Below are 103,693 nucleotides of genomic sequence, written 5' to 3'. Positions count from 1 at the left end.
TGCCCGAGAAGGCACCGCCACCGTGCCGGGCCATACCGCCGTAGGTGTCCACGATGATCTTGCGGCCCGTGATGCCGCAGTCACCCATCGGACCACCCACGACGAAGCGACCGGTCGGGTTGACCAGCAGCCGCACGTCCGAGGTGTCCAGCCCCAGCCGGTCGACCTCCGGCGCGATCACGTGCTCGCGCACGTCGGTGGTGAGCGTGCCCTGCAGGTCGACGTCGGCCGCGTGCTGGGTCGACAGCACCACCGTGTCCAGGCGCACGGGCTGGTCACCGGCGTACTCGACGGTGACCTGGGTCTTGCCGTCCGGGCGCAGGTACGGCAGCACGCCGTCCTTGCGGACCTTGGCCAGTCGCCGCGAGAGCCGGTGCGACAGGGCCAGCGGCAGCGGCATGAGCTCGTCGGTGTCGTTGCAGGCGTAGCCGAACATCAGGCCCTGGTCGCCCGCGCCCTGCTTCTCGAGCTCGTCCTCGGAGCCCTCGACGCGCGTCTCGTAACCGCTCTCCACGCCCTGGGCGATGTCCGGCGACTGGGCGTCGATGGCCACGTTCACACCGCAGGAGTTGCCGTCGAAGCCCTTGCCGGAGGAGTCGTACCCGATCTCCAGCAGCGTGCTGCGCACGATCCCGGGGATGTCGGCGTAGGCCTCGGTCGTGATCTCACCGGCGACCTGCACCTGGCCGGTGGTGATCATGGTCTCGGCGGCCACCCGCGAGTGCGGGTCGTGGCGCAGCAACTCGTCGAGGACGGAGTCGCTGATCGCGTCCGCCATCTTGTCCGGGTGACCCTCGGTCACCGACTCACTGGTGAACAACCTGCGTCCGCCGCGCAGGTTCGACTGCTCGCTCACGGCTCTCCCCTAGCTTCGTCACTCACTGGGCCCCCGGAAGTCCAGCTGCTCGGACACAGCATCCCACACGGACGCGGCGAGCCGGGATTTCGCACCGTGCGGGATGGGGTGCTCGGTCCCGTCGGCGGCGAGCAGCCAGCCGTCGTTGTCCTCGACCTCGAAGGCGCGCCCGTCGCCGACCGCGTTGACCACGAGCAGATCGCAGCCCTTGCGGGCCAGCTTCGCGCGGCCGTGCTCGAGCACCGTCGTGTTCGGGTCCCCCGTCTCGGCGGCGAAGCCGGCGATCACGCCCGCGCGCAGCTCGTCCTGCCGCCGGGCGCGGACGAGCTCGGCCAGCACGTCCGGGTTGCGGGTCAGCTCCACCGGATCCGGATCGCGGTCGGTCCTCTTCACCTTGTGCTCGGTGCGGTTGACCGGCCGGAAGTCGGTCACGGCAGCGGCCATGACCACGGCATCGGCCCCGTCGGACTCCGCCAGCATCACGGTGCGCAGCTCCTCGGCGGTGCCGACGCGCACGATGCGCGCCCCCGCCGGGTCCGGCAGGTCGGCCGTGTGCGCGGCGACGAGGGTGACCTCCGCCCCGCGCTGGGCGGCCACCCTGGCCAGCGCGTAGCCCTGGCGGCCGGACGAGCGGTTCCCCAGGTACCGCACCGGGTCCAGCGGCTCGCGGTTGCCGCCCGCGGAGACGACGACCCGCCGCCCGTCGAGGTCGCGCGGCAGCCCGCGCGGTTCGGCCAGCAGCAGCCGGGCGAGATCGGCGATCTCCGCCGGTTCCGGCAGCCGCCCCTTGCCGCTGTCCGGCCCGGTGAGCCGGCCGCGGTCCGGTTCGGCGACGGTCACGCCGCGGCTGCGCAGCAGCGCCACGTTGTCCCGGGTGGCCGGGTGCTCCCACATCTCGGTGTGCATCGCGGGCACCATCAGCACCGGGCACCGCGCGGTGAGCAACGTGGAGGTGAGCAGGTCGTCGGCCCGCCCGTGCGCGGCGCGCGCCAGCAGGTCCGCGGTGGCGGGCACGACGACCACGAGGTCGGCCTCCTGCCCCAGGCGGACGTGCTGCACTTCGTCGACCCGGGTGAACACGCCGGTGTCCACGGGGTGGCCGGACAGGGCCTCGAACGTGGCCGCACCGACGAACTGCAGGGCGGCCTCGGTGGGCACCGCCCGCACGTCGTGACCGGTCTCGGTCAACCGACGCAGCACCTCGCACGCCTTGAAGGCGGCGATGCCGCCGCTGACCCCGAGCACCACGCGCGGCCGGTGCTCGGACTCGGTGGCGGTCATTCGCCCTCGGTGTGCTCGAGAACGCCGGAGTGGATCTCGCGCAGGGCGATCGACAGCGGCTTCTCCCGCGGACCCGGCTCGACCAGCGGACCCACGTACTCCAGCAGGCCCTCGCCGAGCTGGGCGTAGTAGTCGTTGATCTGGCGCGCCCGGCGGGAGGCGAAGATCGCCAGCGCGTACTTGGAGCTGACCTGCTCGAGCAGGTCGTCGATCGGCGGGTAGGTGATGCCTTCCGCGGTGTCGGTGGTCGGGCTGCTGTTCAGCGCGGCCAGAGCGCTCGGGGTGCTCACGTGGGTGGCTCCTGCTCTCGTACGTCGGGCAGCGGCACCGGACGGTGCCGCGCGGCGGTGGCGCCGGAATCGGGCCCGGTCACTGCTGCGACCCCGGTCGCTGCTGCAGCCCGGGTGACTACCGCAGTCCAGTATCCACCCGGCCGCAACGACCCGTGCCGCGGCGCCGGGCCGAGCGGACTCGCGCCCGCGGACGCCGGTGGCCCGCCGGGAGCTCGCGGGCTCCCGGCGGGCTCGTCAGCCGAGTCGTGTCAGCCGGGTCGCGCCGGCACCGGACCTGTCGGCGACGGCGGGCTCGGCGCGGTACTGCTGCTCGGCACTCGGGACTGCTGGGCAGCCGGGGCTTCACCGATCGGGGCCGGCAATCAAGCCTAGCAATTCCCGGGTCGCGGAACCCAGCTCGGTGTTGACGACGCAGGCGTCGAACTCCGCACGAGCCGCCAGTTCCGCCCGGGCGGTCTCCAGGCGGCGCTCGACCACCTCGGGGTCCTCCGTGCCCCGGCCGGACAGCCGCTGCACCAGGTCGTCCCACGAGGGTGGCAGCAGCATGACCAGCTGGGCCTCCGGCATCGCCTGCCGGACCTGCCGGGCTCCCTGGAGCTCGATCTCCAGCACGGCGGGGTACCCCGCGGCCAGCGCGGCCTCGACGGGCTTGCGCGGCGTTCCGTACAGGTTGCCGGCGTAGCGGGCGTGCTCCAGCATCTCGCCGGCGGCGATCATCCGCTCGAACTCGGCGGTGTCCACGAAGTGGTAGTGCACGCCCTCCTGCTCGCCCTCCCGCTGCGGGCGGGTGGTCGCGGAGACGCTGAAGTACACCTCGGGGGCGTTCGCCCGCAGTTCGGCGAGCACGCTGGACTTCCCGACGCCGGACGGACCGGAGACGACGGTGAGCCGAGGCCCGCCCGGGTGGGCGCGCCTCGGCTCAGCGCCGGTTCCCGCGTCGCTCACTCGCCGGTGAACTCGGCGAGCAGGGCCTTGCGCTGCCGCTCACCCAGTCCCCGCAGCCGACGGCTGTTGGCGATCTCCAACCGCTCCATGATCTGCTGCGCGCGGACCTTGCCCACGCCGGGAAGGGCTTCGAGCAGCGCGGAGACCTTCATCTTGCCCAGGACCTCGTCGTTGTCCGCGGTGTCCAGGACCTCCGCCAGGCTGGTTCCGCCTCGCTTGAGGCGCTCCTTGAGCTCAGCTCGGGCGCGACGGGCGGCAGCCGCCTTTTCCAGCGCTGCGGCCCGCTGCTCCTCGGTCAGCTGGGGAAGGGCCACCATGTCCTCCGTGATGTGGGGTTTTCTTGATCGGTGCGGCGACGGTATCGACCCCGCGCAGCCGGGCCCCACCGGGGGTCCCGGTCTGTCCGGCGCGATTCAACCAAACCGCCGCACGGTCCGTGACAACCACCCGTACACGGCTTGCACGGGCGCCACGGCCGCTGCAAGTACTACCAACAAAGCCGCTGAAGTGCACTAACCCTCAGCAAAACTCTTCCGTTGTGTCCGTTTCTCGCGCAGTGCGCGCGAGGTTCGGTCTGCACACCGGCGTACTCGCAGGTCAGGCGGACACAGCATACGCACGAGCACAACGTGAGCAAGACCTCCCACCCGCGCGTCCCCCGAACCGGGGACACAGCACGTTCGCCCCGTGAACACCCCTGGTGGCGACGGGGCATCCGCACCGCTGCCGCGTCGAGCACCGCTGCCGCACCGCCCCGGGGCCGACGCCCCCGGGGCGGCGACCCGGGCCCACCCCACCAGCGGCACCGCGGACTTCCGGCGCACCGCGAATCGGCGAAAACCGCGGCACCCCCGAAATTGCGGAACACCCTGAATCGCTTCCGCGCCGCACCCGCGGCGCACCGACAATTCCACCCCGAAAAGATTTTCCCGAAAAACCGACGGACCAGCGCGCCGGGAATCCCGCGCGGCTCCCGCGCCGCCGGGGCGCGAGCGGCACCGCTCCCCGCGCACCGCGCGGATCGCACACGTCACGCCACGAAGCGGACGATCCGGATTCCCGCCGGTCACAGCACGGAAACACCCGTACGTGGCGGCGCTGCGCCTGCTACTATCCACGTGCGGGATCCGGCACCGGGCCGCACCCGCATTTTCGGCACAGATTTCCGGACGAACCTGCGGGACCGGTCGACCCGCCGCGAACGCGGGACATTCCGGTGATCCCAGGTCGCTTCCGGCCGTGTTTGATAGGAATTGATCGTGACTTCCCAACCCACCCGTTCCGATATGTCGCGGATGACCAGAAAAACGCCGCGGCTCGTGCGTTGGGTCCTGCTGTGCCTGCTGAGCTGGATGGCGACGTTCGTGGTGTTCCTCGTCTCCACGGAAGGCGCGATCGCCTCGCACCTCCTCGGCAGCAACAGCATCGCGATCACCCACACCGCCCGGGTGGAGCTCCACCGCGGGCAGCCCTTCGGGCTCGTGAGCAACCGCGAACCGCCGGTGCACTGCCACGTCGCTCCCGACCGGGGCATGCCGCGCAGCCTCCGCGTCGGCACGACCCCGGACTCGTTCAGCCTGAGCAGTCCGACCCCGCCGCGCACGGGGCACGCGTGGTTCGACGGCGGGGCGGACATCCGCTGCACCGCTCCGACGACCTACCTGTCACCGGAGCGCTACGACAACACCGCGCAGCACGTGCTGCTCGCGCTGTGCGCGATCTCCACCCTGCTGCTGCTGATCGTGGCCGCACAGGGGCTGCGCCGCCTGCGCTCCCCCGCCCGGTGACCCCGCCGGTCACCCTCCGCCGACTCCGGTGGGCCCTCCCGCAACGGCGGGCCCACCGGACCGGCGAGCGCTGCGCCGGCGGCTACCGGGTCAGCACCCCGGCGAGCTCCTCGTTGAGCCGTCCCGCGGCCGCGCGCAACTTCTGCGGGTCGGGCCCGTGCCGGAGCACCTCCCGCGCCGTGGCCGGGAGCACCCGCGGCAGCGCCGGCCCGAAGACGGCCCGCAGGCTCTGCGCCGTGCCGCCCTGGGCACCGAGCCCCGGCGCCAGGATCGGCCCGTTGAGGTGCGACAGGTCCAGCTCCGAGGAACGGATCGTCGCCCCGACGACCGCCCCGACGTGCCCCATCGGGCGCGCCTCGGCGTTGACCTCGGCCGCGGCGTCCACGATCGACTGCGCCACTCCGCGGCCGGACTCCTGCTGCGCCCGCTGCAGCGTCGCGCCCTCCGGGTTCGACGTGCGGGCCAGCACGAACACGCCCCGGCCGGTCTGCTCGGCGATGCCCAGCGCCGGCGCCAGCGAGCCGAAGCCCAGGTACGGCGACACGGTCACCGCGTCGGCCGCCAGCGGCGCGTTCTCCTCCAGGTAGGCCTTGGCGTAGGCGGTCATGGTGGAGCCGATGTCGCCGCGCTTGACGTCCAGCAGCACCAGCGCACCCGCCTCCTTGGCGGCGGCCACGACCCGTTCGAGCACCGCCGTGCCCGCCGAACCGTGGCCCTCGAAGAACGCGGCCTGGGGCTTGAAGACCGCGACTTCCTCGCCCATCGCCTCCACGGCTGCCATGGCGAAGCGCTCGATCCCCGCGGGCGTTTCCTCCAGGCCCCACGCGTGCAGCAGGGACGGGTGCGGGTCGATCCCGACGCACAGCGGCCCCCGCGCGCTGGTCGCCTCGGTCAACCGCTGGCCGAAACCGGCCCGCACACCAGCTGCTGTCACCGGTGCTCACCACCCTGCCGCAGCGTCGACTGCAAGTCCTGCACGGTTCGCACGCCGATCGTGCCACTGATCCCGGCCTCGATGCCCTGCACCGCGGCCGAGGCTCCCTGAACCGTGGTCACGCAGGGGACGTCGCGGGACACCGCCGCCGTGCGGATCTCGTAGCCGTCGACGCGCGGCCCCGGGTTGCCGTACGGGGTGTTGATGATCAGGTCGATCTCGCCGGCCTTGACCATCGCCACGATGTCGCGCTCGCCCCCGCCGGCCTCGGTGTGCTTGCCCACGACCGTGGCCGGGATCCCGTTGCGCCACAGCACTTCCGCGGTGCCGCGCGTGGCCAGGACCTCGAAGCCGAGGTCGGCCAGGCGCTTCACCGGGAAGATCAGCGCGCGCTTGTCCTTGTTCGCCACGGACACGAACGCCCGCCCCGAGACGGGGAGCGAGCCGTAGGCACCGGTCTGCGACTTGGCGAAGGCCTCGCCGAAGGACACGTCCAGGCCCATGACCTCGCCGGTGGACTTCATCTCCGGCCCGAGCAGCGAGTCCACGCCGTAGCCCTCGCGGGTGCGGAACCGGTGGAACGGCAGCACCGCCTCCTTGACGGCCACCGGCGCGTCCACCGGGGCGTCCGCCCCGTCTCCGACCGAGGGCAGGATGCCCTCCGCGCGCAGCTCGGCGATCTTGGCGCCGAGCATGATGCGCGAGGCCGCCTTGGCCAGCGAGGCACCGGTGGCCTTGGAGACGAAGGGGACGGTGCGGGAGGCGCGCGGGTTGGCCTCGAGGACGAACAGCATGTCGTCCTTGAGCGCGTACTGCACGTTCAGCAGCCCGTGCACGCCGATGCCGCGGGCCAGCGCCTCGGTGGAGGCCCGCACCTTCTCGATGTCCTGCCGCCCCAGCGTGATCGGCGGCAGCGCGCAGGCCGAGTCGCCGGAGTGCACCCCGGCCTCCTCGATGTGCTCCATCACGCCGCCGAGGTAGACGTCGGTGCCGTCGCAGAGCGCGTCCACGTCGATCTCGATGGCGTCGTCGAGGAACCGGTCGACCAGCACCGGGTACTCGGGGCTGACCTCGGCCGCGCGCGAGATGTAGTCGGACAGCGAGTGCTCGTCGTAGACGATCTCCATGCCGCGCCCGCCGAGCACGTAGGACGGGCGCACCAGCACCGGGTAGCCGATCTCGTCGGCGATGCGCTTGGCGCCCTCGTAGCTGGTGGCGGTGCCGTACTTCGGCGCGGGCAGGCCAGCGCCGGCCAGCACGTCGCCGAACGCGCCCCGGTCCTCGGCCAGGTTGATCGCCTCCGGCGGCGTGCCGACGATCGGCACCCCCTCCGCGGCGAGCCGCTCGGCCAGGCCCAGCGGGGTCTGCCCGCCGAGCTGGACGATGACGCCGGCGACCGTGCCGGAGGCCTGCTCGGCGTGCACCACCTCGAGCACGTCCTCGAAGGTCAGCGGTTCGAAGTAGAGCCGGTCGGCCGTGTCGTAGTCGGTGGAGACGGTCTCCGGGTTGCAGTTGACCATGACCGTCTCGTAGCCGCGGCCGGAGTTGTCCGGGGCCTCGCGCAGCGCCATGGCGGCGTGCACGCAGGAGTAGTCGAACTCGATGCCCTGCCCGATGCGGTTCGGCCCCGACCCGAGGATGATCACCTTGGGCCGCTCGCGCTGCTCGGCGACCTCCGATTCAGCCGCCGGGTCGGACTCGTAGGCCGAGTAGTGGTACGGCGTGCGGGCGGCGAACTCGGCGGCGCAGGTGTCCACCGTCTTGTACACCGGGCGGATGGCGAGCCGGTGGCGCAGCGCGCGCACCCCGTCCTCACCGGCGAGCTCCGGCCGCAGCGCGGCGATCTGGCGGTCCGACAGCCCGGCGCGCTTGGCCCGCCGCAGCAGGTCGTCGTCCAGCACGGGGGCCCCGACGATCTCGCCGCGCAGCTCGACCCACGCTGCGATCTGGTCGACGAACCACGGGTCGATGCCGGAGGCGTGGTGCACGGCCTCCGCGCCCGCGCCCAGCCGCAGCGCGCGCTCCACCGTGTACAGCCGGCCGTCGTGCGGCGTGCGCAGCTGGTCCAGCGCGGACTCGAGCGTGGCGCCGGAGGGATCCGGGGTGGTCCAGAAGCCGGCGGCCTTGGTCTCCATCGACCGCAGCGCCTTGCCCATGGCCTCGGAGAAGCTGCGGCCGACGGCCATGGCCTCGCCGACGCTCTTCATCGTCGTGGTCAGCTCCGTGTCCGCCCCGGGGAACTTCTCGAAGGCGAACCGCGGCACCTTGACCACCACGTAGTCCAGCGTCGGTTCGAAGCTCGCCGGCGTTTCACCGGTGATGTCGTTGCTGATCTCGTCCAGCGCGTAGCCGACGGCGAGCTTGGCGGCGATCTTGGCGATCGGGAAACCCGTGGCCTTCGACGCCAGCGCCGAGGAGCGCGACACCCGCGGGTTCATCTCGATGACGACCATGCGCCCGGTGCGCGGGTGGATGGCGAACTGGATGTTGCACCCGCCGGTGTCCACCCCGACCTCGCGCAGCACCGCCATGCCCACGTCGCGCATGTTCTGGAACTCGCGGTCGGTCAGCGTCATCGACGGCGCCACGGTCACCGAGTCGCCGGTGTGCACGCCCATCGCGTCGACGTTCTCGATGGAGCAGACCACGACGACGTTGTCGGCGTGGTCGCGCATCAGCTCGAGCTCGTACTCCTTCCACCCGAGCACGCTCTCCTCGATGAGCACCTCGTGCACCGGGGACTCGGACAGCCCGAACGAGGCCATCCGCTCGAGCTCCTCGTGGGTGTGCGCCATCCCCGAGCCGAGGCCGCCCATGGTGAAGCTGGGGCGGATGACCACCGGCAGGTCGTGCTCCTCGACGAAGGCGCGCACCTCCTCCATCGACCGGCACACCGCGCTCTCCGGCACGCCGCCGCCGATGGAGCGCACGATGTCCTTGAACCGCTGGCGGTCCTCACCGCGCTGGATCGCCTCCACGTCCGCGCCGATGAGCTCGACGCCGTAGGAGGCGAGCACCCCCCGCTCGTGCAGCTGCATCGCCGTGTTCAGCGCCGTCTGGCCGCCGAGCGTGGCCAGCAGGCAGTCGATCGGCCGCCCCGCCGCCTTCTCGCTGGCGATGACCTTCTCCACCGACTCCGGGGTGATCGGCTCGATGTAGGTCGCGTCGGCGAACTCCGGGTCGGTCATGATCGTCGCCGGGTTCGAGTTCACCAGCGAGACCCGCATCCCCTCGCCGCGCAGCACCCGGCACGCCTGCGTACCGGAGTAGTCGAACTCGCACGCCTGGCCGATCACGATCGGGCCCGACCCGATGACCAGCACGTGCTCGATATCCGTCCTCTTCGGCATCAGCGGGCCTCACTCATCAACGTCACGAACTCGTCGAACAGGGGGGCGGCGTCGTGCGGACCGGCGGCCGCCTCGGGGTGGTACTGCACGCTGAACGCGGGCCGGTCGAGCATCCGCAGGCCCTCGACCGCGCCGTCGTTGGCGCAGTGGTGGCTGACCGTCGCGCGGCCCAGGTCGCTGTCGAAGACCTCACCGGGCTCGCCCTCCACGGCGAAGCCGTGGTTCTGCGCGGTGATGGCGACCTTGCCCGTGCTGTTGTCGATCACCGGGATGTTGATGCCCCGGTGGCCGTACGGCAGCTTGTAGGTACCGCGGCCCAGCGCGCGGCCGAGGATCTGGTTGCCGAAGCAGATCCCGAACAGCGGCAGTCCGCGGTCGATGGCCCGCCGCGCCAGCTCGACCTGCTGGTCGGTGGTCGCCGGATCGCCCGGGCCGTTGGACAGGAACACCCCGTCGGCGCCGGTGGCCAGCACCTCCTCCAGCGTCGCGGCCGCGGGCAGCACGTGCACCTCGATGCCGCGCTCGGCCATCATCCGCGGGGTGTTCGACTTGATCCCCAGGTCCAGCGCCGCCACGCGGAAGCGGGCCTCGCCCGCCGCCGGCACGACGTAGGGCTCGGCGGTGGTGACGTCACCGGCCAGGTCGGCGCCGACCATGCCGGTGCTGCCGGTGACCCGCCGCAGCATCTCCTCGTCCGAGCCCACCTCGGGCCCGGAGAACACGCCGCCGCGCATCGCGCCGAACTCGCGCACGTGGCGCGTCAGGGTGCGCGTGTCGATCCCGGCGATGCCGACCACGCCCTGGCGCGCGAGCTCGTCCTCCAGCGAGCGGGTGCTGCGCCAGTTCGACGGGCGCCGCGCGGGGTCGCGCACGGCGTAGCCGGCGACCCAGATGCGCCGTGATTCGTCGTCTTCGTCGTTCCAACCGGTGTTGCCGATCTGCGGTGCGGTCTGCACCACGATCTGCCGGTGGTAGGAGGGGTCGGTCAGGGTCTCCTGGTAGCCGGTCATCCCGGTGGTGAACACCACTTCGCCGAGGGCGCTGCCCACCGCGCCGTAGGCCTGCCCACGGAAGATCCGACCGTCCTCGAGTGCCAGCGCGGCCGGCGCGTGCGCGGTCATGCTTCCTTACCTTTCTGCAGCGGGTCGTCCGCCCGCCCGTTCTCCGTCTGCTCGTCCGCCTGCTCCGGGTGCGCGAGGACGTCGACCGCCTCGGCCCACCGCTGGTGGGCCTCCCGGTCCGCGCCGCGCACACCCGTGTCGAGTTCGTGCTCGCCGAGCCGCCAGGTCACCACGACCAGGCCGATCCCCGGCACCACCTTGTTCGCCAGCTTGTGGTCCACCCGGGCGCGGGAGATCGCCTCAGCCGGGATCCACACGTCGTCCGCGCCCTCGCGCTCGATCAGCAGCCCGGCGGCGTGCAGCCGCGCGACCGCCGAGGAGCGGACCCCGAGGCCGGACGCGGCGATGCGGTCCTGCCAGTCCCCGGCGTGGACCGTGCCCACGTACAGCCCGCTCAGCGCGGTCACCAGCTCCCCGCCGAGCTCCGCGGGCGGCTGCGGCAGCGGCGGTAGCGCCGCCGCCTGCCCGCGCGCCCGGTTCCGCCATCCCCGGCGCATGCCGTACAGGCACAGCGCCGCCAGCGCGACCAGCGCCAGCACCCACAGCGCGCGGCTCATCAGCACCTCCCACCGCTCTGCGCGGCGACACGGCCCTCGTGCGCGGTGACGCGGCCGCGCAGCACGGTGGCCAGCACGCGTCCCGGCAGCGTGCAGCCCTCGTACGGCGTGTTCACCGCCGTGCTGGCCAGTTCACCGCCCCGCACCGTCCACTCGGCGTCCGGGTCGACCACGGCCAGGTTCGCCGGTTCGCCGACCGCGATCGGCCGGCCCTGGTCGGGCAGCCCGGCGATCTCCGCCGGACGTTCGCTGAGCACGCGCGCCACACCGCGCCAGTCGAGCAGCCCCGGGCGCTGCATCGTCCGCAGCACCACCCCGAGGGCGGTCTGCAGGCCGAGCATGCCCGGTCGGGCCGCGGACCACTCGCTGTCCTTGTCCTGCTCGGCGTGCGGCGCGTGGTCGGTGGCCACGCAGTCGACGGTGCCGTCGGCCAGCGCCCGCTGCAGCGCGGTGACGTCGCCGTCCTCGCGCAGCGGCGGGTTCACCTTGTTCACCGGGTCGAACGTGGCCAGCCGCTCGTCGGTGAGCAGCAGGTGGTGCGGGGTGACCTCGGCGGTGGCGCGTCCCGGCCGGTCCTGGGACTTCCACCAGCGCAGCAGTTCGACCGCGCCGGCGGTGGAGACGTGGCACACGTGCAGCCTGCCCCCGGTGTGCCCGGCCAGCAGGCAGTCGCGGGCGACGATGGACTCCTCGGCCGGCGCGGGCCAGCCCGCCAGGCCCAGGCGGGCGGCGTTGGCTCCCTCGTGCGCCTGCGCGCCCGCGGTCAGCCGCGGGTCCTCGGCGTGCTGGGCGACCACCCCGCCGAAGGCGCGGGTGTATTCCAGCGCGCGGCGCATGACCAGCGGGTCGTGCACGCAGTGCCCGTCGTCGGAGAACACGCGCACCCCGGCGGCCGAGGAGGCCATGCCGCCCAGTTCGGCGAGCTTCTCGCCGGCCAGCCCGCGGGTGACCGCGCCGACCGGGTGCACGTCGACCAGGCCGACCTCCCGGCCGCGCCGCCACACGTGCTCGACCACCACCGCGTTGTCGGCCACCGGGTCGGTGTTGGCCATGGCGAACACCGCGGTGTAGCCGCCCAGGGCGGCCGCGGCGGCGCCGCTGTCCACGGTCTCGGCGTCCTCCCGGCCGGGTTCGCGCAGGTGCGTGTGCAGGTCCACGAAGCCGGGCAGCAGCACCGCGCCCCCGGCCTCGACCGTCTCGTCGGGGGTGGCGGTGATCCCCGGTGCGATCTCGGCGATCACGCCGTCGTCGATGAGCACGTCCTGCGGGTCGCCCGCGCCGTAGGGCCGGACGTCGGTGAGCAGCACCCGGGTCATGCCGTGGTCTCCTCTCCGGCCAGCAGGTGGTAGAGCACGGCCATCCGCACGTGCACTCCGTTGCGGACCTGTTCGGTCACGGTGGCGCGCGGCGAGTCCGCCACCGCCGGTGCGATCTCCATGCCGCGCAGCATCGGTCCGGGGTGCAGCACCACGGCGTGCTCCGGCAGCCGCGCCAGGCGGCGCGCGTTCATGCCGTAGGCGAGGGAGAACTCGCGCTCGGACGGGAAGAAGCCGCCGTGCATCCGCTCGGCCTGCACCCGCAGCGTCATCACCGCGTCGAGCCGCGGCAGCTCGGGGTCGAGCTCGTGGACGACCGGCGCTCCCCAGGATTCCACGCCCGCGGGCGCGAGCGTGGGCGGTGCGACGAGCACCACCTCGGCGCCGAGCGTGCGCAGCAGGTGCACGTTGGACCGCGCCACGCGGCTGTGCAGCAGGTCACCGACGATGCCCACGCGCCGCCCGGCGAGGCCGCCGAGCCGTTCGCGCAGGGTCGCGGCGTCCAGCAGGGCCTGGGTGGGGTGCTCGTGCATGCCGTCCCCGGCGTTGACCACCTGGGTGCCGGTCCCGTCGAGCCACTCGGCCAGCCGCTGCGGTGCCCCGGAGGACGGGTGCCGGGCGATGACGCAGTCGGCGCCGGTCGCCGACAGGGTCAGCGCGGTGTCCCGCAGCGACTCGCCCTTGCCGACCGAGGACCCGCCGGCGGAGACGTTGACCACGTCGGCGCTCATCCACTTGCCGGCGAGCTCGAAGGAGACCCGGGTGCGCGTCGAGTTCTCGTAGAACATCGTGATCGCGGTCCGCCCGCGCAGCGTGGGCAGCTTGCGGACCTCGCGGCCCAGCAGGGTCCGCTTGAGGCTGTCGGCGGTGTCCAGCACGGCGGTCGCGGTGCCGGCGTCCAGGTCCGCCGCGGACAGCAGGTGGCGCATCACCGCTTCTCACCCCGCCTCAGCAGCACCGAGTCCGTTCCGTCCACCTCGGCGAGGCGGACGGCGACGTCCTCGTGGCGGGCGGTCGGCAGGTTCTTGCCGACGTAGTCCGCGCGGATGGGGAACTCCCGGTGCCCGCGGTCGGCGAGCACGGCCAGCTGCACCACGCGCGGACGTCCCTGGTCGCGCAGGGCGTCGAGCGCCGCGCGCACGGTCCTGCCGGAGTAGAGGACGTCGTCGACGAGCACGACGAGCGCGTCGTCGACCCCGCGGGCGGGCACGGTGCTCGGTTCGAGCGGTCGGTTCGGCCTGCGCCGCAGGTCGTCGCGGTAGAGCGTGATGTCGAGCGCACCGGAGGGCACCTGCACACCGCTGAACTCGGCGATGCGCTCGGCGAGCCGGTGCGCGAGCGGGGTGCCGCGGGTCGGGATGCCGAGCAGGACGACGTCGCTGCCCTCGGAATCCAGCGCGGTCTTCTCGATGATCTGGTGCGCGATCCTGGCGATCGTGCGCGCAACGTCACCAGCCGCCAGCAGCTCCCGCTGCTCGACCGGGTCCGCCGCGCCCGCCTGCTGGCGTGACGCCACGGTCTGACCTCCTTCCCCGCCTCACCGGACGGGTCCTTAAAGGATGGTGTGTGATCAGCCCCTCAGCAGCGGTATCGGGTGGTAGCGCTGCCCTGCGGGCTGGCATGTACGCTATCACCATTGGGAGGTCAAACGTCCGGGTGGTGTGGTGGTCCTCGCTCCCCAGCCGAGGAAGACCAACTTGACCTGGTGACGCTCGCGAGCGAACATTACTCTCCGTATTGATTTGAGCTTTCCTCCCCGGACATCAGTGTCGACTGACGGGGCGAATGGGAACGGAGAAACGCCACATGGGCGACTACGCCAAAGCGCTGGGCAGCAAGCTCCGCGCGATCCGCCAGCAGCAGGGACTGTCGCTGCACGGTGTTGAGCAGAAGTCGGGCGGGCGATGGAAGGCCGTGGTCGTCGGGTCCTATGAGCGCGGCGACCGGGCGGTGACCGTCCAGAAGCTGGCCGAGCTGGCCGACTTCTACGGCGTTCCGGTCGCGGAACTGCTCCCGGAGGGCCGCGTGCCCTCGGGTGCCGAGCCGGCGACGAAGGTCGTGATCAACCTCGAGCGGCTGCAGCAGCTGCCCGCCGAGAAGGTCGGGCCGCTGGCCCGCTACGCGGCCACGATCCAGAGCCAGCGCGGGGACTACAACGGCAAGGTGCTGTCCATCCGCACCGAGGACCTGCGGTCGCTGGCCATCATCTACGACATGACGCCCGGTGAGCTCACCGAACAGCTCATCGACTGGGGAGTGCTTCCGCCGGAAGCGCGCCCCGCGCGCGAGGACTGACGCGCCCGCGCGACCGCCGCAGGCGGAGCGCGCTGCTCGGGCAGGTGTGCGGCCTGCCCGAGCAGGAGGCGCTCCGCCGCAGCGGCCCGCACCGCCCCGGCAGCCACCCGGGGCCCGCAGCTCCCGCGGGACCCGGGCGTCACGCTGGACCCGGCCGGCGCTGAGCTCCCGGCCAGCGCCGGAGTCCGCCAGCGCTGGAGCCCGTCAGCACCGGACTCCGCCAGCGCCGCAGCGCCACGTGCCCGACCCCGCGACGCGCGGGCGGCGACGTGCCGCGGGTGGCGGCGCGCCGCAGCAGTACGGGCACCCGGCAACCTGCGCGAAACGCGGCGGCGGGCCGGACCCCTCACCGGGTCCGGCCCGCCGCCGCGTTCGTCCGCTCCTGCGGAGGCCCGCTCAGCTCTCGGTCGTGTCGGACCCCCGCGACTCGGCCGAGGCGGCCTGCTGCGCCTCGTCGGACTGCCCTTCCGCCGCTCGCGCTGCTCCGGACGCCTCCTCCGACGGGGAGTCCTGCTGCTGCGGCTCGGCCGCCCGGGCCTGCTCCTCCTGACGCAGCCGCGGCGCGAGGGTCGCGAGCCGCCCGAGGACGCCGTTGATGAAGCGCGGCGAGTCATCGGTGGACAGCGCCTTGACGATCTCCACGGCCTCGTCGATGACGACGGGGCCCGGGACGTCCTCGCCGTACAGCAGTTCGCACACCCCGAGCCGCAGCACCGAGCGGTCCACCGCCGGCATCCGGTCGAGCGTCCACCCCTCGGAGTGCTGGGTGAGCAGTTCGTCGATGCGCTCCCGGTGTTCGGAGACGTCCTCGACGAGCCGTTGCGCGTACTCGTGGATCGGCGTGACCTCAGTCGCCCCGATGCGGTCGGCCAGCAGCGTCATCGGGTCCATCTCGCGCTGGTCCGCCTCGTAGAGCAGATCAACCGCGCGTTTCCGGGCCTTGCTCCGGGAACCCACCTCACACCCTCTTTCCGGCCGTACCTGATTGCCGCGCGACGAACGCGAATGCGTCGGCGCGGCCGCTCACTTCGTGCTCACACGGCTGAGGTAGCGACCGTCGCGCGGGTCGACCTTCAGCGTGTCCCCTTCGTTGATGAACAGCGGAACCTGGGCCTCCGCCCCGGTCTCCAACGTCGCCGACTTCGTGCCGCCGGTCGAGCGGTCGCCCTGCACGCCCGGAGCGGTCTCGGTGACCTTGAGCTCCACCACGGCGGGCAGCTCGACGTACAGCGGTTCGTCGTTGTGCCGGGCCACGACCACGCTGCTGTTCTCCAGCATGTAGTCGGCCATGCCGCCGACCACGTTCGGCCCGACCGAGACCTGGTCGTAGGTCTCCGGCTCCATGAACACGTAGTCGTTGCCGTCGAAGTACAAGTACGTCATCACGCGCCGGTCGACGTTGGCGGTGTCGACCTTGACGCCGGCGTTGAAGGTCTTGTCCAGGGTCTTGCCGGAAAGCACGTTCTTCAGCGTGGTACGCACGAACGCGGCGCCCTTGCCGGGCTTGACGTGCTGGAAGCTCACGACCGTCCACAGCTGGCCGTCGAGGTTCAGCACCATTCCGTTCTTCAGGTCGTTTGTCGTCGCCACGTGGAAGTCTCTCCTGTAGATGACTGGGACAGGTTTCCTCGGTGCGCGATTGGCGAACTCGCGCGCTCTGGCACACCGCGATCAGACGGCGAGGAGCTCCTTGGTCGTCAACGTCAGGAGCTCCGGCGTACTGGGACGCACGATCAGCGTGTCCTCGATGCGGACCCCGCCCCGCCCCGTCAGGTACACCCCCGGCTCGACGGTGACCGCCATTCCCGCCGCAATTTTACCGTCCCCTCGTGCGGACAGCGCCGGTGCCTCGTGAATCTCCAGCCCCACTCCGTGCCCCAAACCGTGCAGGAACTGCTCGCCGCAGCCGGCTTCGTCGATGACCGAGCGCGCCGCCGCGTCCACGTCCCGAGCCGGGACGCCGTCGCCGAGCGCGCGCCGGCCCGCCGCCTGGGCGCGGGCGACGAGCTCGTACAGCTCGCGCTGCCAGTCCGCTGGAGCGCCGAGCACGACGGTGCGGGTCATGTCCGAGTGGTACCCGTCCACGAGCGCGCCGAAGTCCATCTTCACGAGATCTCCGTGCGCCAGCTGCGCCTCCGTGGGGCTGTGGTGCGGGATCGCCGAATGCGCCCCGGCAGCGACGATCGTGTCGAACGCGGGCCCGGAGGCGCCCTGGTCGCGCATGCGCTCCTCCAGCTCGCGGGCCACCGCGCGCTCGGTCCGACCGGGGCGCAGCCCGTCGTGCTCGAGCAGCTCCGCCAACGCCTGGTCCGCGGCGGCGCAGGCGGTGCGCAGGGCCTCGACCTCGACCTCGTCCTTGACCGCGCGCAGCTCCTCCACCAGCCCGGGGGCGCGCTCCAGCGACGCCGCACCGGCGGCCTCGGCGAGGGCGTCGCGCCCGTCCACGGTGACGTGCCGGCTGTCGAAGCCGACGCGCCGGTGCGTCCCGGAGAGCTCGCGCGCGTGCTCGGCCAGGGCGACATCGCTGGCACGGGCGATCACGTGCGGCAGGTCCGGCACCTCCCGCGCGGCCTGGTCCCGGTAGCGCCCGTCCGTGCACAGCACCGTGCCCCGCTCGGCCTCCTCGTCGGCGGCGTGCACGAGCAGTGCTGCGTTGGACCCGGTGAAACCGCTGAGGTAGCGGACGTTGAGCAGGTTGGTCACCAGCAGCGCATCGAGCTCCTCCGCGCGCAGCGAAGCGCGCAGGCGCTGCCGGCGGCGGGCGTGCATATCAGGCATGCCGGAAGCCTAGCGGGAGCGGGCGGCGCCGACGAGGTCCGGATCGCCCTCACCCGCGCCCGCGGCGCTCCGCATCCGCCGGGGTGCCCTCCGTCCCCTCCGCCGCACCGGCCCGGGACGCGAGGAGGTAGTAGGCCGTGCGGCGGGTGCCGAGCACGACGGGGATCTCCCGCTCCTCGCCGTTGCCGAACACCGCCCGCAGCTCGGCGAGCAGTTCGGGGGCGGGGTCGGCCGACCAGACCGCGAGCAGGCCGCCGGGGCGCAGCACGGCGCGCCAGGCCCGCAGCGTCGCGGTCTCGTACAGCGCGGTGTTCGCGGTGTGCACCAGGTGGCCGGGGCCGTTGTCCACGTCCAGCAGCACCGCGTCGCAGGCGGCCTGCGCCCCCGCGTCCGCCCCGGGGGTCGCGCGCCCCTCGGGGGCCTCCCGCACGTCCGCGGCGGTCCGCACATCCGCGATGGACAGGTGCACCCGCGGGTCGGCCAGGACCTCGGCCGCCCCGGGCACGAGCCCCTCCCGGAACCAGCGCACGAGATCGCCCTCGAGCTCGTAGACCTCCACGGCCCGCACCCGCGGGTCGGCGAGCACCTCGCGCAGGGTGAACCCGAGCCCGAGGCCGCCGATGACCACGCGCAGCTCCCGCTGCGGCGCGGACTCCAGCACCGCCGCGGCGAGCAGCCGCTCGGTGGCGGTGTGCGCGGTGTCCATCACGAACACGCCGTTGACGCGCAGCTCCACCGCGCCGTCGTCCGGGCGGCGGCGCAGCAGCAGCTCGCCGCGCTCGCTCGTGGCACGTGCGAGGTCCTCACCGCCGGTCATGCGCTCCAGGATAGCGCTCCTGCGGCGGTGGCCCGCCGCCCGCAGCACCCTCCACACCGGACACCGCACCGCGACTCCCGCCGCACCGGCGGCTCTCGCGCACCGGCGGCGGGCCTCACCGCGGCGCTCGCCTCAGCCGCGGCTGGCCAGCCAGCGCAGCGCGAGCGGGTAGCCGTCCACCCCGAACCCGGCGATCACCGCGGTCGCGATGTCGGAGAGGTAGCTGGTGTGCCGGAACGGCTCCCGCCGGTGCACGTTGGAGATGTGCAGCTCGACGAGATCGGCCCGCAGCTGCGCCGCCGCGTCGCGCACGGCGATCGAGCAGTGCGTCCACGCCCCCGCGTTGAGCACCACCGGTGCCTGCTCGTCGGCGGCCTCGTGCAGCCAACCCACCATCTCGCCCTCGTGGTCGGTCTGCCGCACCGCGACGCCCGCGCCGAGCTCACCACCGGTGCGCTCGCACAGCGCGACGAGGTCGGCGTAGGTGGCGGTGCCGTACACCGAGGGTTCCCGCGAACCGAGCCGCCCCAGGTTCGGTCCGTTGAGCACGTGGATGTTCACAGGAACACCTCCGTGCCCGCGCCCTGCTCCTCACCGGTCACCGCGGAGTACGCGGCCGCCAGCAGCGAGGGGTCCGGCCCCTCCAGCCGGCCGGGCTTGGCGAGCTCGTCGAGCACCACGAACCGCAGCATGCCCGAGCGGGTCTTCTTGTCCAGCTGCATGTTCTCGATGAGCTCGTTGAGCACGCCGGCGTAGTACTTCGTCGGCAGCCCCAGCGCGTCGAGCACGGTGCGGTGCCGGTCCGCCGTCGCGTCGTCCAGCCTGCCGGCCATGCGGGCCAGTTCCGCGGCGAAGACGAGGCCGATCGCCACCGCCGCACCGTGCCGCCAGCGGTACCGCTCGCGGCGTTCGATGGCGTGCGCGAGCGTGTGGCCGTAGTTGAGGGTCTCGCGCGAGTGCGCCTCGGTGAGGTCCTCGGCCACCACCGAGGCCTTCACCTGGATCGCGCGGCGCACCAGCTCCCCCAACGTCTCCCCCGCCGGGTCGAGCGCGGCAGCGGGGTCCCGCTCGATGATGTCCAGGATCTCCGGATCGGCGATGAAGCCGCACTTGACCACTTCGGCCATGCCGGCGACCACCTCGTTGCTCGGCAGTCCCTCCAGTGTGGCCAGATCGACGAGCACGGAGCTCGGCTCGTGGAACAGGCCGACGAGGTTCTTCCCGCCCTCGGTGTTGATCCCGGTCTTGCCGCCGACCGCCGCGTCCACCGCACCGAGCAGAGTCGTGGGCACGTGCACGGCGCGCACCCCGCGCATCCACGTCCCGGCGACGAAACCGGCCATGTCGGTGACCGCGCCGCCGCCGAAGGCGACGACCACGCCGTCGCGGTCCATGCCGATCTTGCCGAGCACCTCCCAGCAGAAGCCCGCCACGGCGAGGCTCTTGCCCTCCTCGGCGTCCGGCACCTCGACCCGGTGGGCGTCGACGCCCGCCGCGGCCATCTCCTCGCGGACGTTCTCCACCGTGGTCGTCAACGTCGGCTGGTGCACCAGCGCCACCGCGGAGGCGTCGCGCACCTGCTCGATGAGATCACCGAGCATGCCCCGCCCGATGATCACTTCGTACGGCTGCCGCGTCGCGACGTTGATCCGCACCGGCTCGGTCATCCTCGCCCCTTTCCGACTTGGGGATCCGCCGACGGATCGGCACCGCTCAGCGCGGCGTCGACGCGCCGCACCACCTCCGCCGGTGCGAGCTCGTCGGTCTCGACTTCCACTGTCGCCACCTCGCGGTACAGCGGGATCCGCGCGTCCAGCAGGGCTTTGAACGTCGCCCGCGGGTTCACCCCCGACAGCAGGGGGCGCGCCGTGGACAGGCCCGTGCGCCGGGCGCCTTCGGACAGCCCGACCGCGAGGAACACGACCGGGTGCTCGGCCAGCAGCCGCCGCGTGCGGTCGGACAGCACCGCACCACCGCCGAGGGCGAGCACGCCGCCGTGCTCGGTCAGCGCGGCGGCCACCGCGCTCTCCTCCATCTCGCGGAAGGCCGGCTCGCCGTCGGAGGTGAAGATCTCCGCGATCTCGCGCCCGCTCGAGGTCCGCACGTCCTCGTCGGTGTCCCGGAAGGGCACGTCCCAGTGCTCGGAGAGCAGGCGCCCCACCGTCGTCTTGCCGCTGCCCGGCGGACCGACCACCACCGCACGCGGTGTCATGAGCGTCCGCGCCTTTCCTCCGCTCGTTCTGCCAGGTCCTCGAGGTAGCCGCGCATGTTGCGCCGCGTCTCGGACAGCTCGTCCCCGCCGAACTTCTCCAGCGCGGCCTCGGCGAGCACGAGCGCGACCATCGTCTCGGCGACGACCGCGGCGCGCGGCACGGCGGTGACGTCGGAGCGCTGGTGCATCGCGTGCGCCGGCTCGCCGGTGTCCACGTCCACCGTGTCCAGCGGGCGCGGCAGGCTGGAGATCGGCTTCTTCGCCGCGCGCACGATGAGCGGTTCACCGTTGCTGATGCCGCCTTCCACGCCGCCGGCGCGGTTGCTGGAGCGCGTGACCCACCGCGCCCCGGAAGCGGGGTGGATCTCGTCGTGCGCCGCCGAACCGCGGCGCCGGGCGTTCGCGAAACCGGCGCCGATCTCCACGCCCTTGATGGCCTGCACGCTCATCAGCGCCGCGCCCAGCCTGCTGTCCAGCTTGCGGTCCCAGTGCACGTGCGAGCCCAGCCCGGGCGGCACGTCGTGGGCGATGACCTCGACGACGCCGCCGAGGGTGTCCCCGTCGCGCTTGGCCTCCTCCACCTCGGCGGTCATGCGCTCGGTGGCCGCGGCGCCGAAGGCCCGCACCGGGTTCTCGTCGATCGCCTCGAGGTCCGCCGCCGTCGGCAGGGTCTCCTGCTCCGCGTCCACACCGCCGAGGCTGACCACGTGGCTGACGACCTCCACGCCGCACAGCTGCCGCAGGAACGCCCGCGCCACCGTGCCGACGGCCACGCGCGCCGCGGTCTCCCGCGCGCTGGCGCGCTCGAGCACCGGCCGGGCCTCGGTGAAGCCGTACTTCTGCATGCCGGCGAGATCGGCGTGCCCCGGACGCGGGCGGGTCAGCGGCTCGTTGCGGGCGAGCGCCTCCAGCTCCGCGGGGTCGACCGGGTCGGCGGCCATGACCTTGTCCCACTTGGGCCACTCGGTGTTGCCGATGCGGATCGCGAACGGGCCTCCCTGCGTACGACCGTGCCGCAGACCACCGAGGACTTCGAGCTCATCGGCCTCGAAGTTCATGCGCGGGCTGCGCCCGAAACCGAGTTTGCGACGTTCCAGCTGGGTCGCGATCTCGCCCGTGGTCACCTCGACGCCGGCCACCATGCCCTCCAGCACCGCGACCAGGCCGGGACCGTGCGACTCTCCTGCAGTCATCCAACGCAGCACAACTCATCATCCTGCCACGTGCGCAGGCACGGGCAGGCCGCCGGGGTGGCCGGCACCGGGGTTCGACGTCCGGGGTTCGGCCTCCGGGAGCGGCCCGCACCGGCCGGACCCGCCACCGGACAAACCGCCACCGGCCAGGCCCCGCACCAGCCGGTCACCCGCGCGCGCCTCGCCCGCCGAGGCGGCTCGCCCGCCGAGGCGGCTCACGGGCCGAGGGCGGTCAGCAGCCAGGCGGGCGCGAGCAGCGCAGGACCGTGCGGCACACCGCGCCCCGCCCCCGAGCACGTGCGCCCGTCCCGGCCGCCGCAGCGTCGCAGCAGCCGCGCCAGCAGCGCGGTGAGCACGGCCGCCGCCACCACCACACCGGCCACGGCCCCGAGCGAGACCCCGCCGACGGCAGCGCCGAGCGCACCGGCGAGCTTCACGTCCCCGGGGCCGAGCGCGTCGCCGAGCACCAGGCGCACGAGGAGGTAGGCACCGCCGCACAGCACGCAGCCGGCCGCGGCCGTGACCGCGAGGCGCGGGCGCCCCGCCCCGACCGCCGCGACGGCGAGCAGCACTCCCAGCACCGGGTACAGCGGCAGGGTCAGCGCATCCGGCAGGCGGCACGCCCGCAGGTCGCAAACGCCGAGCAGCACACCGAACCAGGCGAGCACCAGCGGCACCGGCAGCCACCACCCCGGTGCTCCGGGCAGGCACCACCGCACCGCCGCGACCGCCCACAGCGCGCCGACGCCGAACTCGCACCACCCCGCCGGCGGGCGCACGCCCCGGGCCAGCCGCAGCAGGGCGGAGCGGCCGAGACGCCCCGCCGCGGTGCCGAGCAGTCCGCACACCGCGACGACCACCACCGCGCCCGCCGCGGTGGAGTCGAGCACCGCAGCGCTGCTGCCGAGCTCCGCCGTACTGCTGCTCGGGTCCGCAGCGCTGCTGCCCGGATCCGCTGGGCCGGAGCCGAACCTCGTCGTGTCCACCGCTCCAGCCTGCGTCCGCACGCACCGGAGGCCGCACCGCAGCGCACCGGAAGGACGCGTGTCGGGCAGGCTCACCCGGCGCGGGCAAGCTCCCGCACGCCTCAGCCGGGGCCGCGGCCGGGGAGCACGCGCCCGCGGCGCTCAGTCCACGGCGAGCGGTCAGTCCACGGCGAACAGCACGTCGCCGGTGCCGACCTCGCCGTCCTCCCGCCGGTCGCTCAACGCGTCCGGCGTCACCTCGAGCACCACCACGGGGCAGATCGACGCGTACCCGGCCGCCTCCACCGCGGACGGGTCCCACGTGACCACGCGGTCCCCGGCTTCGACGCTGTCGCCCTTGGCCACGTGCGCGGTGAAGCCCTCGCCGGCGAGCTTGACCGTGTCGATGCCGAGGTGCACCAGCACCGCCGCGCCGGTGGGCGCGGCGATGACGAACGCGTGCGGGTGGAACGTCACCACCGCGCCGCTGATCGGCGCGACCGCGGCGGCCGCACCCGCGGCCGGCCGCACGGCCACACCGGGACCCACCATGGCCTGGGAGAACACCGGGTCCGGAACATCGCTGAGCGAGGTCGCCAGGCCGTCGACCGGGCTGCCCACCTCCAGGCTCACCGCAGGTCCTCGATGTCCTCGGCGATCGTGTCCGCTTCCGGGCCCACGACGACCTGCACCGCCGTGCCCTGCAGCATCACGCCGTGGGCGCCGGCCGCCTTGAGGCCCGCCTCGTCGACCTCGCCCCCGTCGCGCACCTCGCACCGCAGGCGCGTGATGCACGGTTCGATTTCCACCAGGTTGTCCCCACCGCCGAGTGCGGTGAGGATCGCCGTCGCCTTGTCCTCGGCCACCGCGGCCTCCCTTCGTCCGGACCGCGCACCGACGCGGCCCCTGCCGATGATCCTGCGCCGCCCGGTGTCGATGCGGCAACGAAGAAACGCATCCCTTGACACCCGCTGCGGCGACCGCGCATCGTCCGCTACTGGTTTAGACCGGACAGTACCAACGCCCGGTCTCCCGGGCACCGAGTCGCTGCGCCCCGCGCACCGACGCCCGGCATCGTAGACACCCCGTTCGGACACGCGTGGCGATGCGGGCCCGGTGACCGCCGGTGCGCCCGCACGGAGGAGGGACGCCATGACCAGTGCCGAGAAGGCACCCGGCGACAGCCGCGGATTCGCGCTGCTGCAGCGCCTGGGACGCAGCCTCATGCTGCCCATCGCGGTGCTGCCCGCCGCCGCGCTGCTGCAGCGCCTCGGGCAGGAGGACCTGCTCGGCGCCGTCGGCCCGCTGCAGGCCGTGGCCGGTGTCATCGGCGCCGCCGGCGGGGCGCTGTTCGACAACCTGCCGCTGCTGTTCGCCGTCGGCGTGGCCATCGGGTTCGCCAAGAAGGCGGACGGGTCCACCGCGCTGGCGGCGACCGTCGGCTACCTCGTGCTGGCCGGCGTCATGTGGGAGATCACCGGCCAGGAGGACGGCACGAGCTACAACGAGGGCCCCTACGGCGTGCTCGGCGGCATCATCGCCGGGCTGACCGCGGCCTTCCTGTGGCAGCGCTTCTACCGGATCAAACTACCCCAGTACCTCGCGTTCTTCGGCGGCCGCCGCTTCGTGCCGATCATCACCGCCTGCGCCATGGTCGTCATCGGCGCGGTCCTCGGCCTGCTCTACCCGCTGTTCGACGCGGGGTTGACCGCGTTCAGCAACGCGGTCACCGCCAACGCCGTCGTCGGCGGCGGGATCTACGGCGTGGTCAACCGGCTGCTGCTGCCACTGGGCCTGCACCACATCCCGAACAACGTCGTGTGGTTCCTGTTCGGCGACTACCAGGGCCAGCACGGCGACATCTCCCGCTTCTTCGCGGGCGACCCGACCGCGGGCACGTTCATGACCGGGTTCTTCCCGATCTTCATGTTCGCGCTGCCCGCCGCCGCCCTGGCGATCTGGCACACGGCCAGGCCCGGCCAGCGCAAGGTCGTCGGCGGCATCATGGTGTCGGTCGCGCTGACCTCGTTCCTCACCGGCGTCACCGAGCCGCTGGAGTTCTCCTTCATCTTCGTGGCCTGGCCGCTGCTGCTCGTCCACGCCGTGCTCACCGGCAGCTCGATGGCGCTGGTGAACGCGCTGGACATCCACAGCGGCTTCGGGTTCTCCGCGGGCGCGATCGACTACGTGCTCAACTTCGGCTTGTCCACGCGGTCGCTGTGGCTCATCCCGATCGGGCTGGGCTACGCCGTGCTGTACTACGTGATCTTCCGCTTCGTCATCACGAGGTGGAACCTGCGCACGCCGGGGCGCGAGGACGAGGACCCGGAACAGACATCCACTTCCGATGCGGATACTGGCGGCGGTGCCTCGTCCGACGGGGCCGGTGGGCGGTCCGACGCCGCGGGAGGCACGTCCCGCGGCCAGCAGTGAGCCGGTCGCGGCGACCGGTGCGCGGAAGGGAGTGACATGACCGAGCGACAGGTGACGGTGGCGAGCGAGGTCGGGCTGCACGCGCGGCCCGCGGCGCTGGTGGCCAAGGCCGCCGCCCAGCAGCAGGTGCCGATCACGATCCGCAAGGAGGGTGCCGATCCGGTCGAGTGCGGCAGCATCCTCGGTCTCATGGCCCTGGGGGCGGCCCACGGCGACGAAGTCGTCCTCGCCGCCGAGGGCGACGGGGCGGAAGCCGCGCTGGAGCACGTGGCCGGACTCGTCGCGTCCGACCTGGACACGGGGGAATGACGCCCGCCGGGTGACCTCCGCTCCGCGACCTCTGCTGGGGGCCTCCGCCGGGCCGCCGCGGTGGGCGGGCCGCGGCGGATCACGGAGCGGCCAGCGCCTCCCCGCCCGCGGCTTCGGCGAGGGCGGCCCGCATCGCCACCCGCGGTGCGGGCAGGCCGGTGAACCACTCCACCTGCCCGAAGGCCTGGTGCAGCAGCATGTCCAGTCCGGTGGCCAGGCGGCCGCCCGCGGCGGAGACCGCCCGCGCCAGCGGGGTGGGCCACGGGTGGTAGAGCACGTCGAGCACGTGCGGCGCGGCCGCCAGCTCCTCGGCCGGGAGGGCTTGCCAGGCCCCCGCGGGCAGCGCGGAGACCACCACGTCGCTGCGTCCGGCCAGTTCGGGCAGCGCGGCGGTGTCCAGCCGCTCCACCCGCACCCGCAGCCCGAGGTGCTCGGCCGTGGCCACGGCTGAACGCGCGCGTTCCGGTTCGCGCACGACGAGCACGCTCTCGCCCACGCCGAGTTCGGCGAACCCGGCCAGCGCGGCCGCGGCCGTCCCCCCTGCGCCGAGGACCAGCCCGCGCTCGAGGCCCCGCGCAGCACCCAGCGCGCCCACCACGCCGTCCACGTCGGTGCAGTCGGCCAGCCAGCCGTCAGCGCGGCGCACCAAGGTGTTGGCCGCACCGACCGCCGCCGCGCGCTCGGTGCGCACGTCCGCCAGCCGCAGCGCCGCGTGCTTGCCGGGCATGGTCACCGACAACCCGGCCCACTCCGGGCCGAGCGCGGCGACGAAACGGGGCAGGTCCTGCTCGCCGACCTCGTGGCGGTCGTAGGACCACCCGCGCAGGCCGAGCTCGCGGTAGGCGGCGGTGTGCAGCACCGGCGACAGCGAATGCGCGATCGGCGAGCCGACCACCCCGGCCCGCCGCGCTTCCGCGGTGCTCCGCTCGGACATGTGCGGTTCACCCCTCCTCGCCCCTCGACGGGGCGGACGTTCCCCGGGAAACGCCGGTGGACCTTTCTCGGGAAACGTCCACCGCTCACCGATGTCGGGCCGCGACCAGCCAGGCGTCCCCAGCTCCGTTCCGGGGCATCAGAACGCACCGCGCTTCTGGGCCTGCTGGATGTACCGGTCGTGCTCCTCCTGCGTCTCGGCGAAGCACGACGTCCCGTCGGGGTAGCACTTGACGAAGTACTTCCAGTCGCCCTCGGCCGGTTTCTCCGCCGCGAGGATCGCCTCCTGGCTGGGCGCGGAGATCGGCGTCGGCGGCAGCCCGTAGGTCTGGTACGTGTTGTACGGGCCGGGCCGGTTCCGGTCCTCCGGCTTCGTCAGCAGGCTGGGCTTGTCCAGCGGGTAGTTGATCGTCGAGTCCATGCCGAGGTGCATCTGCGGCGGCTCGAGCCGGTTGTACACCACCCGGGCCACCTTGCCGAAGTCCTTCTCGATGCTCTCGCTCTGCACCAGCGACGCGACCGTCAGCAGCTCGTACGGGGAACGGCCGGTCTGCTCAGCTGCCTGCGGCACACCGGCCGCTTCCAGCTTCGCCGCCGAGGTGCGCAGCACCGAGCGCAGCACGCCCACCGCGTCCGCGCCCGGCTTCACGTCGTAGACACCGGGCAGGATCAAGCCCTCCAACCGGCGGAAGCCCTCGCCCTTGGCGGCGTCGGCGCGCAGCCACTCCGGCACGCCCAGCTCCGCGAGGTCCGCGGAAGCGGCGGCCTGGTGCATCTGCTCGGAGGTGACGCACTGCTGCGCGCCGCCGGCGCAGGAGGCCTGCGCGAGCCGCGTGAGCACTCCCGGCTTGCGCCCGCCGTCGGGGGAGAGCTGGTCCTCCAGGCGCATCCCGCCGCGCACTTCGACACGCCCCACCTGGGCCTTGTCGGAGACGATGTGCTCGACCGCGGCCTGCCCCGACATCTCCCGGCGCATCAGGTAGTAGCCGGGCTGGATGCTGTTGATCTGCCGGTTCTCCTCCGCCGCCTCGACGAACGCCCGGGAGCTGGCCACCACGCCCTTCTCGGTCATGGTGGATCCGATGGCGCTGATCGTGTCACCGGAGGCCACCTCGATGACGACGTCGCCGTGGCCGCCGCCGTCGTAGTCCTCGTAGGACCGCAGCTCGCGGATCTGGCTCACGCCGTACAGCGCACCGCCCACCACCAGCACGAACACGCAGACCCCGGCGATGGCCGTCACCCAGCGGCGCCGCTTGCGCCGTCGGAAGAACTCCGGATCGCGCCCCCGCCGGGGCGGATCGTCGTCATCGGGGTCGTCCGCGAACAATCCGAGATCGTCGCTCACCAACTGTCCCTTCCCGCACTGCGCCCCCGAGCGTCCAACCAAGCCTGCAAGATCTCCACGGCCGCGGCCTGATCCACCACGACGCGCTGCTGTTTGCCCCGCACGCCCCGCTCGCTCAGCATACGGCTCGCGGTGACGGTGGTCAGCCGTTCATCGGTGAACCGCAGCGGCACGGGAGCGATCCGAGGGGCCAAGGCATCGCCGAACTTCCTGGCCATTCCTGCGGAGTGCCCTTCCTCGCCCGCCATCGTCACGGGCAGCCCCACGACGACCTCGACCACGCCGTACTCGGCGACGAGCGCGGACAACCGCCGCAGGTCGCTGCCGCGGCGCCGGTCCCGGCGCACCGTTTCCACCGGTGTGGCCAGCACCGGTGCGGGGTCGCTGATCGCCACGCCGATGCGCGTCCCACCGACGTCGATGGCCAGCCGCCGCCCCGGGCCGGGGTCCGGGGCGGGTTCGGCCGCGGTCTCGGCGCCCCCTCCCGGTGCGGCGGGTTCCCCCGCCGCGGACGGGCCCGGTGCGGAGGAGCCCTCCTCCGCCCCCGGCTCAGCGGGTCGGTGGCGGCGAGGGTCCTCCCCGCCACCGGGCTCCGGGCGGTCGGCACTCACCCGAGCATCACCCGGCCGATCTCCTCGCGCAGCGTCGACACGGCCGCGGTGATGCCCTCCGGGTTGGATCCACCGCCCTGGGCCATGTCGGGTTTGCCGCCGCCGCGGCCGTCCACGTCACCGGCGAAGACCGGCACGAGCTTGCCGGCGGCCAGTCCCGCGTCCCGTCCGGCTCCGTTGACGCCGACGACGAAGTTGACCTTGCCGTTCTCCACCGAGAACAGCGCCACGACCGACGGGCGGCTGCCGAGGCGGCCGCGCACCTCGCCGACGAGCGAGCGCAGCGCGTTGCCGTCGACGCCGTCGGCGACCCGCTCGGCCACGAAGGTCACCCCGTGCACGTCGACGGCCTTGTCGGCCAGGTCCCCGGCCGAGGACAGCACCTGCTGCACGCGCAGCTGCTCGAGCTCCTTCTCCGCGTCGCGCAGCCGCGTGACGGTCTGCTCGATCCGGTCGGGCAGCTCCTCGGCGGGCACCTTCATCTGGTCGGCGAGCTGGGTGACCAGCATGTGCTCCTTGTTGATGTAGCGCATCGCGTCCATGCCGACGAGGGCTTCGACGCGGTGCACCCCGGAGCCGACCGAGGAGTCGCTGACCAGCTTGACCACCCCGAGCTGGCCGATGCTGCCGACGTGGGTGCCGCCGCACAGCTCCCGCGAGTAGTCGCCCATGTCGACCACGCGCACCTGGTCGCCGTACTTCTCGCCGAACAGCGCGATCGCACCGAGCTCCATGGCCCGGTCCATCGTGGTGTTGTAGGACTGCACCTCGACGTCGCTCTGCAGGTACTCGTTGACCTCCTCCTCGACACCGCCGAGCACGGAGGCCGACACGGCCGAGGGGGCGGTGAAGTCGAAGCGCATCCGCCCCGGCGAGTTCAGCGAGCCCGCCTGGGCGGCGCGCTTGCCGTAGGCGCCGCGCACCGCGGAGTGCACCAGGTGCGTGGCCGAGTGCGAGCGGGCGATGGCGTGCCGGCGGTTGGCGTCGACCTCGGACTCGAGCACGGCGTCCACGCCGACCTCGCCGGCCACGACGGTGGCGCGGTGCACGAACAGGCCGGGCACGGCGCGCTGCACGTCGTGGACCTTGACCTCCGCACCGCTGCCGACGAGCTTGCCCGTGTCGGCGATCTGCCCGCCGCCCTCGGCGTAGAACGGGGTGCGGTCCAGCACCAGCTCGACCTCGGTGCCCGCACCGGCGGTCTTGGCGGGCTGACCGCCCACGAGCAGCCCCAGCACCCGGCTCTGCCCGGCCAGGTCGGTGTAGCCGATGAACTCGGTGGTGCCGTGCTGGTCGAGCAGGTCGCGGTAGGTGGACAGGTCGGCGTGGCCCTGCTTGCGGGCCTTGGCGTCCTCCTTGGCGCGCCGCCGCTGCTCGTCCATCAGGTTCCGGAAGCCCTGCTCGTCGACCGACAGCCCCTGCTCGGACGCCATCTCCAGCGTCAGGTCGATCGGGAACCCGTAGGTGTCGTGCAACTGGAAGGCCTTGTCACCGGGCAGCTGGGTGCCGCCGGCCTTCTTCGTCTCCCGCGCGGCGGCGTCGAAGATCTTCGACCCGGTCGACAGCGTGGCCAGGAAGGCTGACTCCTCGTTGCGCACCACCGCGTCGATCCGGTCGAAATCGTCGACCAGTTCCGGATACCCTGGGGCCATGGCGTCGCGGACGACGGCGGCGAACTCGCCCAGCACCGGTTCCTGCACGCCCAGCAGGCGGGTCGAGCGGACGATGCGGCGCAGCAACCTGCGCAGCACGTAGCCGCGGGCCTCGTTGCCGGGGGTGACGCCGTCGCTGATGAGCATCACGCCGGAGCGGGCGTGGTCGGCGATGACGCGGAACCGGACGTCGTCCTCGTGCGAGTCACCGTAGCGCCGGCCGGACAGCTCCTCGGCCTTGGCGATCACCGGGCGGACCAGGTCGGTCTCGTAGACGTTGTCCACGCCCTGCAGCAGGCAGGCGACCCGCTCGATGCCCATGCCGGTGTCGATGTTCTTCGTCGGCAGTTCACCGAGCACGGGCGCGCCCTCCTTCGGGCTGCCCTCACCCCGGATGTCCTGCATGAACACGAGGTTCCAGATCTCGATGTAGCGGTCCTCGTCGACGACGGGACCACCCTCGCGGCCGTACTCGGGACCGCGGTCGTAGTAGATCTCCGAGCACGGGCCGCCGGGACCGGGCACGCCCATGTCCCAGTAGTTGTCCGCGGCGTCGCGGGTCTGGATGCGCTCCGGCGGCAGACCGGCGACCGACTGCCACAGCTCGGCGGCCTCCCGGTCGTGCTCGTAGACGGTCACCCACAACCGGGCGGGGTCGAAGCCGAACCCGCCGTCGGCCTGGGACTTGGTCACCAGGTCCCACGCCTGCGCGATCGCGCCTTCCTTGAAGTAGTCGCCGAACGAGAAGTTGCCGGCCATCTGGAAGAACGTGTTGTGGCGCGTGGTCTTGCCGACCTCGTCGATGTCCCCGGTGCGCACGCACTTCTGAATGCTGGTGGCACGCGGGTACGGGGCCGGGGCGTCACCGAGGAAGTAGGGCTTGAACTGGACCATGCCCGCGTTGACGAACAGCAGCGTCGGGTCGTCCAGGATCAGCGACGCGCTGCCGACCACGGTGTGGCCGGTGGCGCGGAAGTGCTCGGTGAAGCGGCGGTTGATTTCGTGGGTCTGCACGGTGAAGTCCTCAGGCGATGGTCGGAACGAGCTCTCGGCGGGGCAGGCGGCGCGCTGGAGGCGTTCAGCGCCCCGCCCGGCGCGCTCGGCGCTGGCTGGCGTCCGCTGCAGCGCCGGCACCGGAGGTCTCCGCGGTCCGGCTCCCCGGGACCGCCGCGGCCGCGCGCGCCGTCTCGGCGACCCGCCCGTCCTGCGCGGCCTCGTCGAGCTCCTGCTCGCGTTCCCGCATCCCCGCGCGCACGTCGGCGCCGAAGGCGCCCACCGCGTCGGCCAGGTCGCGCACCGCGCCACCCAGCTGCTCGGCCACGCCCGCCGGGGTGGCCTTCCTCGTGGTCGCGTTGACCTTCCGGGTCACCGCCACTCCGGCCGCGACCCCGGCACCGAACCAGAACAGGCGCCTCACTTGGGTCCTCCTTTACCCCTGCGGCGGGAATGCCGGCCCGCGGGTGCCGCTTTCCTCTTCCGGCGCGCCCGCACGGCCTTGCTCACCCCGTACGAGAAAGCGGCCGTCTTTACCAGCGGGCCTCCCAGTGTAGCCGTGAACAGCGAGGACAGCGCCGAGGCGTTGCCGCTGACCGTCTTGGCGTGCGCGGTGATCCCGTCGACCCGCTCCAGCTGGGTGTTCACGTGGTTCAACGTCGAGTTCGCACCGGTGAACAGGGGATCGGAGTTCTCGTGCGCCTTGCGGATCGCGGTGGTCGCCGCATCCAGCGTGCGGCCGAGCTTGACCAACGGGATCGCCAGCAGCACGACCAGCAGCACGAACGCGCCTGCGGCGATCAGCGCGGCGATCTGCGTGGGCGTCACGTGCCCTCCCGAAATTTCGACGACGTACGGCGGCCACCGGCGCCGGCTCGCACGCGGGTGGCCTTGTGATCGCCGTCAGGTTACCGCGTCGGTTCCGCCCGGCCGCTTCCGCCCGCGCGCGTGCCGGGCAGATCGGCGGCGGTTCTCCGCGGCGGTCGGCAACGGCCGGGCGCCGCGTCCGGCCGGGCCGCGCCCGGGGCGCTCAACCGCCGACCGGTGTGACCGGGGTGCCGGAGTCGAGCACGCCGAGGACGTTGCGCGCGGCCAGGTCGGCCATCGCGCCCCGCGTCTCCCGGGTCGCCGAGCCCAGGTGCGGAACGGCCACGACGTTGTCCATGCCGAGCAGCTCCGGCTCCACCGCGGGCTCGCGCTCGAACACGTCCAGCGCAGCGCCGGCGATCTCACCGGCCTGCAGCGCGCGCACGAGGGCGCGCTCGTCCACCACGGGACCGCGGCTGGTGTTCAGCAGCACCGCGTCCGGGCGCATCACCCGCAGGGCCGCCTCGTCGACCAGGTGCCGCGTCTGCGGGGTCAGCGGGCAGTGCGGGCTGACCACGTCCGCGGTGCGCAGCAGCTCGTCCTGGTCGAGGTAGGTGGCGTCGAGCTCGCGCTCCACCTCGGCCTCGGCCCGGCGCCGCCCGGTGTAGGCGATGCGCATGCCGAACGCGCGGGCGCGCCGGGCGACGGCACGGCCGATCCCGCCGAGCCCGATGATGCCCAGCGTCCTGCCCTGCAACCCGCTGCCCAGCATGAATCCGAGATGGAAGTTCCACGGTTCCCCCGCGCGCAGCAGCCGCTCCCCCTCGCCGAGGCGGCGGGTGAGCATGAGCAGCAGCCCCAGTGCCAGGTCGGCGGTCGCGTCGGTGAGCACGTCCGGGGTGTTCGTCACGACCACCCCGCGCTCGCGCAGCGCGGCCACGTCGACGTTGTCGTGGCCGACCGCCACGTTGGCCACCACGCGCAGGTTCGGCCCGGCGGCCTCCACCAGCTCGGCGTCGACGCGGTCCTGCACCATCGTCACCAGCGCGTCCGCCCCGCGGGCCGCCTCGTGCAGCTCGGCCCGCTCCAACGGCCGGTCCTGATCGCACACGTGCACCTCGCCGGCCTCGGCGAGGCGCTGCCGCGCCTGCTCGGGAATCCACCTGGTGACCACGATCCGGTGGGGCACCGCGAACCTCCTCGCGCCGGGTTTTCGGCGGGGAATCTACCGCGCCGCTGCCGCCGGCGGGACACCGGTGACCGCCCCGGCGCAGGCACCGGTCAGGGCTGGAGCCGGTCAGGTGCCCGCCGGTCAGGACTGGCCGCCGCGGACGTGCCCGCGCAGCTTCGGCACGCGGTCGGCGAGCGTGCGCTCGCCCCCGTGCGCCGTGGGCCGGTAGTAGTCGCGGCCGACGAGCTCCTCCGGCGGGTACTGCTGCGGCAGCACGCCCTCGGGCCGATCGTGCGGGTAGGCGTAGCCCTGCGCGTTGCCGAGCGTGCTCGCCCCCGCGTAGTGCCCGTCGCGCAGGTGCGGCGGCACCGGTCCGGCCCTGCCGGCGCGCACGTCGGTGATGGCCTCGTCGATGGCGGTGATCACGGCGTTCGACTTGGGCGCCGTGGCCAGGTGGACCGTGGCCTGGGCGAGCGGCAGCCGCCCCTCGGGCATCCCGATGAACTGCACCGCGTGCGCGGCGGACACGGCCGCCTGCATCGCCGTGGGGTCGGCCATGCCGATGTCCTCGCTGGCGTGCACCACCAGCCTGCGGGCGATGAAGCGCGGGTCCTCGCCCGCGTCGACCATCCGCGCCAGGTAGTGCAGCGCCGCGTCCACGTCCGAGCCGCGGATGGATTTGATGAACGCGCTGGCGATGTCGTAGTGCTGGTCACCGGTCTGGTCGTAGAGCACCGCCGCACGATCCACGGTGGCCTCCACCGTGGCCAGGTCGATGTGCTCGCCACCGGTGGAGAGGGCGGACTCGGCCGCCGCCTCCAGCGCGGTCAGCGCGCGCCGCGCGTCGCCCGCGGCCAGGGCGACGAGGTGGTCCTCGGCCTCCTGCTCGACCGACACCGCACCGTCCAGTCCGCGCTCCTCGGCCACGGCGCGCCGGAGCAGCTCGCGCAGCCCGTCCTCGGTGAGGCCGTGCAGCTGCAGCACCAGCGAGCGCGACAGCAGCGGGGAGACCACCGAGAAGTACGGGTTCTCCGTGGTCGCGGCCACCAGCAGCACGGTGCGGTCCTCGACCGCACCGAGCAGCGCGTCCTGCTGGGTCTTGGAGAAGCGGTGCACCTCGTCGATGAACAGCACGGTCGCCTCGGCGGAGCGGCCGAGCCGGCGGCGGGCCTCCTCGATGACCCCGCGCACTACCTTGACCCCGGCCGACAGCGCCGACAGCGCGACGAAGCGGCGTCCCGTGGCCAGGGAGACGAGGTTGGCCAGCGTCGTCTTGCCCGTCCCGGGCGGCCCGTACATGAGCACCGAGGCCGGTGCGGCTCCTTCGACGAGGCGGCGCAGCGGAGCTCCGGCCCCGAGCAGGTGGTCCTGGCCGACGACCTCGTCGAGGTTGCGCGGGCGCATCCGCACCGCCAGCGGTGCGTGCTCGGTCAACTGCTCGTCGGCGCGATCCTCCGCGTCGGCACCGAACAGCCCTTCGTCGAACAGACCCTCACTCACGTCCTCGACGCTACCCGCCGGGATCGCCCCCACGTCGCAGCGTTCCCCTCCCGCCGCACGCGGCCGCGGGGGTGGGCATCTCCCGGGAAATGCCCACCCCGAGCCGCAGCGCGTGGCGGGATGTCCGCCCCCGGGGGCGGACATCCCGGAGTTGGCTCTCCGGGCCGGAGACCGCGGGCCCGAGCGGGCCGGATCAGCGCGACGGGGCCAGGTCAGCGCGAGAGGGCCGCCTCCCGCTCCTGGTCGGGATCGGTCTGTCCCCGCTGGTGCGGCAGCGCGACGTCGACCTCGTGGCCGTCCTCACCGCGCCGCTGGTGGGCCCAGTTCTCCACGGCCTGCTGGCAGGCGTGGTCGAGGTGGCGCACCCCCGTGAGGTCCAGTCGCACGTGCCGCCCGCTGGGCAGCTGTTCGAGGTGGTCCAGCAACCGCGGCAGGCGCAGGAAGGTGGCGTTGCCGCCGAGTTCCACCCGCACCTGGTTGCGCTCGTCGTCGTGGTGCGAGCGCACCGACAGCCGCGACATCTCGAACGCGCTCTTGATCACGGCCAGCGCCAGCCCGGTCAACGTGCCGACGAGCAGGTCCGTGGCCACGATCATGCTGGTGGTCACCAGCAGCACGACGGCCTCGGGCCGGTTGGTCCGCATCAGCTCGACCATGTCGCGCGGGGCCACCAGTTTCCACCCGGCCTGGATGAGCAGCGCGGCCAGCACCGCGTTCGGGATGAACGCCAGCACCTGGGGCAGGAGCACGACGAACAGCAGCAACCAGGCGCCGTGCAGGATGCGCGACAGCTTCGTCACCGCACCCGCGTTGACGTTGGTCGAGCTGCGCACGATGACCGCCGTCATCGGCAGCGCGCCGAACACTCCGCAGACGGCGTTGCCGACGCCCTGGGCGGCGAGCTCCTTGTTGTACTGCGTCTTCGGCCGGCTGTGCATCCGGTCGACCGCCGCGGCGCTGAACAGGCTCTCCGCCGAGGCGACCAGGGTGAAGGTGACGACCGTGCCCCACAGCGCGGGGCTGAGCAGCTCGCCGAACGCTCCGCCGTGGAACGGCACGTTCACGGCCTGCAGCAGCGAGCCCACCTCGACGGTGCTCACGGGCAGCGCGAGCACGGCCGCGGCCGCGCTGACGAGGACCACGGCCACGAGCGGGCCGGGAACGGAGCTGAGCGGTTTCGGCAGCTTCTTCCACACGCCGAGCAGCACGAGCGTGGCCAGCCCCAGACCGAGCGAGGCGAGACCGGTGGGCGTGGTCAGCGCGTGGCCGAGCAGGCCGGGCGCGCCGGAGAACTTCTCCCCGGTGCTGGTGGGCTGGTCCTGCCCGCCGAACGGGTAGATCTGGCCGAGGATGAGCACCAGGCCGATACCGGCCAGCATGCCTTGGACCACGGCGGGCGAGATCGCCCGGAACCAGCTGCCGAGCCGGGAGATGCCGAGCAGGACCTGCAGCAGCCCGGAGATCAGCACGATGATGCCGAGCGTGGCGAGCCCGTGCTGGGCCACCGCCGAGGACACCACCACGGTCAGGCCCGCGGCGGGGCCGCTGACCTGCATCGTGCTGCCGGGCATGAAGCCCACGACGAGTCCGCCGACGATGCCGGTGATCATGCCGAGCTCGGCCGGAACACCGGAGGCGACCGCCACCCCGACGCAGAGGGGAACGGCCACGAGGAACACGACGAGGGATGCGGAGAAGTCCGCCAGCACGGTCTGCTTGGACCAGGAGCGGGAGGGCGCGGGGCCACCGCTGCGGTTCGGGGGCGTCTGGGTTTCGTTATGGGACGTTCGAGTCACTGTGCACTCCAGGCGCGTCGACCGGACGGCCGGGTCCTCCGGCGGAGGAGACACTCCTCCCCGTGCCCGAGCCGTCCGCGGCTTCACAGGGGGTGGAAGACAGCCGTGTTCGCGTCGGCTGCGTCGGAGCCACACTCCAATGTGTGGACTCGACCGGTGTCGAGCTCGAAGAACCAGCCGTGCAGGGCGAGTTCCCCGTTGGCGAGTCGATCCCGGATGAAGGGGTATTCGCGGAGTTCGGCGAGCTGGTCGCGCACGTGCTGCTGGCTCGCGGCGCGCACGGCGGGATCGACCTCGGTGTCGTCCCGCTGCTCCCCGGTGAGCTCGAACCAGGTGCACAGCGCGGGCATGTCGGATAAGCCGCGCCCGGCGACGGCCATCGCGGTCACCGCTCCGCAGTGCGAGTGCCCGCACACGACGATGTTGGGCACGCCCAACCGCAGTACCGCGTACTCGATCGTGGCCATCTCGCTCGTGCCGGTCTCGGGCCGGTACTTCGGCACCACGTTGCCCGCGGTGCGCAGTTCGAAAAGCTGGCCCGGTTCGGCTCCGGTGAGCCGGCTGGGGATCACGCGGGAGTCCGAGCAGGTGATGAACAACACGTCCGGATTCTGCCCGGATGCGAGCTCGCGGCAGTGCTCCTCGGTCACCGCGCTCGGGTGGTTCTCGGCACGCGTCAGGTACGCTTCGAAAGTCACAATTCGCCTCACAGCCGTGTTCAGCGACGTCGTTGGTCCACCTGTTTTCCGAACAGGATCGAAAAATCTCGCCGAAATGGCGGGATCACAGCCGGAACACGTTGAGCACGGAAGGCGATTGTCTCTTTCTCAGACTCAGCTCGTGCGAGTTTCCGCCGAGCACCAGGTGCTCGCCCGAGGGCAGCACCCGGTCGGCACCGGAGAGGGCGCGGACGTCGAGCTTGAACAGGCACCGGGGCTTGTCGCCCTGCTCGGCGCACCGCCGCTGGACCGCGGTTCCGGGCGTCCGCTCCCGGAGCTTTTCCTCGCGGTGCTCGTTGCTCTGGGAATTCGTCGTCTCCGCCGTGGCACGCGTGGGCACCTGGGCCGTCGCGGACAGCGGCGAGAGCACGACCAGCGCGACCGCGAGCAGCAGCCAGGTCACCGCTCGCACGACGCGCTGAGTCCCGCGCACTCGGTCCTCCCAGAAGCAGCTGGATGGCGACCTTCGCCGAGAACCACTTCAGCGGAGCGAAGCGACGAAGGACTGAACTCAAGGTATCCGATCACACCCGGATCCCCGCAAGTCGCAGAACACGTGATCAACACAACGGAGCAGCCCGCCGCCCACATTCCGGGAGAATGCCGAAAAGCTCACCCGAAAGCGTAAGCCGCGCCGCTTCCCGGGACGGCCGCATGCGCATTCGACCACATGTGGCGCAGGCGTTTCCCCCAAGCGCATCCGCCCGCGCGGAACGCAGAATGTCCGAATTGATCTCATTTTCGATGGCGCGCACAACTCCGCCGGGCACGGCGCGCACCACCGCGGAGGCAGCAGCCGCGACCGGGCACCGGACGCGCGCAGGAGCGCCGCACCTCCGGCGGAGAACGGTCCCGGCGCCCGAGCGGCAGCGCCGCCCGCCTCAGCCCCGCTGCTCCCCGCCGAAAGCGGGGTACGGCACGAGGTGCAGCGCCCCGGCTCCGAAGCGCTCGACGAGCGCGTCCACGACCGCACCCGCGAACTCCGCGAGATCACCCGTCCCGGCGTCCTCGGCGCCGGACCGCACGTGCCGCCACCGGTCCACGAGCGCCGTGCTGCGGCGCGGCGAGGGCATCTGCAGGTCGATGGGCCGGTCGTTCTCCCCGGCGCGCGGCAGGAACCACCACGTCGACACCCACACCCACAGCAGCTCCGCGTCGAACAACCGCGGCAGGAGCACAGCGTCGTCGTCGAGCTCCGGCCACACCTGGGCGACCTCGGAGCGCCAGGTGTCCAGCATCCCGCGCGCCACGTTGTCCGGCAGCGCGTAGGAGCACCACGAGGACGGGAACGGGTACTGCAGGTAGGCCGCGTCCAGGACCACGTCGCGCACGCAGCCCCCCTCGAAATCGAGGAAACGCCCCCCGGTTTCGGTCACTAAGCTGTTGTCGGGGCAGATGTCGGACGGGCTGAACGCCCGGTACCGCCCCGAGGTGAGCAACTCCGTGGCCGCGGCCAGCCGTTCCGACACGCTCGCCGGAACCGCCACGCCGAGCGTGCCCGCCAGCAGCTCGGGCAGCTCCGCGCAGGCCTGCAGGATGTCCTCGGTGATCGGATCGCTCGCGTCCTGCGACCCGAGGCGGCGCATGAGCGCGTCGAAGTCGGCGTCGCATCCCGCTGTGGTGCTGTGCAGCTTGCCGAGCGCGCGCGCCCAGGCCAGCAGCGACCGCTCGGCCGCGCGCGCGTCATCGGCGAAGAGCACGTCGGCCAGCGTGGAGCCGCGCCCCAGGTCCTCGAGCACCAGGATGCGCTGAGCCGCGTCGTGCGCGATGAGCTCCGGGCCGACCCGAGCCCCCGGCGACAACGCGGTGGTGAGCTGGCAGCTCGCCGCCTCGTGCGCGAACGGGTCCGACCGCGCCTGCTCCGGGCACGCGCCGTAGTGCTTGACCACGAGCGTACGAGGCAGGTCGAACGGGGATTCGACGACCCGCACGCGGAGCACGACGGAACGGTCGCTCCCTCCCAGGTCCTCGGCCTCGGCCAACCGCACCGCGGCCCCGGTCCACTTGCTCAGAACCGCCTCCGCGGTTCCGACCGTGTCGGTGACCTCCCCGTCCGCGGAAACGCGAACTTCCGGAGGACCGCTGGTGATCTCTACGCTCATCGTCTCCCGACACTACCCCGACTCGTCCGGGCGCGGCTGCGCATGACCGGTCAAGTTGATCAGTTCCGGGCACGTGCACCGCCACGTACCGTGCTCGCGGCGCATCGCACCCGCGCACGCCTCACCGCACCCACCGCATGATCAGGGGAACGGTACACGCACCGCGTTCGCCGCGTCACCGGATCCACGCGGGTTCAACCCGAAAAGGCGCCCCCGCCACCGGAATCGTCCGGTGGCGGTGAGGTTCCGCACCCGCCGGTTCGCGCGGCGCGGGCCGCTCACGCCCCGGTCTGCTGACCCGAGTCGTGCTTCTTCGCCGGTTTCGCGTCCACGCCCGCCTCCTTGCGCTGCTGCGCGGTGATCGGCGCCGGCGCACCGGTCAGCGGGTCGAAACCGCCTCCGGTCTTGGGGAACGCGATCACATCGCGCAGCGAGGTGGCCCCGGCCAGCAGCATGCAGATCCGGTCCCAGCCGAACGCGATGCCGCCGTGCGGCGGGGGGCCGTACTTGAACGCCTCGAGCAGGAAGCCGAACTTCTCCTGCGCCTGCTCCTCGCTGATGCCGAGCACCTCGAACACGCGCTGCTGCACGTCCGGGCGGTGCACGCGGATCGACCCGCCACCGATCTCGTTGCCGTTGCACACGAGGTCGTAGGCGTCCGACAGGGCGTTGGCCGGGTCCTGCGCGAACTCGTCGACCCACTCCGGCTTCGGCGCGGTGAACGGGTGGTGCACCGCAGTCCAGTTGCCGGTGCCGACGGCGACGTCGTCGGACTCGGCGGTGGACTGGAACATCGGCGCGTCCACGATCCACGCGAACGCCCAGGCGTCGTGGTCGATGAGCCCGCACAGCTGGCCGACCTCCAGCCGGAGCGCGCCGAGCAGCGCCCGCGAAGGGCCGGGTTCACCGGCGGCGAAGAACACGCAGTCACCCGGGTTGGCGCCGACCGCCTTGGCCAGCCCGTCCCGCTCGGAGTCGGAGAGGTTCTTGGCCACCGGACCGGACAGCGTGCCGTCCTCGCCGACGAGCACGTAGGCCAGGCCCTTGCCGCCGCGCTGCTTGGCCCAGTCCTGCCACGCGTCGAGCTGCCGGCGCGGCTGGTCCGCCCCGCCCGGCATGACCACGGCGCCGACGTAGGGGGCGCGGAACACGCGGAACGGGGTCTCGGCGAAGTAGTCGGTCAACTCGACCAGCTCCTGCCCGAACCGCAGATCCGGTTTGTCCGTGCCGTACTTGGCGACGGCGTCGGCGTAGCTGATCCGCGGGATCGGCAGCGGGATCTCGTGCCCGCGCAGCTCCCGCCACAACGCGGCCACGACCGCCTCGCTGAGCTCGATCACGTCATCGGCGTCGGCGAAGCTCAGCTCGAGGTCCAGCTGGGTGAACTCCGGTTGGCGGTCGGCGCGGAAGTCCTCGTCGCGGTAGCAGCGCGCGATCTGGAAGTAGCGCTCCAGACCGCCGACCATGAGCAGCTGCTTGAACAGCTGCGGCGACTGCGGCAGCGCGTACCAGCTTCCCGGCTGCAACCGCGCCGGGATGAGGAAGTCGCGCGCGCCCTCCGGCGTGGAGCGGGTCATCGTCGGCGTTTCGACCTCGACGAACTCGCGGTCGTTGAGCACGTCGCGCGCGATCCGGTTGCTCTCGCTGCGCAGGCGCATGATCCGCGCCTGCTCGGGCCGCCGCAGGTCGAGGTAGCGGTGCCGCAGGCGCACCTCCTCGCCCGCCTCGAGGTTCTCGTCCAGCTGGAACGGCAGCGGGGCCGCCTCGGACAGCACCTCCAGGTCGGTCGCGGTGACCTCGATCCACCCGGTGCCGATCTCCGGGTTCTCGTTGCCCTCCGGGCGCTGCACGACCTCCCCGGTGATGCGCACGCAGAACTCCGCCCGCAGCCGGTGGGCGCGTTCGGCCATCTCGCCCTCGCGGAAGACGACCTGAGCCATCCCGGACGCATCGCGCAGATCGATGAAGATCACCCCGCCGTGATCGCGGCGACGCGCCACCCATCCGCTGAGGGTGACGGACTGCCCGGCGTGACCGGCGCGCAGCGATCCGGCCTTGTGCGTGCGCATCACGGGACTGTGCTCCTTGTGGGTCGCGGCTTGCTCGAGTGCTCGTTCCTCTTCCTCGCCCGCCGCGGGGCCGCGCGGCGGACCTGCACAGCAGGGAGGCGAGACCTTCAGGCTATCGGCAAGCCGCGGCGCTTCGTGACCAGCCCCGCCCCCGAGTGACCGGCCCCATCCCTCCCGCGCCCCTCCCCTGCGGCGCGCGTGCGGCGGCGTGCAGCGCTCCCGACCCCGCCGCGCCGGCCGAACGCCACCCTATTCGCACCTTAAAGGAGGGCGATGACCACCTTAATCCGCAATTGTGGGCGCATTCCTCGATTGCGCCGAATTGATCACAGCAATACCGTGTCGAGCCATGCGGCGGATACGAGGAGTCACGATGAACCGCCCGAATCTCGAAACCCCGAATACCGAATCCCGGTGCGGCGTCGCGAAAGCGGTGCGGCACCAGAACTCCCCGAACCCCTCCCCCGAACTGTCCGAACTGCTGCGCACCGGCCCCTTCGACGTGGCGCTGCGCGCCGCGATCCGGGAGAGCCGGCTGAGCCTGGACCGCATCCAGCACCACCTGCGCGCGCGGGGCACGCCGGTGAGCATCACCGCGCTGAGCTACTGGCAGTCCGGGCGGCGGCGCCCCGAACGGCCGGACTCCCTGCTGGCGCTGCGCCAGCTCGAGCACGTGCTGGCCGTCCCCCAGGGATCGCTGTTCGCCCTCGTCGGGCCGCCCCGTCCGCGCGGGCGCAACCGCCGCTCCGCGAGGAGCACCCCGAGCTCCTCTACGCTGTGGACGGAGCAGACGCGCGGTTCGGAACTGCTCACGAAGATCGACACGAGCCACGACGACGAGCTCACGCGGCTGAGCCACCACGACCGCGTGCACATCGACGCCCAGGGGTACCAGTCCACGGTGCACACGCAGAAGCTCGTGCGCGCCGAAACCGACGGCGTGGACCGGTGGGTCGTCATGTTCGACGGCGGTTCGCGCGCGGAGAACCCCGCGGTGATCCGGCCGTTGCGCTCGTGCCACTTGGGCCAGGTGCTGACCGACCACGCGCGTGATCTCGTCGTGGCCGAGTTGCTGTTCGAGCACGTCCTCAACGCGGGTGAGACGCTGCTGATGGAGTACGAGGTGCGCAATCCCCCGACCGCACCGCGAGGCGACCCGCACGAGTTCCGCCGCGTGTTCCGGCTTCCCGTGCGGCAGTACCTGCTCGAACTGTGCTTCGATCCGCAGCGCACGCCGCGGCAGTGCACGAGCCGCGTCTCCGACGGGCGCGAGGACGAGCCCGGGCACCCGAGCCCGATGCACGTCGACGCCTCCGGGCGCGGGCACGTGGTGAAGCTCGACTACGGCCCGGGCGTGGTCTCCGCGAGCTGGCAACCTGCGCACACCCCGAATCAGGTGTCGGTCAGCCGCTGAGCCGGTCGCACTCCGCCAAACCCCGAACAACGTTCCGCCGCATGCTCTTTTCCGGTCGGACGTCCCCGGAGTGCTCCGGGGACGTCCGACCCCCCGAATTCCGGGATGGATCCGCGAAAACCCGGTTCGCACATTCCGCCGCGCGGGGCTCACAGCAGCGCGAGCTGCTCCTGAATCGCTGCGCCGGGAGGGGATGGCTCCTCCGCGGCCCCGCCCCCGCGGACCGCGGCATCGCGCTCCGCCGAGTCCTCACCGGGTCGGCGGTGCGACCCGCCCTCCTGCTGGTCGCACCCGTGGCGCCGTTCGGCCTCGCGCACCCGCGCGAGCACCTCGCGCTGGTACGACTGCGGCGCGTACGCCCCGTCGCCGTACAGCCGCGCGTACAGCGGCAGCAGCTCGGGGTGCGCTTCCCGCAACCACTCGCGGTACCACTCGCGGGCGCCCGAGCGCAGGTGCAGCACGATCGGCGTGATGCTCGCAGCCCCCGCGTGCGCCAGCGCGGCGACGGTCTCCTCGATGTGCTCCTCCCCGTCGGTCAGCCCCGGCAGGATCGGCGCCATCAGCACCGAACACCCGATACCGGCCTCGGCGAACCGCCGGACCACGTCGACGCGCCGCAGCGGCGAGGGCGTGCCCGGCTCCACCTGCCGCCACAGCCGCTCGTCCACCGAGCCGATGGACACGGCCATGGACACCGAGGTGACCGCGGCCGCCTCGCGGAGGAGATCGAGGTCCCGCAGCACGAGCGTGCCCTTGGTGAGGATCGAGAACGGGTTCGCGCGGTCCCGCAGCGCGGCGATGATCTCGCGCATGAGCCCGTAGCGCCCCTCCACCCGCTGGTACGGATCCGTGTTCGTCCCCAGCGCGACCGGATCGCCCCGCCACCGCGGGGAGGCGAGTTCGCGGCGCAGCAGCGCGCCCGCGTTGACCTTCACCACGATCTTGCTGTCGAAGTCGTAGCCGGAGTCCAGGTCGAGGTAGGTGTGCGTGCGTCTTGCGAAGCAGTAGCGGCACGCGTGGGTGCAACCCCTGTACGGGTTCACCGTCCACTCGAACGGCACCCGCGAAGCGCCTGGCACGCGGTTGAGGATCGACTTCGCGCGGATCTCGATGGCGTAGGCGTCCTGCTCCCCCGCCTCGATCGGAACCGGATCGGGCAACCGCAGCCCCGCGCGGCGACCCGCCCGGTCCGGTTGCGATGTCGCGGCGTCCGGTACGTCCAGGGGCAGCTCCGCGGTCCCCGGCCGCCCGGCCGGCACGGTGGATCCCGACGCAGCGGAGCCCGACGCAGCGGAGCCTGGCGCAGCGACTTCAGCGGCGCCCGCGTCAGCTCCCGCGGCGGAGCCGGTCGGAGCGGGGCTCGCCGCGGGCCCGGCTGCGGCTGAATCAGCCGCAACCGGGCCCGTCGAGCCCGGCTCGGTCGTGCCGGGCTCCGCGCTCCGAGGCGGAACAGGAGGGTGGACTCGTTGCCGTTCCCAGCGCATGCACCCATTCGAACACGTTGTCGAAAAGCTGTCGAGGTGGTCGACATCGCGCGATCGGGTGGGGTCCGCGTCAACCCGCCACCCCGTCGCCGCGCTGCACCTCCGCCCGGCACCTCCGCAGGCATCCCCGCAGCGCATGTCCCCGGCGTCCAGCCCCACCGCGCGCCGCCGGCACGAGCTGCCCGGGTTTATCGCCGCCGCGCCGCCGGGTAGACCACCGGCACTGCCGACGCGCCCCGCAGCGCGGCGGCTGCGACCGCAGCGCGTCGGGGCTGGACGCACCACCGGAAAGGCAGGTGAGCCACCGCGATGGCGAACAACGCGCACTTCGTCACCTCCGGACCGGGCGCCTACGCGCGGGTGATCATCCGCGACGACCGGGGCGCTCCCGTCACCGAACTGGACCTGCCCGAGGAGGTGACCGAGCCGACGCAGGCGGACGCGGAGCTCCGCGCGGCCGGCTGGACCCGGCGGTCCGACACCGAGTGGACGCAGGCCGACGACGGCTGGGTGGTTCCGGTCGTGCCGACGTGACCCGCGCGGAGCAGAACGCGGCGGCCGACCTTCGGACCTTCGACGAACCGGGAGGACACGATGAAACTCTCCCCGCTGCGGCAGGTGTACGGCCGGGAAGGCCCGTTCGCCACGGTGTACCTGGAGAGCCGCCCGCCCGCCGAGGACGCGAACGAGCAGCTCCGGCTGCGCTGGAAGGCCCTCCGGGAGCGCTTGCAGTACCACCCGGCGAGCGAGGCTGCGCTGCACGCCCTCGACGGCGCCATCTCCGGGTCGACCGCCGGGGAGGCGCAGATCGACGGGCGCGTGCTCGTGGCGAACGACTCGGGAGTGCTGCTCGACGAGCAGTGGGACGCCGCGCTCGGCACCGGCGACGCCGCGCACTGGACCAGCGTGCCGGAGCTCGGGGCGTACGTGCGCGAGCAGGCGCGCGCCGTGCGGGAACTCGTCGTGATCACCGACCAGGAAGGGGCCCAGCTCCGCCGGACGGTCGTCGCCGAGCAGCACACCCCGCGGAACGTGGACGCCGAAGTCGTGGAGGGCAGCGCGCAGACCGGTGTGCACAAGCCCCGTGGCCAGGCGCTGTCGCACAAGCAGATCCAGCGGCACGCCGATGAGAACCTCGGCCGCAACGCCAAGGACATCGCCTCCCGCGCGAGCGAGCTGGCCGCCGGCTTCGGCCCGGACGTGCTCGTCCTCGCCGGCGACCCCCAGGCGCGCACCACGCTCCGCGAGGAGTTGCCGCCCGACCTGTCGGGGATCCTCGCCGAGACCGAGCGCAGCGGTCGCGACGAGGGCGCTTCGGAGAGCACGCTGTCCCAGGAGCTGGTGCGCACCGCCCAGCACGCGAACGAACAGCTCCGGAGCGACAACGCCGCGCGGCTGGAATCCGGGCTGGCGCACGGGCGGTCCGCGCAGGGGGCCGAGCAGGTCGCGCAGGCCGCCGAGATGGGCGCGGTGGACACGCTCCTGCTCGAGGAGGGGGTCGAAGCCGAGCAGGAGGCCTACCTGCTCCAGAAGTGCGCGGAAACCGACTCGCAGGCCTCCCTCGTCGCCGGCGGAACCGGCCTGCGGGACGGCGTGGCCGCGCTGCTGCGGTTCCCGATCACCGGCTGAACGCCCCGGCGCATAATGGCCGGGTGCCCGAGCGAGACCCGTCCGGACCGCCCCGGCCTCCCACCCCGCACCCGTTCGCCGCGCACCGGGACGCAGCGCACCCGGACGCCGGCGCCCCGGCGGACTCCCCCGCTGAGCACTCGCCGGCCGAGCACTCCGTCGCTGAGCACGCCGCGACGACGCACGCCCCGGCCGCGCACAGCGCCGCACCGAACGTGGGCCACGGACACGGGCACGGCACGGCCGCACCCGCTTCCCCGCGCGTGCGGGCAGTGCTCACCGCCGTGCTCGGACCGGTGCTGCTGGTCGCGCTGATCGGGGTGCTCGTGCTCCACCCGTTCGGCGAGCACCCCCGGTCCGGCGCGGACCTGGGGTTCGGCGCCTCACCGGTGCACGGCGAGGTCATCGCCGCCGAGAGCGGCTCCTGCACGCTCAGCAGCACCGGCGGCCCCGACAGCTCCGCCGGGGACTGCACCCGGCTGCGCGTGACCATGTCCGACGGTCCCGCCGCCGGGGAGACGATCGAGCAGGTCATGCCGGTCGGCCCCGGCACGCCGCACTTCGGCGCGGGCGACCGCGTCGTGCTGTCCTACTCCGGCGCGGAGCCGAGCAGCGACAGCTCCTACCAGGTGGTGGACTTCCAGCGCGACCACGGCCTGCTCGCGCTCGTCGGGCTGTTCGCCGCCGCGGTGCTCGTGCTCGCCCGGTGGAAGGGGCTGCGCTCGCTGCTGGGCATCGGGGTGAGCTTCGCCGTCCTCATCGGCTTCGCCCTGCCCGCGATCCTCGCCGGGCGCGACCCGCTGCTGGTGGCGCTGGTGGCCTCCGGGGTGATCATGTTCGCGGTGCTGTACCTGGCGCACGGTCTGTCCGCGCGCACCTCCACCGCCGTGCTCGGCACCATCGCGAGCCTGGGCCTCATCGGCCTGCTCAGCGCGGTGTTCTCCGGCGCGACGCGGCTGACCGGCCTCGACGAGGAGACCACCCAGCTCGTCGGGGCGCTGGACGCGCCGATCGACGCGCGGGGCCTGCTGCTGGCCGGGATCGTCATCGGCGCGCTCGGCGTGCTCGACGACGTCACCGTCACCCAGACCAGCGCGGTGTGGGAGCTGCACGAGGCCAACCCCCGGCTGAGCTGGCGGGAGCTGTACCGCGCCGCGCTGCGCATCGGCCGCGACCACGTCGCGTCCTCGGTCAACACCCTGGTGCTGGCCTACGCCGGTGCGGCGCTGCCGCTGCTGCTGGCCTACAGCCTCTCCGGCAGCGGCTTCCGCACGATCGCGACCTCGCAGGACGTCGCCCAGGAAGCGGTGCGCACCCTCGTCGGCAGCATCGGCATCATCGCCGCGGTGCCCATCACCACCGCGCTCGCCGCGGCCGTGGTCAGCAGCGGGTCCGCAGCCGGCGCGCACCGCCCGCACCCCGCTGTGCTGACCGCCCGGGCGGGTGCGATCGCGGCGGCGCGGAGCGCCACCGCGCAGACCCCGCGTCCGCCGCGGGCACCACCGCGCTGAACCGCACCGGAGGTTCTGCCCAGCAACCACTCCGGCAAGCCGCCGAAGCTCAGCGCCTACCCGTCCAACGTGGCGACGAACCGGGCCACCGCGCTCGGGTCGAGCTTCTGCGCCACGCGGCCTTCCGGGGCCATCGAGCCGAGGCGGTACAGCGGGCGCTCCGCCGCCGCGTCGCCCCGGGCCTCCGCCCGCAGCTGGGCCACGATCAGGTCGGACAGCACCAGCGCCTGCGCCGTGCCGATCCCCGCCAGCGTGTCGGCGATCCGGCGCAGCGCGAAGATGTCCAGCTCGCGCCCGCCGGTCCCGGCGTACATCGCCAGCGCGGCGGTCACCGCCTTGTTCTTCGGCGGCCCCGTGACCAGCAGGCTGATCGTGCGCGCCCCGCGCACGTCGGTGACCAGCAGGTCGATCTTGCTCGCCCGCGCCAGGTCGACCACGCGCGTGCCGAGAGCGCGCACCCGCACCTCGGTGCCGCGCAGCGACGTGTCCCTGCGCGCCTCGGTCAGCGCGAGCAGCAGCAGCGGCACCACCACGACCGCGAAGGGCACGACGAAGCCGAGCGGTCCGGCGAACAGACCGATGATCCCGCCCAGCGCCGCCCCGACGACCACCGCGGCGATGGCGACGTTGCGCGCGCGGGCCCGGATGACCGAGCGGTCCAGCAGGTTCAGCGGCACCGCTTCCTCGGCGGCACTCATCGCACCTCCGCGAGCGCGCCGACCACCTCGTCGCGCGCGGTCTCCAGCTCCACCGGGCGCTGCTCGCCGCTGTCGAGCTCCTTGAGCTGCGCGGTGCCCGCGGCGAGGTCGCGTTCGCCGAGCACGAGGGCGAACCGCGCACCGGAGCGGCCGGCCGCCTTCATCGCGCCCTTCAGCCCCCTGCCCCCGTAGGACATGTCCACGCGGATCCCGGCGCGGCGCAGCTGCCCGGCGACGACCACCAGCCGCCGCTTGGCCTCCTCGCCGAGCGGCACGCAGTACACGTCGCAGTGCGCGGTGTCCCCGATGTCCAGTCCCTCGGTCTCGCAGGCCAGCAACGTGCGGTCCACTCCCAGGCCGAACCCGACACCGGAGTGCTCCCCGCCGCCGAGCTCGGCCATGAGGCCGTCGTAGCGGCCACCGCCGCCGATGCCCGACTGGGCGCCGAGCCCGTCGTGCACGAACTCGAACGTCGTCTTCGTGTAGTAGTCCAGACCGCGCACCAGCCGCGGGTTCTCGGCGAACGGCACGCCCAGGTCGGTCAGGTGCTGCTTGACCTGCTGGTAGTGCTCCTCGGCCGAGGCCGACAGGTGGTCGACCATGAGCGGCGCGTCGGCGAGCAGCTCGCGCACCTCGGGGCGCTTGTCGTCGAGCACGCGCAGCGGGTTCAGCTCCGCCCGCTGCTGCGTCTCCTCGTCGAGCGGCAACCCGCGCAGGAACTCCAGCAGCTTCGCCCGGTAGGCCGGGCGGCAGGTGCTGTCGCCGAGCGAGGTGAGCTCGATGCGGTAACCGGTGAGGCCGAGCCGCCGGTAGGCCTCGTCGGCGATGGCGATGACCTCGGCGTCCAGGGCCGGGTCGTCGACACCGACCGCCTCGACCCCGACCTGCTGCAGCTGCCGGTACCGCCCGGCCTGGGGGCGCTCGTAGCGGAAGAACTGGCCGGCGTACTGCAGCTTCACCGGCAGCTGCCCCTTGTCCAGGCCGTTCTCGATGACCGAGCGCATCACCCCGGCCGTGCCCTCCGGGCGGAGCGTCACCGAGCGGCCGCCGCGGTCGGGGAAGGTGTACATCTCCTTCGCCACGACGTCGGTGGCCTCGCCGACGCCGCGGGCGAACAGGGTGGTGTCCTCGAACACCGGCAGTTCCAGGTAGCCGTAGCCGGCGCGGCGCGCGGCGTCGGCGAGCGTGTCGCGCACGGTCAGGAACGCCGCCGACCGCGGCGGGTAGTACTCCGGGATGCCCTTCGGGGCGGTGAATGTGCTCATCGTGCCTCAGTTCTCGTCGGTGTGCCGGCACGTGCCCGGGGCGCCCTGCAGGAACGGGTTGCCCGCGCGTTCCTGACCGACCGTGCTCGTCGGCCCGTGCCCGGGCAGGACGACGGCCTCGTCGGGCATCGCCAGCAGCGAGGTGTGCAGGGAGCGCAGGATGGCGCTGTGATCGCCACCGGGCAGGTCGGTGCGGCCGATCGCACCGGCGAACAGCGTGTCGCCGGTGAACAGCAGGTGCCCGCCTTCGGCGGTCTCCACGCCGTACACGACCGCACCGCCGGTATGGCCGGGGGTGTGCAGCACGTCGATGCGCAACCCGGCGAGGTCGAGCCGCGTGCCCGCGGCCACCTCGCGCACGTCCTTCGGCGGGTGGGCGGCGAAGTCCTCCCCGAACAGCTGCGCGCCCATCGGGCCGAGCGCCGCCGCCGGGTCGGCGAGCATGTACCGGTCCTCGGGGTGGATCCACCCCGGGACGGAGTAGCGGTCGCAGACCTCGCCCGCGGAGAGCACGTGGTCGAAGTGGCCGTGCGTGAGCAGCACGCCCGCCGGGGCGAGCCGGTGCTCGGCCAGTCGCGCGTCCAACTCCTCCGCCGCGTCCTGCCCGGGGTCGATCACGACGCACGGGGCGTCGTCGGAGGCGGCGAGCACGTAGCAGTTGGCCTGCAGCGGTCCGACGGGGAATCCCAGCACTAGCACGCCAGCCGGTCCCTTCTCGTTCTCCGCGGTCAAGGTGGGCGGACCCGGGGCGGTGTGCGGTGCACGCGGCAGCCGGGAACCGAAGCCACCCTAGAGTATCGCCCGGCGGGGGCGGCCCCCGGCGACGGGCGGTACCGCGCACATACCGGACAGCACCCGACCCCTACACTTCCGGATGAAGATCACCACGTTCGCCGGAGGTGCACGTGACCGAGCCCGAGCACGACAGCGAGCCCGAGCACGACAGCGAGCCCGAACGCGACAGCGAGCCCGAACGCGACGGCGAGCCCGAACGCGGCAACGAGCAGCGCCGCCAGGAGGCCAAGCGCAAGCTGCGGAACCAGCTGCAGCGGCAGGCCGAGCGCACGCGCCGGCGGCGGGTCGCGACGCTGGTGGTCACCGCGATCATCGTCGCCGCGGCCGTCGTGGGCGGCTACGTGGTGTTCGCCCGCTCCGACCAGCAGGCGCTGCCCGACCAGCAGGCGCTGGGGGCCGGGGCGGACGTTCCCGCTCAGGTCGCCGAGGTGACGCGGTAGACGTCGTAGACGCCCTCGATGTTGCGCACGGCCTTGAGCACGTGGCCGAGGTGCTTCGGATCACCCATCTCGAACGAGAAGCGGCTGACCGCCACCCGGTCGTTGGAGGTGGTCACCGAGGCCGACAGGATGTTCACGCGCTCGTCGGCGAGCACCTTGGTCACGTCCGACAGCAGGCGGTGCCGGTCCAGCGCCTCCACCTGGATGGCCACGAGGAACACCGAGGACGCCGAGGGCGCCCAGTGCACGTCGACCAGCCGCTCCGGTTTGCTGCGCAGGTCATCGGCGTTGGTGCAGTCGGTGCGGTGCACGCTGACGTAGCCGCCGCGGGTGACGAATCCGAGGATGTCGTCGCCGGGCACCGGGGTGCAGCAGCGGGCGAGCTTCGCCCACACGTCGCCGGTTCCCTGCACGACCACGCCGGAGTCGCCGGAGATCCGCCGCTGGCCCTGCAGCGTGGAGGGCGTGGCGCGCTCGGCGACCTCGTCCGCGGCCTGCTCCGGCCCGCCGATGAGCGACACCAGCCGCTGCACGAGGTGGTGCGCCGAGACCTGGCGCTCCCCGACCGCCGCGTACAGCGCGGTCACGTCGACGTAGTGCATCTCCTTGGCGACGGCACCGAGCGACTCGGAGGAGACCAGGCGCTGCACCGGCATGCCCAGCCGGCGCACCTCCTTGGTGATCCACTCCTTGCCGTTCTCGATCGCCTCCTCGCGGCGCTCCTTGGCGAACCACTGCTTGATCTTCGTCTTCGCCCGCGGCGAGGCGACGAACGAGAGCCAGTCGCGGCTCGGCCCGGACCCCTCGGCCTTGGAGGTGAAGATCTCGACGACCTCGCCGTTCTCCAGCTTGCGCTCGAGCGCGACGAGGCGGCCGTTGACGCGGGACCCGATGCAGCGGTGCCCCACCTCGGTGTGCACCGCGTACGCGAAGTCCACCGGGGTCGATCCGGAGGGCAGCGTGATCACATCGCCCTTCGGGGTGAACACGAAGATCTCGCGGGTGGCCAGGTCGTAGCGCAGCGACTCGAGGAACTCTCCCGGGTCGGCGGCCTCCCGCTGCCAGTCGAGCAGCTGCCGCATCCAGGCCATCTCGTCGACCTCGACGCCGGCCTGCCCGCCGCTGCCGTTGCGCCCCCGCGTCTCCTTGTAGCGCCAGTGCGCCGCGATGCCGTACTCGGCGGTGCGGTGCATCTCGTGGGTGCGGATCTGCACCTCGAGCGGCTTGCCCTCCGGGCCGATCACGGTCGTGTGCAGCGACTGGTAGACGCCGAAGCGCGGCTGGGCGATGTAGTCCTTGAAGCGCCCCGGCATCGGCTGCCACAGCGCGTGCACCACGCCCATGGCCGCGTAGCAGTCGCGCAGCTCGTCCACCAGGATGCGCACGCCCACGAGGTCGTGGATGTCGTCGAAGTCCCGACCGCGCATGATCATCTTCTGGTGGATCGAGTAGTAGTGCTTCGGCCGCCCCTCGACCTTCGCCGACAGCTTGGCCGCGTCGAGGTGGCCGGACAGCTCGTCGATGACAGTGCGCAGGTACGTGTCCCGCGACGGCGCCCGGTTGGCGACCAGGCGCACGATCTCGTCGTACTTCTTGGGCTGCAGGATCGCGAAGGCGAGGTCCTCCAGCTCCCACTTGATCGTGGCCATGCCCAGCCGGTGCGCCAGCGGCGCCAGCACCTCGAGGGTCTCGCGGGCCTTGGTGGCCTGCTTCTCCGGCGGCAGGAAGCGCATCGTGCGCATGTTGTGCAGCCGGTCGGCCAGTTTGATCACCAGCACCCGCGGGTCCTGGGCCATGGCGATGACCATCTTGCGGATGGTCTCGGCCTCCGCAGCCTGCCCCAGCTTGACCTTGTCCAGCTTGGTCACCCCGTCGACCAGGTGGGCGACCTCTTCGCCGAAGTCGGCGGTGAGCTTGTCCAGCGAGTACTCGGTGTCCTCGACCGTGTCGTGCAGCAGACCGGCCACCAGAGTGGTCGTGTCCATGCCCAGCTCGCCGAGGATCGTCGCCACCGCCAGCGGGTGCGTGATGTACGGATCACCGGACTTGCGCTGCTGGTGGCGGTGCGCGTGGGCCGCGGTGTCGTAGGCGCGCTGCAGCACGCCCAGGTCGGCCTGCGGGTGCACCTCGCGGTGCACCGCGGCCAGCGGCTCCAGGACCTGCTTGACCGGGGTGGCGCGCTGCGCCGTGATCCTCCGCGCCAACCGGGCGCGCACCCGGCGGGTCGCGGAGGCACCGCGCGGCTGCGCAGCCGATTCGGACGAAGCGGGGGACTCCACGTGTTGACTCACCGCACGCTCCCGAGGCACTGGCGACTATGGCGTTCGGCCCGGGTCGGTCGTAACGGCCCGGGCATTGAGAATAACGCCGTTCACCGCGGTGACCTTCCCCGGCCACACGCGTGTTCCGGCGAACGGTCCCGCACCGCTGCGAACGACAGCGCCACTTCGCCCGCGCCGATCAGCCGCACCCCGCCCCTGCGACGGTGAGCGGCCCCGCCGGCGCCCCCGCGCAGCGCGGGCTCACACGCTGAACAGGGCGTGCGGCGGGTGCGCGCCGAACCGCGCGCGCCCGCCCAGCGCGCTCAGCTCGAGCACGACCGCCAGGCCCGCGACCGAAGCCCCCGCCCGGCGGACCAGCTCGGCACCGGCGACCAGGGTGCCACCGGTCGCCAGCACGTCGTCGACCACGAGCACCCGCTGGCCGGAACGCAGCGCGCCCGCGGGCAGTTCGAGCGAGGCCTGCCCGTACTCGAGCTCGTAATCGACGCGATCGGCCACCTCGGGCAGCTTGCCGGGCTTGCGCAGCCCGACCACGCCGGTGCCTGAGGCGTGCGCCACGGCGGCCCCGACGAGGAACCCGCGCGCCTCCACCCCGGCCACCAGGTCGAACTCCGCACCGCCGCCCAGTTCGCGCACGATCGCCTCCAGGGCGCGCGCGTCGGCGAACACCGGGCTGATGTCGCGGAAGAGCACCCCCGGTTCCGGGAAGTCCGGGACCTCGCGGACCAGTGCGGCGGCCCGCCGCAGCTCCTCGGCGCTGCCCGCCGCCGCGGCGTCCTCCGTCATCCGCATCACGCGGTCACACCCGTCTCGCTCCCGCCCCGGCTCGCTCTCACCGGCGGCGCCTGCCGGACGACCGGTTCGCCTTGCCCGTGGGCTTCGCCTGACCGGACCTGCCGGCCTTGCCGGCGGGCTTGCGGCCCGGGCGCGGTTTGTCCGCCGCGCCCCTCGCGGCTCCGCCGCTGCCGGATCCGCCGCTGCCGGACGCGCCACCGCTGCCCGACGCGACGCCGGCACCACCGCCGGTGACGTTCACCGCGGCCGGGACCCCTCCGGACTCGGCCTCGTTCGGGGCGGACCGGGTGCCGCCGGTCCCCCCGGCACCGGTCCCCCCGTCGCCGGCGGATCGCCCGCGCCGCTGCATCACCTTCTCGGCGTGCTCGCGGTACCGCGTCTCGCGCATCTTGAACGTCACCAGCAGCGGAGCAGCCAGCAGCACCGAGGAGAACGTGCCGACGAACATGCCCACTCCCTGCACCAGGCCGAGGTCGCGCAGCACGCCCACGCCGAACAGCCACGCACCGACGATGAGCAGGCCGAGCACCGGCAGCAGACCGACGAGCGAGGTGTTGATCGAGCGCATCAGCGTCTGGTTGATCGCGAGGTTGGCCGCCTCGCCGTAGGTGCGGCGGTTCACGCCGAGCAGGCCGCGGGTGTTCTCCCTCACCTTGTCGAAGACGACGACCGTGTCGTACAGCGAGTAGCCGAGGATCGTCAGCAGACCGATCACCGTGGCCGGGCTGACCTCGAAACCGGTCCACGAGTACACGCCGGCCGTGACCGTCAGGTCGTACAGCAGCGTGATCACGGCGCTGACGGCCATCCACCGCTCGAAGTAGAAGACCAGGAACGCCGAGACCAGCGCGAGGAAGACCACCAGGGCGATGACCGCCTGCCGGGTGATCTCGCCGCCCCACGTGCCGCTGACCGCGCTGTCGCTGATCACCTGCCGGTCGGCGCTGCCCTGCGCGTTGTGCGGGCGCAGCTGCTCGAACAGCGCGTCCTTGACCCGGCTGGTCTGCTCGGTGTTCAGCGTCCTCGACTGGAGCTCGATCGTCTGGTTGCCGCCCGCGCCGACGACCTGGACCTTCTCCGGGGGGTGGCCCAGGGCGTCCCGGTAGCCGTCCTCGACCTGCTCGGTGGTGATCCGCCCGTTGTCGCCGGTGGCGGGCACCGTGATCTGCGTGCCGCCGACGAAGTCGATGCCGAGGTTGAACCCGCGCAGGCCGATGCCCGCCAGGCAGATCACCACGACCAGTCCCAGCGCGAGGAACCACCGGCGGCGCCGCCCGACGATGTCGAAGGCGCCGGTGCCGGTGTGGAGCCGGTGGAGCACGGAGCCGCGACGCGCGGACGCCTGCTCGCTCGCTGTCGTCTCGGTGCCGGGGGTCGTCACCTCACGCCTCCTTGGTGTTCGCGGTCCGCCTGCGCTGTCCGCGGTCGGCGGCGGCGATCCGCTGCACCGCGCCCAGACCGGTCACGCCGGGTTTGGACAGGGCTCTCTTCCGCGACGCCCACGCCACCAGCGGGTGCGTGACCAGGAACACGACGATCAGGTCCAGTACGGTCGACATGCCCAGGGTGAAGGCGAAGCCCTTCACCTCGCCGACGGCGAGGATGTAGAGCACGACCGAGGCCATCACGCTGATCGCGTCCGAGGCGAGGATCGTGCGGCGCGCCCGCTCCCAGGCCCGCGGGACGGCGGAGCGGAACGTGCGGCCCTCGCGTATCTCGTCCTTGATGCGTTCGAAGAACACGATGAACGAGTCCGCGGTGATGCCGATGGCGATGATGAACCCGGCCACGCCCGCCAGGTCCAGGGTGAAACCGATCCACCGCCCCAGCAGCACGAGCGCCCCGTAGACCACGGCGCCGGACAGCACCAGCGACAGCACGGTGAGCACGCCGAGCAGGCGGTAGTAGAGCAGGCAGTACACGGCGACGAAGGCCAGCCCGATGCCGCCGGCGATGAGTCCCGCCTTCAGCGAGGTCACCCCGAGCGTGGGCGAAACGGTCTGCGCCTCGGACTGCTTGAACGCCAGCGGCAGCGAGCCGTACTTGAGCATGTCGGCGAGTTCCGTGGCCGACTCCTGGTTGAACTGGCCCGTGATCTGCGTGCGCGCGCTGGAGGCCGCCTGGATCTGCGGTGCGGACACCACCTCGCTGTCGAGCACGAACGCGGCCTGCTTGCCCTGGTTGGCCGCGGTGAACTGGCCCCACTTCTGGGCGCCCTCGGGCTTGAACCGCAGGTTCACGCTCCACTGCGGATCCTGCTGGCTCGGGGCGCTCGCCTGGGCGTCCTCGATCTGCTCGCCCTCGAGCAGCACCGGCTCCAGGACGTACTTGGCGCTGCCGTCCCGCTCGCAGGTCACCAGCGGCTTCGCCGGGTCGGCGTGCCCGCGCAGCGGATCGGGCGCGTTGCAGTCCAGGTTCTGGACGGCCTGCCGCAGCACGTTCGGGTCGGTGCTCTGCCGCGTCTTCTTCGCCTCGGCGATCCGCTCCGGCGCCCCGCCCGCGTTCTGCGGCTGCTGTTGCTGCTGTTGCTGTTGTTGCTGCTGCGGGTTCGGCACGGCCTGGGCGACGCGGCGGATCTCGAGCTTGGCGGTCTGCCCGAGCTGGCGCGCCTGCTCACCGCCCTCGCCGGGGACCGTGATGACGAGGTTGTTGCCGTCCCGGGTCACCTCGGAACCGCTGACGCCCATGCCGTTGACCCGCGTCTCGATGATCTGGCGGGCCTGGTCCAGCGACTCGTTGCTCGGCGGCTCCCCCGTGGGGGTCTGCGCGGTCAACGTCACGCGGGTTCCGCCCTGCAGATCGATGCCGAGCTCGGGAGACGGCTCCCGGTCCCCGGTGAAGAACACCAACGAGTACAGGACCGCGACGATCAGCGCGAAAACCGCGAGATAACGCCCTGGGCGGATGTGACCGGCCGGAGGTGCCACGGTTTCTCGGTCTCCTGTTCACGCGGATGGCAGAAGCAAGCGGTCCACCCGCGTCACGCACACCGACGCCGGGAGACCGCGTGGCACCAGTCTGACAGGGTTCCGCCGCACCCCTCCCCCCGGGTGCGCACACCGCGTGCGCAGGGGTTACGCAGCGGAAACGACGGAGAAGACAGGGGGGACGCAGCGGGTTTCGCGGACAACGGCGAGGCGGCGCCCCCGCGGCACGCGCGGCCCGGGAGCTCGCAGCAGCGCTCCCGGGACCGTGCGCCAGGTCAGTTCTTCCGGTTCTCGATCGGCTCGGCGAACTGCGCGTTCGACTCGGTGCTCGCCTCCGACGCGTCGTCCGCGGAGTCCTGCTCCGACGAGTCCGCCGCCTCGGTCTGCTCCTCGTTCGCCTTCTGGCGAACCGCCTGGCGCAGCCAGGTGGTGGTCACACCGGGCGCGAGCTCGAGGTCCACCGTGTCCTCGGCGGTGGCGGTGATCGTGCCGTACACCCCGGAGGTCGTCATGACCCGGTCACCGACGGTGAGCGAGTTCTGCAGCTTCTGCTGGTCCGCCATGGCCTTCTTCTGCTTGCGGACCTGGAAGAACAGCATGAGACCGATCGCGAGGATCAGGACGATGGGAAGGAATTCCATGATGCTCCGTTCAGCGAACACGTTGTTCAGCGAACACGTTCCGGACCGCCCCGACCTCAACCGAGCACCGGTCCGAATTGCGCGGATGTCCAACTCCTCAGTGTGCCGGAAACACCCGGAGTTTTCGAAGACCCGCTCCGCACCGCCCCGCGATCGGGCGCTGCGTCACTCCTCGAACAGGCTCGGCGTCGCCTCCCCCGGAGCGTGGTCCGGGGCGGTGAGACCGAGGTGCCGCCAGGCGGCCACCGTTGCCACACGCCCCCGTGGCGTGCGTGCCAGCAAGCCTACGCGGACGAGGTACGGCTCACACACCTCCTCCACCGTGCTCGACTCCTCCCCCACGGCCACCGCCAGGGTGGAGATCCCCACGGGACCGCCGTGGAAGGAACGCACCAGCGCACCGAGCACCGCGCGGTCGAGCCGGTCCAGCCCGACCTCGTCGACGTCGTAGACCTCCAGCGCCGCGCGCGCCACTCCGAGGGTGACCACGCCGTCCGCGCGGATCTCGGCGTAGTCGCGCACGCGCCGCAGCAGCCGGTTCGCGATGCGCGGCGTGCCGCGCGAGCGGCGCGCGATCTCGGCGGCCCCGTCCTCGCGCAGCTCCACGCCGAGGATGCCCGCCGAGCGGCGCAGCACCTGGTCGAGCTCGGCGGGCGCGTAGTACTCCATGTGCGCGGTGAAGCCGAACCGGTCGCGCAGCGGACCGGTCAGCGCCCCGGAGCGGGTCGTCGCGCCGACCAGGGTGAACGGCGCCAGCTCCAGCGGGATGCTCGTCGCCCCGGGACCCTTCCCGACGACCACGTCCACCCGGTAGTCCTCCATGGCCAGGTAGAGCATCTCCTCGGCCGGGCGGGCGATCCGGTGGATCTCGTCGATGAACAGCACGTCGCCCGCGGTGAGGTTCGACAGCATCGCGGCCAGGTCGCCGGGCTTCTCCAGCGCCGGGCCGGAGGACACGCGGATCGAGGCCCCCAGCTCGGAGGCGATGATCATGGCCAGGCTCGTCTTGCCCAGCCCGGGCGGCCCGGAGAACAGCACGTGGTCCGGCTGGTCACCGCGCCGCACGGCCCCGTGCAGCACGAGCTCCAGCTGCTCGCGCACCCGCGGCTGCCCGACGAACTCGGACAGGTGCCGCGGTCGCAGGCTCGCTTCGAGCTCGTGCTCGGCGGGCTGCTGGTGCGGCGTGAGCGCCACGGAACCGCCGGCCTCCCCCGCGTCGCCCGCTTCGGGCGCGTCCTGCCCGGTTGCTTCCTGACCAGCCGGATCGTCCTGGTACATCGCCCTCCGTCCAGGAAACGTGTCGGTGTTGCCGGGGCGGGTCGCCGAGCCGCGCGGCACCGCCGCGCCGGCCCGGACTAGCTCGGCCCGAGGGTGGTCAGCGCCCGGCGCAGCACCGTGGCCGTGTCCGCCTCCCCGTCGGTCTCGTCGAGCACGGCCTGCACGCTCTGCTCGGCCTGCTTGGCCGAGAAGCCCAGCCCCACGAGGGCCTCGGAGACCTCGGTGCGCAGCTGTTGCGCACCTTCGCCGACCGGTGCGGTGCCGGCGACCGCGCCGACCTTGTCCCGCAATTCCAGCACGAGGCGCTCAGCGCTCTTCTTCCCCACACCGGGCACCTGGGTGAGGGTGGTGATGTTGCCGTCGGCGATGGCGTCGCTGAGCTGCTCCGGCGCGAGCACGGCCAGCGCGGCCAGCGCCAGCCGCGGCCCCACGCCGGAAGCGGTCTGCAGCAGCGTGAACAGGTCGCGAGCCCCGGGGTCGGCGAAGCCGTACAGGGTCAGCGAGTCCTCGCGGACGATCAGCGCGGTCCACAGCCGGGCCTCCTCACCACGCCGCAGCCCCGCCAGCGTCGCGGGCGTCGCGTGCACGGCGTAGCCGACGCCCTGGACCTCGATCACGGCGTGGTCCAGCCCCACGGACAGGACCGGCCCGCGCACGGAGGCGATCATGGTCGGAATCCTTTCGTCTGCCGCTCGGTGGTGCCCGACTGCCCGCCGCGCTGGGCCGCCTGCTGCAGCCGCGCCCGATGGTTGCGCGCCATGCGCGCGGCCTCGGCCTCGGCGCTCGCGAGCCGCCCCGTCATCGGCGACCGCCAGGCGTGGCAGACCGCCAGCGCCAGCGCGTCCGCGGCGTCGGCCGGCTTCGGCTTGCTGCTCAGCCCGAGCACCCGCGTGACCATCGTGGTGACCTGGTCCTTGCCCGCGCGGCCCGAACCGCTGATGGCGGCCTTGACCTCGCTGGGCGTGTGGAACGCCACGGGCACCTGGCGCTGCGCCGCCGCGAGCGCGACCACGCCGGAGACCTGCGCCGTGCCCATGACGGTGCGCACGTTGTGCTGGCTGAACACGCGCTCCACCGCGACGACCTCCGGACCGTAGGTGTCGAGCCAGTGCTCGACCGCCCGGCTGATGCCCAGCAGGCGGTCGGCGAGCTCGGACTCGGCGGAGCTGCGCGCGACGTCGACCGCGACGCACTCCACCTGGCGACCGCGCCCGCTGTCCACGACGCCGAGCCCGCACCGGGTCAGCCCGGGATCGATCCCCAACACCCGCACACCGCACCTACTCACTGCCACCGGGAACGTCCGTTCGAACCCTACCGGACGGAGCGCGTCGCACCCCTCCCGACACTCCGGGCCCTGCGCGGCCGCTTCCCCGGGGACCTGCACCACCGGAACCCCTGCACCACCGGAACCCCTGCGTCACCGGAACCCTGCGCCGTCGGATCCCTGCGCCGCCGATGCCCTGCACCACCGGAGCGCCGGGCGCGCTGCCGCGCACCGGCGCGGCAGGTCGGCGCACCCGCGTGCGGCGCGTCCACGTGCAGCAGCCGCAGCCGCCCGGGCGCCCACGGACCGCTCGCACACGAGCCGCCGCGAACGCACCCCGCGGCGCTCGGTTCACGGACCGGTGACGCCGGGTGTCCAGCTCTCCGGGGCTCCGCTCCCGGTGAGCACCGGCTGGTAGGCGGCGAAGCCGCCCGGCGCGTCGTCCTGCCAGGGGAACTTGCCGTCCGGGGAGGCCACGACGAGCTGGACGGCGGGGAAGTCGTCGCCCTCGTAGAGCAGCATGGCACTGCCGAGGAACTGCGGGTAGTGCCCGTGCGCCACGTTCTCCACCACCACCGGCAGCCCGTTGAGGAAGCCCTCGTACAGCTGCCCGGGGACGAACCGCTCCCCGGCGGCGACGCGGCGGGCGTAGGTGTTGATCACCGAGTGCGCCACGTCGCGGGGCAGCCCGATGACCACGACCTCGGGCCTGCCGAACCGGCGCCACACCCCCGCGGAGAAGGCGAACGGAGCGCCGGAGTCGTCGCCCGCCACGTGCAGCACCGCGGTCCCGTGCTCCTCGGCGGTCCGCACCATCCACTCGCGCAGTTGCGCATCGCTGTCGGTCACGCGCGCCATTCTGTCGGACGGATCCACCCCGAGCGGAGCGGGGCGCGGCGGTCAGGTCTTCGCGGCCCGGCCACCCCAGCGCTCTTGTTCGCGGGGACGCAGGGGAGAATCCTGCCCTTCGTGATCACCGACCCGGCACACGCCGCACCCGAGCCCGTCGTCGAGGACGCCCCGAGGCCGACGCGACCTCGGCTGCTGCGCCAGCAGTGGCGGGAGGTCACCTTCCTGCACTGGGCAGTGCAGCCGGAGCAGGTCGCGCCGCTGCTGCCGCGTGGTACCCGGCCGGATGTCGTGGGCGGCCGCACCTACGCGGGGCTCGTGCTGTTCCGGGTGGTCGGCAACGGATTCGCACGCGGACCTGCGCTTCCGTGGCTGGGCACCTTCCTGGAGACGAACGTGCGGCTCTACTCCGTGGATGAGACCGGCCGGCGCGGTGTGGTCTTCCTGAGCCTCGATGCCGACTGCGCGCCGGTCGTCACGGCCGCGCGCGTCGGTTTCGGGCTGCGCTACCGGTGGGCCCGGATGGGCTTCGACAACGGCGACGGCTCGGCCGGCGCGCTCCGCACCTACACCGCGCGGCTGCGGTGGCCAGGTGCGCGCGCACGCAGCCGGGTCGTCGTTCGGCCCGGCGAGGAGTCGCTCGACGGCCGGCTGGAGGCCTTCTTGACCGCGCGCTGGGGGTTGCACGTGGCCCGGTTCGGCCGCACCTGGCACCTGCCCAACGCCCACGAGCGCTGGCCGCTGCGCCGCGCCGAGCTGCTCGAAATCGATGACGGCCTCCTCGCCGCCGGAGCTGATCGGGTGCAGCAGTCGGTGCGGGTGCTGGCGGTGAGCTGTTGCAGGGGCGCCGGGCCAGCAGAGCTCCGGACCCCGCGTTCAGCCGGCGAAGGCGCAACGCCCACCACGCACCCCCGCCGCACCAGCTGGCGCGGCGGGGCGCCAGAAGCTCCGGTCACCTTCCGTTCAGGCGCTGACCTGGGACATCACTTCGTCGCTGACGTCGAAGTTCGCGTAGACGTTCTGCACGTCGTCGCAGTCCTCGAGCGCATCGATGAGCTTGAACACCTTGCGGGCGGCCTCCGCCTCGAGCGGGACGTTGACGCTGGCGAGGAAGCTGATGTCCGCCGAGTCGTACTCGATCCCGGCTTCCTGCAGCGCCTTGCGCACGTCGACGAGATCGCTCGGCTGAGTGAGGACCTCGAAGTTCTCGCCGAGGTCGTTGACCTCCTCGGCCCCGGCTTCCAGCACCGCGCCGAGCACGTCCTCCTCGGTCAGCCCGTTCTTCGGCAGGATGACGACGCCGCGCCGGGTGAACAGGTAGGCAACCGAGCCGGCGTCGGCCATCGACCCGCCGCCGCGGGTCATGACCGTGCGCACGTCGCTGGCCGCGCGGTTGCGGTTGTCGGTGAGGCACTCGATGAGGATCGCCACGCCGTTGGGCGCGTAACCCTCGTACATCACGGCCTGGTAGTCGGTGCCGCCACCCTCCTCACCGGATCCGCGCTTGCGCGCGCGCTCGATGTTGTCCAGGGGGACCGAGTTCTTCCGCGCCTTCTGGATCGCGTCGTACAGGGTGGGGTTGGCTTCCGGGTCACCACCACCGGTCCGCGCGGCCACTTCGATGTTCTTGACGAGCTTCGCGAAGAGCTTGCCGCGCTTGGCATCGATTGCGGCCTTCTTGTGCTTGGTGGTGGCCCACTTGGAGTGGCCGCTCATCTCTCCTCCGTCTTCCTCGGACGACGCATCCGCGCCGGGTCGGGCGCCCTCCCCGCCGCTTCTAGGACGCGCGTACGGTCTGCACGAAATAGCGGTGCACGCGTTCGTCACCGCTGACCAGCTCCGGGTGGAAAGCGGTCGCGAGCACGGGCCCCTGCTGAACGGCGACGATCCTATCGTCGCCGTCCCCGCCGCCGGCGCTGTCCGGGGGTGGCACGGTCGCCAGGACGTCGACCCCGGCCCCTGCCTTGGCCACCTGCGGAGCCCGGATGAACACGCCGTGCACGGGCGGACCGGGGATCCCCGCGAACTCGAGGTCGGTCTCGAACGAGTCCACCTGGCGGCCGAACGCGTTGCGGCGCACCACGACGTCCAACGCGCGCAGGGGCCGCACGTCTTCCCCGCGCTCGTCGTCGAGCACGCGTTCGGCGAGCAGGATCATGCCCGCGCAGGAGCCGTAGGCGGGCATACCGGCGGCCAGGCGGGCGCGCAGCGGTTCCGCCAGCTCGAAGGTGGCCAGCAGGCGGCTGATCGTGGTCGACTCCCCGCCGGGGAGCACGAGGCCGTCGACAGCGGCGAGCTCGCTCGGCCGCCGCACCGGTGAAGCCTCGGCCCCGCACCGCTGCAGCGCGGTGAGGTGCTCCTCGACCCCGCCCTGCAGGGCGAGCACGCCGATCCTCGGTCGCGTCGTCATCGAACTCCATTCTCCTCGTTCGTCCCGCACCGGAAAACGTCCCGGCCCCCGGAAACGCCCCGGTCAGCGCGGCAGCCCCAACCGCAGCAGCGCCGTGGTGGCCGCGGCGGCGACCACGACCGCGACGAACGGGGCGCGGCGCCAGGCCAGCACCCCGCCGACGGCGACGCCGGCGACGCGCTCGACCCCGGCGAACTCACCGGCCTCGAACGCGGCACTGGTGACCACGAAGGCCCCGAGCAGCGTGATCGCGCCGATCGACATGCCGCGTTCCCACCGCTCGGACGGCCGCATCCGCTCGCGCAGCAGCGGTCCGGCCAGCCGCAGCAGGTAGGTGCCGCAGGCCAGCGCCAGCACCGCGGTCAGGGTCATGAGCGCACCTCCCCGGAGGCCGCGGCGGACTCACCGCCGTCGGGTGCCTGCGCGCCGGACCCGGGCAGCGGCAGCGCGGCGGCCACGCCGAGCAGCGCCACCAGCACGGGCAGCCCCTCCGGCAGCACGGGCGTGGTCAGCACGGCCAGCCCGGCGCCGAGGGCGGCGGCGCGGAGCACGCGGTGTTCGCGCAGGGCCGGCGTGATGAGCGCGAACAGCGCCGCGGGCAGGGCCGCGTCGAGGCCGAGCACCTCCGGGTCGCCGACGGCCCGCCCCAGCAGCCCGCCGAGGAAGACCCCGGGTGCCCAGGCGCAGTACAGCCAGATCCCGGTGATCCAGTACGCGCGGGCGCGTTGGTGCGGGTCCTGCCGGGCCAGCGCGGCGGCCACGCTCTCGTCGACCATGAGGTGGGTGGCGAGCAGGCGCTTGCCCCAGCCGTGCTCGCGCAGCAGCCCGCCGACGGCGAAGCCGAACGGCAGGTGCCGCGCGTTGAGCATGAGCCCGCCGGCCACGGCCGTGACCGCCGAGGCGCCGCCGGTCATCATGCCGACGACGAGGAACTCCGAACCGCCGGCGAAGACCAGCACGCCCATGACGGTGACCAGCCAGAGCGGCACGCCGCTGGTCACGGCGATCGCGCCGAGCGAGGCGGCGACGATTCCCAGGGCGAGCGCCACGGACAGGGCGTTGCGGACCACGTCGTCTCGCCACACCGCTGCTGTTCGCTGTAACGTACGCACGTTCACCATGATGAACACAGCCACCGTGTTCGTCAAAGAAGACCGCCTGTTCGCCACAGCGAACGAACGGACCGGAGGAGGCACGGTGCCCGAGGCCGACAGCGCCCCGCTCGCCACGATCGCCGCCGCGCTGCGCCGGGAGCGGGACCGCGCAGAGATGTCGCTGACCGAACTGGCCCGCCGGGCGGGCATCGCCAAGTCGACGCTGTCCCAGTTGGAGAGCGGCACCGGCAACCCGAGCGTGGAAACCCTGTGGGCCCTCGCCGTGGCGCTGGAAACCCCGTTCAGCCGCCTCGTCGACCCGCCGCGGCCCCGCCTGCGCGTGCTCCGCGCCGGCGAGGCGCCGATGGTGCGCTCCGAGCAGTCGCCCTACGCCGCGGCGCTGCTGTCCTCGTGCCCGCCGGGGGCGCGGCGCGACCTGTACCAGCTCGAGCTCTCCCCCGGCGCGCCGCGGCACGCCGCCGCGCACAACCCGGGCACGGTCGAGCACCTGCTGCTCACCGCCGGCCGCGCCCGCGTCGGTCCGCAGGAGCAGCCCGTCGAGGTCGACCCGGGCGACTACGTGTCCTTCTCCGGCGACGTGCCGCACCTCTACGAAGCGCTGGCGCCGGGAACCGCGGCGGTGCTGGTCATGGAGCACTCCTGAGCCCGGCACCCGCCGCGCTCACCACAGCGCCGGGGCTCCCCGCCCGCGCCGCGCTCACCACCCGCGCTGGGCGAGGCGCTGCTGCTCGTCCAGACCGTCGGCGTTGCGGCCGACCATCGCGCCCCCGAGCCCGGTCGAGACCTTGGCCAGCACGTCCGGGTCGTCGTGGAAGGTCGCGGCCTTGACGATCGCCTCGGCGCGCCGCGCCGGCTCGCCCGACTTGAAGATGCCGGAGCCCACGAAGACGCCTTCCGCGCCGAGCTGGCGCATCATCGCCGCGTCCGCCGGGGTGGCGATGCCGCCCGCGGTGAACAGCACCACCGGCAGCCGGCCGGTCTCGGCGACCTCGCGCACGAGCTCGACCGGGGCGCGCAGCTCCTTGGCGGCGACGTAGAGCTCGTCGGCGGACAGCACCGACAGCCGCCGGATGTCCGCGCGGATCTGCCGCATGTGCCGGGTCGCCTCGACGACGTCCCCGGTGCCGGCCTCGCCCTTGGAGCGGATCATCGCCGCGCCCTCGGAGATCCGCCGCAGCGCCTCGCCCAGGTTGGTGGCGCCGCAGACGAACGGCACGGTGAAGGCCCACTTGTCGATGTGGTTCTCCTCGTCGGCCGGGGTGAGCACCTCGGACTCGTCGACGTAGTCGACGCCGAGGGACTGCAGCACCTGCGCTTCGACGAAGTGGCCGATGCGGGCCTTGGCCATGACCGGGACGGACACGGCCTCGACGATCCCGCGGATCATGTCCGGGTCCGACATGCGCGCCACGCCGCCGTCGGCGCGGATGTCGGCGGGCACGCGTTCGAGCGCCATCACCGCGGCTGCCCCGGCCTGCTCGGCGATGCGCGCCTGCTCGGGAGTGACCACGTCCATGATCACGCCGCCCTTGAGCATGTCGGCCATGCCGCGCTTGACACCCTCGGTACCGGTCGTCGCCGTCTTCCCGTTCGCGGGAGTAGTCACCGGTGTTCCCTTTCCACTCGAGACTGCCTGGACACCGGTCACGCTAGGCCGTTTTCCGGACTGGTTCACGGGCCAATTCCGCCCTTTTTCAGCAGTCCACTCGCCGTCCCCGCCGCAGGCGCCCACCTGCGCGGCCGATCCGCGGCCTCCCGCTGTTGCGCAACCCATGAACACCGGGTGTGATCGAGGGCACACGCAAGCACGACGGCACACCGCGAGCGGAGCAGCGATGAGCAGCAAACAACCCAACGGCAGAACAGGCGGTGCTGCGGGCGCACCAGCGCCCGCCGAACCGGGAGGCATCCGCAACGTCGCCCTCGTCGGCCCCTCCGGTTCGGGCAAGACGACGCTGGTGGAGGCGCTGCTGGCGACGAACGCGACGATCGCGCGACCCGGTTCGGTCGTCGAGGGCAGCACGGTCTGCGACTACGAACCCGCCGCGACCCAGCAGCAGCGTTCGGTGGGCATGGCCGTGGCGCCGGTGCAGTACGGCGACCTGAAGATCAACTTCATCGACACCCCCGGCTACGCCGACTTCATCGGCGAGATGCGCGCCGGGCTGCGCGCCGCCGACGCGGCCCTGTTCGTGCTCGCCGGGGCCGAGGGCGTCAACGCCGCCAGCCGCGCGATGTGGCACGAGTGCGCCGAGGTCGGCATGCCCCGCGCCGTGCTCATCGCGCGGCTCGACCAGGCGCAGGCGGACTTCGACGCGGCCCTGGAGGCGTGCCAGGGAGTGTTCGGGGACGGCGTGTTACCGCTGTACCTGCCGCAGCGGGACGCCGCGGGCGAGCACACCGGCCTCCGCGGGCTCATCACCGAGACCGTCTCCGGTCGGGCGGAGAGCCTGCCGGACATCGCGCCGGAACGCGTCGAGCACTACCGCGGGCAGCTCATCGAGGCGATCATCTCCGAGAGCGAGGACGAGTCGCTCATGGACCGCTACCTCGCCGGGGAGGAGGTCGACGAGGACACGCTCATCACCGACCTGGAGCGCGCGGTCACCCGCGGGGGCCTGTTCCCCGTGCTGCCCACCTGCTCGGCCACGGGCCTCGGGCTGGAGGAGATCCTCGACGGCATCGCCCGCGGCTTCCCCTCCCCGCCGGAGCGACCGATCCCGGACGCGGTCGAACTGCGCACCGACACCGCCCGCACGCTGGACACGGACCCGTCCGGCCCGCTGGTCGCCGAAGTGGTGCACACCTCCGCGGACGCCTACGTCGGGCGGGTGTCGCTGGTGCGGGTGTTCTCCGGATCGCTGCACCCGGACACCGAGATCACCATCGCCGGGCAGGGCATGGCCGAGCGGGGGCACGAGGACCACGCCGGCGAGGACCGCGTCTCGCACGTGTACTCCCCGCTTGGCTCGCGCCTGCGCCCCGTCCCCCGCTGCGTGGCCGGGGACGTGTGCGCGCTGACGAAGCTCACCGGGGCCGAGACCGGCGACACGCTCTCCGCCCCCGCGGACCCGCTGCTCGTGCGGCCGTGGGCGATGCCCGAGCCCCTGCTGCCGATCGCGGTGATCGGCCGCGGCCGCGGCGACGAGGACGCGCTGGCGCGCAACCTCAACCGGCTCGTCGCCGCCGATCCGACGCTCCGGCTGGAACGGGACGCCGAAACGCACCAGCTCGTGCTGTGGTGCATGGGAGAGGCGCACGCCGACGTGGTGCTGCAGCGGCTCCGCGACGGCGGGGCCACCGTGGACACCGAACCGGTCCGCGTGCCGCTGCGGCAGACCTTCGCCGCCGCGACCAGCGGGCACGGCAGGCACGTCAAGCAGTCCGGCGGACACGGCCAGTACGCGGTGTGCGACGTGGAGGTCGAACCGCTGCCGCGCGGCTCCGGGGTGGAGTTCGCCGAGCGCATCGTCGGCGGCGTCGTGCCGCGCCAGTACATCCCGGGCGTCGAGAAGGGCGTGCGCGCCCAGCTCGGCAAGGGGCTGGCCGACCGGTGGTGCCCGATCGTGGACGTGCGGGTGACGCTCGTGGACGGCAAGTCCCACAGCGTCGACTCCTCCGACGCCGCGTTCCAGGCCGCCGGCGCGCTGGCGATCAAGGCCGCCGCCGAGAAGGCGGGGCTGATCACCCTCGAACCCGTCGACGAGGTCGAGGTGCACCTGCCGGACGAGCACCTCGGCGCGATCCTCGGGGACCTGTCCAGCCGGCGCGGCCGGGTGATGGGCACCGAGCCGGAGGAGCCGGGGTGGACGGTCGTGCGGGCGCACGTGCCCGCCAGCGAGCTCGTGCGCTACGCGGTGAACGTGCGCTCGCTGAGCTCCGGATCCGCCCGGTTCACCCGCCGGTTCGAGGGGTACGAGCCCATGCCGGAGAGCCTGACCCGGCAGGACTGATGGACTCCGCGGATCGGCGGGTGCGGCCGAGCACGCAACCGCCGATCCGCGCGTCCGCCGAGGAGCGCGGACCCCGGGCGCGGCGGCCGCCCGGCACCGGGGTCACCTCCGGGGGCCGCCCGCGGACGCGGCGACGCTGACCAGCCGCTGGGCCACCGTCCACGCGGACAGGGCCGCGAGCCCCCAGATGGCGACATCGAGCACGACCGGAACGCCGAAGCCGTGCAGGCCCGTGCCCACCAGGATCACGAGGAACCGTTCGGCGCGCTCGGCCAGCCCGCCGTCGGCGGAGAGCCCGCTGGCCTCGGCGCGGGCCTTGACGTAGGAGATGACCTGCGCGAGCACGAGGCAGAGCAGCAACCCCGCCCCGCGGTCGGGACTGCCGTCGTGGACGAGGGCCCACCACACCAGCGAGCCGAACAGCACCCCGTCGACGATGCGGTCGCAGGTGGCGTCCAGCACCGCTCCGAACGCCGAGGCGACGCCGCCGGCGCGGGCCATGGCCCCGTCGACGAGGTCGAACAGCAGGAAGACGGCGACGACGATCGTGCCGGCCACGAAGTGCCCGCGCGGGAACAGCCCCAGCGCCGCTGCCGAGGCGGCGATCGCACCGGTCGCCGTCACCGCGTTCGGGGTGATCCCCGAGCGCACCAGCGCCGTGCCGAGGGGGCCGGTCAGCCGCGCCAGGGAAGCCCTCGCGAATAGGTTCAACATTGCCCGAAGTCCGCACCCGTGCCCTGGGATCCTCCGCAGTCCGCGGATTCCTGTGCGCCCGCAGGTTAGCGCCTCGCCGCCCCCGGGCGATCAGCGCCGGGGCCCGGAGAGGTCCGCACCACCCCGCCCCGCCCGCGGAAGGCGCTCCCTGTGAGATCCTTCACGGGCAGGGGCGCGGGGAATGCGTTCCGAGGTCCTCGAGTTGGAAGTAGGTGACACGTCCACTTCAGCACGCGAGGAGGCGGTATGACGGCCACGTCCACGATCCCCGGCTACACCACCGGCACCTGGGACATCGACGCGGTGCACTCGGTCGTCGAGTTCAGCGTCCGGCACATGGGTGTCGGCAAGTCCCGCGGGCGGTTCGACAGCTTCCGCGGCGAGATCACCACGGGGAACGACCCGCTCGACTCCTCGGTGACCGCCACGATCGACACCGACTCGATCAACACCGGCAACGCGGACCGCGACAACCACCTCCGCAACGCCGACTTCCTCGACACCGCCAACCACCCGAGCATGACGTTCACCTCGACCGGGGTGCGCCAGGACGGCGAGGACTTCTACGTCGACGGCGAGCTCACCCTGCGCGGCGTGACCAAGCCCGTCACCCTCGAGGTCGAGCCCGGCGGTTTCACCGAGGGGCTGCTCGGCCTGTCGGCGAGCACCACGATCAACCGCCGCGACTTCGGCGTCGGCCCGGAGGGCGGCGCCATGGTCGGCGAGAAGGTCACCATCACCCTCGACATCGAGGCCCAGCAGCGGGGCTGAGCCCCGCACGCGGCCGCCCGCGCGGAGCGGGCGCAACCGGGAAGCGCCGGCGCCGGGAGGGGTCCCGGCGCCGGCGCTTCACACGCTCACGTGCTGTACATGCAGCGCAGTGCTCACGGGCCGGCGTGTTCCCCGTCGCGCTTCGGCGCGCCGGCTGCCCCGGCCACCCCGCATAGCAACAGGTCCAGCCGCGGGTTCTCCAGGGTGGCTCGTGCGAGGAAGGCGAGACGTTGCGCAGGCGGCTGCTCGATGTCGAGCACCCGGAGCACGAGCCTTCCTGGAGGTTCCGCCCCAGGACCAGCACGCAGAAGACCCGGCATCCTATTCCCAGGCCCGCGACAGCAGCTCCTGGGTCTCGCCCAACAACTGCGGCAGCACCTTCGTGTGGCCGATGACCGGCATGAAGTTCGAGTCACCGCCCCAGCGCGGCACGACGTGCTGGTGCAGGTGCGCGGCGATGCCCGCACCCGCCACCGGCCCCTGGTTCAGGCCGATGTTGAACCCGTGCGGTCCGGACACGCTGCGGATGACCCGCATCGCCTGCTGGGTGAACTCCGCGACCGCCATCGTCTCCGCCGCGGTGAGCTCGGTGTAGTCGGCGACGTGGCGGTAGGGCAGCACCATGAGGTGCCCCGGGTTGTACGGGTACAGGTTGAGCACCGCGAACACGAGCTCGCCCCGGGCGATGATCAAGGTCTCCCGGTCCGGCCTGGCCGAGTCGAGCAGCCTGCAGAACGGGCAGCCGTCGCTGCCGTCGCCCTCCGGCTTGTTCTCGCCCTGGATGTAGGCCATCCGGTGCGGGGTCCACAGCCGCTGCAGGGCGTCGGGCACACCGATGCCGTCCTGCTCGGTGAGCTCGACCCCCTCGGGCTTGCCGTACGGCTCGCTCACCAGGCCTCCCATCGACGGAAGCCCCGGCCTTCAGGCCGGGGCGAGATCGATCCCGAAGGGTCGCGGCGACTCCTCTGCCGCCCCGGGGTGATCATCTCTGTTATACGACTGTTACGCGGACGGCGTACAAGTGCCGGGTCTACAAGGCCAAGCGCGAGCTCGCCCGCGCGCACCGCAAGGTCCGCCACGCGCGAGCGGACCTCCTGCACCGCACCACCACGAACCTGCTGCGGGCGTGGACCTGTCCGCACTGCCGCACCCGGCACGACAGGGACCACAACGCGGCGAAGAACATCCTGACCGCTGGTCGAGCGATAGCCGGGAAGCACCCCGGCGAAGCCTGTGGAGCTGATGTGCGTCCGCAAGGGTCCTCCCTTCGGCGATCGGCGTGGAAGCAGGAACCCCGGGCGCGAGCCCGAGGGGAACCCCCGCCCCTTGGGAGCGGGGAGAAGGTCAAGCCACCTCCGCTTGGAAGTTCTCCGCGCTCGGCGAGTCGTTGACCTGGCGCTGCACCCAGTCGACGATGCCCGCCACCGCGCTCTCCACCCCGACGCCGTTGATCTGGCTGCCGTCGCGGAACCGGAACGACACCGAGTCGCCCTCGACGTCGTCGTTGCCGGCGATGAGCATGAACGGCACCTTCTGCGTGGTGTGCGTCCGGATCTTCTTCTGCATCCGCTCGTCACCGGCGTCGACCTCGACCCGCAGCCCCTTGGCGCGGAGCCCTTCGGCCACCCGCTGCAGGTGCTCGATGTGGTCGTCGGCGACCGGGATGCCCACGACCTGCACCGGCGCCAGCCACGCGGGGAACGCGCCGGCGTAGTGCTCGGTGAGCACGCCGAAGAACCGCTCGATCGAGCCGAACAGCGCGCGGTGGATCTTGATCGGGCGCTGCTTGGAGCCGTCCGGCGCGGTGTACTCCAGGTCGAACTTCCGCGGCAGGTCGTAGTCGACCTGGATGGTCGACATCTGCCAGCTGCGGCCGAGCGCGTCCTTGGCCTGCACGGAGACCTTCGGCCCGTAGAACGCGGCACCGCCCGGGTCGGGCACGAGCTCCAACCCGGACTCCTCGGCGGCCTGCCGCAACGCGTCGGTGGCCCGCTCCCACTGCTCGTCGGTACCGGAGTACTTCTCCTCGTTCCGCGTGGACAGCTCGAGGTAGAAGTCCTCCAGCCCGTAGTCGCGCAGCAGGTCGAGCACGAACGACAGCAGCGACTTCAGCTCGTCCTGCAGCTGCTCCGGCATGCAGTAGATGTGCGCGTCGTCCTGGGTCATCCCGCGCACGCGGGTGAGGCCGTGCATCACGCCGGAGCGCTCGTAGCGGTACACCGACCCGAACTCGAACAACCGCAGCGGCAGCTCCCGGTAGGACCGGCCGCGGGAGCGGTAGATCAGGTTGTGGAACGGGCAGTTCATCGGCTTCAGGTAGTAGTCCTGGCCGGGCTTGCGCACCTCGCCCGCGGCGGTCCGCTCCTCGTCCAGGTGCATGGGCGGGAACATGCCGTCGGCGTACCAGCTGAGGTGCCCGGAGGTCTCGAACAGCGCGCTCTTGGTGATGTGCGGCGTGTTCACGAACTCGTAGCCGGCCTGCTCGTGCCGGCGCCGCGAGTACTCCTCCAGGATGCGCCGCACCGTGCCGCCCTTGGGGTGGAACACGGGCAGGCCGGAACCGATCTCGTCCGGGAAGGAGAACAGGTCCAGCTCCTGGCCGAGCCGGCGGTGGTCGCGCCGCTCCGCCTCGGCCAGCCACTCCAGGTACTCGTCGAGGCGTTCCTTCGACTCCCAGGCGGTGCCGTAGATCCGCTGCAGCTGCTGGTTGTTCTGGTCGCCCATCCAGTAGGCGGCCGCCACGCGCATGAGCTTGACCGCGGGCAGGAACCGGGTGTGCGGCACGTGCGGACCGCGGCAGAGGTCGCCCCAGGCGGTCTCGCCGTGCCGGTCGATGTTGTCGTAGACGGTCAGCTCACCGGAGTCGCCCTGACCGACCTCCATGATCTCGCTGGTGTCGAGGCCGTCGGAGGACTTGGTCTCGACCAGCTCGAGCTTGTACGGCTCGTCGGCCAGCTCCTCCTTCGCCGCCTCCACCGAGTCCAGGCGCCGCCGGCTGAACTTCTGCCCGGACTTGATGATCTGCTTCATGCGCTTCTCCAGCGCCTGCAGGTCCTCCGGGGTGAACGGGCGGGAGACGTCGAAGTCGTAGTAGAAGCCGTCGGCCACCGGCGGCCCCACGCCCAGCTTCGCCTCCGGGAACCGCTCCTGCACTGCCTGGGCGAGCACGTGCGCGGCCGAGTGCCGGATGACCGAGCGCCCGGCCTCGGTGTTGGCCGGGACGGGTTCGACCTCCGCGTCGGACTCGGGCGCCCAGGCGAGGTCGCGCAGGTTCTGCTCCTCGTCCCGGACGACGACGACCGCTTCGGGCCCCTTGGCCGGCAGCCCGGCCTCGGCGACCGCCTCGCCCGCGGTAGTGCCCGCCGGAACCTTCACCCGGGCGACGTTCTGGGCTGGGGCAGGCAGTACGGACACGGGTCACTCCTCGGCTGCTGCCGGCACGGCTGCCGGCACGACGGTTGCGTTGGACACTGTCGATGCTATCGAGGCCAGGCACGCCGCTTCCGCACCGGTTTCGACCGCGCCGCCGGGAGCGCCCGCCCGCGCGCCGAGCGGACGGCGGCCCGCGAGGCGCCGCTGCGCGGCGCCCGGGTGCGCGGCGCGGTCAGCTCCGCAGCGCGGCACTGACCTCCAGAGCGGAGTGCGAGCCGCCGATGTGCTCGCCCTGGGCGAAGGAGACCCCCTCGGCCCGCAACCGCTCGGCCTGCACCGCGGTGTTCACCCCGGTGGCGAACACCGGCAGCTCCAGCAGGCCCGCGGCGGTGGTGAGCGTGCGCAGGTGGTGCTCGTCGAACACCTCGGGCCCCGCGGCGCCGGCGAAGCTGTCCAGGTAGCTGCCGCCGATCTCCACGGCGTGCACGGGCAGCTGCCGCATGCGGCGCAGCCGCGTCGGGTCTTCGCCGAAGCGGTGGACCACCAGCCGCACGCCCATGTCGGCGAAGATCTCCACCACGTCCACGGGATCGCCGTCGGCGTCGAACAGCGCCGGCTCGGGCAGGCCGAACGCCAAGCGGTCCGGCCGCACCCCGCTACCGGTCAGGATACGCTGCACGTCCCCGACGACGTCGGCGTCGCGGCAGTGCCGCTCGGACAGGCGAACCAGCGCGACCGGGCACCGGTCGCCGCCGAGCTGCTCGGTCCAGGTGGCCACGTGCTCGCACACCCGCTCCAGCATCCAGTTGCCCAGCCGGGTGATCATGCCGGTCTCCTCGGCCAGCCCGAGGAACCGGTCGGCGTGCAGCTCGCCGAACTCGTTGTGGTCCCACCACACCTGGGTGTCGACGGCGACCACCCGCCCGCTGCCGAGCGCGCGCACCGGCAGGTACTCGACGTAGAGCTCCTCCCCGTCGAGAGCGCTCGGCAGGTCGGCCGAGAGCCGGAACCGGTCGCGCGCCGCGGCGTTGTGCTCCGAGTCGAACAGCACCCACTGGGCGCGGCCGTCGACCTTGGCCCGGTAGAGCGTGATGTCGGCGTCGCGCAGCAGCTCCTCGACCCCGGTCCGCGCGACGGGCCGCTCCACGACCCCGACGCTGGCCTCCGCGGTGAGTTCGTGCTGCCCGACCCGCACCGGGCGGGTGATCTCGGCGAGCATCTCCTCGACCCGCCGCACGAGCGGTTCGGGGCCCTTCGAGTCCGGGACGAGCACGACGAACTCGTCACCACCCATGCGCGCGGCCAGCGCCCCGTCCGACTCGGTCAGCGCCTGCAGCCGGTGGGCGACCTGGCGCAGCAGCTCGTCCCCGACCGGATGCCCCAGGCTGTCGTTGACGGCCTTGAACCCGTCCAGGTCGAAGTAGCAGATGCCGACCCGGCGCCCCGGCGGGTCCGGCAGCAACGCCGACTCCACCCGGTTGGTCAGCAGCGTCCGGTTGGCCAGCCCGGTCAGCGGGTCCTGCGTGGCCTGCCGGCGGAAGTGCTCCTGCAGCATGTGCCGGTGCGTGATGTCCTCGTACAGCAGCACCTGGTACTCCGGGGCGCCGTGCTGGTCGCGCACCAGCGTCGCCGACAGCTGCGTCCAGACCTCCCCGCCGTCGCTGCCGGTGAAGCGCAGGTCGACCTGGTGGAAGTCCTTCTCGCCCGCGGCGATGGCCTCCTGGCCGTCCCGCAGCTCCTGCTCCCACTCGCCGTCGGCGAGCCGCACCACGTGCGTGCCGAGCAGCTCCTCGGGGAAGGCCTGGAAGATGCGGTGCATCGCGGGGTTCGTCTCCTCGACGACCCCGTCGAGACGGGCGATCGCGATGCCCACCGCGGAGGCCTCGAACACCGTGCGCGAACGGGTCTCGCTGGCGCGCAGCGCCTCCTCCGCGCGGTCGCGGGCGCTCATCACCGCCTGCTTGACGTTCTCCTGCTGCTGCAGGGTGACCTCGCGCAGCTGGCCGGCGAAACCGGCGGCGAACGCGGACAGCACCGCGTTCAGCTGCCCCGGGTCGGCATCGGACCGGCACGCGGGCAGGCGCTCCCCGAGCAGTTCGAGACTGCGCTCCAGTGCCACCGACCGGGTGAAGTGCAGCCGCACGAGGTGCCCGCCCGCCTCGGAGGCCGCCTCCTGCGGCCGCCTCCCCGCGGCCGCGGCGAGCAGCGTGTCCACGTGGCCGCGGAGCAGCGCCACGACCTCCTGGCGCGACAGCGGCACGTAGCTGGTCGCCAGGATCCGCGAGGCCCACTCCCGCGCGATCGCCTCGCGTTCCGGGACATCCGGGCCCTCGCCTGCGCCTCGGTCGGTCACCGGCCCACCTTGCGTCCTACCGCGGAGTGGATGAGCGTTTCCGCCGGATCCTCCGCGCGATCGTCGGGACTCTCCGCGCGCCACTCCGTCACCCAGGTGATCCCGGGGTCGACGAGTTCGAAGTCGCTCACGAGTGCGGCGACCTCCTCGCGGCTGCGGGTGATCAGCGGCGTGTCCCCGGCAGCGTAGAGGTTCGAGACCGCCTCCACCGCCGCGGGGTTGCCGTCGGCGGTGCCGTGCGACAGCGCCAGGTAGCTGCCCGCGGCGAGCCGGTCGTGGTAGCTGCGGATGACCTCCCGCGGCCGCTCCTCGTCGGGCACGAAGTGCAGCACGGCCACCAGCATCACCGCCACCGGCCGCGAGAAGTCCAGCAACCGCTGCGTTTCCGGGTGCTCGAGCACGCCCGCCACGTCGAGCAGGTCGGCCTGGACCGCCGCGGCGTTGTCCACCTCCTCCAGCAGGGTGCGGGCGTGCGCGGCGGCCACGGGCTCGTTGTCCACGTAGACCACGCGGGCCCCGGGGTCGACGGCGTGCACGATCTCGTGCACGTTGCCCGCCGTGGGGATGCCGGACCCCAGGTCGAGGAACTGCCGGATCCCCCGGTCCAAGCAGTACCGCACCGCCCGCCGCAGGAACGCCCGGTTGTTCCGCGCGATCTCCTGCACCTGGGGAACGGCGGCCACGACCTGCTGCGCGAGCTGCCGGTCGACCTCGAAGTTGTGCGCCCCGCCCAGGTAGAAGTCGTAGCACCGCGCCGCGCTGGGCTTCTCCAGGTCGACATCGGGCGGCCGGTCCGCGTCCTGCTCCATCAGCGCTCTCCGTCCTGCCGACTTCGCGGTCTCAGCCCTTGTAGCCGACGGCGCCGTAGACGATCGAGCGCTCCGGGTTCTCCCCGACGTCATCGGGCACGTCGGGGTGCCACTCGGGCACGTAGACCACGCCGGGGTCGACGAGGGAGAAATCCGACAGCAGCTGTTCGACGCGGGAGCGGCTGCGCAGGGTCACCGGGTTGGAGCTGCTCTCGTAGAGCTTGACCAGCCCGTGGGTGCCCTCCGGGTGGTCGTCGTCGGTGACGTGCGAGAAGCCGAGGTAGCTGCCGGGCGCCATCCGCTCGTGGTAGCGGCGGATGATCTCGCCGGGCCGGGCGCTCTCGTCGACGAAGTGGACGACCGCGATCATCATCACGGCCACCGGCCGCGAGAAGTCGATCATCCGCTGCGTCTCGGACGCGCCGATGACCTTGTCGGCGTCGAGCATGTCCGCCTGGATGACCGTGGCGTTGGGCTCGTCGCTGAGCATCGTTTCGCTGTGCGCGGCGGCCACGGGCTCGTTGTCCACGTAGACCACGCGGGCCCCGGGGTCGACGGCGTGCACGATCTCGTGCACGTTGCCCGCCGTGGGGATGCCGGACCCCAGGTCGAGGAACTGCCGGATCCCCCGGTCCAAGCAGTACCGCACCGCCCGCCGCAGGAACGCCCGGTTGTTCCGCGCGATCTCCTGCACGTTCGGCACGACCTCCATCACCCTGCGGCCGAGGTCCCGGTCGATCTCGAAGTTGTGCGCCCCGCCCAGGTAGAAGTCGTAGCACCGCGCCGCGCTGGGCTTCTCCAGGTCGACATCGGGCGGCAACCAGTCGTCGTTTCGCTGCATGGTCGAAGCTCCTCCCGGTCCCGGGATCCGACGCTCCCCCCGAAGCCCGTGCTGCCCGCCGCGATCCCGCGGAGTGTGTTCATGATCGACGCAAATCCTAGCGACACGAAGTGCAGTCGGTCACCCACCCGGTGTCGTCCGGACCGCCCCGCCGGTATGAGCGGTCTCACCGGAGCGGGCCCGCCACTTCCTCCTTAGGTGTGCCTAACCTGGGGAGGAGGAATCAGTCGAGCACGAGGAGCACACATTGGGCAGGGCGCTGCGCGTGGCGATCATCGGAACCGGCCCCGCCGGGATCTACACCGCCGACGCGCTCGACAAGTCCGACAGCGACGTCACCATCGACATCTTCGACCGGATGCCCGCCCCCTTCGGCCTCATCCGCTACGGCGTGGCCCCGGACCACCCGCGCATCAAGGGCATCGTCGCGGCGCTGCACCGCATCATGGAACGCCCGGCGATCCGCTTCTTCGGCAACGTCGACTACGGCACCGACCTCAAGCTCGCCGACCTGCGGCAGCACTACGACGCCGTCGTCCTCGCCACCGGAGCCGACCACGACCGCGGCCTCGACATCCCCGGCATCGACCTGCCGCACAGCCACGGCGCGGCCGGGTTCGTCCAGTGGTACGACGGCCTGCCGGAAGCGCCGCGCGAGTGGACCCTGGACAGCGAGCAGGTCGCGGTGATCGGCGCGGGCAACGTGGCCCTGGACGTCGCCCGCGTGCTCGCCAAACCGGCCGAATCCCTGCTGAGCACCGAGATCCCCGACAACGTCCACGCCGGCCTGCGCGCCTCCCGCGTGACCGACGTGCACGTCTTCGCCCGGCGCGGCCCGGCCGAGGCCAAGTTCACCCCGCTGGAGCTGCGCGAGCTCGACCACCAGCCGGACGTCGACGTGCGCGTGGCCCCGGAGGGGTGCGACGTCGACGAGGCCGGCGAGCAGGCGATCCACAGCAGCAACCAGGTCAAGAACGTGGTCACCACGCTGCAGGACTGGGCGCTGCGGGACCCGCGGGGGGACACCGCGCGCCGGTTGCACCTGCACTTCCTGCGCGCTCCGGTGGCCGTCACCGGCCAACAGCGGGTGACGGGGCTGCGCACCGAGATCATGGAGCTCGACGGCGCCGGCGGGGTGCGCGGCACCGGCGAGCACGAGACGTGGCCGGTCGGGCAGGTCTACCGGGCGGTCGGCTACCGCAGCTCCCGCGCTGCGGACCTCCCGTTCGACGAGCGCAGCGGGACGGTCCCGCACGCGGGCGGACGCGTGCTCGACGAGCACGGCCGGCACTTGGACGGCGTGTACACCACGGGGTGGATCAAGCGCGGCCCCGTCGGGCTCATCGGGCACACCAAGTCCGACGCCGCGGAGACGGTGGCCAGCCTGCTCGCCGACGCGGAACCGAACGCCGCCGAACCGTCCCCGGAGGCGCTGCCGCGACTGCTCGACGAGCGCGGCGTCAGCTACACCACGTGGGAGGGATGGCAGCGGCTCGACGGCCACGAGCAGGCGCTCGGCACCGAGCGGGAGCGGGAGCGCATGAAGGTGGTGCCGCGCGAGGAGATGGTGCGGATCTCCCGCGCTGCGGACTGAGCGCGTGCCGCTGGTCGGGGCGGTGCCGCTGGTCGAACGGCGGAGGCCGGACGGCGGGAGGGGACGGCGCGGCCTCCCGCCACCGCCAACATGTCGGACTGGGTTCGGCATCCCGCACGACGCTGAGCGGCGTGTACTACCGTGGCGGTGAACGCCACCGCACCGGAGGTAAGGCACCGTTGACCGCGACCGATCCCCTCGTCAACACGACACCGGAAGAGCTCGACGCGACCCTGGCGCGCGCCGCCGAGGCCGCCGAGGCCTTCGGCACCCAGCGCCCGGCCGACCGCGCACGGCAGCTGACCGCGGTCGCCGACGCGCTGGACGCGGCCTCCGCCGAGCTCGTGCCGCTCGCCCAGGAGGAGTCCCACCTCTCCGAAGGGCGGTTGACCGGTGAGCTGAAGCGGACCACCTACCAACTGCGGATGTTCGCCCGGGTGCTCGACGAAGGCACCTACCTGGGCGCGACGATCGACCGCGCCGACGGCGACTTCCCGCTCGGGCCGAAACCCGACCTGCGCCGCGTGAACCAGCCGCTCGGGCCGGCGCTCGTCTTCGCGGCGAGCAACTTCCCGTTCGCGTTCTCCGTCGCCGGCGGGGACACCGCCTCGTCCCTGGCCGCCGGGTGCCCGGTCGTGCTCAAGGCCCACCCGGGGCACCCGCGCCTGTCCGTGCGCACCGGTGAGATCGTCACCGCAGCGCTGCGCAGCGCCGGGGCACCCGACGGCGCGTTCGCCGTCGTGCTCGGATTCGAGACCGGCACCACGGCCCTGCGCGACCCGCGGATCGCCGCCGCGGCGTTCACCGGTTCCGTGCCCGCGGGACGCGCCCTGTTCGACATCGCCAACGCCCGTCCCGTCCCGATCCCGTTCTTCGGGGAGCTCGGCAGCATCAACCCGGTCTTCGCCACGGGCGAAGCCGCGCGCGCCCGCGGCGCGGAGCTGGCCAAGGGCTTCGTCACCTCGTTCTCCGGCAACGCCGGGCAGTTGTGCACCAAGCCCGGCCTGCTGTTCCTGCCGGAGGGGCACGGGCTCGACGACACCCTGGCCGCGGAGTCCGCCGCGGTGCCCGGGCACGCCCTGCTCAACGACCGGTTGCACGAGGGCTACTGCGGGCGGCGCGCCGAGATCACCCAGCTGCCGGAGGTGCGCGTGCTCGCCGAGGGCTCCGCCGAGGAGCAGCCGGTCCCCACGCTCGTGACCACCGATGTGGACACGCTGCTGGACAACCGCGAAACGCTCCTCGAGGAGGCCTTCGGACCGCTGTCCATCGTGGTCACCTACCGGTCCGAGCAGGACGCGCTGCGCGCCGCCGAACAGCTGCAGGGCAACCTCACGGCCACCGTCCACGCGGAGACGCGCGGCGAGGCCGACGCCGACGCGGCGTTCAGCCGCGAACTGGTGCGCCGGCTGCGCGAGCGGGCGGGGCGGGTGCTCGTCAACGGCTGGCCCACCGGCGTCGCCGTCAGCGACGGGATGCAGCACGGCGGCCCGTACCCGGCCACCACCGACTCCCGGTTCACCTCGGTCGGCACGGCCGCCATCGAACGCTTCCTGCGGCCTGTGACCTACCAGAACACCCCGGAGGCGCTGCTGCCCGAGCCGGTGCGCTCGGACAACCCGTGGGACGTGCCGCAGACCGTCCGCTGAGCACGCGCCCGCGGCCACCTCAACCCCCGCACGAGGGGCGAGTCCCTCGAGAAGTGCTCGCACCGGTGGGCCGTCACCGCCCGCGCCGGGGCTCCTGCTCGGCGCGGGCGCCGGCCCGCGGTTCGGCACGCGGGCGGTACACGCCGAGCGTCACCGCGGCCGACACCTCCGCGGGCTGTCCGAGCTCCGCGGCTCGCCCGGCCAACTCCTCCGCACCCAGGTGCCGCGCGCTCGGTCCCATCGCCGCGAGCGCGCGCACCTCGTCGGCCCCCAGCCGCATCCGGAACGCGCAGGGGCGCTGGTCGACCTGCGCGAAGTACGCCCCGAGCAGGCGTTCCAACCGGCCCTGCTTGCTCTCCCCCACCGTCAGCAGCCCCAGCGCGCGCACCAGCTCCGCCAGGTGCCCGCTCTGCGGCGTCACCACGAACAGGCGGCCCTCCGGCCGGAGGACGCGGTGGAGCTCGGCCGCGTTGCGCGGGGCGAAGACGTTCAGCACGGCCGCGGCCGCACCGCCGCGGACGGGGAGGTGCCGCCACGTGTCGGCCACCACCGCTCCCGCGCCGGAACGGATCCTCGCCGCGCGGCGGCAGGCGTACTTCGACGCGTCCAGCGCGAGCCCCACCTCACCGGGGCGCCGGTCGAGCACGCGCGCCAGGTAGTGGCCCGTCCCCGCGCCCACGTCCACCACCGGTCCGGACGGGGCGTGCGCGACCACCTGGGCGGCGAGCAGCTCGGTGACGGGCTCGTAGTGGCCTGCGGCGAGGAACGCCGCCCGCGCCGCGACCATCTCCGCCGAGTCGCCGACGCTCGGCGAACCCGTGGCGAGGTTGACGTAGCCCTGGCGCGCGAAGTCGAACCCGTGTCCGGCCTCGCAGCACAACCGCCCCGGCTCGATGACGAATCCGCCCCCGCAGTGCGGGCACGCCAACAGCCCGACGACGTCGTCGAGCACGTGCTCGTCCCCCTCGTCGATCGCCGCGGCGACGCCGCGCGGTCCTGTGCGGCGGGCGGTCCTGTGCGGCGGGCGGTCCTGCGGCGGACTCCCGCGGCCAGTCTATCCGCACCCCCGGTTCCGCGGCGGCCAACCGCCCCTCAGGGCGGCGCGGCCCACCGGGGGAGAGCGCTGCGGACGCAGCTGGTGCGCCCGCCCGGCCCGCTCGTCCTAGACTGGGCGCGAAGCCGCTCACCCCGCACCACGGCGGCACCCCCCGCGCACGTGGCAGGAGGGCACATGCCGGCGGTGCTCCGACCGGTCAGCCGGACCGGCCGTCGCGGCTGCCCGGACGATCCCGCCGTCGCGCATGCCGAGGTGCGGACATGACGTGGGAGTGGTTCACCGCCGAGCACTACTCGGCGGCGCGCTTCGCGGTGCAGCGGCTGGTGGCGCTGCTGTACCTGCTCGCGTTCACCTGCGCGCTGCGGCAGTTCCGCGGCCTGCTCGGGCAGCACGGGCTCACGCCGATCCCCCGCTACCTCGCCACCACGGATTTCCGCAGCAGCCCCAGTCTTTTCCACTGGCGCTACTCGGACCGCGGGTTCGCCGCCGTGGCGTGGGCCGGTATCGCGCTCAGCTCGCTCGCCCTGCTCGGGCTCACCGAAATCCTGCCCGTGTGGGCGAGTCTGCTGTGGTGGGCGCTGCTGTGGGTGCTGTACCTCTCCATCGTCAACGTCGGGCAGATCTGGTACTCGTTCGGCTGGGAGTCCCTGCTGCTGGAAACGGGCTTCCTCGTGGCGCTGTTGGGACCCGCGCACGTCGCCGCACCGGCACCGGTGATGTGGCTGCTGTGCTGGCTGCTGTTCCGCGTGGAGTTCGGCGCCGGGCTCATCAAGATCCGCGGCGACCCCGCGTGGCGGGACTTGACGGCTCTGTACTACCACCACGAGACGCAGCCGATGCCGGGGCCGCTGAGCCGCTGGTTCCACCAGATGCCGAAACCTCTGCACCGGGTCGAGGTGCTGGCCAACCACGTCACCCAGCTCGTCGTGCCGTTCGCCCTGTTCCTGCCGCAGCCGGTGGCCGGTGCCGCCGCGCTGTGCATCATCGTCACGCAGGCGTGGCTGATGCTGTCGGGCAACTTCGCCTGGCTGAACGCGCTGACGCTCACGCTCGCCGTGGCGGCGCTCGACGACTGGTGGCTGGGTGCGCTCGTGCCGGTGCCGCAGGCCGCGTCCGCGCCACCGGTGTGGTTCGCCGCGCTCGTCGCCGCCGCGACCGCGCTCATCGTGGTGCTCAGCTACTGGCCGGTCCGCAACATGCTCGGCCGGCGGCAGGTGATGAACCGTTCGTTCAACGCGTTCCACCTGGGCAACACCTACGGCGCCTTCGGCTCGATCACCCGCGGCCGCTACGAGGTGGTGCTGGAGGGCACCAGCGATCCCGAGCAGGGGTGGTCGGAGTACGAGTTCCGCGGCAAACCGGGGGATCCGCAGCGGCGTCCGCCGCAGATCGCGCCGTACCACCTGCGCTTGGACTGGCTGATGTGGTTCTGCGCGATCGCCCCGGGGTACGGGCGCGGATGGCTGCCGCGGCTGCTGGGTGCGCTGCTGCGCAACGACCGGCACGTGCTCGGGCTGCTGCGGCACAACCCCTTCCCGGAGGAGCCGCCGGTGCTGGTGCGGGCACGCCTGTTCCACTACCGCTTCACCACGCGCGAGCAGCGCCGCTCCAGCGGGGCGTGGTGGGTGCGCGAACCGGTCGGCGAGCTCGTCCCGCCGCAGACGCGCGAGGACCTCGCGTACTGAGGGCTCCAGCGCCCTGGCGCTCTCCCCGCGCCCTGGCGACTCCTGGCACCTCCGCCCGCGCTGACGCCCCCGTCCGGCCCGGTCCGCTGCCCGCGCTCCGCCTCCGACACACCCCTGGCGAGAATCCCCTGGGCAGGAGGAACCTGCGCTCGGCCGGACTACCACGGTGGGGTGTCGGACGCGCCGGGCCACCCACCGGGTGAGAACCGCAGCAAGCCGCACCCACGGGGTGGGTGGTCCCACCAGCCGGGGTGCAGCGGGCGGGGTGGTCTCACCAGTCCGGGCGCAGCGGCATGTGCGAGTCGTTCCCGTCGAGCTTGACGCCGAGGGTCTGGTGCAGCTGCACCACGTTGCGCTCGAAGCCGAGGCGGCAGGCCGCCATGTACAGCCGCCACACCCGCGCCCGCTGCGGCCCGACCTCCGCGAGCGCGGCGCCGTAGTTCCGGTCCAGGTTGGCGCACCACCCCGCCAACGTCCTGGCGTAGTGCTCCCGCAGGTTCTCCTCGTGCCGGATCTCGAACCCCGCGTCGTTCATCTCGGAGGTGAGCGTGCCCACAGGTTCCAGCTCGCCGTCCGGGAACACGTAGCGCCCGATGAACTTCCCCGCGCGGATGCCGTGCCCGCCGTGCGGACGGGTGATGCAGTGGTTGAGCAACCGGCCGCCGGGACGCAGCTTCCCCGCGAGCGAGCGGAAGTACTCCGGCAGCTGGTCGCGTCCGATGTGCTCGGTCAGGCCGATCGAGCTGACCGCGTCGAAGTCGGACTCAGGCACGTCCCGGTAGTCCAGGTGGCGCACCTCGGCCAGCTGCGACAACCCGCGCTCGGCGATCACCTTCTGCGCCCATTCGGCCTGCTGCTGCGACAGCGTCACACCGAGGGCGCGGACGCCGTAGTGCTCGGCGGCGTGCATGACCATGCCGCCCCAGCCGCAGCCGACGTCCAACAACCGCATCCCCGCGCGCAGCGCCAGCTTCCGCGCGACCAGGTCGTGCTTGGCGTGCTGGGCTCCGTCCAGTGTGGAATCAGCGGAGGGGAACACCGCGCAGGTGTAGGTCATCGACGGTCCCAGCACCCACTCGTAGAACCGGTTGGACACGTCGTAGTGGTACGACACGGACGCGCTGTCCCGCCGCTTCGAGTGGCGCAGGCCGCGCAGCGCTCCGCGCGGCCGGTGCTCCACCTCCGGCACGGACACGGGCCACCACGCGCGGTGGGCGGCCAGCTTCGCCAGCAGCTCGCTCCGCAGACCGGGCGGCAGATCCCGCAGCTGCGGGGTCGGGAAACCGGACAGCGCGGTGTACATGTCGCCGTGCACGTCGATGGCGCCGCTGACGTAGGCCCGCGCCAGCCCGAGCTCACCGGGGGCAGCCGCGAGGTGCGCCAGCGCCAGCGGGGACGTGATCTCCACGCGCGCGTCCGCCCCGGACCTCCCGGTGCGGCTGCCGTCGTAGGCCGTGATCTCGACCGGGAGATCTTCGCCGAATACCCGTCGCACCATGTCTGCCCAGCCCATGATCGCGACTCCTCCCCTGCTCGTTCGATTTTTCCCTGTTCGCACGCCGCCGCTGCCGGATCAGGCGGTGCAGCGGCGCGCCTCCGGAGCGTCCGGTGCGGCCGCTCCGGTCAACGTTCGCGGACGCACTTGTCGTACAGGTCGGGCAACCGCCCCTGCGGGTCGTACTCCTGCTTGAGCGCGCGGTAGGCCTCGGCGTTGTACAGCTGCCAGAACTCGTCCTCGGTGTAGTACGCGTTGGAGTACAGCGACTTGTGCCCGCCGAGCTCCCGCACCGCGGTCTCGATGCGCCGGTTGTGCGTGCCCGGCGCCTCGCCGGGCCGCAGCGGCACCACGGACCAGAACCCGACGTTGATGTAGAGCGTCTCCGGGTCCATCGGGTACAGCGGCCAGCCCTGCGGGTCGCGCAGGTTCACCGGGCACAGCCACACGGGGGCGATGCCGATCTCGCGGTGGAAGAACTCGAGGAACTCGGTCAGGCGGTCGGCGGGGATCTCCACGTCCTGGATCACCGGCTCGTTGCCGCCGCCCCCGCGCAGCACGGACAGCCGGTCGCTCAGCGCGTAGCGCCGGTCGAGCGAGACCAGCTTGCGGTAGACGTCGGAGCGCCGGTACTTCTTCGGCCACAGAGGACGGATCCACCGGTTCTGCGCGCCGAAGGCCCGGGAGCACCAGAACCAGTCGGTGTCCCAGCGCCAGACGTAGTCGTACGTGCGCAGGTAGTCGACGTGGCGCTGCCGCAGCGACAGGTAGTAGATGTCCCGACCGGTGTAGTCGCTGGTGTACGGCGCGTCCTCGGTCCACGTGCCGACGGTCAGGTACAGCTCGTTCGGGCCGAACACGGTGCCGTCGAGGAAGTCGACCCGGTGGCCCTCGCAGTCGCGCTCGGTGCACAGCCGCGCGAGTTCGGCGGCGCACTCGGCCGCGGAGGTGAACCGCAGGTGGCGCAACCGCACGTGGTTGGCGACGCGTTCCAGCTCGATGTCCAGCCGCAGCGAGTAGCCGAGCGTGCCGTAGGAGTTGGGGAAACCGCGGAACAGCGCGGCGTGCTCGTTGTCCGGGCGTGCCGTGACCACGTTGCCGTCACCGGTGAGGACGTCCATCTCCTGCACGGATTCGTGCGGCAGTCCGTTGCGGAACGAAGTGGATTCGATGCCCAGCCCCGCGATCGCTCCGCCGAGCGTGATGGTCCGCAGCTGCGGCACGACCTTCGGGACGTACCCGGAGGGGAGCAGCGCGTCCACGATGGACTCGTAGGTGGCCATGCCCTCGACCTGGGCGCGGTCCTCGTCGCTGTCGATGTCGAGGACGTGGTCGAACGCCGCGACGTCGAGTCCGGGCCGGTCCTCGGCGGAGCGGAAGCGGAACAGGTTCGACGTCGGCTTGGCCAGGCGCACTGGTCGTCCGGCCGGGATGGCGGAGTACTGGCGGCGCAGGTTCTCGACCCGGTCGGTGTGCGCGCGGATCGCGGAGGTTTCCGGCATACCCCGACTCTAGGGCGCCGACCGCCGGTGAGCAGCCCCCCGGGACGTGGCTATGCCGTGCCCCACGTTCACGATCAGCACCCGTTCGACTGACCGCCGGACGTGCGAACCGCGCGGCGGGCGTCAGTCCGCGCGGCGCAGCGCCCAGGCCCGCACACCGCGGAAACTGGGCACCTTGCGCGGCCCCAGCGGGGTGAGGCGGTAGGCGCCCACGGGCCGCAGCGCCTCGGCCACCTCCTGGTCGATGAGCACCGATGCGGGGCGCGCCACCGAGGTCAGCCTGCTGGCGATGTTCACCGTCGAGCCGTACACGTCACCGAAGCGGCTGAGCACCGTACCGCGGGCCAGGCCGATGCGCAGCGGCGGCAGATCGCTGTCGGCGATGCGCTCGTTGAGCGTCAACGCGACCTCGGCCGCGTCGCCGGGGCGCTCGTTGACGAACAGCACCTCGTCGCCGACGGTCTTGACGATGCGACCGCGGTTCTCCGCGACGACGCTGGTCGCCAGCTCCTCGAACGCGTCGATGAGCCGCGCCAGCTCGAGCTCGGTGAAGTCCCTGATCAGCCGCGTGTAGCCGACGATGTCGGCGAACCCGATCACCTGGACGCGTTCCTCCGAGGAGCCGGGGTCGGCGAGCTCCCGCGTGGCGGTGGCGGCCAGGTGCCGCCGCCACACGTAGCTCTGCATCTGCTCCATGACCGGCAGGATCGCCCGCGCGACCTCCGCCGTGGTCGCCGGGTCCCGGGTGAACGTCTCCCCGAGGACGGAGCGGAAGATGCCGACCTCCCACTCGGCCAGGCGCGACATGGTCTGCGCGAGGCTGCGCGCGACCGCGGTCTCCAGCTCGGGGTTGATCACGTCGGCGGAGACCAGCTGCACCAGCGCGCGCAGCGCGCCCACGTCGGAGTCGGTGAACACGACGTCGTCCTCACCCACGTGGGAGAAGCCCATGGCCTGCCAGAGGCGTTCGGCGCGTTCGAGCTCCACACCGACCGCCTCGGCGACCTCCGACTTGCGGTACCGCGGCTCACCCCCGAGCAGGACCTCGGTGACCTCGTGGGGTTCTCCGCGGAAGTCAGCGGGCTGTTCGGACGACGAGGACATCGCACTCCGCTCGGCGGGATACTTCGGACGGCACGGAGCCCAGGATGCGCCCCTTGAGGGTGTTGAGGCCGCGGCTGCCGATCACGAGCAGCTCCGCCGCGTGGCGCTCGGCCTGCTCGAGCAGCACCCCGATGGGGGCACCCACCTCGGCGACGGTGCGCACCTGCTGCGCACCGGTGGAGCGGGCGATGTCGGCGGCCTCGCGCAACGTGTCCTCGGCGGGCGCGGAACCGACGACCTGGAACGCCTCGTCCCCGAGCTCGTCGCGGGCTTCCTGGATCTGCCGGTCGTCGTTCGGGGTGTAGGCGCACACCACCACGAGCTCGGATGCGGCGTCGCGCACCACCTCGGCCGCTCTGCCGACCGCCTGCAGCGACGGCGGTGACCCGTCCGTGCCGACGATGACCGTGGAGTAACTGGACATCGACTCCTCGCTTCCGCTGACCGCGACTCCCTGGCGCCGTGAGAACCGGCGTGAACACTAACGACCGCGGCCAGCAGCGGTCACGCAGGGCGCACGAGGCGGCCGCTGCGCGAGGCGCGGCACGCCCGATATCGACGCCGTTCATCCGAAAGGCCAACCACTCGGGCACATCCTTGTGCTCCAGCACAACATCACGACACGGATGGCGGCGTACGTTTCACCGCTGGCCGTTCGCAGCGGCCCCGCCGCCGCAGCGCGGCACCAACGCGCTCCGCGGCTGGTCTGCGACGGCCGTTCCGAGACGTCGCCCGGGCGCTGCCGCGGGCACCACCACCTCACTGGAGAGGAGCAGCCGTTGACGGCATCTCGCAGCACCTCCGGGCTCGGAGTGCTCCGCCGGAAACCGATCGAGGAGATCTCCGAGGACACCGGCGGAGGCGGACTCCGCCGCTCGCTGGGGCTGTGGCAGCTCACCGCGATCGGCCTCGGCGGCATCATCGGTGCGGGGATCTTCTCGCTCGCCGGGGCCGTCGCCAACGAGAAGGCCGGCCCCGCCGTGCTGTTCTCGTTCCTCATCGCCGGGATCGCCAGCGCGGCCGCCGCGTTCTCCTACGCCGAGTTCGCCGGCATGATCCCCAAGGCGGGCTCGGCCTACACCTACGGCTACGCCGTGCTCGGCGAGATCGTCGGCTGGTTCATCGGTTGGGACCTGCTGCTGGAGTACACCGCGATCGCCGCCGTCGTCGCCATCAGCATCTCGGGCTACTTCAACGAGCTGTTGAGCTTCGCGAACCTGGACCTGCCGCTGTGGATGAGCGGCGCACCGGGCACGGAGCCGGCGGGGGTGCCCGACGGCAGTTACAAGATCAACCTCATCGCGGTGCTGCTGTGCCTGCTCATCGCGTTCGTGCTGAACATGGGCATGAAGAGCGCGGCCCGCTTCGAGAGCGTCCTGGTGTACCTCAAGATCGGGGTGGCGTTGCTGGTCGTCGCCGTCGGCGCGTTCTACGTCAAGACCGGCAACTACGAACCGTTCTTCCCCTTCGGGCTCGCGGGCACGTTCACCGGTGCCGCGACCGTGTTCTTCGCCGTGTTCGGCTACGACGCGATGAGCACCGCCGCGGAGGAGTCGACCGACTCGCAGAAGCACCTGCCGAAGGCGATCCTGCTGTCGCTGGCGATCGCCATGGTCATCTACGTGTTCGTCTGCCTCGTGCTCACGGGCATGGTCCCGTTCGACCAGATCAACCCGGACAGCGCGCTGGCCACCGCCTTCGCGGACGTGGGCCTGCCGATCATCGGCGCGGTCATCGCCGTCGGCGCCGTCCTCGGCGTGCTCACGGTGATGTTCACCTTCATGCTCGGCGTCACCCGCGTCGGCTTCGCCATGAGCCGCGACGGCCTGCTGCCCCGCTGGTTCGCGAAGACCCACCCGGTGCGCCAGGTGCCCACCCGGTTCACCTGGGTCGTCGGCGCGGTCGCGGCCGTGCTGGCCGGCCTGCTGCCGATCGGCGAGGCCGCGGAGCTGACCAACATCGGCATCCTGCTCGCGTTCGTCGTCGTCTGCGCCGCGGTGATCGTGCTGCGCTACCGCCGGCCCGAGCTGCCGCGCTCCTTCCGCTGCCCCGGCATGCCCGTGGTGCCGGTGATCGGCATCGCGTTCTCGCTGTGGCTGGTGACGTTCCTGACCACCGAGACGTGGCTGCGCTTCGGCGCCTGGTTCCTCATCGGGCTCGTGGTCTACTTCGCCTACAGCTACCGGAACTCGGCGCTGCACCGCGAGCGGTGATCCGGTTCGGCGGCCCGCCCCCGCGGCGGGCCGCCACGTCCGGGAGCACCCCGTCCGGCGGGAGCGCCCGACGAACCCGCAGTCCGCATCCCGCCGGCGCCCGACGGGGCGCTGTTCCGTTGCTCTCACAGTGCAGTGGATCACTGCACGCGGCGAAGGCGCGGGTCTAGCCTGCTCGAGTTGCCGCTGCGGCAGCACGGGTCGTTGTTGTCCCCGCCTCATCGTCGAGGGGTATAGCGTGACGCGCGTTCGCGAACAGAGCCCGTACGTCGAACTGCACCGCGAGCAGTGGCGAGAGCTGCGCGACAGCCTGCCGCTCCCGCTGACCGAGGAGGAGCTCGACCGGCTGCGCGGCCTGGGGGAGCCGGTGGACCTCACCGAGGTCGCCGAGGTCTACCTCCCCCTGTCGCGGCTGATCAACCTCCAGGTGGCCGCCCGGCAGCAGCTGCACGCGGCGTCGACCACCTTCCTCGGGGGCGGCGGGAACACGGCGAAGGTGCCGTTCGTCATCGGCATCGCCGGCAGCGTCGCCGTCGGCAAGTCGACGACCGCGCGCATCCTGCGCACCCTGCTGGCCCGCTGGCCCGACCACCCCCGCGTGGACCTGGTCACCACCGACGGGTTCCTGCACCCCAAGGCGGAGCTCGTGCGCCGCGGGATCATGCACCGCAAGGGATTCCCGGAGAGCTACGACCGCCGGAAGCTGCTGCGGTTCGTCAGCGAGGTGAAATCCGGGGAGCCCGAGGTCTCCGCTCCCGTGTACTCGCACCGGGCCTACGACATCCTGCCCGACGAGCGCCAGGTCGTCCGCCAGCCCGACATCCTCGTCCTGGAGGGGCTCAACGTGCTCCAACCGGGGCCGAGCCTGACCGTCTCGGACCTGTTCGACTTCTCCATCTACGTCGACGCGCACCTCGACAACATCCAGCAGTGGTACGTCGACCGGTTCCTCGCCCTGCGCGGGCTGTCCTTCTCCGACCCGCGGGCGCACTTCCACCACTTCGCCGGACTGTCCGATCAGGAGGCGCGCGACGAGGCACGGCACCTGTGGAAGACCATCAACGAGCCGAACCTCGTGGACAACATCCTGCCCACGCGCCCGCGGGCGTCCCTGGTGCTGCGCAAGGACGCCGACCACTCGATCAACCGGATCCGCCTGCGCAAGCTCTAGCAGCGCTTCGCCACGCCGCTGACGCCTGCCGCTGCGGAGGAGCTGCGAGCTCCCCCGCGCGCGAAACGACGCGACGAAGTCCGGCTGGAGCGCAGCACCGGAAGCCCCGGCATCACCCGGTGCCGAAGGCGCGCAGCTGCAGCTGGGCGCTGAGGCGTTCGGTGGCGTCGCCGAGGTCGACGCCGGCGATCTCGCCCGCCCGCCGGATCCGGTAGCGCAGCGTGTTCGGGTGCACGTGCAGCTGCGCGCTGGCGCTGCGCACGTCGCCGAACGCGTCGAGGTAGGCCAGCAGCGAGCGGGCCAGCTCGGCGCCGTGCTCGGCGTCGTGGGCCCGCAGCGCGTCCAGCCGCCCGTCGCGGAACCGCTCCTGCCCCCGCAGCACCGACAGCGCCTCGCCGAGCAGCACGTGCGCGCGCACGTCGTCCAGCGTGGCGATCTCCGGTCCGCCCTCGGTCGACAGCGCGCCGAGCACGCGGTCGGCCTCCGCGCGCGACTCGGCGGCGTCCTCGAGCGTGCCCACCGCTGAGCCGACCCCGGCGCGGATCCGCACGCGCAGGTGCTGGCGCGCGGCCTGCGCGATCTCCTGCACGAGTCCCAGCGCGGAGGTCCCGGCACCGCGTCCGGGCAGGTCGGGCAGCAGCACGTACACCCGCGAGCCGAGCATGGTCACCAGCGCGCTGCGCCGGTAGGCGGCCGCGTGCACCGAGATGAGGCTGGTCAGTTCGGCCCGTTGCAGCTCGCGCTCCGCGTGGTCGGACGCGAGGGTCTCGGCCGGGCGCAGCGTGAACACCGCGACCGCGGCCGGCCGCTCCACGTCGGCGCCGATGTTGTCGGCCACCGAGCGGGCGTCGACCCGCCCGTCGAGCAGCCCGGTCAGCAGGTTCTCCCGGAACCGCGGACCGGCGCTGGCCTCGGTGCGCTGGCGGATCAGGTGCAGCGCGGCGACCCGGGCGGCGCCGAGCAGGGCGCGTTCCGAGTCGGGGGCCAGCCCGCGGCGCCCCTCCTGCACCCAGATCGTGCCCAGCGGTTGCGCGCCGGCGTGGATGCCGACGGCCATCCGCCCGCGGATGCCCAGGTCCGGGTGCTCGTCGATGCGCACGACTTCCTCCCCGGAGCGCAGCCGCTCGTACACGCCCCACTCGCGCAGCATCACCAGGTACGACTCGGGTCCTTGCCTGCCCAGGATGGACAGGCGCCGCAGCTCGTCGACGTCCTCGTCGGAGCGCGAGTAGGCCAGCACCCGGTTGGCGGTGTCCTCGATGCTGACGCTGCCGCCGGTGATCGCCGCGACCGTCTGCGCCAGGGAGAACAGGTCGCCGATGGACTCGGCGGCCTCGGCGTCCCCGGCCAGCCGGGCGTGGTGCAGCGCCGACCGGGCGAACGACTCGAGCTGCTCCCAGCGCACCTCGCCGCGCACGCCGAGCAGGGCGATGCCCTCGTCGATGGCCGAGTCGCGCAGCACCCGCGCGTCCTGGTCGCTGGTCACCTTGACGGCCACGGCCACCGCACCGGCCCGCGCGGCGGCGCGCACCACGCGCAGCGCCGCCCGCCCGCGCGCCCCGATGACGAGGACGAAGTCGCCGCGGTGGCCGCTGATGTCCTCCTCCGGGTCGAGGATGGCGACGTCCGCGACGGGGACGTCGAAGCCGCGGGGCGCGGCGAGCACCTCCACCAGCGGATCGCCCACGGCGATGAGCAGCTGCCGCAGCGGCACCTCGCGTTCCTCGCCCGCGCGCGCCTCGCCCTGCGCAGGACCACCCTGCGCAGGACCACCCTGCGAGGGGTCGCGGGCCTCGTTCACCTCGTCCACTCCCACACCTTGGTTCATTCGTGCAGCAGAACAACCGGATCGGGCCAACGATAGCCGCTCGAACAACACGCGTGACGTGGAAAACACCTAATCTTCCCGTGAGAGCGGGACACAACCACCCCGAACCGCAACGAGGAGGATGGCCATGGACGCGGTCACATCCGTTCCGGCTCCGGCCAACGAGCCGGTGCACGAGTACCGCCCCGGTTCTGCGCAGCGGGAGTCGCTGCAGAAGCGCATCGCCGAGCTCGAGGCCGACCACGTCGAGCTGACCTGCACCATCGGTGGCGAGCAGCGCATGGCCGGCGGCACGCGCTTCGACGTGGTCCAGCCGCACGAGCACGCCCACGTGCTCGGCACCTCCGCGCAGGCCACGCGCGCCGACGTCGCCGACGCGGTCCGCGCCGCGAGAGACGCCGCCGCGGGCTGGGCCGCCACCCCCTTCGACGAGCGGGCTGCGGTGCTGCTGCGCGCGGCCGACATGCTCTCCGGGCCGTGGCGGGACACGATCAACGGCGCGACGATGCTCGGCCAGTCCAAGTCGGTGCACCAGTCCGAGATCGAGGCGGTCTGCGAGTTCGCCGACTTCCTGCGGTTCAACGTGCACTTCGCCCGGCAGATCCTCGCCGAGCAGCCCCGGTCGGTGCCCGGCGAGTGGAACCGCATGGACTACCGCCCGCTGGACGGCTTCGTCACCGCGATCACCCCGTTCAACTTCACCGCGATCGCGGCGAACCTGCCCACCGCCCCGGCGCTGATGGGCAACACCGTGGTGTGGAAACCGACACCGACGCAGCAGTTCGCGGCCCACTACTCGCTGCGGATGCTGGAGGCCGCCGGCCTGCCACCCGGCGTGATCAACATGGTCACCGGCGACGGCCAGGCGGTCAGCGAGGTCGCCCTGACCGACCCGCACTTCGCCGGGCTGCACTTCACCGGCTCGGCGGCCACGTTCCGCAGGCTGTGGCGCACCATCGGCGAGAACCTGGAGACCTACCGCAGCTACCCCCGCATCGTCGGCGAGGCCGGCGGCAAGGACTTCATCGTCGCCCACCCCTCGGCCGATCCGGAAGCCGTGGCCACGGCCATGGTGCGCGGCGCGTTCGAGTACCAGGGCCAGAAGTGCTCGGCCGCCTCGCGGGCCTACGTGCCCCGCTCGCTGTGGGAATCCGGCCTGCGCGAACGCGTCGCCGACACCACCCGGGCGCTCTCCTACGGCGACGTCACCGACTTCGCCCACTTCGGCGGAGCCGTCATCGACAACCGCGCATTCGCCAAACACGCCGCGGCGCTGCAGCGCGCAACACGCGAACCCTCCCTGGAGGTCCTCGCCGGCGGCGGCTGCGACGACACCACCGGCTACTTCGTCGAACCGACCGTGCTCGTCGGCACCGACCCCACCGACGAAGCCTTCACCACCGAATACTTCGGCCCGATCATCGCGGTGCACGTCTACGACGACACCACCTACCCCCAGATGCTCGACCAGGTCGACGCGACCAGCCCCTACGGGCTGACCGGCGCCGTCTTCGCCACCGACCGGACCGCCATCGACGAAGCGCACCACCGGCTGCGGTTCGCCGCCGGCAACTTCTACGTCAACGACAAACCCACCGGCTCCATCGTGTCGCGCCAACCGTTCGGCGGCAGCCGCGCCTCCGGCACCAACGACAAAGCCGGCTCACCATTCAACCTGCAACGCTGGACCAGCCCCCGAGCAATCAAGGAAACCTTCGTCACCCCCACCGACCACACCTACCCCCACATGGGCTGACGTCACCCACGCCGGTTCCGCGCCGGGGCGCGGAACCGGCCGCGCCCCGCCGTCCCGGACCCCGAAACTCCAGGAGACCGACCATGTTCCGGAGCACCCTGCTCGCCGCCGCGCGCTCGCCGCGGATGCGCCACCTCGTCGAAGCCAACCCGCTGACCAGCGCCGTGGTCGACCGCTTCGTCGCGGGCACTACGACGGAGCAGGCCGTGGCCGCCGTGCACCGGCTCGTCGACCAGGGCATGACCGTCAGCCTCGACCACCTCGGTGAGGGCACGGTGGACCGGGAACGGGCCGCCGAGACGGTCCGGGCCTACGAGCAGGTGCTCGGAGCCCTGCGCGCCGGCGGGCTGGCCGAGCACGCCGAGGTCTCGGTGAAGCTCTCGGCCGTGGGCCAGTTCCTGGTGCGCGACGGCGAGAAGCTCGCGCTGGACAACGCGCGCGCGATCTGCGAGGCGGCCGCCGCGGCGGGCACCACGGTGACCCTGGACATGGAGGACCACACCACCATCGACTCCACCCTGGGGATCCTGCGGGACCTGCGGGTGGACTTTCCCTGGGTCGGCGCCGTGCTGCAGGCGTACCTGAGCCGCACCGAGGGAGACTGCCGCGACCTGGCCACCAGCGGGGCGCGGGTGCGGCTGTGCAAGGGCGCCTATTCCGAGCCCGCCTCGGTTGCGTTCCAGCAGCGGCACGAGGTGGACCGCTCGTACGTGCGGTGCCTGCGGGTGCTCATGGCGGGCAACGGCTACCCGATGGTGGCCACGCACGATCCGCGGCTGGTGCCGATCGCCTCCGATCTGGCCGAGCGGTGCGGACGCGGTCCCGCGGACTTCGAGTACCAGATGCTCTACGGCATCCGACCCGAGGAGCAGCGGCGCATCGTCGCCGAGGGCAACCGGCTGCGCGTGTACGTGGCCTACGGCGAGGACTGGTACGGCTACTTCATGCGCCGGCTGGCCGAACGTCCCGCCAACCTCGGGTTCTTCGCGCGTTCGCTGATCACCCGCGGCTGAGGGGAGCTGGGCCCGCGACTGACGAGCACTGCCGCGCACATCACACACCAGGCGAGGATCCGGAACCGTTCACCTCAGTTACGGTTGGACTGTTTGCGCGTCGGTGATCTCGCGGGGGTGGGGTGTGCGCGGCAGTTCGGTCGCCGGGTTCTATCGCGTCGTGGTCGCTCTGGTCGCCGCCCTCGGCGTGGTGCTCAACGTCCACCAGCACGGCGCCGGCGATTCCCTCGTGTTCTTCACCGTGCAGAGCAACATCCTGCTGGCCGCGGCGTTCGCCTGGTCGGCCTGGGCGTCGTTCGCGCGGCGCGCGCCGCTGCCGGGATGGCTCAAGGGTGCTGCCACGCTGTACATCGTCATCACCGGGCTGGTGTTCAACTTCGTGCTCGCCGACGCGCCGTCGGACACGATGGAGGGAGGCGACGTCGCCCCGACCGCGGCGATGGAGCTGTCGACCTGGCTGCTGCACACCGCCGTGCCCGTGCTGGCGGTGCTCGACTGGCTGCTCTTCGACGAGCACCGCCGCTTGCGCTGGCGCTGCGGGCTGCTCTGGCTGGCCTACCCGGTCTGCTACTTCGTGTTCGCCCTCGTGCGCGGCGCGCTCATCGATGCGGAGGTGCGCTACCCCTACCCGTTCATCAACGTCGACATGCTCGGCGCGGCCGGGGTGGCGCAGAACGTGGTCCTCTACGGCGCGGCGTTCTGGCTGCTGGGGGCGCTGCTCGTGGCGCTCGACCGGTTCCTGCCGCGCAACGCGGCTCCACCCAGGGCGGAGGAGCCCTCCGTCCCCGCCCGCACCGGTTCCTGAAGCGGGACCGTCCCGTCACCGCCGCCCACCCCGGCGCTGCACCACTGCTGAACCACCCAGGTCCTGGGCTGCATCAACCCGAAAGACTGAGAAACGCCGGTTGCCCTGCAGCTCCCTCTTTTGACCGATTCCAGTGTGCGCAATTTTCATGAAAATTGCGCACACTGGAACGGATCCAATCTGGGTGAGCTCGGTGCAACTCACGGGACCCGGGAGAGCACGTCCCCCACCGGAGGAGCTCCTCCTAGCGGGCCCGGACGCAGCGGAACGTCCACTGGTGGGGCTCCCGGTGGAGCAGTTCCCGGGGTGGCTCCGGCAGCGACGCGGGAGCACCGTCGAAGTGCAGGATCGCCACGACGCGGTCCTCACCGGCTTCGTACAGCCGGGCCTCGGCGAGCCGGGTCGCACCGCGCGCGGCTGGCAGGGCGGTCTCCTCGACCCAGCGGAGCAGCGCCCCGCACGAGCCCGGCACCGCGCGCGCTTCCCACATGAGCGTGTCGTCATCGGCCATGCCCGATCACCCCTGCGCCCCACCGGACTGCGCCCCACCGGAGCGGGCGCTGCCGGACAGCGGTGGCACGGCGGGCACCTCCGGGGCCGCGTCGATGTCGGCCTGGGTCATGCGGAACCGTTCCGGGTAGGCCGCGCGCGTGCTGCGGCGGGCCGGCTCGGTGGTGCGCCAGGTGTACAGGCACCGGGCGCACTGCCAGACCTCCCACACGTCGGGCACGGGCGAGGTGGCGAGGTGGTGGAGCTCCTCCCACGCGCAACGCGGGCACATCATGGTCCTCCTCTGCTTCGGTGTCGGCGGGTCGGTATCAGCGCTCGGCGAGCATGCCGCGCAGTTTCTCCACCCACGCGGGGGTTTCCGGCAGGTCGCTCACCGGTTGGCTGTAGTGCCCGCGGTCGTCCGGCTTGACCGGGGTGGTCGCGTCGATGACGAGCTTGTTGCTGATCCCGGGCGGCTGCGATCCCGGATCCAGCTCCAGCACGGACATGCCGGGCAGGTTCACCAGATCGCTGGCCGGGTTGACCTTCGTGGACAGCGCCCACATCACCTGCGGCAGGTCGAACGGGTCGACGTCCTCGTCGACGACGATCACGACCTTGGTGTAGCCGAGCCCGTGCGGGGTGGTCATGGTGCGCAGCCCGACGGCGCGGGCGAAACCGCCGTAGCGCTTCCTGGTGGACACGATCGCCAGCAGCCCGTGCGTGTACATCGCGTTGACCGCCTGCACCTCCGGGAAGTCCGCGCGCAGCTGCTGCTGCAGCGGCACGCAGGTGGCCGGCCCGATCAGGTAGTCGATCTCGGTCCACGGCTTGCCGAGGTACAGCGACTCGAAGACCGGACTGGTGCGGAAGGAGATGCGGTCGATGCGCACCACGGTCATGTTCCGGCCGCCGGAGTAGTGCCCGGTGAACTCGCCGAACGGGCCCTCGATCTCCCTCTTCCGGCCCTCGACGACGCCTTCCAGCAGGACCTCGCACCCCCAGGGGACGTCCAACCCGGTCAGCGGTGCGGTGGCGATCGGCGCGGGAGCCCCGCGCAGCGCCCCCGCCATCTCGTACTCGGACTGCTCGTAGCCGAGCGGCGTGCCGGCGACCATCGTCATGACCGGGTCGTTGCCCAGCGCGATCGCGACCGGCAGGTCCTCGTCCCCCTCCTCGGCCTTGCCCAGGTGCAGCGCGATGTCGTGCATCGGCACCGGTTGCATGCCGAGCTTGTTCTGCCCCTTGACCTCGAGCCGGTAGGTGCCGACGTTCTGCTTGTCGAAGTTCTCCGGGTCCTCCGGGTCGCGGGAGACGACCGCCGCCTTGTCCAGGTAGAACCCGCCGTCACCGTCGTTGAGCCGGAACAGCGGCAGCACGTCGAACAGGTCGACGTCCTCGCCCTCGCGGGTGTTCGCGGCGAACGGCGGATCCGCGCGCCGCTCCGGCGGCACGGGGAAGTCCTCCCAGCGGCGGATGAACTCCTCGACCTGCTCGCGGGTGGAGGTGTTCGTCGGCAGGTCCATGGCGACGGCGTGGTTGGGCCACGAGCCGTGCGCGTTGAGCGCGATGCGCGCGTCGGTGAACCCGGTGACGTTGTCGAAGTACAGCGCGGGGGCCGTCTCCCCCAGGCGGGGTGCCGCGTTCGCCGCTGCGCCGAGGTCGGGCTCGGGGTCGACCTGCTCGGCGACGTGCAGCAGCTGGCCTTCCCGGTTCAGCGCGTCCAAGTAGGACCGGAAATCGTCGTGGGGCACTGCTCCTCCTGTTCGTGATCTCCGGGCAGCTGCGCGGATCAGCGCGGCCGCTCGGGGCGGGTTTCGGACTCCTCGGCGCGCGCGGCGGCAAGACCTCCCCACCTCTTCGGGTTCGGCGCGGGCAGGTCGAACTGGTCGAGCACGCGGGTGACGACGTGGTCGACCACATCGGACACCGATTGCGGGTGGTCGTAGAACGCGGGGACGGGCGGCAGGACCGTCGCGCCCATCCGGGACAGCGCGAGCATGTTGTCCAGGTGGATCTCGCTCAGGGGGGATTCGCGGGCCACCAGCACGAGCCGGCGGCGCTCCTTGAGCACCACGTCGGCGGCCCGCCCGAGCAGCCCGTCGGCGTATCCGGCGCGGATGCCGGCGAGGGTCTTCATGCTGCACGGGGCGATGACCATGCCGTCGGTGCGGAACGAGCCGGAGGAGATCTCCGCTGCCTGGTCGCCGCTGCCGTGCACGGTGTCGGCGAGTTCGGCGACCTCCCGCGCGCTGCGGGAGGTCTCCAGTTCGACGGTCGTGCGCGCCCACCGGCTCATCACCAGGTGCGTGTGCACTTCGGGCAGCTCGTGCAGGACCTCGAGCAGGCGGACCCCGAAGGGGGCCCCGGTCGCTCCGCTGATGCCGACGACGAGTCGCATCCCACCGCTCCCGCGCATCCATTGGTTCGTGTACGAACGTTCGTGTACATACTAACTCGTCCCGCGGAGGCCGTGCACTACGATGTGGCGCACAGCCCGCCGCCCCCGACGAGGAACGAGCCCGTGGAACTCGATCAGGCCGTCTTCCACTTCCTCCGCCGCGCGTTGCAGGAGCACGCCGCCGACTGGCAGGCGCGGCTGTCGCTGACCAAACCGCAGTACGCCGTGCTCACCGCCATCCACGCCAACCCCGGCATCGAGCAGACCGCCCTCGGCCAGCGCGCCGCGATCGACAAGGCCACCCTCGCCTCGCTGCTGGTGCGCCTGGAAAGCCGCGGGCTCGTCCGGCGCGCCGTCGACGACGAGGACCGCCGGCGCCGCCTGCTGGAACTCACCGAGCAGGGCGAGCGGGAACTGCGCGCCGCCGCGCCCGTCGCCGACGCGATCGACGCGGAGATGCTGCGCCGGCTCGCCCCCGAGGAGCGCGGCGAACTGCTGCGGTTGCTCGGCAAGCTCACCGCCGGGGACGAACCCGAGCAGTGAACCGCTCCTCGCGGGAACTCCGGGGAGCGCGGGGCGCGACCGCGGGCGGTTGTCGGTGCGCGGCGCTACTCTCGGCGCACAACGACCGCACCCGTGCTCATCGGCGCGCATCCTCCACCGCGGAGCAACGCCATGCCCGAACCCGCGACCTCCTCCGCCCCCGTCGTCGCAGCGGCGCGCTTCATCACCGCCCACGCGGCCGAGCCGCTCCGCCTCGGTGACGTCGCCGACCACGTCGGCTACAGCCCGCACCACCTGGCCCGCACGTTCGAACGCGCCGTCGGGCAGCCGCCGGGGCGCTTCCTCGCCGCGCACCGCTTCCAGCGCGCCAAGGAGCTGCTGCTGTCCGGCGGTGATCGCGTGCTCGACGTGTGCCTGGCCGTCGGCTTCGACTCCCCCGGGACGTTCACCAGCCGGTTCACCCGCGTCGTCGGCACGACCCCCACCGCGTTCCGCCGCCTGCCCGAGCAGCTCACCGAGAACCCGCGCGAGCCGGTGCACCGACCCGGACGCGCCCGCCGCGGCGCCACCGTCACCGGCACGGTGACCCTGCCCCCGGCGGCCTCCGCCCGGCTGCCGGGTGCGGTGATCTACGTCGGCCTGTTCGGCCAGCGGTCCCCGAGCGGCGTGCCCGTGGCCGGATCGCTGCTCGAGCGCCCGGGGAGCTTCACGTTCACCGGCGTTCCCCCGGGGGAGTACTGGCTGCTCGGCACGGCGCTGCCCGCAGCGGCCGACCCGCGGGCGCACCTCGCGCCCGCGCAGCAGGCCGTCGGCCAGTGCCCGCACCCGGTCCGCGCGCGGGCGCAGCAGGTCAGCACCGGCCACGCGGTCTCGCTGGACATCGCCCCGGAGTGGGCGCCGCCCGTGCTCGTCGCGCTTCCGCCGCTGGCCGCGCGAACACCGCAAAATCGAAGAAGACCGACCGCGGCGGCCGGCACTACGGTGGCGGCACTCGCCCCCTCCGGGACGGCGGCCCACGACGCTGAGGAGCAGGCATGACACGGGTCCGGGTTCTCGTCGGCACGCGGAAGGGCGCGTTCGTGCTGCGCTCCGACGGCGACCGCAGCTCCTGGTCGGTCGACGGCCCCTACTTCGCCGGCTGGGAGGTCTACCACCTCACCGGCTCCCCGGCCGATCCGGACCGGCTGTACGCGGCGCCGTCGATGGGCTGGTTCGGCCAGCTGATCCAGCGCTCCGACGACGGCGGCGCGACGTGGGAACCGGTCGGCAACCACTTCACCTACGCCGGCGAACCGGGCACGCACCAGTGGTTCGACGGCACCCAGCGCCCGTGGGAGTTCACGCGGGTGTGGCACCTGGAACCGCTCAGCAGCGACCCGGACACGGTCTACGCCGGGGTGGAGGACGCGGCCCTGTTCCGCACCACCGACGGCGGCGCGACGTGGCGGGAACTGCCCGCGCTGCGCGAGCACGGCACCGCCCCCGACTGGCACCCGGGCGCCGGCGGCATGTGCCTGCACACCATCATCCCCGCCCCGGACGACCCCGACCGCATGTACACCGCCATCTCGGCGGCCGGGGCCTTCCGCACCACCGACGGCGGTGCGAGCTGGCAGCCGATCAACCGCGGCCTGCACACCGACGGCATCCCCGACCCGCAGGCCGAGGTCGGTCACTGCGTGCACCGCATCGCGATGCACCCCCGGCAGCCGCGAGTGCTGTACATGCAGAAGCACTGGGACGTGATGCGCAGCGACGACGGCGGGGACTCCTGGCACGAGGTCAGCGGGAACCTGCCCAGCGACTTCGGCTTCCCGATCGTGGTGCACCCGCACGAGGAGAGCACGGTCTACGTCGTGCCGATCACCAGCGACTCGCTGCACTACCCGCCGGAAGGCCGGTTGCGGGTCTACCGCAGCCGCACCGGTGGTGGCGAGTGGGAACCGCTCACCGGAGGTCTCCCCCAGCAGCACTGCTACGTCAACGTGCTGCGCAACGCGATGGCCGTGGACACGCTGGACAGCTGCGGCGTGTACTTCGGCACCACCGGCGGTCAGGTCTACGCCTCCGCCGACGAGGGCGACAGCTGGGCCCCGGTGGTCCGCGACCTGCCCGCCGTGCTCTCCGTGGAGGCCCAGACGCTGCCGTGACCCCTCCCGTCCCGGGGGGCGGGATCCGCCGAGAGGAGAGGTGATGATCCGCGTCAGCCTGCCCGCGCACCTGCGCACGCTCGCCAAGGTCGACGAACGCGAGGTCGAGCTCGACGTCGACGGGACCCCGACCCAGCGATCCGTGCTGGACGCGCTGGAAGTCCGCCACCCCGCGCTGCGGGGCACCATCCGCGACCAGGACACGTTCCGGCGCCGCGCGTACGTCCGCTTCTACGCCTGCCAGCAGGACCTCTCGCACGAGGAACCGGACGACCCGCTGCCCGCCGAGGTCGCCTCCGGCGAGGAACCGCTCCTCATCATCGGCGCGATGGCCGGCGGGTGAGGCCCCGGGAGCCCGCCGGCGCCGGCCGCTGCCGTTCCCCGCCGATCCCGGGACGCGAACCCGTCGCCCGTGCGAGACTCCTCACCGGAAAAGTTGATCACATTCCGGGGAGGGGCTCCCGATGGCTTCCGGCGTTCCGTCCGACGAGATCGACACGAGCGTGCCGCACTCCGCACGCGTGTGGAACTACTGGCTGGGCGGCAAGGACAACTACGAGGTCGACCGCGAACTCGGCGACGTCATCCACCGCGACTACCCGAGCATCAGCGCGATGGCGCGCGGGGGCCGGGACTTCCTCGTCCGCGTCGTCGAGCACCTGGCCGGGCTCGGCGTGCGGCAGTTCCTGGACATCGGCACCGGCCTGCCCACCGCGGACAACACCCACGAGGTGGCCCACCGCAGCGCGTCCGGATGCCGCGTGGTCTACGTCGACAACGACCCCCTCGTGCTCGCGCACGCCCGCGCGCTGCTGCGCTCCGTGCCCGGGCAGGAGACCCGCTACGTGCACGCGGACCTGCACGACGCCGAGCAGGTGCTCGATCGCGCCGGGGAGGCGCTCGACCTGAACCGGCCGGTCGCCGTGCTGCTCATGGGCGTCCTCGGGCACATCGCGGACACCGGGCAGGCCAAGCAGGTCGTCGACGGACTGCTCACGCGGCTTCCCCCGGGCAGCTACCTGGCGCTCTACGACGGCAGCAACCTCGACGAGGGCGTGGTCGAGGCGGAGCGCCGCTACAACGAGACCGCACCGCTGCCCTACCACCTGCGCAGCCCGGAGGAGATCGAGCGGTTGTTCGAGGGGCTGGAATACGTCCCGCCGGGGCTCGTGCGCTGCGCGGAGTGGTGCGGCACCGCGGAGCAGGACCCCGCGGCGATCATGGGCGCGGTGGCCCGCAAACCGCGTTAGGGGCGAAACCGGCACCGCGCAATTCCGGAATTTTCGGAATTCGCGCGGCGCGGTGCCGCGGAATCACGACCGGCCCCGGCGCGGTCTTCGACGACGTCCACCGTTTCCGCTAGTGTCGGGTTCGACGCTCGCCGTCGTCGAGCCCGCGATCGAGCTCGCAGGGCACCGGGCGGACACAGGGCAGGGACCAGGAGACCGAATCCCTCCGCTCGGGATCGATCGAAACCGCACTCGAACACCGCGCGGAGGAATTCCGCGCACGGAAGGCCGTATGACGACTCCACCGCACGAATCCGGGGATCGGACCCCGGACGAGAACGAGGAAGACACCACGTCCGCGGCGGATGCGACCGGTTCGGAGGCGGCCTCCGAACCCGGGGGCACGGAGGCCGCGGAGGAGTCCGCCCGCACGGACGAGACGGCGTCGGAGTCCGCGCCGGCCGAGGAGAGCACCCGGTTCCTCTCCAACACCGGCGCCGCGGACTCCGACGATCCCGCGCAGCCCGCCGGGAACGAGCAGCAGACCGGCGGAGGACAGGCGGACGAGACGACGCGGATGCAGCAGCCCGCGCAGCCGCCGGAGGAACCCGCCCAGCAGCCCGCGCAGCCGCTGACACCGCAGCAGCAGGTGTGGCAGCAGCTGCCGCAGCAGTCTTCGTCGCCCGGGCGGGGGAAGCGGCGCAACCGCAAGAAGATCGGCCTCCTCGTCGGTTCGATCGCGGCTGCGCTGATCATCGTCGGCGGTGGCGCGACGGCCGCGTACTTCTTCCTCTTCGGCAGTTCGGCCGAAGCAGCGGCCCAGCGCTACGTGGATCTGACCTCGCAGGAAACGCAGAACCCGCGGAGCGTCAACGCCGAGGACTACCGCGCCGTGGTCTGCGAGAAGGCGATGCCGCAGATCGAGCAGATCCAGAAGCAGAAGGAGCAGTACCTCAAGCAGGCCAACCCGCAGCAGCTGAACCAGGTCAAGAAGGTGAAGACCGAGCTGGAAGGCGTTCAGCAGAACGGCGACAAGGGCACGGCCACGATCAAGACGAGCATTCCCGGTCAGCAGCCGCAGTCGTCGAAGCTCAACCTCGTCAAGGAGGACGGCGACTGGAAGCTCTGCGGCTGACACCGGCGCCGGTTCGCCGCAGGTTCCCGCCGGTGCGTGGAGCGGTGCGCGCACCGCTCCGCGCACCGGCGGCCCCCGCCCGGCAGCGCTCCGCGCGAGTCGGCGCGGGAGGTTCCCGGAAAGCCGTTGCCGCACCTGTGCGCAGGTGCTGATCACC

General features: G+C 72.5%; 97 protein-coding genes and 2 pseudogenes (1 of these 99 only partly in view). 28 read left to right on the top strand and 71 right to left on the bottom strand.

Annotated features, from left to right (window positions below; all coding sequences use genetic code 11):
* From metK to mihF, 5 genes are all read right to left on the bottom strand, one after another.
* Positions 1 to 778, bottom strand: a 778-nt coding sequence (gene metK / locus ACYVJE_RS15310; RefSeq protein WP_461144985.1) for a methionine adenosyltransferase, incomplete at its 3' end; no start/stop codon positions are given.
* 96 nt (positions 779 to 874) lie between these two features.
* Positions 875 to 2,137, bottom strand: coding sequence for a bifunctional phosphopantothenoylcysteine decarboxylase/phosphopantothenate--cysteine ligase CoaBC (gene coaBC, locus ACYVJE_RS15305; protein ID WP_461144975.1), 1,263 nt, complete (start codon positions 2,135 to 2,137; stop codon positions 875 to 877).
* Positions 2,134 to 2,427, bottom strand: coding sequence for a DNA-directed RNA polymerase subunit omega (gene rpoZ, locus ACYVJE_RS15300; protein ID WP_459156512.1), 294 nt, complete (start codon positions 2,425 to 2,427; stop codon positions 2,134 to 2,136). Before rpoZ ends, coaBC begins: the two co-directional genes overlap by 4 nt.
* A 345-nt stretch (positions 2,428 to 2,772) precedes the next feature.
* Complete coding sequence (gene gmk, locus ACYVJE_RS15295; protein WP_459156513.1) at positions 2,773 to 3,375, bottom strand: guanylate kinase; 603 nt, start codon at positions 3,373 to 3,375, stop codon at positions 2,773 to 2,775.
* Positions 3,372 to 3,689 carry an integration host factor, actinobacterial type gene (mihF, locus tag ACYVJE_RS15290; RefSeq protein WP_459160032.1) on the bottom strand — a complete coding sequence of 106 codons (318 nt, stop codon included), beginning with the start codon at positions 3,687 to 3,689 and terminating at the stop codon, positions 3,372 to 3,374. Before mihF ends, gmk begins: the two co-directional genes overlap by 4 nt.
* 981 nt (positions 3,690 to 4,670) lie before the next feature.
* Here mihF and ACYVJE_RS15285 point away from each other — a divergent pair.
* Complete coding sequence (locus ACYVJE_RS15285) at positions 4,671 to 5,162, top strand: hypothetical protein (protein WP_459156514.1); 492 nt, start codon at positions 4,671 to 4,673, stop codon at positions 5,160 to 5,162.
* An 82-nt stretch (positions 5,163 to 5,244) separates the two neighbouring features.
* Here ACYVJE_RS15285 and pyrF read toward each other — a convergent pair whose 3' ends face one another.
* Genes pyrF through pyrR form a run of 7 tightly spaced genes read right to left on the bottom strand, consistent with a single transcriptional unit; the run spans position 5,245 to position 13,956 of the window.
* Positions 5,245 to 6,096 carry an orotidine-5'-phosphate decarboxylase gene (pyrF, locus tag ACYVJE_RS15280; protein WP_459156515.1) on the bottom strand — a complete coding sequence of 284 codons (852 nt, stop codon included), beginning with the start codon at positions 6,094 to 6,096 and terminating at the stop codon, positions 5,245 to 5,247.
* Positions 6,093 to 9,446: a carbamoyl-phosphate synthase large subunit gene (gene carB / locus ACYVJE_RS15275; protein WP_461144974.1), complete on the bottom strand. Its 3,354-nt coding sequence runs from the start codon at positions 9,444 to 9,446 to the stop codon at positions 6,093 to 6,095. Before carB ends, pyrF begins: the two co-directional genes overlap by 4 nt.
* Positions 9,446 to 10,567 (bottom strand): glutamine-hydrolyzing carbamoyl-phosphate synthase small subunit, encoded by a 1,122-nt coding sequence (gene carA / locus ACYVJE_RS15270; RefSeq protein ID WP_459156517.1) that lies wholly within the window; start codon positions 10,565 to 10,567, stop codon positions 9,446 to 9,448. Before carA ends, carB begins: the two co-directional genes overlap by 1 nt.
* The gene (locus tag ACYVJE_RS15265) at positions 10,564 to 11,124 is read right to left on the bottom strand and encodes a PH-like domain-containing protein (RefSeq protein WP_461144973.1); all 561 of its coding nucleotides are present in this window, start codon (positions 11,122 to 11,124) and stop codon (positions 10,564 to 10,566) included. Before ACYVJE_RS15265 ends, carA begins: the two co-directional genes overlap by 4 nt.
* The gene (locus ACYVJE_RS15260) at positions 11,124 to 12,440 is read right to left on the bottom strand and encodes a dihydroorotase (RefSeq protein ID WP_461144972.1); all 1,317 of its coding nucleotides are present in this window, start codon (positions 12,438 to 12,440) and stop codon (positions 11,124 to 11,126) included. The genes ACYVJE_RS15265 and ACYVJE_RS15260 overlap by 1 nt, the downstream gene beginning before the upstream one ends.
* On the bottom strand, positions 12,437 to 13,369 hold the full coding sequence (locus ACYVJE_RS15255; protein ID WP_459156520.1) for an aspartate carbamoyltransferase catalytic subunit: 933 nt from the start codon (positions 13,367 to 13,369) through the stop codon (positions 12,437 to 12,439). Before ACYVJE_RS15255 ends, ACYVJE_RS15260 begins: the two co-directional genes overlap by 4 nt.
* Positions 13,369 to 13,956 carry a bifunctional pyr operon transcriptional regulator/uracil phosphoribosyltransferase PyrR gene (gene pyrR, locus ACYVJE_RS15250; protein ID WP_461144971.1) on the bottom strand — a complete coding sequence of 196 codons (588 nt, stop codon included), beginning with the start codon at positions 13,954 to 13,956 and terminating at the stop codon, positions 13,369 to 13,371. The genes ACYVJE_RS15255 and pyrR overlap by 1 nt, the downstream gene beginning before the upstream one ends.
* Positions 13,957 to 14,246: 290 nt before the next feature.
* Between pyrR and bldD the strand changes: the two genes are divergently transcribed.
* Positions 14,247 to 14,735 carry a transcriptional regulator BldD gene (gene bldD / locus ACYVJE_RS15245; protein ID WP_461144984.1) on the top strand — a complete coding sequence of 163 codons (489 nt, stop codon included), beginning with the start codon at positions 14,247 to 14,249 and terminating at the stop codon, positions 14,733 to 14,735.
* 519 nt (positions 14,736 to 15,254) lie between these two features.
* Here bldD and nusB read toward each other — a convergent pair.
* The 11 genes and pseudogenes from nusB to ACYVJE_RS15190 all read right to left on the bottom strand — a co-directional run.
* Positions 15,255 to 15,692: pseudogene (gene nusB, locus ACYVJE_RS15240) on the bottom strand (transcription antitermination factor NusB); the annotation flags it as partial.
* A gap of 66 nt (positions 15,693 to 15,758) precedes the next feature.
* Positions 15,759 to 16,325 (bottom strand): elongation factor P, encoded by a 567-nt coding sequence (efp, locus tag ACYVJE_RS15235; RefSeq protein WP_459156522.1) that lies wholly within the window; start codon positions 16,323 to 16,325, stop codon positions 15,759 to 15,761.
* A gap of 81 nt (positions 16,326 to 16,406) precedes the next feature.
* Positions 16,407 to 17,513: a M24 family metallopeptidase gene (locus ACYVJE_RS15230; protein ID WP_461144970.1), complete on the bottom strand. Its 1,107-nt coding sequence runs from the start codon at positions 17,511 to 17,513 to the stop codon at positions 16,407 to 16,409.
* Between the two features lie 49 nt (positions 17,514 to 17,562).
* Entirely contained in the window at positions 17,563 to 18,330 is a 768-nt protein-coding gene (locus ACYVJE_RS15225) for a spermidine synthase (protein WP_461144969.1), read from the bottom strand.
* A gap of 132 nt (positions 18,331 to 18,462) precedes the next feature.
* Positions 18,463 to 18,891: a type II 3-dehydroquinate dehydratase gene (gene aroQ, locus ACYVJE_RS15220; RefSeq protein ID WP_459156525.1), complete on the bottom strand. Its 429-nt coding sequence runs from the start codon at positions 18,889 to 18,891 to the stop codon at positions 18,463 to 18,465.
* Complete coding sequence (aroB, locus tag ACYVJE_RS15215) at positions 18,888 to 19,997, bottom strand: 3-dehydroquinate synthase (protein ID WP_461144968.1); 1,110 nt, start codon at positions 19,995 to 19,997, stop codon at positions 18,888 to 18,890. The genes aroQ and aroB overlap by 4 nt, the downstream gene beginning before the upstream one ends.
* Positions 19,994 to 20,542, bottom strand: coding sequence for a shikimate kinase (locus ACYVJE_RS15210; protein WP_459156527.1), 549 nt, complete (start codon positions 20,540 to 20,542; stop codon positions 19,994 to 19,996). The genes aroB and ACYVJE_RS15210 overlap by 4 nt, the downstream gene beginning before the upstream one ends.
* Complete coding sequence (gene aroC / locus ACYVJE_RS15205; protein WP_459156528.1) at positions 20,539 to 21,747, bottom strand: chorismate synthase; 1,209 nt, start codon at positions 21,745 to 21,747, stop codon at positions 20,539 to 20,541. The genes ACYVJE_RS15210 and aroC overlap by 4 nt, the downstream gene beginning before the upstream one ends.
* 203 nt (positions 21,748 to 21,950) lie before the next feature.
* Positions 21,951 to 22,721: a prepilin peptidase gene (locus ACYVJE_RS15200; protein WP_461144967.1), complete on the bottom strand. Its 771-nt coding sequence runs from the start codon at positions 22,719 to 22,721 to the stop codon at positions 21,951 to 21,953.
* 159 nt (positions 22,722 to 22,880) lie between these two features.
* Positions 22,881 to 23,333: a PTS sugar transporter subunit IIA gene (locus ACYVJE_RS15195; protein ID WP_461144966.1), complete on the bottom strand. Its 453-nt coding sequence runs from the start codon at positions 23,331 to 23,333 to the stop codon at positions 22,881 to 22,883.
* Positions 23,330 to 23,566 (bottom strand): glucose PTS transporter subunit EIIB, encoded by a 237-nt coding sequence (locus ACYVJE_RS15190; protein WP_459156531.1) that lies wholly within the window; start codon positions 23,564 to 23,566, stop codon positions 23,330 to 23,332. The genes ACYVJE_RS15195 and ACYVJE_RS15190 overlap by 4 nt, the downstream gene beginning before the upstream one ends.
* A gap of 286 nt (positions 23,567 to 23,852) precedes the next feature.
* Between ACYVJE_RS15190 and ACYVJE_RS15185 the strand changes: the two genes are divergently transcribed.
* Together ACYVJE_RS15185 and ACYVJE_RS15180 are read left to right on the top strand one after the other, a co-directional pair.
* Positions 23,853 to 25,133, top strand: a complete 1,281-nt coding sequence (locus ACYVJE_RS15185; protein WP_461144965.1) for a PTS transporter subunit EIIC — start codon at positions 23,853 to 23,855, stop codon at positions 25,131 to 25,133.
* Positions 25,134 to 25,169: 36 nt separating this feature from the next.
* Positions 25,170 to 25,442: an HPr family phosphocarrier protein gene (locus ACYVJE_RS15180; RefSeq protein ID WP_459156533.1), complete on the top strand. Its 273-nt coding sequence runs from the start codon at positions 25,170 to 25,172 to the stop codon at positions 25,440 to 25,442.
* A 79-nt stretch (positions 25,443 to 25,521) separates the two neighbouring features.
* On the opposite strand, the gene ACYVJE_RS15175 is transcribed toward ACYVJE_RS15180, so the two are convergent.
* The 13 genes from ACYVJE_RS15175 to aspS form a co-directional block, all read right to left on the bottom strand.
* Positions 25,522 to 26,376 carry a shikimate dehydrogenase gene (locus ACYVJE_RS15175; protein ID WP_461144964.1) on the bottom strand — a complete coding sequence of 285 codons (855 nt, stop codon included), beginning with the start codon at positions 26,374 to 26,376 and terminating at the stop codon, positions 25,522 to 25,524.
* Positions 26,377 to 26,514: 138 nt separating this feature from the next.
* Complete coding sequence (locus ACYVJE_RS15170) at positions 26,515 to 27,723, bottom strand: endolytic transglycosylase MltG (RefSeq protein ID WP_461144963.1); 1,209 nt, start codon at positions 27,721 to 27,723, stop codon at positions 26,515 to 26,517.
* Entirely contained in the window at positions 27,720 to 28,151 is a 432-nt protein-coding gene (gene ruvX, locus ACYVJE_RS15165; RefSeq protein ID WP_461144983.1) for a Holliday junction resolvase RuvX, read from the bottom strand. Before ruvX ends, ACYVJE_RS15170 begins: the two co-directional genes overlap by 4 nt.
* Before the next feature lie 179 nt (positions 28,152 to 28,330).
* Positions 28,331 to 31,000 (bottom strand): alanine--tRNA ligase, encoded by a 2,670-nt coding sequence (gene alaS / locus ACYVJE_RS15160; protein WP_461144962.1) that lies wholly within the window; start codon positions 30,998 to 31,000, stop codon positions 28,331 to 28,333.
* 64 nt (positions 31,001 to 31,064) lie between these two features.
* A complete protein-coding gene (locus tag ACYVJE_RS15155; RefSeq protein WP_461144961.1) occupies positions 31,065 to 31,403 on the bottom strand; it encodes a hypothetical protein in 339 nt (112 codons plus the stop codon).
* Positions 31,400 to 31,807, bottom strand: coding sequence for a DUF948 domain-containing protein (locus tag ACYVJE_RS15150; protein ID WP_459156538.1), 408 nt, complete (start codon positions 31,805 to 31,807; stop codon positions 31,400 to 31,402). Before ACYVJE_RS15150 ends, ACYVJE_RS15155 begins: the two co-directional genes overlap by 4 nt.
* Positions 31,808 to 32,009: 202 nt before the next feature.
* Entirely contained in the window at positions 32,010 to 32,975 is a 966-nt protein-coding gene (locus ACYVJE_RS15145) for a 2-hydroxyacid dehydrogenase (protein WP_461144960.1), read from the bottom strand.
* A gap of 123 nt (positions 32,976 to 33,098) precedes the next feature.
* Positions 33,099 to 34,457: a replication-associated recombination protein A gene (locus ACYVJE_RS15140; protein ID WP_461144959.1), complete on the bottom strand. Its 1,359-nt coding sequence runs from the start codon at positions 34,455 to 34,457 to the stop codon at positions 33,099 to 33,101.
* Positions 34,458 to 34,669: 212 nt separating this feature from the next.
* Positions 34,670 to 36,253: a SulP family inorganic anion transporter gene (locus tag ACYVJE_RS15135; protein ID WP_461144958.1), complete on the bottom strand. Its 1,584-nt coding sequence runs from the start codon at positions 36,251 to 36,253 to the stop codon at positions 34,670 to 34,672.
* Between the two features lie 83 nt (positions 36,254 to 36,336).
* On the bottom strand, positions 36,337 to 36,951 hold the full coding sequence (locus ACYVJE_RS15130) for a carbonic anhydrase (protein WP_461144957.1): 615 nt from the start codon (positions 36,949 to 36,951) through the stop codon (positions 36,337 to 36,339).
* 85 nt (positions 36,952 to 37,036) lie between these two features.
* Positions 37,037 to 37,405, bottom strand: a complete 369-nt coding sequence (locus ACYVJE_RS15125; protein WP_459156543.1) for a hypothetical protein — start codon at positions 37,403 to 37,405, stop codon at positions 37,037 to 37,039.
* Positions 37,406 to 37,853: 448 nt separating this feature from the next.
* On the bottom strand, positions 37,854 to 39,074 hold the full coding sequence (locus ACYVJE_RS15120; protein ID WP_461144956.1) for a hypothetical protein: 1,221 nt from the start codon (positions 39,072 to 39,074) through the stop codon (positions 37,854 to 37,856).
* Positions 39,075 to 39,352: 278 nt separating this feature from the next.
* Entirely contained in the window at positions 39,353 to 41,146 is a 1,794-nt protein-coding gene (aspS, locus tag ACYVJE_RS15115; RefSeq protein WP_461144955.1) for an aspartate--tRNA ligase, read from the bottom strand.
* Between the two features lie 370 nt (positions 41,147 to 41,516).
* On the opposite strand from aspS, the gene ACYVJE_RS15110 reads away from it, so the two are divergent.
* Positions 41,517 to 42,557: a hypothetical protein gene (locus tag ACYVJE_RS15110; protein WP_461144954.1), complete on the top strand. Its 1,041-nt coding sequence runs from the start codon at positions 41,517 to 41,519 to the stop codon at positions 42,555 to 42,557.
* 149 nt (positions 42,558 to 42,706) lie between these two features.
* Here the strand turns inward: ACYVJE_RS15110 and ACYVJE_RS15105 are convergent, their stop codons facing one another.
* On the bottom strand, positions 42,707 to 43,717 hold the full coding sequence (locus ACYVJE_RS15105; RefSeq protein WP_461144953.1) for an Rv2578c family radical SAM protein: 1,011 nt from the start codon (positions 43,715 to 43,717) through the stop codon (positions 42,707 to 42,709).
* Between the two features lie 633 nt (positions 43,718 to 44,350).
* Here ACYVJE_RS15105 and ACYVJE_RS15100 point away from each other — a divergent pair.
* Genes ACYVJE_RS15100 through ACYVJE_RS15090 form a run of 3 tightly spaced genes read left to right on the top strand, consistent with a single transcriptional unit; the run spans position 44,351 to position 47,181 of the window.
* Positions 44,351 to 44,575, top strand: coding sequence for a hypothetical protein (locus ACYVJE_RS15100; RefSeq protein ID WP_459156548.1), 225 nt, complete (start codon positions 44,351 to 44,353; stop codon positions 44,573 to 44,575).
* Positions 44,576 to 44,635: 60 nt separating this feature from the next.
* Positions 44,636 to 45,670, top strand: a complete 1,035-nt coding sequence (locus tag ACYVJE_RS15095) for a baeRF2 domain-containing protein (protein WP_461144952.1) — start codon at positions 44,636 to 44,638, stop codon at positions 45,668 to 45,670.
* Positions 45,671 to 45,693: 23 nt separating this feature from the next.
* On the top strand, positions 45,694 to 47,181 hold the full coding sequence (locus tag ACYVJE_RS15090) for a YibE/F family protein (RefSeq protein WP_461144951.1): 1,488 nt from the start codon (positions 45,694 to 45,696) through the stop codon (positions 47,179 to 47,181).
* Between the two features lie 56 nt (positions 47,182 to 47,237).
* On the opposite strand, the gene ACYVJE_RS15085 is transcribed toward ACYVJE_RS15090, so the two are convergent.
* From ACYVJE_RS15085 to ACYVJE_RS15075, 3 genes are read right to left on the bottom strand one after another with little or no spacing between them, the layout of a single operon-like run.
* The gene (locus tag ACYVJE_RS15085; protein WP_461144950.1) at positions 47,238 to 47,879 is read right to left on the bottom strand and encodes a hypothetical protein; all 642 of its coding nucleotides are present in this window, start codon (positions 47,877 to 47,879) and stop codon (positions 47,238 to 47,240) included.
* Positions 47,876 to 49,144, bottom strand: a complete 1,269-nt coding sequence (hisS, locus tag ACYVJE_RS15080) for a histidine--tRNA ligase (protein WP_461144949.1) — start codon at positions 49,142 to 49,144, stop codon at positions 47,876 to 47,878. The genes ACYVJE_RS15085 and hisS overlap by 4 nt, the downstream gene beginning before the upstream one ends.
* A 6-nt stretch (positions 49,145 to 49,150) precedes the next feature.
* A complete protein-coding gene (locus ACYVJE_RS15075; RefSeq protein ID WP_461144948.1) occupies positions 49,151 to 49,843 on the bottom strand; it encodes an MBL fold metallo-hydrolase in 693 nt (230 codons plus the stop codon).
* A gap of 206 nt (positions 49,844 to 50,049) precedes the next feature.
* On the opposite strand from ACYVJE_RS15075, the gene ACYVJE_RS15070 reads away from it, so the two are divergent.
* Complete coding sequence (locus tag ACYVJE_RS15070) at positions 50,050 to 50,379, top strand: hypothetical protein (protein ID WP_461144947.1); 330 nt, start codon at positions 50,050 to 50,052, stop codon at positions 50,377 to 50,379.
* On the opposite strand, the gene ACYVJE_RS15065 is transcribed toward ACYVJE_RS15070, so the two are convergent.
* The 9 genes from ACYVJE_RS15065 to ACYVJE_RS15025 all read right to left on the bottom strand — a co-directional run bounded on the left by ACYVJE_RS15065 (position 50,355) and on the right by ACYVJE_RS15025 (position 60,427).
* A complete protein-coding gene (locus ACYVJE_RS15065; RefSeq protein ID WP_459156555.1) occupies positions 50,355 to 52,670 on the bottom strand; it encodes a RelA/SpoT family protein in 2,316 nt (771 codons plus the stop codon). The two genes, ACYVJE_RS15070 and ACYVJE_RS15065, sit on opposite strands and share 25 nt — an antisense overlap.
* A 231-nt stretch (positions 52,671 to 52,901) precedes the next feature.
* Positions 52,902 to 53,453, bottom strand: coding sequence for an adenine phosphoribosyltransferase (locus tag ACYVJE_RS15060; protein WP_461144982.1), 552 nt, complete (start codon positions 53,451 to 53,453; stop codon positions 52,902 to 52,904).
* A gap of 40 nt (positions 53,454 to 53,493) precedes the next feature.
* On the bottom strand, positions 53,494 to 54,837 hold the full coding sequence (gene secF, locus ACYVJE_RS15055; RefSeq protein ID WP_461144946.1) for a protein translocase subunit SecF: 1,344 nt from the start codon (positions 54,835 to 54,837) through the stop codon (positions 53,494 to 53,496).
* Position 54,838: 1 nt separating this feature from the next.
* Positions 54,839 to 56,383, bottom strand: a complete 1,545-nt coding sequence (gene secD, locus ACYVJE_RS15050; RefSeq protein ID WP_461144945.1) for a protein translocase subunit SecD — start codon at positions 56,381 to 56,383, stop codon at positions 54,839 to 54,841.
* Positions 56,384 to 56,658: 275 nt separating this feature from the next.
* A complete protein-coding gene (gene yajC, locus ACYVJE_RS15045; protein ID WP_459156558.1) occupies positions 56,659 to 57,024 on the bottom strand; it encodes a preprotein translocase subunit YajC in 366 nt (121 codons plus the stop codon).
* Between the two features lie 165 nt (positions 57,025 to 57,189).
* Entirely contained in the window at positions 57,190 to 58,302 is a 1,113-nt protein-coding gene (gene ruvB, locus ACYVJE_RS15040; protein WP_459156559.1) for a Holliday junction branch migration DNA helicase RuvB, read from the bottom strand.
* Positions 58,303 to 58,379: 77 nt separating this feature from the next.
* Positions 58,380 to 58,970, bottom strand: coding sequence for a Holliday junction branch migration protein RuvA (gene ruvA, locus ACYVJE_RS15035; RefSeq protein ID WP_459156560.1), 591 nt, complete (start codon positions 58,968 to 58,970; stop codon positions 58,380 to 58,382).
* Positions 58,967 to 59,575 (bottom strand): crossover junction endodeoxyribonuclease RuvC, encoded by a 609-nt coding sequence (gene ruvC, locus ACYVJE_RS15030; protein ID WP_459156561.1) that lies wholly within the window; start codon positions 59,573 to 59,575, stop codon positions 58,967 to 58,969. Before ruvC ends, ruvA begins: the two co-directional genes overlap by 4 nt.
* Before the next feature lie 345 nt (positions 59,576 to 59,920).
* Entirely contained in the window at positions 59,921 to 60,427 is a 507-nt protein-coding gene (locus ACYVJE_RS15025; RefSeq protein ID WP_459156562.1) for a DUF4262 domain-containing protein, read from the bottom strand.
* Here ACYVJE_RS15025 and ACYVJE_RS15020 point away from each other — a divergent pair.
* Positions 60,344 to 61,198 (top strand): annotated as a pseudogene (locus ACYVJE_RS15020) (YqjF family protein); the annotation flags it as partial. The gene ACYVJE_RS15025 and the pseudogene ACYVJE_RS15020 overlap by 84 nt on opposite strands.
* 183 nt (positions 61,199 to 61,381) lie before the next feature.
* Here ACYVJE_RS15020 and ACYVJE_RS15015 read toward each other — a convergent pair.
* The 4 genes from ACYVJE_RS15015 to ACYVJE_RS15000 all read right to left on the bottom strand — a co-directional run bounded on the left by ACYVJE_RS15015 (position 61,382) and on the right by ACYVJE_RS15000 (position 63,940).
* A complete protein-coding gene (locus ACYVJE_RS15015) occupies positions 61,382 to 62,134 on the bottom strand; it encodes a YebC/PmpR family DNA-binding transcriptional regulator (RefSeq protein ID WP_459156564.1) in 753 nt (250 codons plus the stop codon).
* A 61-nt stretch (positions 62,135 to 62,195) separates the two neighbouring features.
* Entirely contained in the window at positions 62,196 to 62,828 is a 633-nt protein-coding gene (pdxT, locus tag ACYVJE_RS15010; RefSeq protein ID WP_459156565.1) for a pyridoxal 5'-phosphate synthase glutaminase subunit PdxT, read from the bottom strand.
* A gap of 63 nt (positions 62,829 to 62,891) precedes the next feature.
* Positions 62,892 to 63,200, bottom strand: a complete 309-nt coding sequence (locus ACYVJE_RS15005; protein WP_461144944.1) for an AzlD domain-containing protein — start codon at positions 63,198 to 63,200, stop codon at positions 62,892 to 62,894.
* Positions 63,197 to 63,940 (bottom strand): AzlC family ABC transporter permease, encoded by a 744-nt coding sequence (locus ACYVJE_RS15000; protein ID WP_461144943.1) that lies wholly within the window; start codon positions 63,938 to 63,940, stop codon positions 63,197 to 63,199. The genes ACYVJE_RS15005 and ACYVJE_RS15000 overlap by 4 nt, the downstream gene beginning before the upstream one ends.
* A gap of 7 nt (positions 63,941 to 63,947) precedes the next feature.
* Between ACYVJE_RS15000 and ACYVJE_RS14995 the strand changes: the two genes are divergently transcribed.
* On the top strand, positions 63,948 to 64,586 hold the full coding sequence (locus ACYVJE_RS14995) for a helix-turn-helix domain-containing protein (RefSeq protein WP_461144942.1): 639 nt from the start codon (positions 63,948 to 63,950) through the stop codon (positions 64,584 to 64,586).
* A 54-nt stretch (positions 64,587 to 64,640) separates the two neighbouring features.
* Here the strand turns inward: ACYVJE_RS14995 and pdxS are convergent, their stop codons facing one another.
* On the bottom strand, positions 64,641 to 65,549 hold the full coding sequence (gene pdxS, locus ACYVJE_RS14990) for a pyridoxal 5'-phosphate synthase lyase subunit PdxS (protein WP_461144941.1): 909 nt from the start codon (positions 65,547 to 65,549) through the stop codon (positions 64,641 to 64,643).
* Between the two features lie 229 nt (positions 65,550 to 65,778).
* Between pdxS and ACYVJE_RS14985 the strand changes: the two genes are divergently transcribed.
* Positions 65,779 to 67,896 (top strand): elongation factor G-like protein EF-G2, encoded by a 2,118-nt coding sequence (locus tag ACYVJE_RS14985; RefSeq protein ID WP_461144940.1) that lies wholly within the window; start codon positions 65,779 to 65,781, stop codon positions 67,894 to 67,896.
* A 102-nt stretch (positions 67,897 to 67,998) separates the two neighbouring features.
* On the opposite strand, the gene pgsA is transcribed toward ACYVJE_RS14985, so the two are convergent.
* Positions 67,999 to 68,610, bottom strand: coding sequence for a phosphatidylinositol phosphate synthase (pgsA, locus tag ACYVJE_RS14980; protein WP_461144939.1), 612 nt, complete (start codon positions 68,608 to 68,610; stop codon positions 67,999 to 68,001).
* Between the two features lie 246 nt (positions 68,611 to 68,856).
* Here pgsA and ACYVJE_RS14975 point away from each other — a divergent pair, with 246 nt between their 5' ends.
* The gene (locus ACYVJE_RS14975; RefSeq protein ID WP_461144938.1) at positions 68,857 to 69,381 is read left to right on the top strand and encodes a YceI family protein; all 525 of its coding nucleotides are present in this window, start codon (positions 68,857 to 68,859) and stop codon (positions 69,379 to 69,381) included.
* Positions 69,382 to 69,702: 321 nt separating this feature from the next.
* Here ACYVJE_RS14975 and ACYVJE_RS14970 read toward each other — a convergent pair whose 3' ends face one another.
* Complete coding sequence (locus ACYVJE_RS14970) at positions 69,703 to 70,284, bottom strand: HIT family protein (RefSeq protein ID WP_461144937.1); 582 nt, start codon at positions 70,282 to 70,284, stop codon at positions 69,703 to 69,705.
* A gap of 62 nt (positions 70,285 to 70,346) precedes the next feature.
* Here ACYVJE_RS14970 and ACYVJE_RS14965 point away from each other — a divergent pair, with 62 nt between their 5' ends.
* Positions 70,347 to 70,772: a zinc ribbon domain-containing protein gene (locus ACYVJE_RS14965; protein WP_461144981.1), complete on the top strand. Its 426-nt coding sequence runs from the start codon at positions 70,347 to 70,349 to the stop codon at positions 70,770 to 70,772.
* Here the strand turns inward: ACYVJE_RS14965 and thrS are convergent.
* From thrS to ACYVJE_RS14945, 4 genes are all read right to left on the bottom strand, one after another.
* Positions 70,726 to 72,756 (bottom strand): threonine--tRNA ligase, encoded by a 2,031-nt coding sequence (thrS, locus tag ACYVJE_RS14960; protein WP_461144980.1) that lies wholly within the window; start codon positions 72,754 to 72,756, stop codon positions 70,726 to 70,728. The genes ACYVJE_RS14965 and thrS overlap by 47 nt on opposite strands.
* Before the next feature lie 229 nt (positions 72,757 to 72,985).
* A complete protein-coding gene (locus tag ACYVJE_RS14955; protein WP_461144936.1) occupies positions 72,986 to 75,106 on the bottom strand; it encodes a putative bifunctional diguanylate cyclase/phosphodiesterase in 2,121 nt (706 codons plus the stop codon).
* A complete protein-coding gene (locus tag ACYVJE_RS14950; RefSeq protein WP_461144935.1) occupies positions 75,103 to 75,915 on the bottom strand; it encodes an SAM-dependent methyltransferase in 813 nt (270 codons plus the stop codon). Before ACYVJE_RS14950 ends, ACYVJE_RS14955 begins: the two co-directional genes overlap by 4 nt.
* A gap of 31 nt (positions 75,916 to 75,946) precedes the next feature.
* A complete protein-coding gene (locus ACYVJE_RS14945) occupies positions 75,947 to 76,756 on the bottom strand; it encodes an SAM-dependent methyltransferase (protein WP_461144934.1) in 810 nt (269 codons plus the stop codon).
* A 247-nt stretch (positions 76,757 to 77,003) separates the two neighbouring features.
* On the opposite strand from ACYVJE_RS14945, the gene ACYVJE_RS14940 reads away from it, so the two are divergent.
* On the top strand, positions 77,004 to 78,350 hold the full coding sequence (locus ACYVJE_RS14940; RefSeq protein ID WP_461144933.1) for an FAD-dependent oxidoreductase: 1,347 nt from the start codon (positions 77,004 to 77,006) through the stop codon (positions 78,348 to 78,350).
* A 179-nt stretch (positions 78,351 to 78,529) separates the two neighbouring features.
* Positions 78,530 to 79,999, top strand: coding sequence for an aldehyde dehydrogenase (NADP(+)) (locus tag ACYVJE_RS14935; RefSeq protein WP_461144932.1), 1,470 nt, complete (start codon positions 78,530 to 78,532; stop codon positions 79,997 to 79,999).
* A 73-nt stretch (positions 80,000 to 80,072) separates the two neighbouring features.
* On the opposite strand, the gene ACYVJE_RS14930 is transcribed toward ACYVJE_RS14935, so the two are convergent.
* A complete protein-coding gene (locus ACYVJE_RS14930; protein WP_461144931.1) occupies positions 80,073 to 80,951 on the bottom strand; it encodes a putative RNA methyltransferase in 879 nt (292 codons plus the stop codon).
* A 365-nt stretch (positions 80,952 to 81,316) separates the two neighbouring features.
* Between ACYVJE_RS14930 and ACYVJE_RS14925 the strand changes: the two genes are divergently transcribed.
* Positions 81,317 to 82,741 carry a lipase maturation factor family protein gene (locus ACYVJE_RS14925; RefSeq protein ID WP_461144930.1) on the top strand — a complete coding sequence of 475 codons (1,425 nt, stop codon included), beginning with the start codon at positions 81,317 to 81,319 and terminating at the stop codon, positions 82,739 to 82,741.
* Between the two features lie 271 nt (positions 82,742 to 83,012).
* Here the strand turns inward: ACYVJE_RS14925 and ACYVJE_RS14920 are convergent, their stop codons facing one another.
* The 4 genes from ACYVJE_RS14920 to ACYVJE_RS14905 all read right to left on the bottom strand — a co-directional run bounded on the left by ACYVJE_RS14920 (position 83,013) and on the right by ACYVJE_RS14905 (position 87,266).
* The gene (locus ACYVJE_RS14920) at positions 83,013 to 84,254 is read right to left on the bottom strand and encodes a class I SAM-dependent methyltransferase (RefSeq protein ID WP_461144929.1); all 1,242 of its coding nucleotides are present in this window, start codon (positions 84,252 to 84,254) and stop codon (positions 83,013 to 83,015) included.
* Positions 84,255 to 84,364: 110 nt separating this feature from the next.
* Positions 84,365 to 85,738: an FAD-binding protein gene (locus tag ACYVJE_RS14915; RefSeq protein ID WP_461144928.1), complete on the bottom strand. Its 1,374-nt coding sequence runs from the start codon at positions 85,736 to 85,738 to the stop codon at positions 84,365 to 84,367.
* A 123-nt stretch (positions 85,739 to 85,861) separates the two neighbouring features.
* A complete protein-coding gene (locus tag ACYVJE_RS14910) occupies positions 85,862 to 86,842 on the bottom strand; it encodes an adenylate/guanylate cyclase domain-containing protein (RefSeq protein WP_461144927.1) in 981 nt (326 codons plus the stop codon).
* A complete protein-coding gene (locus ACYVJE_RS14905; RefSeq protein ID WP_461144926.1) occupies positions 86,814 to 87,266 on the bottom strand; it encodes a universal stress protein in 453 nt (150 codons plus the stop codon). The genes ACYVJE_RS14910 and ACYVJE_RS14905 overlap by 29 nt, the downstream gene beginning before the upstream one ends.
* A gap of 355 nt (positions 87,267 to 87,621) precedes the next feature.
* Here ACYVJE_RS14905 and ACYVJE_RS14900 point away from each other — a divergent pair, with 355 nt between their 5' ends.
* Both ACYVJE_RS14900 and coaA read left to right on the top strand, forming a co-directional pair.
* Complete coding sequence (locus ACYVJE_RS14900) at positions 87,622 to 89,055, top strand: amino acid permease (protein ID WP_461144925.1); 1,434 nt, start codon at positions 87,622 to 87,624, stop codon at positions 89,053 to 89,055.
* A 238-nt stretch (positions 89,056 to 89,293) separates the two neighbouring features.
* On the top strand, positions 89,294 to 90,226 hold the full coding sequence (gene coaA / locus ACYVJE_RS14895; protein ID WP_459156586.1) for a type I pantothenate kinase: 933 nt from the start codon (positions 89,294 to 89,296) through the stop codon (positions 90,224 to 90,226).
* Between the two features lie 112 nt (positions 90,227 to 90,338).
* Here coaA and ACYVJE_RS14890 read toward each other — a convergent pair whose 3' ends face one another.
* Positions 90,339 to 91,940, bottom strand: a complete 1,602-nt coding sequence (locus ACYVJE_RS14890) for a PucR family transcriptional regulator (RefSeq protein WP_461144979.1) — start codon at positions 91,938 to 91,940, stop codon at positions 90,339 to 90,341.
* A gap of 241 nt (positions 91,941 to 92,181) precedes the next feature.
* Between ACYVJE_RS14890 and pruA the strand changes: the two genes are divergently transcribed.
* The 3 genes from pruA to ACYVJE_RS14875 all read left to right on the top strand — a co-directional run bounded on the left by pruA (position 92,182) and on the right by ACYVJE_RS14875 (position 95,628).
* Positions 92,182 to 93,810 (top strand): L-glutamate gamma-semialdehyde dehydrogenase, encoded by a 1,629-nt coding sequence (gene pruA, locus ACYVJE_RS14885; RefSeq protein WP_459156587.1) that lies wholly within the window; start codon positions 92,182 to 92,184, stop codon positions 93,808 to 93,810.
* A gap of 83 nt (positions 93,811 to 93,893) precedes the next feature.
* Positions 93,894 to 94,823, top strand: a complete 930-nt coding sequence (locus tag ACYVJE_RS14880; RefSeq protein WP_461144924.1) for a proline dehydrogenase family protein — start codon at positions 93,894 to 93,896, stop codon at positions 94,821 to 94,823.
* Positions 94,824 to 94,983: 160 nt separating this feature from the next.
* On the top strand, positions 94,984 to 95,628 hold the full coding sequence (locus tag ACYVJE_RS14875; RefSeq protein WP_461144923.1) for a Pr6Pr family membrane protein: 645 nt from the start codon (positions 94,984 to 94,986) through the stop codon (positions 95,626 to 95,628).
* 244 nt (positions 95,629 to 95,872) lie between these two features.
* Here the strand turns inward: ACYVJE_RS14875 and ACYVJE_RS14870 are convergent, their stop codons facing one another.
* From ACYVJE_RS14870 to ACYVJE_RS14855, 4 genes are read right to left on the bottom strand one after another with little or no spacing between them, the layout of a single operon-like run.
* Positions 95,873 to 96,139, bottom strand: a complete 267-nt coding sequence (locus ACYVJE_RS14870) for a hypothetical protein (protein ID WP_461144922.1) — start codon at positions 96,137 to 96,139, stop codon at positions 95,873 to 95,875.
* A gap of 6 nt (positions 96,140 to 96,145) precedes the next feature.
* Positions 96,146 to 96,409, bottom strand: coding sequence for a non-oxidative hydroxyarylic acid decarboxylases subunit D (locus ACYVJE_RS14865; RefSeq protein WP_461144921.1), 264 nt, complete (start codon positions 96,407 to 96,409; stop codon positions 96,146 to 96,148).
* A gap of 37 nt (positions 96,410 to 96,446) precedes the next feature.
* A complete protein-coding gene (locus ACYVJE_RS14860; protein ID WP_461144920.1) occupies positions 96,447 to 97,871 on the bottom strand; it encodes a non-oxidative hydroxyarylic acid decarboxylases subunit C in 1,425 nt (474 codons plus the stop codon).
* Between the two features lie 38 nt (positions 97,872 to 97,909).
* Positions 97,910 to 98,518 carry a non-oxidative hydroxyarylic acid decarboxylases subunit B gene (locus ACYVJE_RS14855; protein ID WP_461144919.1) on the bottom strand — a complete coding sequence of 203 codons (609 nt, stop codon included), beginning with the start codon at positions 98,516 to 98,518 and terminating at the stop codon, positions 97,910 to 97,912.
* Between the two features lie 123 nt (positions 98,519 to 98,641).
* Here ACYVJE_RS14855 and ACYVJE_RS14850 point away from each other — a divergent pair, with 123 nt between their 5' ends.
* The 6 genes from ACYVJE_RS14850 to ACYVJE_RS14825 all read left to right on the top strand — a co-directional run bounded on the left by ACYVJE_RS14850 (position 98,642) and on the right by ACYVJE_RS14825 (position 103,536).
* Positions 98,642 to 99,061 carry a MarR family winged helix-turn-helix transcriptional regulator gene (locus ACYVJE_RS14850; protein WP_459156594.1) on the top strand — a complete coding sequence of 140 codons (420 nt, stop codon included), beginning with the start codon at positions 98,642 to 98,644 and terminating at the stop codon, positions 99,059 to 99,061.
* A 132-nt stretch (positions 99,062 to 99,193) separates the two neighbouring features.
* Positions 99,194 to 100,060, top strand: coding sequence for a helix-turn-helix domain-containing protein (locus tag ACYVJE_RS14845; protein WP_461144918.1), 867 nt, complete (start codon positions 99,194 to 99,196; stop codon positions 100,058 to 100,060).
* A complete protein-coding gene (locus ACYVJE_RS14840) occupies positions 100,057 to 101,172 on the top strand; it encodes a WD40/YVTN/BNR-like repeat-containing protein (protein WP_461144917.1) in 1,116 nt (371 codons plus the stop codon). The genes ACYVJE_RS14845 and ACYVJE_RS14840 overlap by 4 nt, the downstream gene beginning before the upstream one ends.
* 43 nt (positions 101,173 to 101,215) lie before the next feature.
* Complete coding sequence (locus ACYVJE_RS14835; RefSeq protein WP_459156597.1) at positions 101,216 to 101,515, top strand: MoaD/ThiS family protein; 300 nt, start codon at positions 101,216 to 101,218, stop codon at positions 101,513 to 101,515.
* Positions 101,516 to 101,636: 121 nt separating this feature from the next.
* A complete protein-coding gene (locus ACYVJE_RS14830; RefSeq protein ID WP_461144916.1) occupies positions 101,637 to 102,422 on the top strand; it encodes an SAM-dependent methyltransferase in 786 nt (261 codons plus the stop codon).
* Positions 102,423 to 102,693: 271 nt separating this feature from the next.
* Entirely contained in the window at positions 102,694 to 103,536 is an 843-nt protein-coding gene (locus ACYVJE_RS14825) for an Rv0361 family membrane protein (protein ID WP_461144915.1), read from the top strand.
* A 152-nt stretch (positions 103,537 to 103,688) separates the two neighbouring features.
* Here the strand turns inward: ACYVJE_RS14825 and ACYVJE_RS14820 are convergent, their stop codons facing one another.
* Positions 103,689 to 103,693, bottom strand: the 3' end of a protein-coding gene (locus ACYVJE_RS14820) for a methyltransferase (protein ID WP_461144914.1). The gene runs 1,129 nt beyond the window's last position; only the last 5 of its 1,134 coding nucleotides appear in the window; its start codon lies beyond the right edge, outside the window — the gene reads right to left on this strand; its stop codon occupies positions 103,689 to 103,691.

Source organism: Salinifilum aidingensis (genome assembly GCF_054782015.1).
This window is presented reverse-complemented; position numbering and strand designations above follow the sequence as displayed.

Coding starts and splice junctions, on each gene's coding strand:
- ACYVJE_RS14910 (WP_461144927.1), bottom strand. CDS start 86,842: ATGTCCTCGTCGTCCGAACAGCCCGCTGACTTCCGCGGAGAACCCCAC.
- ACYVJE_RS14905 (WP_461144926.1), bottom strand. CDS start 87,266: ATGTCCAGTTACTCCACGGTCATCGTCGGCACGGACGGGTCACCGCCG.
- hisS (WP_461144949.1), bottom strand. CDS start 49,144: ATGAGCACATTCACCGCCCCGAAGGGCATCCCGGAGTACTACCCGCCG.
- ACYVJE_RS14945 (WP_461144934.1), bottom strand. CDS start 76,756: ATGCAGCGAAACGACGACTGGTTGCCGCCCGATGTCGACCTGGAGAAG.
- ACYVJE_RS15225 (WP_461144969.1), bottom strand. CDS start 18,330: ATGACCGGCGGTGAGGACCTCGCACGTGCCACGAGCGAGCGCGGCGAG.
- bldD (WP_461144984.1), top strand. CDS start 14,247: ATGGGCGACTACGCCAAAGCGCTGGGCAGCAAGCTCCGCGCGATCCGC.
- yajC (WP_459156558.1), bottom strand. CDS start 57,024: ATGGAATTCCTTCCCATCGTCCTGATCCTCGCGATCGGTCTCATGCTG.
- ruvB (WP_459156559.1), bottom strand. CDS start 58,302: ATGTACCAGGACGATCCGGCTGGTCAGGAAGCAACCGGGCAGGACGCG.
- ACYVJE_RS15025 (WP_459156562.1), bottom strand. CDS start 60,427: ATGGCGCGCGTGACCGACAGCGATGCGCAACTGCGCGAGTGGATGGTG.
- ruvA (WP_459156560.1), bottom strand. CDS start 58,970: ATGATCGCCTCCGTGCGCGGGCCGGTCCTGTCCGTGGGGCTGGACCAC.
- ACYVJE_RS14970 (WP_461144937.1), bottom strand. CDS start 70,284: ATGGGAGGCCTGGTGAGCGAGCCGTACGGCAAGCCCGAGGGGGTCGAG.
- ACYVJE_RS14870 (WP_461144922.1), bottom strand. CDS start 96,139: ATGGCCGATGACGACACGCTCATGTGGGAAGCGCGCGCGGTGCCGGGC.
- ACYVJE_RS14975 (WP_461144938.1), top strand. CDS start 68,857: ATGACGGCCACGTCCACGATCCCCGGCTACACCACCGGCACCTGGGAC.
- ACYVJE_RS15110 (WP_461144954.1), top strand. CDS start 41,517: ATGAACCGCCCGAATCTCGAAACCCCGAATACCGAATCCCGGTGCGGC.
- ACYVJE_RS15060 (WP_461144982.1), bottom strand. CDS start 53,453: ATGCGGATGACGGAGGACGCCGCGGCGGCGGGCAGCGCCGAGGAGCTG.
- ACYVJE_RS14865 (WP_461144921.1), bottom strand. CDS start 96,409: ATGTGCCCGCGTTGCGCGTGGGAGGAGCTCCACCACCTCGCCACCTCG.
- ACYVJE_RS14830 (WP_461144916.1), top strand. CDS start 101,637: ATGGCTTCCGGCGTTCCGTCCGACGAGATCGACACGAGCGTGCCGCAC.
- pruA (WP_459156587.1), top strand. CDS start 92,182: ATGGACGCGGTCACATCCGTTCCGGCTCCGGCCAACGAGCCGGTGCAC.
- pgsA (WP_461144939.1), bottom strand. CDS start 68,610: ATGTTGAACCTATTCGCGAGGGCTTCCCTGGCGCGGCTGACCGGCCCC.
- ACYVJE_RS14840 (WP_461144917.1), top strand. CDS start 100,057: ATGACACGGGTCCGGGTTCTCGTCGGCACGCGGAAGGGCGCGTTCGTG.
- ACYVJE_RS15095 (WP_461144952.1), top strand. CDS start 44,636: ATGAAACTCTCCCCGCTGCGGCAGGTGTACGGCCGGGAAGGCCCGTTC.
- ACYVJE_RS15210 (WP_459156527.1), bottom strand. CDS start 20,542: ATGACACCGCGTGCGGTGGTGGTCGGTCCGCCGGGCAGCGGCAAGACG.
- ACYVJE_RS15180 (WP_459156533.1), top strand. CDS start 25,170: ATGACCGAGCGACAGGTGACGGTGGCGAGCGAGGTCGGGCTGCACGCG.
- ACYVJE_RS14915 (WP_461144928.1), bottom strand. CDS start 85,738: ATGCCGGAAACCTCCGCGATCCGCGCGCACACCGACCGGGTCGAGAAC.
- ACYVJE_RS15175 (WP_461144964.1), bottom strand. CDS start 26,376: ATGTCCGAGCGGAGCACCGCGGAAGCGCGGCGGGCCGGGGTGGTCGGC.
- ACYVJE_RS15005 (WP_461144944.1), bottom strand. CDS start 63,200: ATGACCCTGACCGCGGTGCTGGCGCTGGCCTGCGGCACCTACCTGCTG.
- ACYVJE_RS15230 (WP_461144970.1), bottom strand. CDS start 17,513: ATGCCTGATATGCACGCCCGCCGCCGGCAGCGCCTGCGCGCTTCGCTG.
- ACYVJE_RS15100 (WP_459156548.1), top strand. CDS start 44,351: ATGGCGAACAACGCGCACTTCGTCACCTCCGGACCGGGCGCCTACGCG.
- ACYVJE_RS14855 (WP_461144919.1), bottom strand. CDS start 98,518: ATGCGACTCGTCGTCGGCATCAGCGGAGCGACCGGGGCCCCCTTCGGG.
- ACYVJE_RS15185 (WP_461144965.1), top strand. CDS start 23,853: ATGACCAGTGCCGAGAAGGCACCCGGCGACAGCCGCGGATTCGCGCTG.
- carA (WP_459156517.1), bottom strand. CDS start 10,567: ATGACCGCGCACGCGCCGGCCGCGCTGGCACTCGAGGACGGTCGGATC.
- ACYVJE_RS15015 (WP_459156564.1), bottom strand. CDS start 62,134: ATGAGCGGCCACTCCAAGTGGGCCACCACCAAGCACAAGAAGGCCGCA.
- ACYVJE_RS14880 (WP_461144924.1), top strand. CDS start 93,894: ATGTTCCGGAGCACCCTGCTCGCCGCCGCGCGCTCGCCGCGGATGCGC.
- aroB (WP_461144968.1), bottom strand. CDS start 19,997: ATGACCGAGCCGGTGCGGATCAACGTCGCGACGCGGCAGCCGTACGAA.
- ACYVJE_RS15265 (WP_461144973.1), bottom strand. CDS start 11,124: ATGAGCCGCGCGCTGTGGGTGCTGGCGCTGGTCGCGCTGGCGGCGCTG.
- ACYVJE_RS14995 (WP_461144942.1), top strand. CDS start 63,948: ATGATGAACACAGCCACCGTGTTCGTCAAAGAAGACCGCCTGTTCGCC.
- ACYVJE_RS14925 (WP_461144930.1), top strand. CDS start 81,317: ATGACGTGGGAGTGGTTCACCGCCGAGCACTACTCGGCGGCGCGCTTC.
- ACYVJE_RS14950 (WP_461144935.1), bottom strand. CDS start 75,915: ATGGAGCAGGACGCGGACCGGCCGCCCGATGTCGACCTGGAGAAGCCC.
- ACYVJE_RS14845 (WP_461144918.1), top strand. CDS start 99,194: ATGCCCGAACCCGCGACCTCCTCCGCCCCCGTCGTCGCAGCGGCGCGC.
- carB (WP_461144974.1), bottom strand. CDS start 9,446: ATGCCGAAGAGGACGGATATCGAGCACGTGCTGGTCATCGGGTCGGGC.
- ACYVJE_RS14920 (WP_461144929.1), bottom strand. CDS start 84,254: ATGGGCTGGGCAGACATGGTGCGACGGGTATTCGGCGAAGATCTCCCG.
- ACYVJE_RS15120 (WP_461144956.1), bottom strand. CDS start 39,074: ATGAGCGTAGAGATCACCAGCGGTCCTCCGGAAGTTCGCGTTTCCGCG.
- ACYVJE_RS14985 (WP_461144940.1), top strand. CDS start 65,779: ATGAGCAGCAAACAACCCAACGGCAGAACAGGCGGTGCTGCGGGCGCA.
- ACYVJE_RS14835 (WP_459156597.1), top strand. CDS start 101,216: ATGATCCGCGTCAGCCTGCCCGCGCACCTGCGCACGCTCGCCAAGGTC.
- ACYVJE_RS15255 (WP_459156520.1), bottom strand. CDS start 13,369: ATGCGCCACCTGCTGTCCGCGGCGGACCTGGACGCCGGCACCGCGACC.
- ACYVJE_RS15260 (WP_461144972.1), bottom strand. CDS start 12,440: ATGACCCGGGTGCTGCTCACCGACGTCCGGCCCTACGGCGCGGGCGAC.
- ACYVJE_RS14825 (WP_461144915.1), top strand. CDS start 102,694: ATGACGACTCCACCGCACGAATCCGGGGATCGGACCCCGGACGAGAAC.
- pdxT (WP_459156565.1), bottom strand. CDS start 62,828: ATGACGACGCGACCGAGGATCGGCGTGCTCGCCCTGCAGGGCGGGGTC.
- coaBC (WP_461144975.1), bottom strand. CDS start 2,137: ATGACCGCCACCGAGTCCGAGCACCGGCCGCGCGTGGTGCTCGGGGTC.
- ACYVJE_RS15285 (WP_459156514.1), top strand. CDS start 4,671: ATGACCAGAAAAACGCCGCGGCTCGTGCGTTGGGTCCTGCTGTGCCTG.
- ACYVJE_RS15085 (WP_461144950.1), bottom strand. CDS start 47,879: ATGAGTGCCGCCGAGGAAGCGGTGCCGCTGAACCTGCTGGACCGCTCG.